Genomic DNA, 115,343 nt, shown 5'->3' on the forward strand with positions numbered 1-115,343 from the left:
GAGGAGACCTATCAAGCAATTGGCTACCACGTGATCACGTCAAAAGCAGAAGGCGAAGATCTATTGGAACTTCAACGGTACTTCCCTGAGCGGATCACCGTCTTTATGGGGCAATCCGGTGCTGGAAAGTCTACGCTATTGAATCGAATCGTCCCGGAATTGGCATTGGAAACAGGAGTGATCTCAGAATCTCTCGGACGGGGGAAACATACGACCCGTCATGTGGAGCTCTTGCCGATTTGTGATGGAATGGTTGCCGATACACCAGGATTTAGTTCGATCGATTTTCTGGAAATCGAAGCAGTAGAGTTACCAAAGCTCTTCCCTGATTTTTTAGCAGTAGCTTCCAACTGCCGCTTTAGGGAGTGTATGCACCTCAATGAACCTGATTGTGCAGTTAAACAGGGAGTTGCAGCAAATGAGATTGCTGCAACTCGTTACAAAAATTACGTGCAATTTTTAGAAGAGATTGAAAACCGACGTCCGGTTTATAAAAAGAAGAAAAAGTGAGGGAAAAGCATGATGAAACTAGCACCATCTATTTTAAGTGCCGATTTTGCAAATCTTCAAAGAGACATTGAGCTGGTAGAGCGCCATGGCGCAGATTACATTCACGTAGACGTGATGGACGGTCATTTCGTTCCTAATATTACCTTAGGCCCAAACATCGTTAAAGCGATTCGCCCAGTTACCAAGCTGCCGTTGGATGTTCATCTAATGATCACCGAGCCAGAAAAGTATATCCATGCCTTCGCGGAAGCTGGAGCAGATATCATTGGTATCCACGCGGAAGCAACGCCTCATATCCATCGTGCGATCCAAATGATTGTGGCAGAAAATGTCAAAGCAGAAATCGTCATCAACCCAGGTACACCAGTTTCAGCCATTGAACATGTTTTATCCATGTGTGATCAAGTGTTAGTTATGACGGTCAATCCAGGGTTTGGTGGGCAATCCTTTATTGAAGAATCACTGGAAAAAATTGCGGCGCTGGCTGCTTTAAAAGAAGAAAAAGGCTACCATTATGATATCGAAGTAGATGGCGGGATCGTTCCTGAGACAGCCAAACGCTGCCTGGAAGCAGGCGCAAATGTCTTTGTAGCAGGAAGCTATATTTACGATGCCGATGAACCTGCGGCGCAAATCAGAGCCTTGAAAGAAGCTTTGCAATAAATGAAGATTTTGTTAGCGGCAGGTGGAAGTCCTGAAAATTGGCCACAGTTGATGGCGTATGATAAATACATTGGAATTGATCGTGGGGCCCTGTTTTTGCTTCAGCACCAACGGCCAGTCGATCTGGCAATCGGTGATTTCGACTCCCTGACCGCAGCAGAACTGCAAGCGGTCAAACAACAAGTTAAGACAGTGATCCAAGCCCCTGCTGAAAAAGATGATACAGATACTCAATTGGCATTGGTTGAGACGTTGCGTCTTTATCCAGAAGCGCAAATCGACGTGATTGGTGCAACGGGGGGACGCCTTGACCATCTTTTAGCCAATCTGTGGTTAGTTTTAGAAGATCGGTTTCGTCCATTTGCCCCAAATTTGCGTTTTTTAGATCGTCAAAATGTCGTTCAGTTCTTTTTACCAGGCACCTATCAATTGGAAAAAGAACCTGGGATGCAGTATTTGGCGTATTGCTGTTTGACGCCGGTAACAGATTTGACGTTAACAGGTAGCAAGTATTTATTAGAAAACGTCCAAGTACCGTACCCAACTTCTTATGCTAGCAATGAATTTCTGACACAAACAGCAGGTTTTTCCTTTAGCAGCGGGATGATAGCAGTCATTCAAAGTTGTGATTAAGAGACGGAACGTCTCTTTTTTTTGTTGAAAATTTCAGAAACTTAATTACAAAAAAAACATTAAGACGGACAACTTAGCTTTTGTTTGCAGGGTATTAATGGTAAAATTGGAACTACAGTTTGGAATTATTTGAGGTGTCTTTGTGAAAAAGTTTAATCCTAATAAAAATATTATCATCACATTGATTATTGTGATTTTAGTTGTCACCGTATTAAGCGTGACGATCGCCCGCCGAGCAGCGGGAAACTCCACCAATGCCGTGCAATCTACGGTCAATGACTCCGTTGGCTTTATCGATAAAATGATTACCGCTCCTTTTCGTTGGATCGAAAATGGTGCCAATTCAGTCAAAAATTTGTTTGTGACCTATGAAGAAAATGAACGTTTAAAAGAGAAATTGGACAGTTTTGAGGAACTGGAACAAGCGAAGGACAATGCGCAAAGAGAAATCGATGCCTTGAAAGAAGAGCTAGAGCTGAATGCAACCTTGACGAATTATGAACGGATCTCCGCCAATGTCATCAATCGGTCACCTGATACTTGGCAAGATATGCTGATCGTGGACCGAGGCTCAAGAGATGGCGTTGAGGTCAACATGGCAGTCATGTCGCAAAAAGGCTTGATTGGTCGTGTCATTGAGGTCAATGCAGCTTCTTCTAAAATTGAACTTTTGACTTCTGAAAACCAGAATTCCAACCACTATCCGGTTCGGATCAGCGGCGAAGATGGGTCAAACTTTGGGATCCTAAGTAGTTACGATCAAAAAGAACGTTCCTTAGTCATTACCCAATTGACGGGGGACAATGAGCTGAAGGAAGGCGATGTCGTGCAGACCTCTGGATTAGGAGGAAACTCGCCCGCCGACTTAGCGATCGGAACAGTGATCCGTACCACCAAAGATGAGTTTGGTCTTGATACCCAAGTATTTGTAAAACCGTATGCCCAAATGTATGATATTCAAGCAGTAACGATTATCAAACGCTTGGCAGGTGAGGAATAGCCATGAAAAAGCATGACTACATCAAATACCTGGCAGCGGGCGTCTTCTTTTTGATGATGTTGGCAGATGGACAACTGACGCGTTTTTTGGAAAAATGGACCCAAGACAATTATATCGCCAGTGCGCATCTTTTATTGATCGCTCTTTTATGTGGCGCGAAGTATTTGCCGAAAAACTTTTTGATTACCACGGCGCTGGTGATCGGCTGCCTCTATGACGTGTATTATGTCGGTGTGATCGGCATCTACACGGTGGCGTTTCCCTTGATCGTATGGATCATGTATATTTTGAAAAATACGCTTTATCAAAATGTATTTACCATGTTTTTCGGAATGATCATCTTTGTTACAAGCTTAGAAGTTGTGACATTGGGGGTTCAATTGCTGTTTAAGATCGCATCAGTTAGCACGTCATTCTTTGTTTCCCGCTTTCTAGCACCAACGCTTTTATTGAACATCCTTTTGTTTATCCTTTTAGTTGTTCCATTCATGAAGCTATTCAAAGACGAATAGCTTCATTTTTTTTGCGTTTGACTGTATAAAAATAACAGCGATTGAAATGTTTTTGTAATATTCCTTTTATCTCTCTGACATACGGCTGTGTTACAATCACACTATCGTGAAGGACTTTAGGTATTCTTAAGCATTTATACATAAAAAAACCATATTAGGGGAAGCAACAGCCGGAGGAATGAAGAGTGAAAAAGCGAATTTTATCTTTATTGTTAGTAAGTTCAATTGTTCTTACTTCTGCAGCAGCACCGACACTTGTCTTTGCATCAGATTTTGACAATAAAATTGAAGAAAAAAAACAAGAGATCTCTGACTTGCAAAACCAGCAAGCGAGCATCCAGTCACAAGTAGCAGCACTTGAAAGCGACGTGGCTGCAATCAATGAAAAAGCCCAAACTTTGTTGCAACAGCAAGGGGATTTGCGTGCGGATTCTGAAAAGTTGAAGCAAGAAATTGCCGATTTGAAAGTCAGAATCGAAAAGCGTGAAGAAGCGATCCAAAAACAAGCTCGTGACGTTCAAGTCAATGGACAAAGCACGAACTTTATTGATGCAGTATTAGAAGCTGACTCTTTAACAGATGCTATTGGCCGTGTGCAAGCAATGACGACGATCGTCAATGCTAACAAAGATCTTGTAGATCAACAAAAGGCAGACCAAGAAGCAGTTGAAGCGAAAAAAGCGGAAAACGACGATAAATTGGCAGAGATCGCAGCGAACCAATTTGAATTAGAAACACAATTAGGGGATCTACAAGCCAAACAAGCTGATTTGAATGTTTTGCAAGCGGAATTGGCTGTTCAACAAGCATCTAAAGAAGATGAAAAAGCTGATTTAGAAAAACAAAAAGAAGAATACGAAGCAGAACAAGCTCGCATCGCTGCAGAAGAAGCGGCGGCAGCAGCAGCTCGTGAACAAGCAGCACAAGAAGCAGCGGCTCAAGAAGCGGCAGCAGCTGAAGCAGCTACTCAGGAAGCAGCACCAAGCGAATCTTCAACGTCTAATTCAACGACATCAAGCGCCACAACAAATTCTAGTACGACGACTGATACTACGCAAGGCAGTTCATCACAAGGCAGCGGTTCAGCAAATACGACACCATCGACACCTGCCAATAATAACAATAGCAATAACAACCAAGGATCAAATAATAGCAGCAACGGTTCAAGCAGTACTCCTGCACCCGCACAAACGGTCAATGGTTCAGCAATCGTAGCAGAAGCAATGAAATACATTGGTACCCCTTATGTTTGGGGTGGTACGACACCAGATGGCTTTGACTGTTCTGGCTTTACACAATATGTATTTGCTAAAGTTGGGATCTCATTACCACGGGTAACGTACGCACAAGAATTTTCCGGTACGGTAATTTCGATCAACGAAGCAAAAGCCGGTGACTTGTTATTCTGGGGTAGCCGCGGAAGCACACACCACGTGGCGATCGCTATGGGTAACGGACAATACGTTCATGCACCAACACCTGGTCAAAATGTTTCTGTCAGCAGTTACTCTTATTACTCACCAGATTTCGCGGTGCGCGTAAACTAAATCAATTGAAGCTATTTCAAAAGCTGGCGTTTTACGTCAGCTTTTTTTGATTTCTGTTTTAAAAAACGTATGCTTTTTTTGTTTTCAGTCTTGCCAGAACATCTTATAATAGAGAAGAGAAAGGAAGCGGATAAAATGAACAAGACCTCGTCTTCCAGAGAAAAAATGATAACGGTTAAGTTTTATACGAATTATCTTTCTCGCATGATGATGCCGAATTTAAGTATTTTTATTGCGTGGATGCTGATTTCATTCCTGTTGCCTTTTTTCTCAGTCGATCAACAAGTGATCCAGCAAATGGAACAAGGGGTCTTGACTGTGTTGCTGCCCCTCATGATTGCCTATACAGGTGGGCAAATGTTGGCACCTGAACGCGGTGGGGTCGTAGGAGCAGTGGCGGTTTTAGGGGCTATTCTTGCAACCGATATTCCCCAAGTCTTTGGGGCGATGCTACTGGGACCACTGGCAGGCTGGCTGTTGTATCGCAGTGATTCGTTCGTGAGTAAGGTCAAAAGTGGCTATGAGATGCTGGTGCGCAATTTTATTGCAGGTGCGCTTGGCGGACTCCTTTTTTTAGGCAGTTACTTCCTATTGGCGCCGCTTTTTAATTGGTTCAGTCTCGGCAGCTATCAGCTCGTTGATTATTTCGTTCGGCAAAATGTCTTGCCCTTTATTCATATCATTGTAGAACCATTGAAAGTTTTGTTTTTTAATAATATTGTCAACCATGGACTATTTACGCCGCTAGGAATCGAAGCCGCGGCAGTTAACGGTCAGTCGGTTTTATTTTTGATCGAGGCCAACCCCGGTCCGGGATTAGGGGTCTTAGCGGCGTATCTTTTCTTTGGTTCAAAGCGAAACCGAACGAATGCCGCAGCATCCATTTTTGTGCAGGCCATTGGCGGGATTCATGAAGTGTATTTCCCGTTTGTTCTGCTCGATCCTTGGGTGTTGCTCGGTCCGATCGTTGGTGGTTTCAGCGGTACACTGATCTTCCAATTTTTAGGAGTAGGCTTGAGAGCACCGGCGTCCCCGGGCTCGATTTTGGCGATTTTGCTCAATACACCGGCTTCTATGATCCTTGGTGTCTTAACTGGGATTGTCGTCAGTACGGTCGTATCGTTTGCGATCGTTAGTGTGCTATTAAAACGGAAGACCAATACAGAAAATGAGGAGCGTAAGATGCCGAAAATGAAGAAAGTCACGGAGATCGTCGTGGCCTGTGACGCAGGGATGGGGTCCAGTGCGATTGGTGCCAGCATACTAAAGAAAGAGTTAGAAGAAGCCCAGCTAACGTTTCCTGTCCGCTATCAGTCGATTTATCGTGTGACGGATGATCCCAAGCTGTTAGTGATCACCCAACGGGAATTAGCAGCTATTGCCCAAAAGCAGACACCACACGCACAGCATTATGTGCTAGATAATTTTTTGGCGGCAGATGAGTATGCTCCGCTGATCCAAGAATTACAAAGAAGAGAACAGGATCCGCAAAAATCGCTACAAACCGAGGCAGCAAGTTCGCTAGGGTTTTCAACGATCATCTTTTTGTATACTGGAAAAAAACGCGGTTCACAAACGATGGCAGTGGAGATACTAAGAAAAATGGCCCGCCAACAAGCGCTTCCTTTGACCATCAAAAAAATGGCATATGAAGGACAAGCTCTTGATCCTACGGCAATCTATATCCTCCCGAAAGAACTTGCAGAAAAGTGCTCGATCCCAGATGTTCCTTTACTGGTGGTGGATGATTTATTGACGACAGATGCGTATCGTCAGTTACTGACAGAAGGAGTCGACTATGTTTTTGACCAATCGTGAAACACTTTTATTAACGGAATTGATGAATAGTACCGGTCCGGTTTCTTTAGATCGCATGATGCAAGTCTTAAAAGTCAGTAAACGAACGGTGTACCGTGAACTGGCTAATCTAGAAAAATCCCTGGAAACAGTAGGTGCTACCTTAGAGAAGGTCGGTCGTGGTCATTTCCAAATTTTTGCATCAGAAACGAGCATTCGCCAATTACAAGAAGCCATTATGGCAGATACCGATCAAGAATTCGCGGCTAGTGAGCGGCAACACCGTATTTTGTTGCAACTGACTACCGCCACGAAGCCTGTATCCAGTCATTTTTTCTTGGAGCGTTACCAAATCAGCAATACGACGTTTTTTTCAGACATCAAACAGCTTGAAGAGAGTCTCGCACGGCTGCCGTTAAGGATCGTGCGCAATCAAGGGTATGAGATCGAAGGCTCCGAAAAGTATCGGCGGTTGATCACAGCCAATACACTAGTGATGGAGATCAATGAATACCAATTTTTCCATTTACTGGAAACCGATGATGAAGCCCCGTTTATTTTTCAATTTCTGTCCCGCGACCATCTATTGCTAGCCCAGCGGTTGATTCGGGAAACCATCGAACCCCAATTCAAGGAACTTAGTGACCGCAAATTAGCCTTTATCGTCTTGATGCTGGCGCTAGCCATGGATCGGGTAGCTTTGGGCTATACGGTGGAAGAAGAGACGTACCCGAGTCAGATCAACAAAGACTTGCTGAAGGTGGCGAAAAAGATTTTTGCTCAGATCGCCGAAAAGACCAAACTGCTTTATTCCATCAACGAAATCGTCTTTTTTGCCGTGTTACTAGGTGATTTTGCCAATTCCTTTGACCGTGATTTTTTTGATGACAATTTTGATACCGACTTGGCTTATCGTGTAAAACGCTTGATCGAATTGGTCAGTGAGCAAACAGAAGTGGCGTTTTATGAAGACACGAACTTGTATAAAATGCTGCTGACCCATATCTCAGGAGTAATGACGCGGGCGATTTTAGAAGAAGATCATTTGAACAACCCTATCCTAGAAAAAATCATGAACCAGTATGTCGAAATCGCCAGCGGGATTCGTAATCATCTGCCGCAGGTCTTTCCGCAGCAGCAGTTCTCGGAAGAAGAAATCGCCTATATGGTCCTACATTTTGCCAATTCGTTGGAAAAAAATCCGAAAGTGTTAGAAGTCAATATTGCAGGAATCTCTCCTAGCGGATTAGCCTCCATCAGTTTGTTAGAGATGCAGCTGCGGAAACATTTTCCCTTTATCAATCAAATCACCTTCTTTCGAGTGGGGGATGTCAAACGGGAAAATATCGAGGAGACCTATGACTTGGTGATCTCGACTTCATTGCTGCCAGGGTATCAAGGAGAGTACAAACTCGTTTCACCGATCCTGCTAGAAGAAGACATTCAAGAGTTGAAGAAGGCCTTCCAAGCCATTAGTCAGAAAAAACGTTCCGCCAAAAAAGCGCCCTCTGCTTTGGTCAAAGAGGAATCCTATGAAGCGGTCTTGGCTTTTATCGAAGCTATTAACCAGCTATTGGCGCTGTTTCAAGTGCAGGCGATTGATAACCCAGCGGACTTGGAAGAAACGTTGCAGCTGGTGCTGACGTCTTTTGATGCACATGTTGTTTTGGATCGTGAGAAAGTTGTTGATCGTCTCTTAAGGCGCTACTTCCAAGCGCCAGTGGGCATTCCTGACACCCACTTTGCCTTGTTTCACGCGGCGAGTTCGGCGATCCTGCAACCTGTTTTTCGTATTTTCGATTTGAAACAGCCGCTGCCACTTCTAGCGATGGATAAAAAAGAGATCGCTGTTACCCGTTTATTAGTCATGCTGGCGCCCTATCCTATCAATGAAACAAGCTCTCAGATGTTAGGAAAAATCAGTGGTTCGATCATTATGAATGATCTAAATACGGAGATTTTTAATTCCGGCAATGATTCGATTATTTATCAGTTACTCTCTTCGCTCTTGATTGAAGAAGTAAAACAATAGGAGGGATCAGCGATGTATATTCCACAGGAGCGGATTTTGTTGGATCAACACTTTACCGATGCCACAGAGGCCCTGACAAAAATTGGCGAGTACTTAGTCAACCAGGAAATCGTCTCTTTACCTTATGTCAAAAGCCTTTTGCGGCGTCATCAAAAAACAGGTGTTTACATCGGGAACTTTGTTGCACTGCCCCATGGGGAAGAAGAAGCCCAGCAATGGATCAAGGAAGAAGGGCTCTTTTTGATCCAAGTGCCTGATGGCGTTGACTTCGGCACGAAGGAGCAGCCCAAAACCGCTACGATCCTTTTCGTAGTCGTCCTAAAAGAGCAGCAATTAGCTGTTTTGCAAGAAATCGCCTTTTTTTGTTCTGATATGCAGAATGTTCGGGCGCTTAGTGATGCCGAATCGGTTGAAGAGATCCAACAGATTTTGCTGGCAGAAGAATAAGCAATCAGCAGCAGACTGGCTTGCAACAAGAGCAGCGAACGAAATACATGAATGAGCTACAGCCGTGTGCTCGCTCTTTCTACCTTGTGTAGAAGGAGTGGGTACACGTTTTTTTTTGCGTTTTGGCAAAAACCAAATAAAAATGCTTCACGTGAAACATAACAAAAAGCCAGTGAGTGCAGGGGCTACTCGCGTTTTTTTGTTCTGTCTGTTTGGCTACAAGTTTTGGCACAGTTTTTTGCGCCAAAGTACGACTTTCGACCGTTTTGGGAAGCTCCTACAATAAGGGTGTAAGCAGACGAGAGGAGAGAAAAAAATGGAACAGACACAAAAAGCAGCCAAATCATCAGTAAAAGCAAAAGTTCAAAAATTAGGCAGTACGTTGTCGAGTATGGTGATGCCGAATATCGGCGCATTGATTGCATGGGGTGTATTAACGGCATTATTTATTCCAGATGGGTATTTACCAAATGAAGCCTTTGCAACGATGGTCGGTCCAATGCTGACGTATTTGATCCCAATCTTGATCGGGTATACCGGCGGGAAAGTGATTGCTGGCGACCGCGGGGCCGTGGTTGGGGCGATCGCGACGATGGGGGTCATCGTCGGAACGGATATCCCAATGCTATTGGGTGCGATGATCATGGGTCCTTTAGGCGGTTGGGTCATCAAGAAATTTGACGAGATCTTCCAAGACAAAGTTCGCGCTGGCTTTGAAATGTTGGTCAACAACTTTTCATCAGGTTTGATCGGCTTTGCCTTAGCATTACTGGGCTTTGTAGCAATCGGACCAGTTGTTAACACCTTGACACAAGCAATGGCAGCAGGGGTAGAAGTGATCGTCAATGCCCACTTGATTCCATTAGCCAATATTTTTATTGAACCAGCAAAAATCCTATTCTTAAACAATGCCATCAACCATGGAATTTTGACACCACTAGGTACTGAGCAAGTCAGCGAATTTGGGAAATCGATTCTTTACTTGTTAGAAGCCAATCCTGGGCCTGGTTTAGGAGTCTTGCTAGCCTTCACTTTCTTCGGAAAAGGAGCAGCGAAATCTTCGGCACCTGGAGCGATCATCATTCACTTTATCGGTGGGATCCATGAGATCTACTTCCCATACGTCATGATGAAACCATTGATGTTCTTAGCAGTGATTGCCGGCGGTGTATCAGGAAGCTTTACCTTCCAATTGTTAGGTGCAGGCTTACGAGCACCTGCTTCCCCAGGTTCGATCATTGCGATCTTAGCAATGACGCCATTCAACTCGGTGATGAGTGTCGTTTCTGTCTTAGCCGGAATTGCCGTAGGAGCAGGCGTGTCCTTTATCGTCGCTGCCGCGATCTTGAAAGCAGATGCGAAGGATACGGTGGATAATTTTGAAGAAAAAGTACAACAAACGCAAGCAGCAAAACTCAGCGCTAAAGGCTTGGCGGCTCAACCAATGACTGGCATCAATCGCATCATCTTCGCATGCGATGCAGGCATGGGCTCCAGTGCTATGGGGGCATCGATCTTACGTAAAAAAGTCAAAGAAGCCGGTCTTCCACAAAATGTCTCGAATTCCGCCATCAACAATTTGACGGACGATGCCAATACATTGATCGTCACTCAAGAAGAATTGCAAGAACGCGCCAAACAAAAAGCGCCAAATGCGACCTTCGTCGCGGTTGAAAATTTCCTGAACTCTCCACGGTACGATGAAATCGTAGCCACATTGTCAGGGACGAAGACAGCGGGGGAGTCAGAAAAAAAGTCTGAAGCAGGCAACCAGGCAGATGTTCCTTCCGCCAATGACCTTAAGCAAGTCAGTGAAATCATTTTGGCCCACGATGACCGCAAAGGTTCGGCAACGATGGCTCAGAAAGTCTTCCAAGATCTTTTAGCCAAAGAAGCTCTGACGATGCCGATCAGAAAAAGCCATATCAATGATCTCCATGCCAACGCCTCTTCCCTGGTGATCACAAAAGAAGCCTTAACGCCGCAAGCGCAAACTTCAGCGCCAGAAGCGATCCACCTATCCGTTAATAATCTGATGGGAACGACGAACTATCAACGGATCGTGGCATCGATCAAAGCAGCGAATTAAGAAAGGATGAGCCGAATGCAAGTATTAGAAAAAGACATGATTGAATTGAACAAACAATTTGCGACCAAAGAAGAAGCCATTCGTTACTGCGGCGAAAAATTGCTGGCGGCAGGCTGTGTGGAAGAAGAATACGTCGAAGCCATGCTTGAGCGTGACGAGATGCTCTCAGTCTATATGGGGAACTTTATTGCGATTCCTCACGGCACGGATGAAGCCAAAAAATACGTCAAAAAATCAGGTATCTGTATCGTGCAAGTACCTGATGGCGTGAATTTCGGTACCGCGGACGAAGAAAAAATCGTCACCGTTCTTTTCGGCATCGCGGGCAAAGGGGAAGATCATCTGCAATTGGTCCAACAAATCGCCCTCTTTTGCAGTGATATCGATAACGTCGTCGAATTGGCGGATGCTTTGGATAAAGAAGAAATCGCCCAAAGTTTGACCGTAGCATAAGGATTTAAGGAGGAGACAAGACATGAAGGCAGTTCACTTTGGTGCAGGTAATATTGGTCGCGGCTTTATCGGCGAGATATTGGCTGCCAACAACTTTGAAATCACATTTATTGATGTCAATGAAACGATCATTGACGCCTTAAAAGCAAGACAAGGGTATACCATCGAATTAGCCGATGAGACCCAAGAACAGATCCACATCGAGCATGTGACAGGATTGAACAATGCCAAAGAACCAGAAGCGGTGATCCAAGCGATCGCCGAGGCAGACATCCTTACGACCGCCATTGGTCCCAACATTTTGCCGCATATCGCTGAGCTGATCGCCAAAGGCTTAGAAGCACGTCAGCAACACCCAGACAAGCCAGCCATTGATGTGATCGCCTGTGAGAATATGATCGGCGGATCGACCTTTTTAAAAAGCGAAGTGCAAAAATACGTTGCGGATTGGTCAGCGTTGGAAGCGACGGTTGGTTTTCCAGATGCAGCGGTGGATCGCATCGTACCGCTGCAGCACCATGAAGATCCCTTATTCGTTCAAGTAGAACCCTTCTGCGAATGGGTGATCCAAGAGTCTGGGATGAAATCCTCGATCCATCTGCAAGGGGTCCATTATGTGGCGGATCTGGAACCGTATATTGAACGGAAATTATTCAGTGTCAATACGGGTCATGCCACGGTAGCGTACACAGGCGCCCTCCAAGGCTATCAGACGATCGATGAAGCGATGCAGGATCATTTAGTGGTGATCCAATTAAAATCCGTTCTCGAAGAAACTGGCCGCCTTTTAATTGAGAAATGGGCCTTTGATCCTGAAGAACATGAACGGTATATCGAAAAAATCATCCAACGCTTTAAAAACAAGCACATTTCCGATGCCATCACTCGGGTGGCACGGACACCTGTCCGCAAATTAGGGACCGAAGAACGCTTTATCCGACCAGTCCTTGAGTTAGAAAAACGCAACATGCAGCCAGATCATCTCTATGAAACGATCGGCATGATCTTCAATTACAAAGACCCTGAAGATGAGCAAAGCCAACAGTTACAAGCACTTTTGGATGAAAAATCACTACCGGAAGTCATTGCAGAAATCACTGGCTTGCGTGATGAAGACATGATTGAAACGATCCGACAAAACATTGAAAAATATGCGTATGTTGCCGCATAAAAACGAGTAAAACACAGAACAAGCAGATAAATTGCCGCATCCGTAAAAGTTAGCCCAACAAGCGAGCTTTTGCGGATAGGTCAATTTCTTTCAACGCTTGTTCTGTGTTTTTTTGCTCACCGATTGACCTTTGCTGCCAACTTGACGATAATAAGAAAAGAAATGAGGGAGAGCAATGGAACGATGGTTTGAAGAAGCCCAGCTTCAAGTAATTGAGTTGCCGATCGAATGGCAGGAAAACCGCCCCGTCTATCGGGCTTTTATCCGTGAATTGCCGACGATCCAAGGGGAAGGAACATCGCGGCAAGCTGTTTACCGGCAGTTGGCAGAAGCCTACGCGGCTTACCTTGCCCAACTTCGAGAGGTCAATGAGGCGCAGGAAGAAATGACGTCTTCCTTATTATCGACGGAAGAATTATTGCGCTACTATGATGGCGAGACCTTCGATGGTTTTGAGTTGCCCTCTGACGAGTAACAGGAAAAAAGCCATTCACTGAAAACTGAAAAGCTACGCAAGAAAAAACCGCTCAGCTGCAGCTCGATCGATACGAAGGATCGAACGCTGCAACTGGCGGCTTTTTTTCTCTAAGAAACCAAGTCTTATTCGTGGTTAGTTCAATGCCTCAGTAATCGCTTGATTGAAGGCATCTAAGTCATCTGGGTTTCGGCTGGTGATCAACCGATAGGTTTCGTCGATCACGACGGGCTCATCTTTGACGGTGGCACCTGCGTAGGCTAAATCTGGTCGCACAGAATCATAAGCCGTCAAGGTCAAATCTTTCGTCAGTCCTGTTTGGATAAACAGTTGTGGGCCGTGGCAAATGGCAAAGACGGGACGATCAGATGTCAAAAAGTCTTTCGTCAATGACACATAGCGCTCATCGGTCCGTAATTGGTCAGGGGAGAAACCGCCTGGGATCAACAAAGCATCAAAACTGGCGGGATCGATCGTATCGATGGCCGCATCAACGGGAAACGTTCCACCTTGTTTGCCTTTTACGGTCTCGGCGCCTTCATTACTAATAACGACTACTTCATGTCCGGCCGCTTCCAGTGCTTCTTTTGGTGACGTCAATTCAACATCTTCAACTAGATCAGTGACAATAACAGCAACTTTACTCATTCGATCTCCTCCTTATTACTTGATGAACAATTTGTTCACCTGCTATTATTTATGCTAACGAAGATTTTCGCTGTTGACAAATCATCTGTTTGTCTGCAGCTTGAAAAAGAAAGAAGGCAACGCCATGGCAACGATCCAACTATTTATCTCTGATACCCCCCTTTGCTTTGAAAAAGCGGAATTCACTTTTATGGAAGAAACATTTGTCATCGAGAAACAGCAACTATTTGAAAAAGTCGATGCGGTGATGCATCAAGAGGTATCCTCGTCCTTGGTTTCATTGGTAGAAAAAGCCCTTTTGACGCTAGAAGCGATCGGGGAAGAAGAGGATTATTTCGACCTGCTTTATTTGACCTATGAGAATACCCGGCGTTCCCTCAGCGGACAGCAATTACTCGCACAGCCGTTTCCAGCTGTAGAGGCAGCCTTGCAGCCGGTCTTTGATGAGTTGGCAGAACCGATCATAGAAAAGTTTTATGAAGAGCTGACCAATCAATTAGAAGAAATCGCTGATGATGAGCTGTTTAGTTCCTACTATCTGGATGATGAGCAAGCGGTGATTCAAATCGATGCGCCGATCCAACATGAAGAAGTAATCGCTTTGCCCGCCCTTTTACGAGATTACCATGGCACGTTGCACCTGACCTTTGAAAAGTTTTATGAATACCTTGTGTAGCGGCGGCAACTGCCGTCGTTATTTTTTGTGAAAACAGTTACATGTTTAGTTTTTTTTAAATCCTGCGACAGAAGCCTCGGGAATCTTGACCCTTTTGTCAGAAACGATTATAAAGGTAAGAAGAGGCTGAAGGAACCGAGACTGCCGATGGGCAGAATCGGGTAAGAAAAGGATGAGAATCATGCGAAAAGTCCCGCCTATTTTAAAACCAATTGCACTTTTAACGATATCAACGATCATTGCCACTGCCACCGGCGTGGTGAATTCAGGCAGTTACCGCCAACCAAGTCGTGCGACGGAAACGACAGAAACGACCGAACAAGCACCAAGTGAAAGCACACCGTCTTCGATAACGGAAGACAGTCAAAATCAAACACCTGCTAGCACGGACTCACAACCGACGAACGATGACCAGCAGAACACACCGTCATCCAGCAGTGAAGTAGTAACACCAGAAACGACCCCGTCTTCTTCGGTGCCTGCAGAAACGACGCCATCAAGCGATGAGAGTGTTTCACCGGCGACACCGGAAAACAATCAAGAAACACCTTCTTCAAGTGAAGAAACCACGCCAGATCAGCAAGTGATCATGGATGAGAATCAAGGAAATGAGTAGGTGAGAAAATGACGCTTATTTTAGATTTAATCAACGGCATCCACAAATTTTTGGGCTATCTTGACATCAGTCCCAAATACTTGAATCGCGCCTATACCATCCTCAGTATCATTCCAACGGCGTATATTTTGCGGATCATCTATGGAATGTTTGCGAACCAAAACTATTTTCAAGCGATCCTTTATACGATCGGCTTTTTGGTCTTAGTCTATTTCTGGGTACTGAATATCTTCTATTATTTCTTGAATAAAAACATGAAGTTCGATGTTACTCAGACCTTTGTCAAAGTCTTACCGGACGAAGTCTTCAATATTGAAGGGGAAACTATCAGCACCACCGACATTGATCGTTTGACGACTGAAAAAGCGGTGATCGATTTTGAAGAAGACTATCAGCTGGTATTGGCGAATCATTTGCAGACCTTGATCGCTCAAGAAGAATTGGCGATCAAACCGTCATCCAACGGCTTTACGATTCCGAAAAATACCTTGTACCCTTACTATTTTGTCAAACAGCAAGGGAAAAACGAGTACGTATTGCAGATCGGGACCAGCTACACGGAGATGACGAAAGTTGGCACGATTCAATGGACCGGCAAGCAACCTTTAGAGCCAGTGGGCTTATTTATCACTGGCGGTGATTTTGTCAAAAACGATGTCAAATACCACGAACCATACAGTTTAAAATTGTATGTCAAAAAAGAGGTCTCCGAAGAAGAACCGCAGACCTCAAGACAGGCGTATCGACGACAAGCACGCAAATAAGAAAAGGCAGTTCCCCCAGAGCGTTCTCTGAAGGGACTGCCTTTTTGGTATCTCGGTTATTCGATCGGAATGTTTTTTGCAGGTGCGTCTTTGTAGCTAGCTTTCGGTAAAGTCAGGGTCAAAACGCCGTCTTCAAACACTGCTTTGATGGACTCGTCATCAATGTCTGTGATGGTGAAGGTCCGTTGATAGGCACTGCTGGAGCGTTCTTTGCGCAAATAATGTCCGAAATCATCCTCGGTTTCAGTGGTCTCCGTTTGAGCCGCTGAAATCGTCAAGGTGTTGTTGACGTAACTGACGCGGATGTTTTCTTTCTTGATGCCGGGTAAATCTGCTTGAACGAGATACTTGTCTTCGTATTCTTTAATGTCCGTGTTCATTTGTCGTTCTTGCCAAAAACTGTTCATTAATTTGCCTAATAGTTCTTCGCCGCCTGCTAAATCTCTTGGAATCAAATTTGCCATGTGGTTCCCCCGCTTTCTTTTATCCATTGAGTTGGTACCTCTATTTTACGAGGAACCAAGCCAAAGGGCAACCAAAATGGCAACAATCATAAAAACAAGAGAAATCACTCAACTATCTTATAAGAATCTGCTATGATAGAACTAAATAACTATCAGATGATTGGATGAATGAAGATGGAGATTATTGAAAAAGCGCCAGCTAAGATCAACCTCGGTCTCGATGTGTTAGAGAAAAGAACAGACGGCTACCATGAGTTGGAAATGGTGATGTCTAGTGTTGATCTAGCCGACCGTCTGATAATGGAAGAGATAGCAGAAGATAAGATCATTGTAGAAACCAACAAAGCTTTTTTACCGATCGATAAACGCAATAATGTCTATCAGGCCGCCAGTATTTTAAAAAAACGCTATGGTATCAAAAAAGGCATCCGCATTCGCATCACCAAGAATATCCCGGTGGCAGCTGGGTTAGGTGGTGGCAGTACGGATTGTGCGGCAGCGCTGCGGGGGATGGTTCGCCTTTGGGACTTGGACCTCTCCATGGCAGAGCTGATCGATATTGGTATGGAAGTTGGCACTGATGTTCCCTATTGTCTGTATGGGACCACTGCTCATATTGCAGGAAAAGGGGAGCTGGTGACGCCGCTGCGGCCGATGCCGCAATGTTGGGTCATCTTAGTCAAACCTCGTCTGAGTGTTTCAACGGGGAAAATCTTTCAAGAAGTCGAGCTAGACCAACTGCACCATCCAGATATCGCAGCATTGTCTGCCGCCGTCTTAGCCGAAGACTACTCGGCTATGATCGCTGCCATGGGCAATAGCCTAGAAGCCATCACGATCCCGAAGTATCCGATCGTCCAACAGATCAAAGATCGCATGATGAAATATGGTGCCGATGTTGCCTTGATGACCGGCAGCGGACCGACTGTTTTTGCTCTTTGTCAAAAATATTCACGGGCACAGCGGGTCTACAATGCCTTAAAAGGGTTCTGCGACGAGGTTTATCTTGTACGTACATTGAAATGAATGAGTCAAGGACACAGGCTGGATTCGCCTGTGTTTTTTTGCATTCCTTCTATAAAATCCAGTTCAATAGTAAAGAATAAGGCAGCTGAGGTAGGGAGGAAGCATCTAGAAGCTGCCTTACAGAAAAGACCCCGACGAAAAAAAGGCGTCGGGGTCTGATTCTTTACCTAAAGCAAAGGCTATTCTTTTTGGTGCTGCTTCTTTGCGGATTTTTTCTTTTTGTCTTCTTCATACAATGGTTTGTCGATCGTTTTGCGGATTTCTTCGGTTTGCTGCGATGCAGGATCTTCTGGTAAATCGATTCGATTCAGCAGTTCGCTGTTGTTTACAGTTGGCGGCACAGTTACAAATTCGTTCATCTTCGTTTCCTCCAAGTGCTTTTAAATGATTATCCTACTTACTCTCTAATTTTTCAAGTTATCACAAAGGAAACGCATGGCCAACGGTGTAAAATAAGACGATGTTCCCGAGAGAAGAATCCGCTTCAAATGAACGTTTTCTCCTATGTTTTCCGATTTATCTCGAAATAAAAGTTTTAAATCGTAAAACGTACGATTTGTCTTGACGAACCGGAAATCATTTGATAGAGTAACTTTTGCTAACAAAACGGAGTTGTTCCGTTTTAAAATAAAAAGATGAGCCAGCAAATGGAAGGGGAAATCCCGATGAAAAAAATCTTACTTACTACAGCACTCCTTTTAGGGGGCGTGCTTCTTGGCGCTTGTGGGCAGCAAGAAGCGACAAGTCAATCCAGTGACGCAGAAAAGCTGTCGATCGTCACGACCTTTTACCCAATGTACGAATTTACGAAAGAAGTCGCAGGTGAGGCAGCGGATGTCTCCTTGCTGATCCCTGCAGGAACAGAACCTCATGACTATGAGCCAAGTGCCAAAGATATGACCAAAATTATGGATGCAGATGCCTTGGTCTACAATAGTCCTGAGCTAGAAACTTGGGTTGCTAGTTTGACGGATTCCGTCGATCCTGAGCAAACAGCAGTGATTGAAGCGGCCAAAAACATTCAGTTGGTGGAAGGCACAGAGGAAGAGCATGGTCACGAGGACGAAGACAGCCATGAAGGCCATGATCATACGTATGACCCTCATGTTTGGACCGACCCAGTCTTAGCGATCCAAGAAGTAGAAACGATCCGCGATGACCTGATTGCGAAGTTTCCTGAGCAAAAGGCAACCTTCACGGAAAATGCGGCTGCCTATATCGAAAAACTTTCTGCGCTAGATGAAGCCTATCAAGCGGCGTTAAAGGATGCGACTCAACGGACCTTCGTCACACAACATGCAGCTTTCGGTTATTTGGCACGGCAGTATGATTTAGTCGAAGAATCGATTTCGGGCATTTCACCCGATCAAGAACCAACGCCAAGTCGGTTGGCTGAGCTGAAAGAATATGTGGAAGAAAAACAAGTCAAAGTTATCTATTTTGAAGAAAATGCCTCATCGAAGGTGGCTGAGACCTTAGCCTCTGAAACGGGCGTGGAGTTAGCGGTCTTGAATCCATTAGAAAGCTTGACGCAAGAGCAGATGGATAACGGCGAAACATACCTGTCTGTAATGGAAGACAATTTGGCAGCATTACAAAAAAGTATTCACTAAGGAGGCGCCTGCGTGCGTTATATCGATGTAAAAGATTTGACCTTTTATTATGATGATGAGCCCGTCTTGGAAGACATTTCTTACTTTGTTGAAGACGGCGAATTCGTGATTTTGACCGGCGAAAATGGGGCGGCAAAATCTACTTTGATCAAAGCAACCCTTGGTTTGTTGAAACCTTCTAAAGGAGCAGTCACCTTGGCGACCAAGAATGCAGCTGGTGAAAAATTAAGCATCGGCTACATTCCTCAGCAGATTGCTTCCTTTAACGTCGGGTTCCCCAGCACCGTTTTGGAATTGGTCCAATCAGGCCGCTACCCAAGAGATCGTTGGTTCAAGCGACTGACGAAACGAGACCATGAACATGTCCGCCGTGCATTAGATGCCGTCGGGATGTGGGACGTGCGTCATAAACGGATCGGTGAGTTGTCCGGTGGCCAAAAACAGCGGATCAGCTTGGCACGGGTCTTTGCCACGGATCCTGATTTATTTATTTTAGATGAACCGACTACGGGGATGGATGAACAATCCCGCAATCTGTTTTATGAACTGCTGCGGCACAATGCTCATGACCACGGCAAGTCGATTTTGATGATCACTCATGATCACGAAGATATCAAAGAATATGCGGACCGTCAGATCCGTTTAGTGCGGAAGGAGGATTCACCATGGCGCTGCTTTCATATGAATTCATGAGAAGAGCTTTTCTTGCGGCGATTTTTATTGCTGGTATCGCACCAATGCTGGGGGTCTTTCTGGTGATTCGACGACAGTCATTGATGGCTGATACGCTGTCCCATGTCTCTTTAGCAGGGGTGGCACTAGGCTTCTTTCTAAATCTAAATCCGAGTTTGACGACGCTATTGATCGTAGTCATTGCCGCAATCATTTTGGAATACTTGCGAACACTGTACCGCAGTTATTCAGAGATTTCGATCGCTATTTTGATGTCCGGCGGTTTAGCATTAGCCCTCGTCCTGATGAACCTTAGCGGTGGAAACTCCGCAACGAGCATCCAATCGTATTTGTTTGGGTCGATCGTTACGATCACACAAGAGCAAGTTTGGATCTTAGGCTTTTTGTTTTTAGTCGTTTTTGCTTTATTTTTCTTATTCAAACGGCCCATGTACATTTTGACCTTTGATGAAGATACCGCTCATGTCGATGGCTTGCCTGTGCGAGTGATGTCGATGCTCTTTAATGTCTTGACGGGGGTGGCAATCGCCATGATGATCCCGATTGCGGGTGCATTGCTGATCTCTGCGATCATGGTTTTACCAGCTGCCATTAGTATGCGTTTAGGCAAAAGCTTCAACGCGGTGATTTTGATCAGTGTCGTGATCGGCATGATTGGGATGATGTCTGGTTTGACCAGTTCCTTTTATTTGGACACACCACCGGGAGCGACGATTACGCTGGTTTTTATCGCTCTTTTCTTAGTAATCAATTTGATCAAACGCATCGTGATCCTCGTGCAACGAAAACAACGCCTCAAATAAAGGGCTTTATGAAAAAGAAACGAAGAATTTTCGTTTCTTTTTTTTAAACTCTAATCAAAACCGAACGATATAAGCAATATTTCAGATAATGCTCGCATTTATCCCGAAAAAGCCTTATAATAAGGCGAATAAACTAAAGGAGTTGTCCGGTGTGAAAATACGTCGAAGTGAACGACTGATCGATATGACACATTACTTGTTGAATCATCCCCATGAATTGATTTCATTGTCCTTCTTTTCTAAACGATATGCCTCTGCAAAATCATCGATTAGCGAAGATTTATCTATTATCAAAAAGACCTTTAAAGAACGAGGAACAGGCATTCTTGATACCGTGCCAGGCGCTGCTGGCGGTGTTTTTTTTGTGCCTGAAATTTCTGAAGAAGAAGCGTATGCGTACGTCGAAGGGCTGGCAAAACGCTTGTCTGAGCAAGACCGTTTGTTGCCTGGCGGCTATGTCTATCTATCTGACTTATTGGGCGAACCGGAATTGCTGCGCCAAGTCGGCCGCATCATCGCTTCCAAATATTTAGGCGAACAAATCGATGCGGTGATGACCGTTGCTACTAAAGGAGTGCCGATCGCTCAAGCAGTCTCTTACTACTTGAATGTTCCCTTCGTGATCGTGCGTCGTGATTCCAAGATCACTGAAGGCTCGACCGTGAGTGTCAATTATGTCTCTGGTTCTTCAGAGCGGATCGAAAAAATGGAATTATCCAAACGCAGCTTAAAGCGCGGCTCTAGAGTATTGGTGGTCGATGACTTTATGAAAGGCGGCGGCACGGTCAATGGGATGAAGAGCTTGATTGAAGAATTTGAAGCCGAATTAGTCGGTATTACGGTTTTTGCCGAAACGAAATTCAAAGGCAAGCGGGCCATCAGCGATTACAGCTCTCTGCTGTATGTTGAAGATGTCGATACCCAGACCAAAACGATCTCGGTAGTACCGGGAAATTATTTTGAGAAAAAAGCCTGATTTTTGTGGCTCTTAGACTGGCGCAAGCAGCTGTTTTTCGAACGGCGGCTGCCAGTCTTTTTTTGATTGGTCTAGGTGGGGATTCCTTAAATCGTTGAAATTTACAAGTACTTGGGCTAAACTGTTTATAGGAAATTCAATGAACAAAAATCGTTCAGATTGATAGGAGTGGAATACGTGGACGCACGTTTTGCAATAATTTTAGCGGCTGGAAAAGGCACGCGCATGAAATCGAAGTTATATAAAGTGTTACATCCGGTTTGCGGTAAGCCAATGGTGGAGCACATCATGAACCGAGTGGTGGAAACAAATCCTGAAGAGATCGTGACGATCGTTGGTCACGGGGCGGAAATGGTCAAGGAGCAACTGGGGGATCGCACCAATTACGCCTTACAAGCCGAACAATTAGGTACCGGTCACGCTGTCGTTCAAGCCGAATCATTTTTAAAGGGCAAAAAAGGCACGACCTTAGTAATTAGTGGGGATACGCCGTTATTGACGACGGAAACCTTGAATAACTTGTTCGATTACCATCAAGGGAAAAATGCATCGGCAACGATCTTGACGGCACAAGCGGCAGACCCAACGGGCTATGGCCGGATCGTACGGGATCATGTCGGCATCGTGGAAAAAATCGTCGAGCAAAAAGATGCGTCGACCGAAGAAGCACTGATCCAAGAAATCAATACAGGCACGTATTGCTTTGACAATGAATTGTTATTTGACGCCTTGGCAAAATTAGATACGGACAATGCTCAAGGGGAGTACTACTTGACTGATATTATCGAGATCTTAAAGGAAGACGGCAAAATCATCGCTGCTTATCAAACCGAAGATTTCCATGAATCTTTAGGAGTCAACGACCGCATCGCCTTAGCCGAAGCCAATCGCTTGATGCGCCAGCGGATCAACCGTCAACACATGCAAAACGGCGTGACCTTGATCGACCCGGCGACGACTTATATCGACGAAGGCGTTGTGATTGGTTCAGATACCTTGATCGAAGCCGGTGTGATCATCAAAGGGCAGACGACGATCGGAGAAGACTGTGTCATTACGGCAGCTTCTGAAATTGAAGACAGCAAGATCGGCAACCAAGTGACGATCAAGGCATCGACGATCGAGGAGAGCATCATTCATGATGGCGCCGATGTCGGTCCCAATGCCCACCTTCGCCCCAATGCGGAAATTTTGGCCCATGCCCATATCGGTAACTTTGTGGAAATCAAAAATGCGACGATTGGTGAAGGCACCAAAGTCGGACACTTGTCCTATGTCGGTGATGCAACCTTAGGCAAAAACATCAACGTCGGCTGCGGTGTAGTCTTTGTTAATTATGACGGCAAGAGCAAATTTAAAACGACTGTCGGGGACAATTGCTTTATCGGCTCCGGGTCTAATCTGGTTGCACCCTTGACCATCGAAGAGGAAACGATGATCGCTGCTGGCTCAACGATCACCAAAGATGTTCCTAAACACAGTATGGCGATTGCCCGCGCCCGTCAGGAAAATAAAGCGGATTACGCGAAAAAGTTACCTTATCTAAATTAGAAATAGCGAAATGACTTGATTTCTTAAGGAAAAATGACTACTATTTATTAGGAAGAAGATTCTAGTAAAAAGGAGTCATTTTTTTCTAGATGAACGCAAAGAAAGTGGAGGTTCTCATGTCAAATCATTATTTTGATCCAAGATTGAAGATTTTTTCTCTGAACTCAAATCGTCCTTTGGCGGAAAAAATCGCAGCTGCAGTAGGTGTTGAATTAGGTAAGTGTTCAGTCAAACAATTTAGCGATGGTGAAATCCAAGTGAATATTGAAGAAAGTATTCGTGGTGCCCACGTCTACGTGATTCAATCAACCAGCAGCCCTGTAAACGATAACCTAATGGAATTGCTGATCATGATCGATGCTTTGAAGCGCGCCAGTGCGAAGACGATCAATGTAGTAATGCCTTATTATGGTTATGCAAGACAAGACCGCAAAGCGCGATCAAGAGAACCAATCACCGCAAAACTTGTAGCAAACATGATCGAAAAAGCCGGTGCGAACCGTATGGTTACACTGGATTTGCATGCTTCACAGATTCAAGGGTTCTTTGATATCCCAGTTGACCACTTGATGGGTGCACCATTGATCGCCAACTACTTCTTGGAAAGAGGCATTCAAGGCGATGACGTCGTAGTCGTTTCACCAGACCACGGTGGCGTGACTCGTGCCCGCAAATTAGCTGAGTTTCTTAAGTCACCAATCGCGATCATCGACAAACGTCGTCCGAAAGCCAACGTAGCGGAAGTCATGAATATCATTGGTCATGTTGAAGGCAAAACTTGTGTCTTGATCGACGATATGATCGATACTGCTGGTACCATCACATTGGCTGCGAATGCGTTGAAACAAGCAGGTGCCAAAAGTGTTTACGCCTCATGTACTCACCCTGTCTTGTCAGGACCTGCCTTGGAACGAATCGAAGATTCGGCCATTGAGCATCTAGTTGTGACAGATTCGATTTACTTGCCAGAAGACCGTAAGTCGAAAAAAATCGATGAGATCAGTGTTGGTGCCTTGATGGGCGAAGCGATCAAACGAATCCATGAGAACAAACCAGTAAGTCCACTGTTTGAATCAAAATTATCAATTTAATCGTGCCTCATAAGCATGAGAACAACAGCCAATGGTCGGTCTTTAACCGCTCATTGGTTGTTTTTTTCTGAGGAGTTTCAGGATGTTTTTAGAAAAAACGATCGCAGTCATGTTTCTTTTCACCAATTTATGGTATTCTTGAAAGTGACTTGCGAAACGCAAGCACAAAATAAAATAGAATCTAATCACAAAGGGGAGTCTGCAAAGGCTGAGAATGAGAGTACTCTAAACCCTTCGTACCTGTTTCGATCATGCGAACGTAGGAATTGTGACGAGTTGAAGTGTCTAACACTTCTCCTTTGTGAATTGTGATGATTCTAAAGGAGGAGTTTTTTTTGAAACGAAAAATGTCGCTGCAAGTGTGGACGGAAGGAACGATGATTGCTGCTATCGGGGTCGTCTTGTCGTATATCCCGATCCAGACAGCCAATTCCAGTATCGACTTGTCTCTAGGGCTCGTGCCCTTGGTCTTGTATTCGTATCGTCGCGGGGTGCTGCCGGGAATGACGGCGGGATTTATGTGGGGCTTGCTGAATATTTTGATTGGTAGCGCCATGCGTAACTTTATCACCGTTCCACAGATCATCTTTGAATATCCCTTTGCCTTTGCTTTTGGCGGGATGGGCGGCTTGTTTGCTAATAAAATCCAGCAAGCGATCCGTCAAAACAGCAAAACCGTTACGTGGTATGTCGTCTTAGGGGGCATCGTGGCGGTGATTAGCCGTTGGTTTTGGCATTATTGGGCAGGGGTTTTTGTCTGGGGAATGTACGCACCAGAAGGACAAAGTCCGTATCTGTATTCCTTGATCTTCAATGGAACATCGGTCATCATCAATATCGTTTATGTGGGCGTTGTATTAGGTCTCTTAGTTAAGGCAGCCCCGAAATTATTTGTGCCTAAAGCTTAGTTTTAGAAATGGAACCATGAAAAAATGTCTTGATGCTCTTTGAAAAAGAGAAGCATCAAGACATTTTTTTGTCGAAAAAGCCAAAAGCCAAATCTTCTTGATCAATTTCCAACGACCAGTTTTTTTTGCTGGCTGAGTAGCGCAAAACTGCAATTTGATCTAACTCTTTTTGATTGACCAATGTGCTTTTCAAGCCAGCATCTTCTGACAGATAGATCGGAATCGTATAAGTTTTATCGATCAGTTGTTCTTGTGTCAGACAGAAGACGATGCCTTCTTGCATGATTCCCCGCAACTCTTTCAGCAAATTAAAATCGAGTTTTTCCACCGGTGTTGCTTTTTTAAAAAAGGAGAGGCGATCATTGATTTTTTCTAAGACGATGCGGGTGATCCGATCCGCCAAGATTCGGTAATATTCATCTAAGTAGCGATAATAAACGCGGGAACGTGCATCTTTTAAGTCAAAGAAAACAAAGTTATTTTGCAGTTTGTAAAAGAAAGGGGAGTGGAGGTGTGTCTTCATGTGGCCAAAATATAACAATTCGGAGATCTCTAAAGGCGTCAATTCTTTGACCATCTCGTAATCATTAAAATCGATCCACTTCATTTCTTCGGCAATGCGACCTTTGTTGATTTGCTGAAAAAACAGTTGGACATCTTCCATTCCGCGTATCACTTTTAAGCCCGTATGACCGTCGAATTCGCCGAAATCACTGGAAGGATCAAGCAAGAGCAAATTCTTGGGCTGATGGACGATGCTCTTGTTAAAATCTTGGGGGGCAAGCCCGCGGGTCAAGACGGCATTGCTGGTTGTATCAATATGTACGTAAATCGTGTTAGACATGCCGATCGATCCCTCCTATATACTAAGTTCATTCTACAACAAAGCGCTGAAAATTGCTTGTATCTTTTCGTTTAAAGTTATATTACAAAATAACAGAAAAAACAATTTTTAAGTTCCCTTTTTCGACAAAAAAAGGCAAATCTTGTCTTTTCGTAAAAAAACTGGCCAAAATTGGCGTCTTTATGAGGATTTTGGTATGATAAAAGAAGAAACTAATGGAGACGAGAACCTATGAGAAAAAAGAAAAGCAGACTTTCGAATTGGCTGAGCAATCTCTTTTTGCTTGTGCTGTTATTGATTGGTTTAGCATTGATTTTTAATAATCAAATCAAAAATTATTTTATTAAACAAACAGGTGAAGCATACGCAGTCGGCACCATTGATCGTAGTGAGGTCGAAAAAAATATGGAAGCGGAAGCGACCTTTGATTTTGATGCCGTGGAGCCGGCAAGTTCAGAAGCAGTCTTACGGGCGCAGCTGAGCAACAAAGCTTTGCCAGTGATCGGCGGCGTGGCGGTTCCCAGTGTTGGGATCAATCTGCCGATTTTTAAAGGCTTGGCCAACGAGGCCTTGCTGTATGGTGCTGGTACGTTAAGTCCCACCCAAAAAATGGGGGAAGGCAATTACGCGTTAGCTAGCCATCGCGCTCAATCGCCAGAGCTCCTGTTTACACCATTGGATGATGTCGCGATCGGGGCGGCTATCTATGTGACCGATCTGGAAAATATTTACACGTATACTGCGACTTCTTCTGTGCGGGTCGACCCGACCGATGTTTATTTGCTTGACGAAGTAGAAGGCCGCAAAATGATCACGCTGATCACCTGTGGGGAAATGGGCGGTGTCACCCGTCGTGTGATCCAAGGTGATCTGGAATCTGTAACGCCTGTCGACGAAGCAACGGATGAGATGTTGGCAGCATTCAACATGGCACAACGAACATTTTAATCAAAAGAATAGCTCGAGTGGTACGGCAGCTGGCGTGTCATTCGTCTATTCTTTTTTGCTTAAGGAGGCGTCTTGATGAAAGTGAAAAAACTGACTTCGATCGATTTTCTTGCACAAAGGGCAGGGTTTCAAGAAAGCCGACTCGTCTTTTCCTTTTTTGAGTCGCACTCAAAAGCGCGACGAGCCTTTCTTGCCGACATGGCGCAGCAGGGCTGGCAGATCGACAGCCGTTATGGCCGCTTTTACCTTGCCGGGCAGTTTGATTTTGACCAAAAGACACTGACCATCACCAATCTGCTGGTGGAAGCGGCCGCCGAGTTTACTTGGAAACAACTGCTGGCCGTGACAGAAAGCTTCGCCCGCAGTCGCTTTGTAGCAGCCGTCTTGTGGCAGCTTCCTCATCGGCCCCCCTTGGCTGAGTGGTTTATCCAGCAAGGGTATCAGGTGGTCCCTCAAGGGTATCAAAGAGCGCTATCTTATCAGACGGCGCTGGTTTTAGGCGGTGGCGGTGCTCATGGGGCGTATCAAATCGGGGTTTGGCAAGCGCTGCAAGAACGGGGCATCACCTTTGAATGGATCACGGGAACTTCCGTCGGTGCGTTGAATGGTGCCTTGATTTTAATGAACGATGTGGAAGCGGCCGTCGATTTATGGGCAAATATCTCCAGCGAGCAAGTATTGCACTATCCGCTTGCTTCGGTACGAGCCCAAACACTGCGGGATTTGATGAATCAAGCCAACTCGCTGGTCCGTGAAGCGGTCAAAAGCAACGGCGCCAGTACCGAACCCTTGGCAAAGCTTTTGCAAAAGACCTTTGATCAAGAAAAATTCAGCCAAACTGCTTGTCGTTTGCTGATCTGTACGACTCGTCTGCCAGATTTCAAGGAGACGGTTTATGCCTTTGATCCATCAGCAGTAGAAGAAAACCTGCATTGGTTATTGGCATCAGCCTCATTTTATCCAGCGATGCAGGCGCAAAAAATCAATGATGCCTATTATATCGATGGCGGCTATCGCAATAACCTGCCCATCGATGTCGCTCTACAGCAAGGGGCAACGGAATGTATCACCGTGGATGTCCAAGGACCCGGCATCAATAAAAGGACGGTTTTGACGGAAGAAACTGCGCAACTTTCGTTAGGGTCTCCTTGGTCCTTAGGCAGCTTTTTGGTTTTTGATGCCCAGCGTTCGCTGGATAATATGACCTTGGGCTATTTGGAAACCTTGAAAGTGTTCGGCAAATACCAAGGCCATTGGTATACCTTTGAAAAGACGGTTGATTTTCAGCCGTTATGGCGGGGCTTTTTGAAAGAGCTACGCCAGACAGACCCGTTGCTTTATCAGGAACTAAAGAAAAAAGAATTTTGGAAAAAAATGCGTAAATTCTATCAACAGGATGTGCCATTTGAGCAGTGGGGGCGTATACTGATAGAGTGTACCGCGAAAGTATTGTATCTAGCGCCTACGGTGATTTATGAGCAGGAAACGATTCTAACGGCTTTAGCTGAGAAAATTGCGCTAAAGGCAGTGGAAGAAGCCGATGCCTGGTCGATCACCGAGTGGCTGAGTTATTATCGCGACCGTTTTTTTGTCTTGTCCGAGCAAAACCGCTTTTTCTTTTTTTATCGGACGCAGCAATTGAATTTGCCCGCCCTTCAGCAGATTCGCCGGCGTTACCCGCTGACTGCTTTGATGGCAGCGTATAGTCACTATCTTTTGAAAGGAGCAGAAAATGGATAAATTTTCGTATGAAATCGTCGAAGAGATCGCCGTGCTTTCGGAAAATCAAAGAGGCTGGCGCAAAGAATTGAATTTGGTGAGCTGGAATGGGCGTCCGCCAAAATTTGATCTGAGAGATTGGGGCCCAGAGCACGAGAAGATGGGCAAAGGCGTGACCTTATCCAATGAAGAATTTGCAGAACTTAAAAAAGCCCTGCTTTCCATGTAAGAAAGCAAAACGGTGAGGAGTGATCAAATGAAAAGTATGACTGGTTTTGGCAAAGGCAGTGCAGAAACGCCAGATGTGCAGATCGAAATTGAGATCAAAAGTGTCAATCAGCGCTTTTTGGACCTGCAGCTGCGAATGCCCAAACAATTGAATCCTCTAGAAGGTGCTTTACGGCAGTCGATCAAGCAGACCCTCCAGCGGGGGCGAATCGAATTGTATGTGACGTTAAAAGAAAAAACCGCAAATACGAAACAGATCGAGATCCAATGGGACCTGCTGGAACGTTTCATGCAGGAGATCGATACCGAAGCCAACGCCCGTTTTGACCTGACAGAGCTGCCAAAAGCAGCATTGCTGGAACAATTCCTGCTCCATGAGGCTTTTCTAACGATCTCTGATCAAGAGCCAGAAGAAAGCACCTTAGCCGATGGCGTGATGGAAGCATTAGACCAAGCGTTGGCAGCGATCGACCAAAGCCGCTGGGTGGAAGGGCAAGGCATTCTGCAGATCTTACAAGAAAACCAGCGACAGCTGCAGGAAAAGCTGACAGAACTCAAACAATTCGTGGCCCTCTATGAGGCGGACTACCAAGAACGCTTTGAAAAGAAACTGACTGCTTATTTAGGGGAAGAAGTCGATCGCGATCGTTTACTGACAGAGTTGGCGATTTTATTAGAACGCGGCGATATCCACGAAGAACTGGATCGTTTAAGTATCCATTTAACGACGATGACGGAGCTGCTGGCAGCTGAGACGCCGATAGGTCGAGAGCTGGATTTCTTGATCCAAGAGATGAACCGAGAAGTCAATACGATTGGCTCAAAATCAAGTCCGATCCAAATCAAAAACAGTGTCGTCCAAATGAAGACGATCATTGAGAAAATCAGAGAACAAGTTCAAAACATCGAGTAGGAGGAATGAACCAATGAAATATTACGATATCACCTTTCACGAACTGAGCGGAAAAAATGTCATCAAGCGCAGTATTCCCTCTGATAAAGAGAATTTCTCTGCGTGGGAAGATGCCTGCGTAGCCATCGAGCCGGATTTTCTTCATCTACTAGTTGATGGCGTAGCTGTTTCTTTAAATCGTCGGTACATCGTACGTATCGATTGCCAAGAAGTGACGGATCCGACCGAAAAAGCGATCACTGCCAAAGACGAATTAGCAGGGGTCATCAATACCTTAAGCAACATGGGCTTTTAAGAAAGCAGCCGAAGTGTAGACTAGCAATTTCATGAAATTCCCATTATAATAAAGTAGTTCTTGAAAGTTGCTGAAAAAAAGTGCAAAATAGACGTTAAGCAAATGTCAGTGAAAGGACGTCATTATGTCAGAGCGAGGATTACTTATAGTTTTATCAGGACCTTCCGGAGTAGGGAAAGGGACCGTGCGCAAAGCAATTTTTGAGAGTGACGACAACGATTTTCAATATTCCGTTTCAATGACCACTCGTCAAAAACGCGAGGGGGAAGTGGAAGGGGTCGATTACTATTTCCGCACGCGGGAAGAATTTGAAGCCTTGATCGAAGCCGGTGAAATGCTGGAATACGCCGAATATGTCGGCAATTATTATGGCACCCCATTATCTTATGTCCAACAAACACTGGATCAAGGAAAAGATGTATTTTTAGAGATCGAAGTGCAAGGGGCAAAACAAGTAAAAGACAAAGTTCCCGATGGTGTGTTTATTTTTCTGACGCCACCTGATCTGGCAGAATTACGCTCTCGTATTACAGGAAGAGGAACCGACTCTGCCGAAGTGATCGATGAACGGATGCGTGTCGCCCGTGAAGAAATCGAAATGATGGCTTTGTATGATTATGCCGTTGTCAATGATGAAGTACCTAAGGCAGTCCAACGAATTCGCGAAATTATTTCGAGTGAACATTTTCGCGTTGACCGAGTGATCGGAACCTATATCAAAATGTTAGAGGAGCTGTAAGAAATATGATGTTAAAACCTTCAATCGATTCTTTGTTGGATCGTGTCAACTCAAAATATTCATTAGTGATCTTAGCAAGCAAACGGGCGCATGAACTTGATGCCGGTGCGCAAGCAACATTAGAAAACTTTGATTCAGTGAAAAGCGTGGGTCAAGCGCTTGAAGAAATCGAAGCGGAATTAGTCGTTAATGATCCGCATCCGGAAATCAAACGGGCCCGTTTGAAAATGGAACAAGAAGAGCGCAAAGCGCAAAAAGACCAAGAACAAAAAGAATTAGAAGCGCGTATCCGCGACGAACAAAAGCTATAGACAAAAGCAAGCTAGAGCACGCCTGTGTTCTGGCTTTTTCTTTTGAATGGCGATGGTTAAATTTTTGTAAGGGGTACAGACAAACCCCAGCCCATTTAGTAAAATAGAACCTAAAAGGAGGAGAAGAGATGGCGTACATAGCAGAAGTGATCGTGGATGTTCCCACGATGCAGACCGATCAGCCTTTTACTTATCTGATCCCATCAGAATTACAAGCCGCCATTGAGACAGGAATGCGGGTCGAAGTGCCATTTGGCAAAGGCGACCGCCATATCCAAGGGTTCGTCGTCGGGCTTTCAGAAGTTGCCGAACCGCAACAGACCTTAAAACCAATCGTTCGTTTGTTGGATTTGTCGCCTGTCGTCAATGAAGAACTTCTCCAATTAGCCGACTACATGAAGGAAACGACCTTTGCCTTTAAGATTACTTGCTTGCAGACGATGCTGCCTAGTGTGATGAAAGCCGAGTACCAAAAGCAGATCGTTTTACTCGAAGGAAATCATCCCATCAAAGAATATTTTCCCGAAGACGGCATCCTCAGCTGGCAAGCCGCCGAAAGTGCAGGGCTGCTGCCGCAGTTGAAGCCTTTGCGGGAAGCCGCAGTAGTTGAACTGCAGTACCTCGTGAAAAATAAAAACAAAGCGAAAATGACCCGTTATATTGAACGTAGGATCGAGCCAGCAGAAATCCCCGCCGTCCAGCAACAGCTGCGCAAAGGGGCCAAACGCAAGCTGGAAATCTTACAGATTTTGACAGAGGAAGCCCGCTTGCCGGTTTCCTTTTTTACCGAACAAGGGATTTCCACCGCGGCTTTGAACCAAGCACAAGAAGCTGGCTGGCTGACCTTTACGGAAGTTGAAGCCTACCGTGATCCTTACAAAGACCGTCAATTTCAAAAAACGGTCCCCCTTGAATTAAATGAAGAACAGGCAGCTGCAGTAGCGCAAATCACTGCTTGTGCGGATAACCAAGAGGCGCAGACTTTTTTACTGGAAGGGATCACCGGCAGTGGAAAAACAGAAGTCTATCTGCAAGCGATCGCCCAATTGCTGAAACAAGGCAAAACCGCGATCATGCTCGTACCGGAGATCGCTTTGACCCCGCAAATGGTCGAACGCTTTAAAAGCCGTCTCGGCGACGCAGTGGCTGTTTTACACAGCGGCTTGTCCCAAGGTGAAAAATACGATGAATGGCGTAAGATCGAACGTGGGGAGGCGCAGGTGGTGGTTGGCGCCCGCTCGGCGATTTTTGCTCCGTTGAAAAACATCGGGGTCATCATCGTCGATGAGGAGCACGAAGCTTCCTACAAGCAAGATGAAGCCCCTCGTTACCATGCGAGAGATTTAGCGATTTGGCGCAGCCAGTACCATCACTGTCCAGTGGTGTTAGGCAGTGCGACGCCGTCATTGGAGTCTCGTGCCCGGGCGCAAAAAGAAGTCTACCGCCTATTGAAATTGAATCAACGGGCAAAAACCAGTGCGCAATTACCGCAGATCGAAGTCGTGGATATGCGTACCGAATTTGCCAACAAAAAGTATCAAACCTTTTCTCGTCCGTTACAGGAAAAAATCACAGACCGCTTGGCCCGGAAAGAACAGATCGTCTTGCTACTGAATCGGCGCGGCTACTCTTCCTTCGTGATGTGCCGCGATTGTGGGTATGTTTTGCCTTGCCCAAATTGCGACATCTCCTTGACGCTCCATATGGATACCAAAACGATGCGCTGTCATTATTGCGGACATGAAGAACACATCCCCCATCGTTGCCCCAACTGTAATGCAGACAAGATTCGTTATTACGGAACGGGCACGCAAAAAGTGGAAGAAGAGTTGAAGGAACTGTTTCCCGAAGCGCGGGTTTTACGGATGGATGTCGATACCACCCGCAAAAAAGGCGCCCACGAAAAAATCTTGACCTTGTTTGGGGAGAAAAAAGCGGATATTTTGTTGGGGACCCAAATGATCGCCAAAGGCTTGGATTTTCCTGATATCACGCTGGTAGGGGTCTTGAATGCCGATACGGCCTTGAACTTGCCAGATTTTCGTTCGAGTGAACGGACGTTCCAGCTGCTGACTCAGGTCAGTGGTCGGGCAGGTCGGGCGGAAAAAACCGGCGAAGTGGTGATCCAAACATTCAACCCTGAGCACTATGCCATCCAGTTGGCGCAGTCGCAAGACTACGAAGATTTCTATCAAAAAGAGATGTGGATGCGGCACCAAAGCGGTTATCCACCGTATTATTTCACCGTCAAAATCACCTGCAGCCATCCCGAAGAGCAAGTCGCCGCTCAGAAGATGTTTGCGATCGCGCGGGATCTGCAGCAGGAGCTGTCACCGCGAAGTATTTTGTTGGGTCCGGCACCAAGTGCGATTTTGCGGGTGAAAAACCGTTATTACTACCAATTGATCATTAAATACAAAAATGAACCGCAGCTACCTGCTTTGTTGACCCGTCTGTTGGATCAAAGTCAAATCGATCAGCGCAAAGGATTGTACGTATCGATTGACCAAGAGCCGTTGAATTTTATTTAGAGGAGAAAATATGCGTTATCCTATTATTATCACCCCCGATGAACGTCTTCGTCGGCAAGCAAAACCCGTCAAAGTAATTACCGATGAACTCGTTCAGCTACTAGACGACCTTTATGAAACGATGGTCGCCCATGACGGGATCGGTATTGCCGCACCGCAAGTCGGCAAAAACCTGCAAGTGGCGATCGTGGAAGTCGAAGAAGACGATCGCTTTGAAATGATCAACCCTGAGATCATCGCTTCTTCTGGTGAATCCCTTGATGTGGAAGGCTGCTTGAGTATTCCCCACACCTTTGGGACCGTCAAACGAGCAGACGAGATCACTGTCCGCTATTTCGATCGAGAAGGAGAAGAAATGGAAGTGGAAGCATTCGGTTACTTGGCGCGTGCGATGCAGCATGAGATCGATCATTTAAATGGCGTGCTGTTTGTCGACAAGCTCGTCGAACGCATTCCTGAAGAAGACTTAGAAAAGTATATGGAGGAACATGAAAATGACTAAAATCGTCTTTATGGGTACCCCGGCGTTTTCCGTCCCAATTTTAGAAGGCTTGCTTGAAGCCGGCTATGAAGTGGCAGCAGTCGTGACCCAGCCGGATCGTCCCGTCGGTCGCAAAAAAACCATCACTCCGACACCCGTCAAAGAAGCGGCGTTGAAGCACGGTTTGTTGGTTTTACAACCAGAAAAAATCAGTGGGTCACCAGAAATGGAGCAGATTCAAGCTTTGGCACCTGATCTGCTGATCACGGCAGCTTTCGGTCAATTTTTACCTAGTGCTTTACTAGAAGTACCGAAGCATGGCGCTATCAACGTTCATGCGTCCCTACTGCCGAAATATCGGGGCGGGGCTCCTGTGCATTATGCCATCATGGAAGGGGAGCAAGAAACGGGTGTAACCATCATGGAAATGATCAAAAAAATGGATGCTGGCGGTATTTTTGCTCAAGCTCATTTGCCCATCACGGCACAAGATGATGTGGGGACGATGTTTGATAAGTTGAGCCTGCTGGGCAAAGACTTGTTGCTGGAAACCCTGCCGAAAATCTTGTCAGGAGAGTTGCAGCCGGTTCCGCAAGAAGAAGCGAAAGTAACCTTCTCGCCGAATATCAGCCGTGAACAAGAAGCCATCGACTGGCAGAAAACGGCGGTGCAAATCGATGCCCAAGTCCGAGGCATGCGGCCATGGCCGATCGCCTTTACGACACAAAACGGCAACCGCTGGAAGCTTTGGCAAGTAACACCGCTGGAGCAAACGACGACAGCCCAGCCAGGAACGATCATTGAACGGACGAAAAAAACGTTGCTGATCGCTTGTGGGGAAGGCACTGTATTGGCTATCGATGAATTGCAGCCAGCTGGAAAAGGCCGACAAGACATTGCCGCATTCTTAAACGGCAGTGGACAACAGATTCAAAAAGGGGATCAGGTAGGTACCTATGAAGCGTAATCTTGGAGACATACAATATACAGTGCGTTTTGTGGCACTAGAAGCGTTGTTGCGAATCGAAAAAGGCGGTGCTTATTCCAATCTACTGCTGCGGGAATTGATGAATCAAGGGCGTTTAAATGACAAGGACGGTCGCTTACTGACTGAATTGGTGTACGGCACCATCAGTCGTCAGCTTTTATTGGATTATTATTTGGACCGGTTTATTAAAAATGCCCGCAAAGTCGACCCGTGGGTCAAAACGCTGCTGCGGCTTTCCTTGTATCAGATGCTGTATCTCGATAAAGTACCCGCCCATGCCATCATTCATGAAGCCGTGGATATTGCGAAAGCCAAAGGCAATCCAGGGACTGGTAAATTCGTCAATGGCGTACTGCGCACGATCCAACGACAAGGAGTGCCAGACTTGGCATTGATCAAAGATCCAATGGAACGTTTAGCAACGGAAATCAGCCTGCCCTTATGGCTAACGAAGAAACTAGTCAAACAAATTGGGATCGAAGAAACCAGTGAGCTAGGCTATGCCTTATTTGAACCCAATCATGCCAGTGGTCGTATCGACCTGCAGCGCATCTCGCAAGCAGCAGCGATCGAACGGCTACAAGAAGAAGGCATTGACGCACGACCAAGTGAGCTTTCCCCTTATGGGGTTGTGGCTGATAAAGGCTTTATGGCGGGCTCTTCCCTCTACAAAGAAGGCTTACTGACGATCCAAGATGAAAGTTCGATGCTGGTTGCCCCCGTTTTACAAGTAGCCCGGAACCATCAAGTATTGGATGCGTGCGCCGCCCCAGGAGGCAAAACGACCCATATCGCTGCCTTCTTGTCTGCCGCAGAGGGCGGCAAAGTGACAGCACTGGATATCCATGCCCATAAAGTTAAGCTGATTCAGCAAAATGCCCAACGTTTAGGCGTAGAAGCAGTTGTGGAAACCCGCGTGATGGATGCCCGAGAGACGGCTCAAACCTTTGCCCCCGAACAATTTGATCGCATCTTAGTGGATGCCCCTTGTTCTGGATTAGGGTTGATGCGCCGTAAGCCGGACATCAAATACAGCAAGACGGAGGCCGATTTCCAACGCTTGCCGCAGATTCAGCGAGAGATTTTGGAAAGTGCCGCCCCAACCTTGAAAAAATCGGGTATAATGGTCTACAGCACATGTACGATTCTAGAGGAAGAAAATCAACAAGTCGTGGCAGCGTTTCTCGCTGACCATCCTGAATTTGAGCAAATGCCTCTTGCGGTAGGACCGCTGGCAGCCGAAGCGGTTCAAGAGGATATGTTGACGATCTATCCGCAAGATTTTATGACAGATGGCTTTTTTATCAGTTGTCTACGCAAAAAGTAACGAGGTGAAAGAAATTGGAGATTCGTTTTCAAACAGATGTCGGCAAACGTCGCAACACAAACCAAGATTTTGCAGCAACCTATGTAAATAAAGCCAATGTGACATTGGCCTTGCTTGCCGATGGCATGGGGGGCCACCGGGCCGGAGATGTCGCTAGCCGTCAAGCAGTCAGTGAGATCGGCACCGCTTGGGAACGGACAGAGCTGACAGACAGTGAAAAAACTGCCCAATGGCTGATCCAAAAAATCCAAGCAGAAAGCCAAGTGATTTTCCAAAAAGGACAAGAACAAGAAGAACTTAGCGGCATGGGCACCACGATCATTGCTGTGGCCTTATTAGGCGACCAGTTTACGATTGCCAATGTCGGGGACAGCCGTGCCTATCTTTTACGCAATCAAGTGCTGACCCAAATCACAGAGGACCATTCACTGGTCAATGAATTGGTGAAGTCAGGACAAATCACAGCAGAAATGGCCTTGAATCATCCTCGCAAAAACGTTTTGACCCGCTCGATCGGCATGCCAAGCGAAGTCGAAGTCGATGTGGCGATCCACTTTATTGCAGACGGGGATTATTTGCTGCTGTGTTCAGACGGATTGACCAACATGGTCTCAGATGAAGAGATCACAGCAACGATCCAAGAAACCCCTGTGCTGGAAGAAGCAGTGCAATCATTGATCGATCAAGCCAACGAACGCGGCGGTGTCGACAATATCACGGTATTATTGATTAAAGTTGGAGGAGAGCGCCCATGATCGAAATTGGGAAGAAGATAAACGGCCGATACAAAATCATCGGCAATATCGGCAGCGGCGGAATGGCAAATGTGTTTTTGGCGCATGACTTGATCTTAGACCGTGAAGTGGCAATCAAAGTGCTTCGTTTTGACTTCCAAAACGACCAAAGTGCGATTCGGCGCTTTCAACGAGAAGCATTGGCGGCGACTGAGCTGGTTCATCCCAACATCGTAACCGTTTATGATGTCGGCGAAGAAGACGGCATGCAGTTTTTGGTGATGGAATACGTCAAAGGGATGGATCTCAAGCGCTATATCCAAACGCACTATCCAGTACCTTATTTGCAGATCGTTGATATCATACAACAAATCTTATCAGCGGTAGCGCTGGCCCATCAACACCGCATCATTCACCGGGACCTCAAGCCCCAGAATGTGCTGATCAATGAAGACGGCGTGGTGAAAATCACCGATTTTGGGATCGCGATCGCCCTATCAGAAACATCGATCACCCAAACTAACTCGATGCTAGGCTCGGTGCATTATCTTTCACCAGAACAAGCACGAGGCAGTATGGCGACCAATCAATCAGATATTTATGCGATTGGGATCATTCTCTATGAAATTTTAACCGGCAAAGTACCTTTTGATGGCGAATCAGCCGTAACGATCGCCTTGAAACATTTCCAAGATGAGATCCCTTCGATTCGGATCTATGACAAAAATGTTCCGCAATCGCTGGAAAACGTCGTATTGAAGGCGACCGCCAAAGAACCGGCGGATCGGTACAAAACTGCCGATGAAATGCGAGCGGATCTTGATACTGTATTGTCACCTGATCGACTCAATGAACCGAGATGGGAACCTCATGCCCTGATGGATGAAACGAGAGTGCTGACCCCTGTAGAAGCAGCCCAAGTTGAAACGCCGCCAGTGGAAGAACCCGTGGCAGAAACGGCTGCGGATCAAGCCGAAGAATCAGCGAAACCAAAAAAGAAAAAACGCAAACGCTGGCTGCTGCTGCCGGTCATTATGGTGATCGCACTGCTAGGCATAGGCAGTTACTTCCTATTCGGCGGTGGTCGGGGGGATGTAGCGATTCCTGAAGTCAACGGCCAGACAGAAGCGGCCGCCCGGGCCGAACTGGAAGCCGCTGGCTTACAAGTGGCAGACGAGGTAGAAGAAATCGAAGACGATGAAGTCGAAGCAGGCAATGTCGTCAAGACCGATCCGCCAGAAGGCAATGAAGTCAAAAAGAATTCCGTCGTGACCCTCTACATCAGTAGCGGAACCAAGAAAATCACCCTTGATGACTATGAAGGTCGCTCCTTTGATGATGTCAAAAAAGAGTTGATCGATTTGGGCTTTGATGAAGACAGAATCAAAGAAGAGCTAGAGTCGTCAGATGATGTCGATGAAGGGGATATTATCAGTCAATCACCAGCAGCAGGGCGGGAAGTTTCCCCAGCAGAAGACGAAATCACCTTTAAGGTCAGCTCCGGACCAGATAGCTTCGCAATGGACAACTATTATGGCATGACAGAGGCAGATGCACGAGCAGCATTGACTTCTCGTGGTGTCGACCGATCACAGATCGAAGTGAACTATCAATCTAGCAGTCAACCATCAGGCACGATCATCGCCCAAGCACCCGCAACAGGTGAAACGGTGGTGACTTCCCAAACGACCATCACTTTGACGGTCAGCAGTGGGCAGGAAATGGTCAATGTACCAAGAATCGTTGGGAAAAGCCAAGCCGATGCAGAAGCAGACTTGAATGAAGCGGGATTGGACTCGACTTTTGAGGAAGAGGACGGCTATAATGACTCGGTACCAGCTGGACATGTTGTCCGTGTCTCTCCAGGTGCTGGAACCTCCGTCGAAGTTGGCTCTACTGTAACGGTCACGATCTCTAGAGGACCTGAACCAGATGATTCGTCCTCATCGACGCCAAGCAGTAGTTCAGATGATTCCTCTGATTCAAGCGCTACGAGTGAAAGTAGCTCAGAAAGTGATTAGAAACTAGCTAAAACCAAATACTTTAACCAAGCAGCCTTCGGGGACCAAAGAATTCTCTTTTTGTTCCCCGTCCAGCTGCTTGTTTTTGTTTCTAAACCTTATAGTGAGGCACAGGTGTCTTTAAAATTTCCTTTAGTCCTGCCATTTGTGCAAGCGTACATCTTTCCAAGGATTCAAAAATTGGGTATAATGAAGGTCAGAATTAGTCAAGGGAGGGAATGAATTGAGTCATCACAATACTTCCGATTTGATTGAAGCATATTTGAAGAAAATTCTTGAAGATAGTGAAACCATTGAGATTCGTCGCGCGGAAATGGCAAATTTGTTCAACTGCGTGCCCTCACAAATAAACTACGTGATCAATACCCGCTTCACCGTTCAAAGAGGCTATGCGGTTGAAAGCAAACGCGGCGGGGGCGGCTATATTCGGATCGAAAAAGTCAAAATCACGGACAGCCACCACTACTTAAAAGAAATGAATCAACTATTCGATGAAACCATCTCGGAAAAAGATGCGTATGCAATAATCCAGAAACTTTATGAGGAAGGAATCCTGTCCAAGCGAGAAGGCAACTTATTATTGACCGTCATCGCGAAAGCAGTTCTAGGACGTTCTCCTTATGAAAATAGAACACGAGCTGATTTGCTCCATGCAATTCTAGAACGATTAAGTTACGAAGACAGGAAGTGAAAGAGATGGATGAATTATTCACCCAACGCGCGAAAGCCGTTTTGGCTATCGCCCAAGAAGAAGCAAAATACTTTAAGCACCAAGCGGTAGGTTCTGAACATATTCTATTGGCACTGGTCATTGAACAAAACGGGATCGCCGGCAAAACGTTACGGGAAATGAATATCACAGAAAACGATATTCGTGAAGAAATCGAACATTTAACAGGGTACGGCACCGTTCGTCAATACCCAGAAAATGCCTATCTCGCGTATTCACCACGAGCAAAACATACATTTGCTTATGCAGGGGATGAAGCCAAACGCTTAGGGGCACCACAAATCGGTACCGAACATCTATTATTAGGCTTATTAAGAGACGAAGACATTTTGGCTTCACGGATCATGCTGAATCTCGGCTTGAGTCTCGCGAAAATGCGTCAGCTTTTGAAGAAAAAAATGGGCTTCAATGAAAGCAAAACGAACGGAAGTGCTGGTCGTCGTCGTCCAGCCCAAGCCAAAGCGCAGCAAGGAACACCAACCTTGGATTCCTTAGCCCGTGATTTGACCAAATTAGCCCGTGAAAAACGGTTGGATCCTGTTGTCGGTCGTGCCAAAGAAGTCAAACGCCTGATCCAGATCCTTAGCCGTCGGACCAAAAACAACCCTGTTCTCGTGGGGGAACCTGGTGTTGGGAAAACCGCGATCGCCGAAGGCTTAGCCCAAAAAATCATCAATGGGGAAGTCCCAGAAGACATGCAAAACAAGCGTTTGATGATGCTGGACATGGGGGCTTTAGTTGCCGGAACGAAATACCGGGGCGAATTTGAAGACCGAATGAAAAAAATCATTGATGAGATCTATCAAGATGGTCAAATCATCTTATTCATTGATGAATTGCATACACTGATTGGGGCCGGCGGAGCAGAAGGGGCGATTGATGCCTCGAATATTCTGAAACCAGCCTTAGCCCGTGGGGAATTGCAAACCATCGGTGCCACAACACTAGATGAGTACCAAAAATACATTGAAAAAGATTCTGCGTTAGAACGCCGTTTTGCCCGGGTGCAAGTCGACGAACCGACACCAGAAGAAGCGGAAGAAATTTTACGGGGCTTGCGTCCTCGTTATGAAGAACATCATGGGGTGGAAATTTCTGATGATGCGTTACACGCCGCTGTGCAACTGTCCGTGCGTTACATCAATTCGCGCCAATTACCAGATAAAGCCATCGATTTGATGGATGAATCAGCTGCCAAAGTGCGTTTAGACAAAACCGATGAAAGTTCAGAATTGGCAGATCTGCAAAACGAGATCGCCAACTTGATCGAAGAAAAAGAAGCCGCTATTCGTCAGCAAGATTTTGAAGCAGCAGCTCGTTTACGGATCAAGGAAAAAAAATTGACCCAACAGCTGACGGAAGTAGCGTTTATGGAAGTCAAAGAAGCATCAGGCTATGCCGATAGTGTTACTGCAGAAGATGTTGCTACGGTCGTTTCCCAATGGACCGGCGTACCTTTGCAGCAGATGGAGAAAAAAGAAAGCGAACGCTTGTTGGATCTTGAAAAGATCTTGCATCAACGGGTAGTTGGCCAAGAAGAAGCAGTCAAGGCAGTCGCTCGTTCGATCCGCCGCGCCCGCAGTGGGTTGAAAGATCCGAACCGACCAATTGGTTCCTTCATGTTCTTAGGCCCGACCGGTGTCGGGAAAACCGAGCTTGCCAAAGCCTTAGCAGAAGCGATGTTTGGTAGTGAAGATGCCTTGGTTCGTGTCGATATGTCCGAATTTATGGAAAAATACAGCACGAGCCGTTTGATCGGTTCACCGCCAGGCTATGTCGGCTACGATGAAGGTGGGCAATTGACGGAAAAAATCCGTTCAAAACCATACTCCGTCATCTTATTGGACGAGGTGGAAAAAGCCCATCCCGATGTCTTCAATATCCTCTTGCAAGTGCTGGATGATGGCCATTTGACGGATGCCAAAGGTCGGAAGGTCGATTTCCGCAACACGATTTTGATCATGACCTCTAATATCGGTGCCCAACAAATCCGCGAAGAAAAAAGCGTTGGTTTCAATGTCACTGATTTAACGAAAGATCACCAAGCGATGCAAAAACGGATCTTAGAAGAGCTGAAAAAAGCCTTCCGTCCAGAGTTCTTGAACCGTGTGGATGAAACAGTGGTCTTCCAATCCTTAGGTGAAGGGGAGATCCACGAGATCGTGAAGATCATGAGCAAAGCGATCATCAAACGATTAGGCAACCAAGACATCCAATTGAAGATCACGCCATCTGCCATTGATGTGATCGGTAAAGCTGGTTTTGATCCAGAATATGGGGCACGGCCGATTCGTCGGGCCTTGCAAAAAGAAGTCGAAGACCGTTTAAGTGAAGCACTCCTATCAGGACAAATTCATTTAGGTGACAAAGTAACGATCGGTGCTTCCAAAGGATCGATCACCCTCAATGTCAAAGAGGGACAAGCACGGGTCTTGCAACAAGTTTAAGTCGAGCCAATAACGGCAGTGGCGTTTCTATGGTCGAGCAATCGGCATCCATAGGAACGCCGCTTTTTTGTCTTGTTATGTCTAGTAGTGATCAAGAAGTCTCCACTGATTATGATTGATGATTCACAAAAAAATATCCTTCTAAATAGCTTTATGACAACGGTTGATTAATGATCAAAGCGCTATTCGTGAAAAAAAGAGTAACGAGACCTCTTGGAAAGAATCCTGCTGTGTGATACTATGAATGAGTTGAAAAAAGGAGGAGTATTATGGTTGAGATTATCGCCACGGTGGAATCGATCGAGCAAGCACAGCAGCTGATCCCTTATGTTGATACATTGTTTTTTGGAGAAGAGACATTTGGGCTGCGCCTACCGGCCTCTTTTTCTCGTGAAGAGCAAATCAGACTGATCGACATGGCCCACGAAGCTGGAAAGAAAGTGACGATCGCGGTCAATGGCATCATGCACCCAGAAAAAATGAATCTGATTCCAGAATACCTAGCATTTCTGAAGACCAATCAAGCCGATCAAATCGCTCTCGGAGATCCTGGGATCATTTACCGCATGAAGCAAAATCCAGAATGTGCCTTGCCATTTATCTATGCAGGGGAAACCTTAGTAACAAGCGCTCGTCAAATCAATTTTTGGGGACAAAAAGGGGCAAGGGCAGCCGTTTTAGCGCGAGAAGTTCCTTTCGAGGAAATGAAAATCATGGCCCCGCAACTAAATATTCCTGTGGAAGTATTGGTTTATGGTGCGACCTGCATTCACCAATCGAAGCGTCCGCTTTTACAAAATTATTATAACTATACCCAACAATCGGAAGAAAAGAACCACGATCGTGGGTTGTTTTTATCCGAACCGAAAAAAGAAGAAACCCACTATTCCATTTATGAAGATAGCCACGGTACGCACATTTTTGCCAATAACGACATTAATTTGCTGCTGCAGCTGGCGGAATTAGCCGAAACAGGCTTTCAAACCTGGAAGTTGGACGGAATCTATACACGAGGGGCAGCCTTTGTGGCAATTGCTAAACTGTTTGCCCAAGCCAAGACCCTTGTAGAAAGTGGGGAGTGGCAAGCAGAGCAAGCTGCTGTGCTCAGTGAACAAGTTGCCCAACTTCATCCGGCAGAACGTGGGTTAGACACTGGATTTTATGCCATCGATCCTGACGATATCAAGTAAGGAGCAAGAACAAATGACCGTTAAACAAGCATTGAAACGACCAGAAGTGTTAGCACCAGCTGGTACGTTAGAAAAATTAAAAACAGCGATCCACTATGGCGCTGACGCTGTCTATATCGGCGGCAATGCCTATGGCCTACGGAGTCGCGCGGGAAACTTTACCTATGAAGAAATGGCGGAAGGGGTAGCTTTTGCCAAAGCCCACAACGCAAAAGTCTATGTAGCAGCCAACATGGTGACTCATGAGGGCAATCAAGAAGGTGCAGGGGAGTTCTTTCGGGAATTGCGAGATGTCGGTATTTCGGCCGTGATTGTTTCTGATCCAGCTTTGATCCAGATCTGCGCAACAGAAGCGCCGGGTCTACCGATCCATTTGTCCACCCAAGCCAGTGCCACGAACTATGAAACGTTGGAATTTTGGCGAGAAGAAGGCCTAGAACGGGTCGTCCTCGCTCGGGAAGTGTCGATGGAGGAAGTCGCTGAGATCCGCAAAAATACCAGCGTGGAGATCGAAGCCTTTATTCATGGCGCCATGTGTATTTCGTATTCTGGCCGTTGTACTTTGTCCAATCATATGTCGATGCGAGACGCTAATCGCGGCGGCTGTTCGCAATCTTGCCGTTGGAAATATGATCTGTTTGACATGCCCTTTGCAACGGAACGAAACAGTTTGACCAAGAATGGGACAGTGGAAGAAGAATTCTCCATGAGTGCTGTGGATATGTCGATGATTGAACATATCCCTGATCTGATTGAAAACGGCGTGGATAGTTTCAAAATCGAAGGCCGCATGAAATCGATCCACTATGTTTCAACCGTGGCGAACGTTTATAAAGCAGCCGTGGACAGTTACATGGCCGATCCAGAGAACTATGTCTGCAAACAAGAATGGATCGATGAACTGTGGAAAGTTGCGCAGCGCGAGCTTGCGTCAGGCTTTTACTATGATACCCCGAGTGAAAATGAGCAGTTGTTTGGTCCACGTCGGAAAATTCCACAATACAAGTTTATTGGGGAAGTCATGGCATATGATCCGGCAACGAAAACAGCTACGATCCGGCAACGGAACCACTTTTCCGTCGGCGATGAAATCGAATTTTACGGTCCCGGATTCCATCACTTTCACCAAACCGTCGAAGTCATGTATAATGAAGACGGTGAATCCATCGATCGTGCACCAAATCCTATGATGCTGCTGACGATGCCGGTCAAAGAACCGGTGGAAGTCGGAGACATGATTCGGAAGAAAAAATAAGGTCGAGAGTCTCTCTCGGCTTTTTTTGTTGAATCAATCCAGCCAAAAAGGATCGATGAGAACATAGACAATCTTAAGGAGGAAACAACAAATATGGAAACATACGACTACATAGTAATTGGCGGCGGCAGCGGCGGGATCGCCTCAGCCAATCGAGCAGGAATGCACGGTGCCAAAGTATTATTGATCGAAGGCAATGAATTAGGCGGCACCTGTGTCAATGTCGGCTGTGTGCCGAAAAAAGTCATGTGGCAAGCCAGTGAGATGTTAGAAATGATCAAGCGGGACGCAACTAGCTACGGTATTTATCCACATGTGGATAAATTTAATTTCACTGAGCTTGTGGATAACCGTGAAAAATACATTGATTTTTTACACACAGCCTATCAAAAAGGTTTAGATAGCAATAATGTAGAAGTTATCCACGGTTATGCACAGTTTGTGGATAACCACACGGTCACCGTCAATGGGGAAAACTACCATGCAGCAAACATCTTGATTGCCACCGGTGGAAAACCTAGCGCTATGAATATTCCTGGTGGTGAGTACGCCATTGACTCGAATGGTTTTTTTGCGTTGCGAGAAGCACCAAAGCGTATGGTCGTCTTAGGGGCAGGCTACATCGCAGCCGAAATCAGCGGGGTCAGCCAACAGCTGGGCAGCCAAGTGGCTTGGGCGTACCGCAAAGAGCGGCCATTACGAACCTTTGACAAGATGCTTGCGGATAATCTTGTGGAGATGTACCAAGAATCAGGGATCGAAACTTATGCAGGCTACGTTGCCTCTCGTATCATTAAAGAAGGTGACGAGTATATCGTTCACTTTGAAAATGGTGAAACCTTGACCGGCGATTGCGTCCTTTTTGCTGGTGGTCGCGTGCCGAATACGGATAAGTTAGGCCTAGAAAACACCGATGTCCAATTGGATGAAAAAGGGTTTATCATTGTGGACAAATATCAAACTACTACGGCTGACACGATTTTTGCAGTGGGTGATGTCATTGGAAAATTAGATTTAACCCCGGTTGCGATCGCCGCCGGTCGTCGCTTGTCTGAGCGCTTGTTCAACGGTCAAAGCGGTGCGTACTTGGATTATCACTTAGTACCGACGGTCATCTTTACGCATCCACCGATTGCCACGATTGGTTTATCCGAAGAAGCAGCCTTGGCAAAATATGGCCAAGAGCAGATAAAGGTGTATCGTTCGCGCTTTACACCGATGTACTTTGCTTTAAATGAGTATCGCCAAAAATGTGAGATGAAATTGGTGTGCTTAGGAGAAGAAGAAAAAATCATCGGTCTGCACGGCATCGGGATCGGTGTCGATGAAATGTTGCAAGGCTTCGCTGTAGCCATCAAAATGGGTGCTACGAAAGCAGACTTTGATCAAACCGTTGCCATTCATCCGACGGGGTCAGAAGAATTTGTGACGATGCGTTAAAAGAAAAAAAGCCTCAACGGACAGATGATTTGTCCGTTGAGGCTTTTTTTGCGTATAAAATTCTAGCTATCAACTAAAAAGTCCCCAAAAGTAGATCAGAAATCGAACCTTGGGGGCTTATTTCAGTATGATCCCAGCTGCTGGGTTTATCCTAGATCCTTGATCAGTTCTGACGCCCAAGGATCTGAGCCGTGATCTGATAAAGATATGTTTTGGTTTCATCTTTGGTCTCAGGCAATTTCTGGATCGCTTGCAAAGCTTTTTTCGTGTAGTCGGCAGCGAGTTTCTTGGCTTCGTCAATCCCGTCGCTTTCTTGGACGATCCGATAGACTTCATGGGTATCCGCCTCAGTCATGGCAGCTTGTTTTTCCAGCAGTGGCAACAGTTGTTGGCGGTCATTTTTCAATGCCATCAACAGCGGCAAAGAATAGACGCCTTGCCGAACATCTTCCAATACTGGTTTTCCTAAGGCAGTCGCATCTTGACTGTAATCCAAGACGTCATCCATGATTTGAAAGGCAAGGCCAATGGCTTCGCCGATCTCACGGGCTTGATTTGCAAAGCGCAAGGAGGTGCCGCTTTCGTAAGCCCCGATAAAGCAGCTTAAGGCAAACAATTCAGCGGTTTTGCCGCGAATGTTTTCTAAGTAATCCTCGACGGTGACGGACAAATCGTATCGTTTGCTCATTTGCCCTAATTCGCCGGCGAGGATTTTTTCCATACTACGGGAATTCATTTGCAAGCTTTTCATGGAGCTAGCATAATCCGCCATCAATTTGAAGCAGCAGACGAAGAGGTAATCACCAGCATAGACAGCGACATCGTTGCCAAATTCGGAACGAATGGTCGGCAGCTTGCGGCGGGTGTCCGCATGATCGACGATATCGTCGTGGATCAGCGAAGCAGTGTGGAGCATCTCAATCGAAGCCGCCAATGCGACGGCTTTTTCGCGATCTTTGTCGCTGCCATAAGCAGAAAAGAGCAGCTGATAAGCAGGACGCAGCAGTTTTCCACCTGAATGGATCATGGACAGGATCGCTTGTTCGACCTCTTTGTTTTTTAGTTTTAATGATTTTTCCATCAATTGCAAGGAGGCAGATAAGTCAGCTTGCAATGCTGGATACTCTTGCCACATGGAATGAAGTTTCATAATTAACTCCTTTATTCTGAATCCGAGCGCCATTTGACTTTGGTCTGGCGTTCATAATCAATTTGAAAACGGCGCAGTGTTTCAACACGACGTAGCAAGTAGTTGGCGGCGATCCCGATAGCGATCCCGGACAAGATCCCAAAGAAAGACAGGACCGGCAAGTAGAGCATCACGCTCCAGGATTGAGCGATCCATGAGGCAGTAATCAACTGTCCGACGTTGTGTAAGAAACCGCCAGCCGCACTAATGCCGATGATACTGACACGCTTAGGCCCCAACTGTTTCACCAAAGACATCCCAAAGTAGCTCAGTAAGGAACCACTCATACTATATAAGAAGGTTGAAACCGTTCCTCCTAGTAACGTCGTTAAAATCAGTCTTAGCCAAATCAAGAGAAAGCTGTCTTTTTTCGGCATGGTGAACAATGCAATAATGGTAATTAAATTTGCCAAACCTAGTTTCGCACCAGGCGCAAAGGCAAATGGATAAGGGATCATATTTTCAACTAAACCAATCACGACCCCTTGGGCGACCAGCAGTGAGATGAAAATTATTCGTTGTAATCGACTCATAAGCAAACGATCAATAGATTAGATCGTCGGTCTCACTCCCATCTGCGGCTTGGATTTCGATCACCAATTTATGAGGTAGACAGACGATGGTTTCCCCATTTTTACTGGCCCAGCCACGGCGCACACAAATCTGGTCGCCGCAATCAGCTTCCTTGATTCGGATCCGATCGCCTTCGATCTCCAGTAAATTGGTATCCCCGTCTTCATCTTCATAAAGATAGGTGTACGTTTTTTGACCTTCAACTAAGTCAAAACGTTTGATTTCTGTCCCATCGACCCGCAAGACGGCTTCTTTGTCCGCTGTTTGCGTCTGGCCAAAAATAAAAATCGGTAAAAAAGAGCTGAGGATCAAAACAAGTATGATGACGCCATCCCATGGTTTTAAATGGGCATCGCGGATAAATTCTTTTAGTTTCATCAAAAAAGACTCCTGTTCTTTCATGTGATGTGTCTCATTCTAGCATAAGAAGACAAGATTCTACTAGCTGAATCCTCAATAATCCACCGATTTCTGTGCAAGGACGATCAAGAAAAAGTTCTGTACTTGGAAAGAGACCAAGACACTGATTGAAAATCAGAATGTCTTAGTCTCATGAAGTCGTACAGGTATTCTATTTTGCTGGCTTATTTATTGCCATATAAGGAGCGAGGGGTACCGTACCACCATTTTCCAAGGGTACGTTGCAACCATGGGATTACCCAACGATCTAAACCGACTGCGCGTCCTGAACCGTTCATCAAGGCAAACGCAACTGGAATGAACCAGATGTTTACCCAGTAGAACATACCAGACATACAGAAAGTCAACACTAAAACGATGGTCGTTGCATTCACTAACCAAGTGAAGAGACCAGCCATCAATGCAAGAGCTAAAGCAATTTCAAAGAAGACCATGAATTTTTGGAAGAACATTGCAACGTCATTGTTTGGCATAATAAATTGCATAACTTTTGTGAACCAGTCAGGTGATTTTTCGATCACGATCATTGGTTGTTCACCGTAAGCATAGCTCAAACCAAAGTGTGCGGCTTGTGTCGCTGCATCGGCTGCTTCGCCGGCGCCACTAGCGGCACTTGCTGCATCGGCTGCTTCACTAGCACCACTGGCTGCATCAGCGACTGTTTGATATTCCCAAGTCCAAGGGAATACGCTGTTGCCTTGGAACCAAGAACCTTCACCGAACCAAGTACCAGGTTTGAAGACTTCCCCATTCGTACCTAAAATTTTCTTGAAGGCTTCAACGAACCAGACAAGACCATAGAAAATACGAAGCGGAACACTCCACAAGACGTTACCGTAACGAGACGTGTGACCACGGGCTACTGTCCGGTCATCTTTGATGTGGAAGATTTCATGCATCAAGTATTGGAACATGTAGTAACCAGAACGAATATCAAAGAAGTATTTCAAGTTAACGATGTGTTTCATAATGATCGCTAAGAAACCGCTCAGGTGAATCTTATTGAATAAGTTCGCCACGCCCCATTTGGCACCGATCGAAACCATAAATCCTTGGTAGTTTCCTTTGAATTTATGTTTTTCGCCGCCTTTGATGGCTGAAACGATGTTCGTTGCTGCAGTGTGACCTGTTTGTTCAGCTGCTTGCACGATTTGTGGTGTTGGTGTATTCGGGAATTCTTCGAAGTAAACCAAGTCACCAATAATATAGATGTTTTTGTCTTCGTAGCCTTTTGCTTCCATGAACTCATTGGCAACTAGACGGAATCCACGAGCGGTTTCTAAACCGAAATCAGCAGCATCACTAGTTCCTTTGACACCGGCAGTCCAGATCAATGTGTGGGTTGGGATCGTTGAACCATCTTTTAGTTTGATGTGGTCAGGTGCCACTTCAACGATTGGTGCATTCAAGACAAGATCAACATTGTTTTTCTTCAAGTAGCGTTCTGCTTTGGCTGCATCGTTACGATCAAGCATGTTCAAGATCGTTGGCATTGCTTCAACGACTTTCAAGCTGATTTCACTTGGGTCCAATTTATAATCGGAAGCTAAACGATCTTTCCAATCGATCAGTTCACCGATCATTTCGATCCCGGTAAATCCAGAACCACAAACGACAAAGGTCAACATTGCTTTGCGTAATGCTGCATCTGGTTCGATCGCTGCTTTTGCGACAGTTTTTTCAATGTGTTCGCGAATACGGACAGCATCGTCAAATGACCATAAAGTAAAGCCGTTTTCTTTAACGCCAGGTGTACCAAAGTCATTCGGTTCGCCACCCATCCCTAAAATCAAGTAGTCAAATGAATAGCTACCTAATTTTGTTTGGACGGTTTTATTTTCTTTATCGATCCCAGTTACTGTATCGGTTACTAAACGAACATTTTTCTTGCGTGAGAACAAGCGCTGCAAGTCATATTGAATTGCGGTAGGTTCTACACGTCCTCCAGCGACTTCATGCAGTTCAGTCATCATCGTATGATAAGAGTGACGGTCGATCAATGTTATCTCAACATCATTGTCTTTTTTCAATTTCTTTGCCATGTACTTCGTAGCAGAAACGCCTGCATAACCGGCACCGACAACGACAATGTTTTTCTTTGCCATTGCAAATCTCTCCTTAATAAAAATAATCTATGATAATAATTACACAATCGTTCCTATTATATAGACAAATGGTTCATTTGTCTAACGATTCTGATGAAAAAAACGCATATTTCCTGAAATTCGTGAAAACTTGCGAAAATCAAAAAATAAGTCCTTTTTCCGTAAAAAAGCGGAAAGGAAGCGGTTGACATATCGTAAATTTACTTTAAAATGTTAGGTGTATCACAAACTTTTTTGTGGGGAAAATAAACAAGTAAAAGGTGGATAATTATGAAAGCAAAGAAATTGATTGTAGGTATGGCGGTATTTTCATTCTCAGCAATGTTGTTAGGGGGTTGCGGAGCAGATGACAATAACACAGCTTCTTCGTCAACTAGTGAAAGTACATCACAAACTTCTGCAAGCGATTCAGCATCAACAGAAAGCACGGAAGCAACCATTGTTGCGGGCGAGCCAATGCAAGATGGGACGTATCGTTTAGAAGAAAAGAACTATAAAAACGACTACCGTGTCACATTTGAGATCACAGTCAAAGACGGCAAAATCGTTGAATCAAAATATGACAACGTGAATGCTGATGGCGAATCAAAAACAGAAAACACTGAATACAATGAAACGATGAAAGAAAAAGCAGGCATCAGTCCAGAAGAATTTATTCCTAAATTCAATGAAGAATTAGTTGCTGCACAAAGCCCTTCTTCAATCGAAGTAGTTTCTGGCGCGACTCATTCCTTTGATTCCTTCCAAAACTATGCACAACAATTGATCCAAGCGGCGCAAGCAGGCAACACGGATACCATTGAAATCGACAACGGTGCAGACTTGCAAGACGGAACCTATACATTAGAAGAAAAGAACTACTCAAACGGTTACCGCGTGGTCTTCTCAATGACTGTGGCTGACGGCAAAATCGCTGAATCAAACTACGACTACCTAAACGAAGCCGGCGAGTCGAAAAAAGATGATGCAGAATACAATGAAAACATGGAAGCAAAATCTGGTACTGGTCCAGAAGAATTCATTCCAAACTTCAATGAAGCCTTTGTTTCTGCAGTCAATGCCGAAGATGGTTCTGTGGCAGACATGGACGTCGTTTCTGGTGCAACCCACAGCTTCCACAGCTTTGTTATCTATGCACAACAATTGTTGAATGCAGCTGAAAAAGGTGACCAAACAACCATTGAAGTCGATAACTTCGTTACTGAATAATCACAACTTTTTTGAATGAAGAGGACAGCATTCGCTTTGAGTGCTGTCTTTTTTTCGTGGGCAGCAAGGTCATAAAAGCAAGTTCGTGCAAAAGGAAGCAATCTGGCGGGAAGTTTTTTTTAAAAGAACTGTTTTTTACAAAGAAGAAAAAGTTCGATTAAGGATTCCTAAAATACGTTGCGGAATCACGGAATGCCCCTTTTCATTCTGCTAAAAAAAGGCTATTATATGAAGGTTGAAGACAATAGAAAAGAGGAAAATCATGAAAAAGAAAGTAACGTTTTTTCTGATGTTTGTTTTTTTAGGCACAATGTTGGCAGCTTGTGGCAGTAATCAGGAAGCAACGACGCTGCGGGAAGAACCATATTTTCAAGAAGAATTTTTATTAGGCACTTATACTCGAATCCGCATTTATGATGATGGCAAAGAGGACGCTATGAAGCCAGCCTTTGACCGCATCAGAGAATTAGGCGATAAAATCACCATCAACCAAGCAGGATCAGAGATCGATGAAATCAATGCGCAAGCTGGCATCAAACCAGTGAAGGTTTCGGATGATATTTATTATTTGCTAAAAGAAGCTTACGATTACAGTGTGAGATCAGAAGGCGGCTTTAATATGGCCATCGGTGCCATCACCCAATTATGGCGAATCGGCTTTGATGATGCCCGCAAGCCAGAGCAATCTGAGATCGATGAAGCATTGAAACATATCAATTATGAACAAGTCGAGTTTAACGATGAAGATCAAACCGTTTATTTAAAAGACAAGGACATGATCCTTGACCTTGGGGCGATCGCTAAAGGCTATATCACGGACGAAGTCGTTAAAGTGTTGAAGGACAATGGCGTGACTTCCGCGATCGTCGATTTGGGCGGGAATGTCTATGTGTTAGGTCATAGTAACCGTGGCACAGATGAGCCATGGAATGTCGGAATCCAAGACCCGAACAAATCTCGCGGCTCGATTATCGGTAGTATCAAAGAAACCAATAAAACAGTAGTTACTTCAGGGATCTACGAACGCTACTTAGAAGTAGACGGCAAAACGTATCACCATATTTTTGATTCTGAGACTGGCTATCCTTACGATAGCGATGTAGCAAGTGTGACTGTCATCACCGACAAATCCATCGATGGTGACGGGTTGACTACGGTGGCGTTTGATAAAGGGGTCAAAGAAGGCTTGGCTTATATCGAACAGCATACCGAAAAGGGGACCGATGCGATCTTTATCACAAAAGAAGATAAAGTGTATGTAACCGACGGTATCAAAGATACCTTTGAACTTTCAGAGGAATCAGGCTACACGATGGGTGATCGTGCTGATTTAGAATAGGAGGAGTGAAAGATGTCTCTTTCAGTGTTTTTAGAAGTAGTGGAGATCCGTACCAAAGTGGCCAGTGTCTTCCCCTTCATTATGGGTGTGTTGTTCTCGTTGGTGTATTTTCATGAATTTCATCCTTTGAATACCGCAATCTTTTTTCTGGGGATGTTGCTGTTTGATTTGACGACGACGTCCATCAACAATTATATGGATTTCAAAAAAGCCAAATCAGAAACCTACAAATACCAGCACAATGTGATCGGGCGCGAAAACATCTCAGAAGCTACTGTTCGCAATCTGATTTTTGCGATGCTGGCAGGAACCTTGTTAATTGGTCTTTACTTGTCGTTTGTCACTGGCTGGTTGCTGCTAGTGATGGGGTTGGTCGTTTGTTTTATCGGGGTCTTTTATACCTTTGGTCCCATTCCGTTATCGCGGATGCCTTTAGGCGAGGTATTCAGCGGCGTAACGATGGGATTAGGGATTTTTGCCATCACGATCTATATCAATACCATTGATCAAAAAGTTTTTTATCTGGCACTGGATTTTGCGAACGGAACCTTTGGCTTAGTGGGGAACCTCTGGGCCGTTTGTGCCATCGTGTTGGCATCCTTGCCATTGATTTTCACGATTGCTGACATCATGTTAGCCAATAACTTACGGGATCTGGAAGCCGATATCGAAAATCACCGCTACACACTGGTGTACTACATCGGTCGCGAAGCAGGTATCCGTCTGTTTCAAGGAATGATGCTAGCTTCCTACGCCGCTATTTTATTGGGCCTCTTGTTTGGTCTCTTCCAATGGCCGATTTTGCTCGTGTTTCTGACACTGCCGAAAATCCACCAAAATTTGAAAGAGCATCAAGCCAGCCTGCCCCACCCACGTAGTTTCGGCTATTCGATTAAGAACATGATTTTATTCAACAGCAGCTATGCCTTGGGCTTACTTTTGTGCCTGCTGTGGCAATTGCTGTAAAAGAAAAGATCGACCCGCTCTTGAAAGAGCTGGTCGATCTTTTTTTGAGGACCAAAATAACGTAAAAAACTTCAAAAATCATTTGATAAAATAACGATCGTAATGCTTATTATGAAAAGATTAGGCTTGCTTTCTCTGCGTTCCTGATCGCAGCAATAAAGTTGGTGATGGTGGCTAATCCCGATAGAAAGGGGTGCTACCTAGGTTGCTTTTTGCTTAAACCCTCGGAATAAGCAGGTCAGCTTATGGAGCATTTGTGCTTGCGCTTGCTTTAACTGATTGCCTACGAAAGCAGCGAATCAGCAAGCTGGTTTGCGGTTTTTTCGCAGCATCAATACCGTTCCAAACTGATTTCTCCAGAAGAAAGCACCTTGCGCTCCGTCGCTGTTTCCACCACTAATTCACCGGTGTTGGTAATGTCTTTGGCGATCCCTTCATAGGTTACACCTTGTTGCGTAAATTGAACGGTGCGGCCCAAAACGAAGGATTTCTGCCGATAGCGGGCCATATAATTCATGTCAGGCAGTTGCGCTAACAATTGGAAGAACCGACGCCAAATTTCTTGGATCAACGCGGCCCGAGAAAAGGTTGGATACTCTTCACCAGGAAAGAGTGAGGTCGCTTTTTCCCGAATCTCTGCTGGAAACTGCTGTTGCGGAATTGAAAAACTGATGCCGATACCAATCACAACCGAAGTAATACGGCCTGTCTCAAAGTCACTGGTTGCTTCAGACAAAATACCGCAGATTTTTTTTCCATCTAAGTACAGATCGTTGACCCACTTAATGGCCGTTTCCTTCATTAGAAGGGCATCGATGGCTTCGGCAACTGCTACCGCCGCCAGAACAGTATATTGCGGCAATTCTTGAAACGCTTGGTTTGGTTTTAAAAGCAAGCTCATATAGATCCCTTGTTTTTTCGGTGAGAAAAACGGTCGTTCGAAGCGGCCATGACCGCCTGTTTGCGTTTCGGTCAAAAAAAGGGCGGGGGTTGCCAGTCCACTATCCAAAGCGGCAATCTTGGCTTCTTTCATGGTGGATTCAACAGCTTCCATGATTTGAATCGTGGGAATCATCGGCAAGGCTGCCGCAAGTGCTGCTTGATCGTAGCGATCATCCGAGACAAAGCGATAGCCGTTGGCCAAGTGTTCGAAATGATAGCCTTCTTTCTCGAGTTCTTTAATGGCTTTCCAGACTGCGGTACGAGAGATCGACAAAGCTTGGGCCAGTTTCTCTCCAGATAGCACAGTATCTTCTTTTTGTAATAAGGTCAGTATTTTTTCTTTTGTCGTCATAAGGATATCCTTCCTAATGTTTCACGTGTAACGTTTTCGTTAGCATAGCAAGAAATCGGCAAAAAGCAAAGTAGTTTCTTACGAAAAACAGTCCACACCAGCCTTGTTTTTTTCTTTAGAAAATCTTAGGAAATGGGTGCACCAGAAAAGCATTGTAACTTCCAATGAAAGCTTGACAGAGAAGTGCTTCATCTGTATAATAAGGAGTTGCAAAAACTATCTGAACGAAAAAAGCAGAAACGAAATATTGTCCGTTTCGGCTTAGGAATAAGGAAACAAAAGTAGAAAATGCCCAATGCATCCGTTCTATTTTTGGTTTTTTTTTGCCTAAAAGCCGCAAAAAATGCTTTCTGTAACCTATATTTAATATTTGTTACAGTTTTGTAAATAATCGGATAGCCTTTTTGAAAGACTTTATGAAGAGGTGAAGAGCTTGGCTGGACACGTAGTAAAATACGGAAAGCATCGCGAACGTAGAAGTTTCGCACGGATCAGTGAAGTATTAGAATTACCGAATTTGATTGAAATTCAAACCGACTCTTACCAATGGTTCCTAGATGAGGGCCTCAGAGAAATGTTTGAAGATATTTTGCCAATCGAAGGATTCAACGGTAACTTGTCCCTAGAATTTGTGGATTATGAATTGAAAGAACCAAAGTATACAGTAGAAGAAGCCCGTGCCCATGATGCAAACTATTCGGCACCATTACATGTTACTTTGCGTTTGACGAACCGTGAAACCGGGGAAATCAAATCCCAAGAAGTATTCTTTGGTGATTTCCCATTAATGACTGAACAAGGAACCTTTATCATCAACGGGGCAGAACGGGTTATCGTTTCTCAGTTGGTCCGCTCTCCGGGTGTATATTTCCATGGCAAAGTCGATAAAAACGGCAAAGAAGGCTTTGGTTCAACTGTTATCCCTAACCGCGGTGCGTGGTTAGAAATGGAAACTGATGCCAAAGATATCTCATACGTACGGATTGACCGTACCCGTAAAATTCCTTTGACGGTCTTAGTCCGTGCCCTAGGGTTTGGTTCTGATGACACGATCTTTGAAATTTTCGGCGACAGTGAATCATTACGTAACACGATCGAAAAAGACTTGCATAAAAACGCAAGCGATTCTCGTACCGAAGAAGGATTGAAAGATGTTTACGAACGTCTTCGTCCAGGCGAGCCAAAAACAGCAGACAGCTCACGCAGCTTGCTGAACGCACGTTTCTTCGATCCAAAACGTTACGACTTAGCAAATGTTGGTCGCTACAAAGTAAACAAAAAATTAGACTTGAAAACACGTCTATTGAACTTGACCTTAGCAGAAACCTTGGTTGACCCTGAAACAGGCGAGATCATTGTTGAAAAAGGCACTGTTTTGACTCACCAAGTCATGGAAACACTAGGTGCATTTATCGATAATGGCCTAAACAGTGTAACGTACTATCCATCAGAAGATGGGGTCGTTACCGAACCAATGACGGTCCAAGTCATCAAAGTCTTTTCACCAAAAGATCCAGAACAAGAAGTCAACGTGATCGGTAATGGCTATCCAGATACTGCGACACGTACCGTTCGTCCAGCAGACATCATTGCTTCAATGAGCTACTTCTTCAACTTGATGGAAGGCATCGGCAATGTCGATGACATCGACCACTTAGGAAACCGTCGGATTCGTTCTGTTGGTGAATTATTGCAAAATCAATTCCGGATCGGGCTTGCTCGGATGGAACGTGTCGTTCGTGAACGGATGTCGATCCAAGACACCGAAACCTTGACACCGCAACAATTGATCAATATTCGTCCGGTTGTCGCAAGTATCAAAGAATTCTTTGGTTCTTCTCAGTTGTCACAGTTCATGGACCAAACAAACCCACTGGGTGAGTTGACCCATAAACGTCGTCTATCTGCCTTAGGACCTGGTGGTTTGACGCGTGATCGTGCTGGCTATGAAGTCCGAGACGTTCACTATTCCCACTATGGCCGTATGTGTCCGATCGAAACGCCTGAGGGACCAAACATCGGGTTGATCAACAGCTTGGCCTCTTATGCCAAAGTCAACAAGTATGGCTTCATTGAAACACCATACCGTCGAGTTGACCGTGAAACAGGCCGTGTTACAGACAAGATCGATTACTTGACTGCCGATACCGAAGACCACTACGTTGTGGCCCAAGCAAACAGCTTGTTAAATGAAGACGGCTCTTTCGTAAACGACGTTGTTATGGCGCGTGCTACTTCTGAAAACTTGGAAGTATCGATCGATAAAGTCGACTACATGGACGTATCACCAAAACAAGTAGTCGCGGTCGCAACCGCATGTATTCCTTTCTTGGAAAACGATGACTCCAACCGTGCCTTGATGGGTGCCAACATGCAGCGGCAAGCTGTACCATTGATCAATCCGAAAGCACCTTGGGTTGGTACTGGTATGGAATACAAATCAGCACATGACTCAGGAGCTGCTTTGTTATGTAAACATGATGGGATCGTAGAATACGTGGATGCAGCCGAAGTGCGCGTTCGTCGTGACAATGGCGCATTAGACGTTTATTCTGTTACCAAATTCCGTCGTTCAAACTCAGGAACCAGCTACAACCAACGTCCATTAGTGGCACTTGGTGAAAAAGTGGAAAAAGGCGACATCTTAGCAGATGGCCCATCTATGGAACAAGGTGAAATGGCATTAGGACAAAACGTCTTAGTCGCATTCATGACTTGGGAAGGGTACAACTATGAAGATGCCATCATCATGAGCCGTCGTTTGGTGAAAGATGATGTTTACACTTCTGTCCATATTGAAGAATATGAATCAGAAGCCCGCGACACAAAATTAGGACCTGAAGAAATCACTCGCGAAATCCCGAACGTTGGGGAAGACGCGTTGAAAGACCTAGACGAAATGGGCATTATCCGCATTGGTGCGGAAGTCAAAGATGGCGATCTGCTTGTTGGGAAAGTCACTCCAAAAGGGGTAACGGAACTTTCAGCAGAAGAGCGTCTGTTGCACGCAATCTTTGGTGAAAAAGCCCGTGAAGTGCGTGACACATCTCTACGCGTGCCTCACGGCGGCGGCGGAATCGTCCACGATGTCAAAATCTTTACCCGCGAAGCTGGCGATGAATTGTCACCAGGTGTGAACATGCTGGTTCGCGTTTATATCGTTCAAAAACGGAAAATCCATGAAGGGGATAAAATGGCCGGACGTCACGGAAACAAAGGGGTCGTTTCTCGCATTATGCCAGAAGAAGACATGCCTTTCTTACCAGATGGCACACCAGTCGATATCATGCTGAACCCATTAGGGGTACCTTCTCGGATGAACATTGGACAAGTATTAGAGTTACACTTAGGAATGGCTGCGCGTCAATTAGGCATTCACGTGGCAACACCAGTCTTTGATGGTGCCAGCGATGAAGATGTTTGGGCAACGGTTGCTGAAGCAGGAATGGCCAGCGATGCCAAAACAGTGCTTTACGACGGACGTACCGGCGAACCATTTGATGGCCGCATCTCCGTTGGTGTCATGTACATGATCAAATTGGCCCACATGGTCGATGATAAATTGCATGCCCGTTCCATTGGACCTTACTCATTGGTTACGCAACAACCATTGGGAGGAAAAGCCCAATTTGGTGGACAACGTTTCGGAGAGATGGAAGTTTGGGCACTGGAAGCATACGGTGCTGCTTACACCTTACAAGAAATCTTGACCTACAAATCAGATGACGTGGTTGGTCGTGTGAAAACATACGAAGCGATCGTCAAAGGGGAACCAATTCCAAAACCAGGTGTACCAGAATCATTCCGCGTATTAGTAAAAGAATTGCAATCACTGGGTCTAGACATGCGTGTCCTAGATATCGATGATGCAGAGATCGAACTGCGTGATATGGATGATGACGATGATGATTTGATCACCGTTGATGCCTTAACAAAATTTGCGGAGCAACAAACAGCCCGTGAATTAGAACAAAAAGCACAAACAGAAGCTAAAAATGCCGCCGACGCGTTGAACCAACAAATCGAGACAGCAGAAGATCGCTTGCAATAATAGACGGCCCTCGCTATTTCCGCCACTAGCGGAAATAGCCCCCGTTCTATCGGATATGTCCATGAAATGAAATGGAGGGAACCTTTTTTGATCGATGTAAATAAATTCGAAAGTATGCAAATCGGTTTGGCTTCTCCTGAAAAAATCAGAAGCTGGTCTTATGGTGAAGTAAAAAAACCAGAAACCATTAACTACCGTACGTTAAAACCTGAACGCGAAGGGTTGTTTGACGAGCGTATTTTCGGTCCAACCAAAGACTGGGAATGTGCTTGCGGCAAATACAAACGGATCCGCTATAAAGGCATCGTTTGTGACCGTTGCGGCGTGGAAGTAACACGTTCAAAAGTGCGTCGTGAACGCATGGGACACATTGAACTAGCAGCACCAGTATCACACATTTGGTACTTCAAAGGCATTCCTTCACGGATGGGTCTTGTCTTAGACATGAGCCCACGTGCATTGGAAGAAATCATCTACTTTGCTTCATACGTAGTGATTGAACCAGGAAACACCAGTCTTGAGAAAAAACAACTATTGACTGAACGGGAATACCGTGAAAAACGTGACCAATACGGTCAAGAATTTTCAGCAGCAATGGGTGCCGAAGCCATCAAACAATTATTAGATGGCGTTGATCTTGAAGGCGAAGTTGCTGAATTAAAAGAAGAATTGAAAAACGCGACTGGTCAAAAACGGACCCGTGCGATCCGCCGTTTGGACATCTTAGAAGCATTCCGTGCTTCAGGAAACAAACCAAGCTGGATGGTCATGGACGTTATCCCAGTTATCCCGCCTGATTTGCGTCCAATGGTGCAATTAGAAGGTGGACGTTTTGCCACAAGTGACTTGAACGACTTGTATCGTCGTGTAATCAACCGTAACAACCGTTTGAAACGCTTGTTAGATTTGAATGCACCAAACATCATCGTTCAAAATGAAAAACGGATGCTACAAGAAGCAGTCGATGCCTTGATCGATAACGGTCGTCGCGGCCGTCCAGTTGCAGGGCCAGGGAACCGCCCATTGAAATCTCTTTCTCACATGTTGAAAGGGAAACAAGGTCGTTTCCGTCAAAACTTGCTAGGAAAACGGGTCGACTACTCAGGTCGTTCAGTTATCGTCGTGGGTCCATTCCTTAAAATGTACCAATGTGGTCTGCCAAAAGAAATGGCGATCGAATTATTCAAACCATTCGTGATGCGGGAACTTGTTTCTCGTGAAATCGCGTCAAACATCAAAAATGCCAAACGCAAAATCGAACGTCAAGAAGACGAAGTTTGGGATGTCTTAGAAGATGTTATCAGAGAACATCCAGTGCTATTGAACCGGGCACCTACGCTTCACAGATTAGGTATCCAAGCATTTGAACCAGTCTTAGTTGAAGGCCGTGCCATTCGTTTGCACCCACTTGTTTGTGAAGCCTACAATGCCGATTTCGATGGAGACCAAATGGCCGTTCACGTACCATTGAACGAAGAAGCGCAAGCAGAAGCACGTATGCTGATGTTAGCAGCCCAAAACATTTTGAATCCAAAAGACGGAAAACCAGTTGTAACACCATCTCAGGATATGGTCCTAGGGAACTACTACTTGACGATGGAAGAAGAAGGCCGTGAAGGGGAAGGCATGATCTTCCGTGACATGGACGAAGCAGTTACGGCATGGCGCAATGGCTACGTTCATTTACACACACGGATCGCCATAAATCCAAACACTTTAGGGGACAAACCATTCACGTCTGAACAAAAACAACGCTTGATGGTAACAACGGTGGGTAAAGTGATCTTTAACTCGATCATGCCACCAGAATTCCCATTCTTGAACGAACCAACAGACTACAACTTGACGGTTCAAACACCAGACAAGTACTTTATTGAAGCTGGTACAGATGTGCCTGCCTTCATCAAAGAACAAGAGCTTGTTGGCCCATTCAAGAAGAAAAACTTAGGAAACATCATTTCAGAAGTCTTCAAACGTTTCCGCATCACTGAAACGTCACGCATGCTTGACCGCATGAAAGACTTAGGATACAGCCATTCAACAATGGCGGGTATCACCGTTGGTATCGCTGATATCATGAACTTGCACGAAAAACATGAAATCATCGACAATGCCCACAAACAAGTTGAAACGATCACGAAACAATTCCGTCGTGGATTGATTACCGATGACGAGCGTTATGAACGAGTTATTGGTGTTTGGAATGCAGCCAAAGATGAAATTCAGTTAAAACTGATGGAATCATTGGAAGCGAAAAACCCAATCTTCATGATGTCTGATTCCGGTGCCCGTGGTAACATCTCCAACTTTACTCAGCTTGCTGGGATGCGTGGATTGATGGCCGCGCCTAACGGACGAATCATGGAGTTGCCGATCATCTCAAACTTCCGTGAAGGTCTGTCTGTCTTGGAAATGTTTATCTCGACCCATGGTGCCCGTAAAGGGATGACCGATACCGCCTTGAAAACAGCCGATTCCGGTTACTTGACACGTCGTCTCGTTGACGTTGCCCAAGATGTCATCATCCGTGAAGACGATTGTGGTACTGACCGTGGTTTAGACATTCAAGCAATTCGCGAAGGAAACGAAATCATCGAATCCTTAGAAGAACGTTTGATTGGACGTTACACACGTAAATCAGTGATCCATCCTGAAACTGGCGAAGTCCTTCTAGGGGTCAATGAATTGATCACTGAAGATTTAGCTAAAGCCATCGTGGACGCTGGCATCGAAACAGTATCCATTCGCTCTGTCTTTACATGTAACACCAAACATGGTGTATGTAAACATTGTTATGGCCGCAACTTAGCTACTGGTTCTGAAGTTGAAGTTGGGGAAGCAGTCGGTACCATCGCTGCCCAATCAATCGGTGAACCTGGTACTCAGTTGACCATGCGTACCTTCCATACCGGCGGGGTTGCCGGAGACGATATCACGCAAGGTCTCCCTCGTGTCCAAGAAATCTTTGAAGCCCGTAATCCGAAAGGACAAGCGGTCATTACCGAAGTTACCGGAGAAGTCATCGATATCTCAGAAGACCCTTCAACTCGGACCAAAGAAGTGACCATCAAAGGGGAAACCGATACGCGTACGTATACCGTTCCTTATACTGCCCGGATGAAAGTAGCAGAAGGCGACTTTATCCATCGTGGTGCGCCATTGACGGAAGGATCGATCGATCCAAAACAACTGTTACAAGTTCGCGATGTCTTGTCTGTTGAAAACTACCTATTACGAGAAGTTCAACGCGTTTACCGGATGCAAGGGGTAGAAATCGGCGACAAACATATCGAAGTAATGGTTCGTCAAATGCTGCGTAAAGTCCGCGTCATGGATCCAGGTGATTCAGGCATCTTGCCAGGAACATTGTTGGATATCGCCGACTTTAAAGACCGCAACTACGACACATTGGTAGCCGGTGGCGTTCCTGCAACTAGCCGTCCAGTCCTACTAGGGATCACGAAAGCATCCTTGGAAACCAACAGCTTCTTGTCTGCTGCGTCCTTCCAAGAAACCACTCGTGTGTTGACCGATGCAGCGATTCGCGGCAAGAAAGATCCACTTCTTGGATTGAAAGAAAATGTTATCATCGGTAAGATCATCCCAGCTGGTACTGGTATGCCTCGTTACCGTGAAATGGAACCAAAAGAAGTAACAGTTGCCAGCGAAAATGTCTACAGCATCTCAGACATCGAAGCACAAATGGCTGCTGAAGACGCATTGAATAGCCAAAACTAATCAATGCCCAGCACCTGATTGACTCAGTGTGACGGAAAAGCTTGTCATTCTTCGGAATGGCAAGCTTTTTTTGTCTATATTATAGAAATTAATGTTATTAGGTCCATATGTGCAAAAGAAATCACCTTCGAAAGTATGATGAATCCCGACATGCGCTCAAATTGTTCCTTGGCGTACGTCATTCAACTCTTTCGAAGGTGATTTTTTTTGTTTATTAGTTTTCCTCTTGCCGTTCTTGCAGCATATGAATTCCCTTTTCCTGAACCTGCCGAGCGATAAACGCCAAGTCATTCGAAGTCAGATTGATGTCTGCATAATGAAATAAGTTTTTTCTGCAGGAGGGGGTCAGATTGCCGATGATCAAATCATAAGTCTCATCCAGTTTGGTCAGAGAAAACGAGTCCAGAGGATTTAAAATCGTGATTGTTAGCTGATAAGGAATAAACTGTTGGATTTTCGTTTGGATAAATTCCGTATGGTAACTATTCGTATCATAAAACAAAGCTAAGCGAAAGCCAGCATTGGCATCGATGATTTCTTTAGCGAAATTTGGGAAAGATATATGGAAAATATAAATCAGGTAATTGATCGTACTTGGTCGAATGATCGGTAAATTTGAATGGGTCAAAAGGTGAACGATGTCTCGATTGACTGCCTGTTGGACCAAATCACAGTTGTTGACAAAACGAGCAAAGCGATCATCCAAGATGCAGTAAGGAACGCGCAAGTTGATCCCAAGAAAATAAGAAAAGACCACAGCGTCGAGTTTCTCTTCAAAGTCGGCTTCATGATAGTTGTACTTTTTAAATATACGTTTGGTCATTTGATAAAACTCTTGTTTGGTCTTACGAAAGACGTTGGGGTCTTGACCAATATGGGTCGTGACATAACCGACCATTTTCTCGACGTAGGCCCGACTGTAGCCGGTAAATTCGCTCAAATCGATTTTCTCTAAGAAATATTCGACGTGGTTTCCATTGGGGTTGGAGGCGTATAGGCGATCGCGCTTCGTGTTGATATAGATCACAAAAGCGATTTTTTTGATGTCGGAAAAATAAAGCTTTAAGGGCGTCGCTGCTGCCATGATACGGGCGATTTTCAAAAAATCCTGTTCTTGGTTGATGTTGGCATCCACAAATTCATACTGGTACTTTTCTAAGAAGAAAATCAGAAAAAACTGGCGAATGTTGTGTTCATTTCCTTTTAACTGGATGGGTTTGGTCGCGATGAAGAAATCATATGGTGCCAGAACCATGTTGATCCTCTTGATCAAACGAATGATCGACGATTTGCTTAAATTTAATTCTAGAGCCAACATATCATAACTAGTGAAACTTGATGAGAAGAGTAGTTCCAATAATTGAAATGCAGAAGAGCGAGTCAAAAACTGGCTGTATACGTCTAGCCGAGTAGCAAAGGGATGCAAGTGGAGGCGAACAGCTGAATAATCGTCAAATTGTAAGTCCAGAAACGAAAATTCATTGTCGATTTCCGCGATATAGGTTTTTGCTGCAGACATTGAAATGGAAAATTTTACTGCCAAATCGTGAAGACTCGTTCCCTGATCGTCTAATAAATACTCAATCAGCTGTAGTTTCTTTTGTGTCGTAGATGATAACAATTTCCGTAACATGATTGCCCCTGAGCCCCCTTTTAAGTAAATAGTATCACGTTTTTACATGTATTCAAAAAAATTGCGTGTTGTATTTTTTTTGAATACATCCCACCCCAAAATTTTGGGAAAATAGAAGTGTGGAATAGTAGTAATACGTTTGATACAAGTAGCAAAGACCAAAATTTTTGAATCATGGGGAGGAGGCAAAAAGCAGTTGTTTGTTGGGATATCTTGCTCACTGTTGAACAATGTTATTCGTCGAGCGTTTCCGAGATCAATTGAAAAAATTTAAATAAAAAAGGAATGAACAATTATGAAAAAACAATTTTCTATCTATATATGTTTGCTAGTCTTGCTTGGCTCCATTTTTTGTGAACCAACGATCATACTAGCAGAAGCAATCAACGCAACCGAAAGTACCGAAAGAACGACTGAAACGCTGGAAAGTACCGAGCCTGAGACGGGAACGATCGATACGGAAAAAGCACCTACGGATTCATCGACAGCGGGAGCAGTTCAGTCAGAAACGAGTCAAGCAGAAGAAGAACAAGCAACCGTCCCTAGTGAAAGTCAAGCAACCCAAGCATCTTCGACACTGAATCAAAACAGCATTCAACCCCGAGCACCAGATACTGAGGCGGAAACGGAAGCTTCTACTACCGCTGAGAATCTTAGTGCCAACCTAAACGAACGGGGAGTACAACTTTTTGACAATGTCCGAATTACTGACTTAAACGATCAACCCTTCACTGCCGAAAATCCACCGATGTATAACGGCAACATCAAAATTCATTTTGACTGGTCGTTAGCAGATACGGAAGAAATTCGCGCTGGCGATTATTATACGTATCAATTACCGGAATATTTTGCTATTCATAACACCGTTAACGGCGAATTGACCCGTTCTGGTGGGCAATCGATCGGAACCTTTACCTTAGCACTCGATGGCACGTTGACTGTTACTTTTAACGAAGCGGCACAAACACTTTCCAACCGCTCAGGGACTATCGATCTAATTACGGAATTAAGTGTGAGCACTGTCACCGAAGAAGTGACGATTCATACTGGGATCTACGATGAAGATGGTCATGAGATCATCATTACATTGCCTATTTATGAAGTCGACATCATTAAGACTGGTAACGTGACTTCCAGCGGTTCAGTGGTTTGGGAAATTATTTTTAACCAAACCAGTCGTGAATTGCATGATGTGGTGATCACCGATAAAATGCCTCAAGGTTTGTCTTATAGTACTTCGACAGGCTACTTGTACGATGAAGCCACCGAGGAGTGGGTTCGTACCGATGGCTTATATACCTTTAACAGCGTTAACAACACGTTTACCTTCAATCAAACGGTTAATCAACCGGTTCGAATCGTGATCAATAGTGCAGTCACCGATCCAACGGCTTCTTCTTTCAAAAACACGGCAACAATCAACGGCAGCGATTTTACAGAAAAAACTGCAGAAGCAACGGTTACTTACGATGAGCAATCGGAATACAAACGGTTCAAAGGCTATGATCAAGAAACGAAACGAGCATCATGGGAAATTTCCGTCACATTGGACAAAGACCAAGCCAGAGTTTTGGATCAGACCTATTCAGGAACGGATCCTGAAAAAGCCCTACATTTTTTTGTTCCAGAGACTTTGGTGATCACGGACAAAGATGGTAACTCTATCCCAGCAGAAGATTGGTCCTTTGATGGGACGTACCAGCTGGATAAAGAGGGGGAAATCGTCCGCTTTGGCATCACGTTTGCCAAAGCTGGTTACTACAAGATCCAATACGATACCCAGTTGTATGAATCTGTTCTAGCTGATACTCGTATTTACAACTACGCTTCGATCCGCGACAATCAAAATACCTCATTGACGGGCAGTGGGACAGTGACGCCAACCAAAACGATCGGTATCGTGAAAACAGCTGGCACCAAAGACTATGAAACGAAGACTGTCGCATGGAAAATTGATGCCAATACCAATCAGCAAAAAGTCAGTGACCTAATCATCGAAGACCGCTATCAATTGATCTCTGGCGCAAACAGCAGCGCACTGGCCTTGTTGGCGGATACGCTGGTAGTGACGGCAAGCGGAGTGACCGAGCCTTTAGAGCTCAATACCGACTATACGCTAGAGCTAATCACAGAAACGAAAACGCTAGCCGATGGCTCAACGAAGGAACTTGAGACTGGTTTTCGGATCAAGCTGCAAGGGGCGTACCAAACGACCTCGGCAACGATCACGGTTAATTTCAAAACTAGCTTCGATGTTTCACAGCAGATCGCATTAGGAAGTTCTAGCAGTCGTTTTAGTAATGCAGCGTTTGTCCATTATAAAGACGAAGCCGGCAATACGTTCACGGAAGCCTCTGAATCCAATACTTGGATGGATACCAACTGGTTAAAAAATGCCTTGAAATACGGCCTATTTATTGGTGAAGGGGAAGATGTCGCCAAAGCGATTACTGCCGTATTAGGTCGGAACTTAGGAACTATTTTTGATGAGCAGACCGCCTCTAGCGATCAAGTCTATTGGATGGGGCTATTCAATACGTACAAAGAAAAAATCAACAAAGATGCAATCATCACGGACCAGCTGCAAGAAGGCCAAACCTTGAAAGACTTGGCGCTTTACACGGTCACAGTAACTGGGTATACGACGCAAGTCAGAGCACTGAAAGAGCAATTGGTGCTAAACGAGGATTACAGTTACACTTATGACCCTGACTCGAAGACAGTTACGATCACCTTGCTGAAAGAAACGTCAGAAACACTGGCGGTCTTCTTGGCAACGGAAGCAGCGGAAGAAGTATTTACCTACAAAAATACTATTACATTGACGGACAATGACACAACGTTGACTGCCGATGGCCAAGTCGACAAGTCTGCGAAAACGGATTGGTTGATGAAAAATGGTAGCCAGAATGCCGACAACAATCGGTTGATCGATTGGGAAATCATGATCAATGCTGACAGCCGCAAAATCCACAATGCGGTAGTGACCGATACCATCAACTACAATCAACACACCTTTTTACGAGATGCCGACGATGCCGTGATCGTAGATGTGTATGAAGCGGTCTTAAACAATGGTACGTGGGAAAAAGGAGAAAAAGTCACCTTCACCAACGAAGACAATCCGAAAATCACCTCGGATGTGGTAGCAGGGACGCAATCGTTAGTGATCGCTTTTGAAGAAATGATTGATAAACCATACTTTATCGTTTATCAAACACAACTTGACCCCGGGATTTTGAACAATGAACGGGTGACCAACAATGTCAATTTGACGGGTAGTGAGATCGAGATTCACACAGTAACCAAAGAAATCACCATCAAATCGACAGATGGCAGCGGAACGTCTTCTGGGACGAACGGTTCCTTGACGATCGTGAAATACGATGCCGATGGCACCAAAGAACGAGGGATCGATGAAGAAGCGGTTTTCCAATTAAGCCGCAAAAATGCGCAAAATACCTATGAAGTCATCTTGTCGAATCTGGTGGTCAAAAACAATCAGATCATGGAAAACGGCAACGCCATTGATCGGATCGACAATCTGCGTTACGGCGATTATATGATCCAAGAAATCACCGCACCGGAAGGATACGAACGAGATGCGACTCAGTACACCTTCACTATTTCTGATAAGCAAGTCAATTATGTCTTTGAACTAGCCAACAAGCGGGAAATCAAAGAAACGACCCACGCCTTGAATGTTCAGAAGCTGCTTGATGGGCGCGAGCTAAAAGACGGCGAATTTACGTTCCAACTAGTGGATGAAACTGGCTCTGTGATTTTAACACAAACCAATGACGGCAACGGTCAAGTTGCCTTTGACGCCATCACTTACAACGAGCCTGGCGAATATCATTACACGATTCGGGAAAAAGCCGGCGATGATCCAACCATCACCTATAGCGACAAAGAACTAAAGGTAACCGTGACCGTCACTGAAGAAGACAGCCAGTTGATTGCGAAAGCAGTCTATGAAGGCAATCAAGTCTTCGAAAATGACTATACGCCAAAAGCTGGCGAAGTGGTGCTGAATGCTGAGAAAGTATTGACCGGCCGCACGTTGGAAGCCAACGAGTTTGCCTTTGAACTGGTAGATGAAGAAGGAACTGTTCTTCAAACAAAAGCCAATGATGCCACTGGCAAGATCTACTTTGACGCGCTCCCTTACGAGGAAGCAGGTGAGTACCACTACACCATCCGTGAGAAAGCAGGAACTGACGGGACCATCACTTACGATGCAAAAGAACTAGCGGTAGTCGTGACCGTCACCGATGAAGACGGACAATTGACCGCAGTGGCGGAATATGAAGGCAACCAAGTCTTTGAAAACGACTATACGCCACAAGCTGGTAGTGTCGTACTGAGTGCCGAGAAAGTCTTGACCGGACGCACCTTACAAGCTGACGAATTTGCCTTTGAACTGGTAGATGAAGAAGGAACTGTTCTTCAAACAAAAGCCAATGATGCAACTGGCAAGATCTACTTTGACGCGCTCCCTTACGAGGAAGCCGGTGAGTATCACTACACCATTCGTGAGAAAACAGGAACTGACGGCACCATCACTTACGATGCAAAAGAACTGGCGGTAGTTGTAACCGTCACTGATGAAGACGGACAGTTGACCGCAGTGGCGGAATACGAAGGCAACCAAGTCTTTGAAAACAGCTACCAACCAAAAGCTGGCAGTGTCGTACTGAGTGCCGAAAAAGTCTTGATCGGCCGCACGTTACAAGCAGACGAATTTGCCTTTGAACTAGTGGATGAAGACGGAACTGTACTTCAAACAAAAGCCAATGATGCAACCGGACAAATCTACTTTGACGCGCTCGCCTATGAGGAAACTGGCGAATACCGCTATACCATCCGTGAGCAAGCAGGAAACGATGGCACCATCACTTACGATACGAGAGAACTGGCAGTAGTCGTGACCGTCACTGATGAAGACGGACAGTTGACCGCAGTGGCAGAATACGAAGGCAACCAAGTCTTTGAAAACAGCTACCAACCAAAAGTTGGTAGTGTCTTACTAAGTGCCGAGAAAGTATTGACCGGTCGTACGTTACAAGCAAATGAATTCGACTTTGAACTAGTCGATGAAGAAGGCAACGTACTTCAAACAAAAGCCAATGATGCCACTGGCAAGATCTACTTTGACGCTCTCACCTATGATGAAACAGGTGAGTACCACTACACCATTCGTGAGAAAATAGACAGCGATGGCACTATCACGTACGATACAAAAGAGCTTGCAGTAGTCGTGACCGTGACGGATGAAGATGGACAGTTGACCGCAGTGGCAGAATACGAAGGCAACCAAGTCTTTGAAAACAGCTATCAACCAAAAGCTGGCAGTGTCGTACTAAGTGGCGAGAAAGTCTTAACTGGTCGTACACTACAAGCAAATGAATTCGATTTTGAACTAGTCGATGAAGCCGGAACTGTACTTCAAACAAAAGCCAATGATGCCACTGGCAAGATCTACTTTGACGCTCTCGCCTATGATGAAACAGGTGAGTACCACTACACCATTCGTGAGAAAACAGGAACTGACGGTACCATCACCTACGATACGAAAGAACTTGCAGTAGTTGTGACCGTGACGGATGAAGACGGACAGTTGACCGCAGTGGCGGAATACGAAGGCGATCAAGTCTTTGAAAACAGCTACCAACCACAAGCTGGCAGTGTCGTACTAAGTGCCAAGAAAGTCTTGACGGGTAGAGACTTGCAAGCCAACGAATTCGCATTTGAATTAGTGGATGAAGCTGGAAAGGTTCTGCAAACCCAACACAATGACGCAAACGGAACGATTACCTTTGATGCATTGACGTATGACGATGCTGGGGAACATCGTTACACGATTCGTGAAAAAGCTGGTAACGACGCCACGATCATCTATGATGAAACCACCTATCAAGTAACGGTCACCGTCAAAGAACAAGCAGGAAAATTAGTAGCTGAAGCGGAGCAAACGGCAGAGATGGTATTCAACAATCATGTCAAAGAAGGCAAAACACCGAAGCCGGGAACTGACAACTTACCGAAAACCAATGACACTACGACCGCTGGTTGGGTCGTCTTGGGACTGTTGTTAGTAGTGATCGCAGTAGGCATCTACCTTGATCGCAAAAAACGGACGCCGTTATCATAGGCAGGGGAAGCAACAGAGCAGAAAGAGAAAGCGGGATGAGGCCAACTTGTCCCGCTTTTTCCTGCCCTATTTTTCTTCACTTCAAAGAAAAAAAGCGTCAAAAGTATGAAACGCTATGAAGCGAACAATCAGCAAACCCAGACTCAAGAAGGGGACAAAGGGCAACTGCGCCAATCGTTTCTTCCAGATGCTTTGATAGCTAAAAAAAGCGAGGAGCCCAAGACTACTGGCTACCAGTAAGAGGGCCAAAAGGGTCGTCGGCGTTAGCCAAATACTCCAACCTGCCAGCACTAAGAGATCGCCACCGCCTATTCTTTCCTGCCAGACAAAAAAGACCAGTGGAACCAGCAAGCCTAAAGACAGCCATTGAAAAGAAGCGCCGCTCCTAAGCTGTGCCAGCGCTAGCAGTAGGTGGGCGGGGTACAGCAGTTGCGGGTAGACGCTATAGTCTATCAAGTCGGTCAAGCTGAGTAAAAAGGCACTGGTCAGCCAGACAAAAGCCAGGAAGCTTTGGGAATCATGAAAGGCAACCACGCAAAGTCCGCCATAGCACAAGCAGACGATGGCCCAATAAAGCAGGGGTAAAAGCCATCTTGTAGGAAGGCGAAAAAACCAATGGTTACCCGAAACTTTGTTCACCTTCTGGTAGTGAGAACGAGAATCACTTTTTGGCAGATTCCAAAACAGGGTTTGTAAGAGCAAAAGCCAAAAGAAGCCGAGTAAAGCGCCTAAAAAAAACACGAAAATCGTCATTTTTCGTCCCCCCTTATAAAGAAATACGTAAGAGAGTGAGAAATTTTCTCAAATAGATGATTTTGTTGTACTTTTTAATTGTTTCGTATTATCCTTAAAATAGATAATTTAGAGGAGGAATCGTTATGAAATTTGAACAAACAAAAGAAGTATTAAACCAACTTGTTGCTGATTTAAGCCAAATGGCTATGGTCGTTCACCAAACACACTGGTACATGCGTGGACCTGGCTTTTTGACATTGCATCCAATGATGGACGAATTCATGGATGATCTAAATGAGCAATTGGATGAAGTTTCTGAACGCTTGATTACATTAGATGGTTCACCATATTCAACTTTGCGTGAAATGGCTGAACACACTCAAATCCCTGATGAAGTGGGTAACTGGGACCGTACGATTCCAGAACGCTTAGCTACATTGGTGGAAGGTTACCGTTACTTAGCGGACTTATACCAAAAAGGGATCGAAGTATCTGGTGAAGAAGGCGACGATCCAACCCAAGATATCTTCATCGGCTTCAAAACAGCCATCGAAAAACGTATTTGGATGATCCAAGCGCACTTAGGCGAAGCGCCATTGATCGATCCAGCGAAATCTCGCGTACGTCATTAATCAACAAAAAACCAGCGAAGAATTTTCTTCGCTGGTTTTTTTACTTGCCTGCCAATAATGCTTTGGCGGCTTCAATTTGCTGTGCCACTTGATCAAAACCGGTGCCGCCATAAGAATGACGATTTTTGACGGCGGTATAGGAATCAAGTTTTTCAAAAATATCGCTGTCGATGGCAGGATGGATCGCTTGGTAGTCTTCCAAGGAAACATCTTGCAGATAGATGCCTTTGCTCAAACACTCACTGACGAGCTTGCCGACGATCTCATGGGCTTGTCTGAAAGGCACGCCTTTGCCAGCTAAGTAATCCGCTAATTCTGTTGCGTTGGAAAAGTCCTTTTCAGTGGATTCTTGCATCCGTGCTTGATTGACTTTCATCGTTGCGATCATTCCCGTCATGATCTGCAAGCTTTTCGTGATGGTTTCGGCACTGTCAAACATGCCTTCCTTGTCTTCTTGGAAATCTTTGTTGTACGCCAGCGGCAAGCCCTTCATGACCGTCAAAAGACCAAAGAGGTTCCCATAGACACGTCCTGTTTTTCCACGGATCAGCTCCGCCATGTCAGGGTTTTTCTTTTGAGGCATGATGGAGCTGCCGGTGGAGAAGGTATCGGTCAGCTCTACAAATTGGTACTCGTGGCTGCACCAAAGAATCAGCTCTTCACAAAAACGAGACAGATGCATCATCAATAAAGAGGCGTTGCTTAAAAATTCCAAGATAAAATCACGATCGCTGACCGCATCTAGGCTGTTGCTGTAAATATTGCTAAACCCTAACTCTTGAGCGGTGAAGGCACGATCGATGGGGAAGGTGGTTCCTGCCAAAGCGGCACTGCCTAAAGGCATCACATCGATGCGGCTCAAACTCTCACTGAAACGCTCTTGGTCACGCGTCAGCATACTGTAATAGGCTAAGAGGTGATGGGCAAAAGAAATCGGCTGTGCATGCTGCAGATGGGTATAACCAGGCATGATGGTGTAGATGTTGGCTTCGGCTTGTAAAACCAGCGCTTCTCGCAAATCAGCGATCAAAGTGATCACCTCTTGCACGACTTCTTTCAAATACAAATGCATATCGGTCGCCACTTGGTCATTACGACTACGGGCAGTATGCAATTTGCCTGCCACTGGTCCAATCAATTCATGCAAGAAGGTCTCGATGTTTAAATGGATGTCCTCATTTTCAATCGTGAAGGTCAATTCGCCAGCGGCTAATTGCTGCTGAATCGTGGTCAAGCCACCAATGATCGCTTCGCCATCGGTTTGACTAATGATGCCCGTATGGACCAGCATTTTGACATGTGCCAAACTGCCAAGAATGTCTTGCTTTGCTAACTTTTGATCAAACGTGATGGAAGCCCCAAAAGCATCGATCCATGCTTCGTTTTTCCCATCGAAACGTCCGCCCCATAATTTTGCCATATTCTCACCTCAAAAAAGATTACGGCTGAAGCGGCAGCTTCAGCCGTGCATACTTAAATCAATGTTTCTGTTAGTTGCTGTTGTGCTTGGATCTCAGCGTGCACTTTGCTTGGCAGTCCCCATAATTTGATGAAGCCGATAGCCGCATGCTGATCAAAGGTATCTGCAGAAGTATACGTTGCTAAGTTTTCATCGTACAAGCTGTTTTCAGATTTCCGTCCTTCACAAATGACATTGCCTTTGAACAATTTCAAACGCACGATCCCGTTGACGTAGACTTGCGTGCTTTTCAAGAAGGTAATCAAGGCTTCCGTCAATGGATTGAACCATAAGCCGTCATAGATGACTTGCGCTAATTGCTGCTCGATAATTGGTTTGAAATGCGCCAATTCCCGTACAAAGACCAAATCTTCCAATTCTTTATGAGCCGTCATCAAAGCGATCGCTCCCGGACATTCATAAACTTCCCGTGATTTGATTCCCACTAGACGATTTTCGATATGGTCGATCCGACCAACGCCATGCTCGCCAGCCATTCGGTTCAGTTTCATGATCAATTCTGCTAGATTCATCGTTTCGCCATCAATGGCCGTCGGTACCCCTTGATCAAAGGTGATCTCAACGATCGTTGGTACGTCAGGAGTATCTTCCAATTCTTGCGTGATGGCGTAGGCTCCTTTTGGCGGTGTTGCCCAAGGGTCTTCTAAGACGCCGCACTCACAAGCACGTCCCCACAAGTTTTGGTCGATGGAATACGGATTGTCCAAATCAGCGGGAATCGGCACCCCTTTTTCAGCCGCATAGGCAATCTCTTCTTCTCGGGACCATTTCCATTCCCGAACCGGCGCGATGACTTTCAAGTGAGGCGCTAAAGCAGCGATCGCTACTTCAAACCGAACTTGGTCGTTGCCTTTGCCGGTACAGCCGTGGGCGACGGTCGTTGCGCCAGTCGCTAATGCCAACTCCACCAATTTCTTGGCGATCAATGGACGAGACAAAGCGGAAACAAGAGGATAAGAATTTTCATAAAAAGTATTGCCTTGTAAAGCGATCAAAGCAAAATCTTGGGCGAATTCTTCGCGGGCATCGATGGCATAAGATTCAATCGCGCCAACTGCCAAAGCTTTGTCTTTAATGGATTGGGTGTCGCGACCTTCACCGATGTCTAGGCAGCAAGCCACCACATCAAATCCTTGGTCCGTTAACCATTTAATTGAAACGGAGGTATCTAATCCTCCAGAATAGGCCAATATTACTTTTTCTTTCATACTTATTAACTCCTTTTCCGCGTGTTTTCAAGTGATTGAAGCTATCTTATCAGAATAAAAATAATAAATCAAGGGTGAAATTAAATATTTATACATAAAAGTGGCGATTATCAGGTTTTTATACTATTATCGATGGTTAAGGAAAAGAAGTGGATGCTCACTTTGTTAATGAAATTTTATACATAATATTCATTATGGTATTCAGTTTTAGAAACCTGCAACAACAAGTTTCGTTTTTCAGAGAAAATGGCAGAAAACGAATGGAGAAAATTTTCAAAAAGAGGCGGAATTACGTTGACATTAGGCTTTATAGAAGGTATTATGTTATATGGTATTGTTTGCCCCACAAGAGCCCCGGAAACTCAAGTGTATGTCAAACATTCGTGAAATTGAATTGGAGGAAAAAATTGTGCGTACAACATATATGGCCAAACCAGGCGAAGTAGAACGTAAATGGTACGTAGTAGATGCAACAGATGTTCCTATGGGTCGTCTTTCAGCAGTAGTAGCATCTGTCTTACGTGGTAAAAATAAACCAACATTCACACCTCATGTGGATACAGGCGATTTCGTAATCGTCATTAATGCAGAAAAAATCAAATTAACAGGTAACAAAGCAAGCGATAAAATTTATTACCGTCACTCAAACTTCCCAGGAGGATTGAAATCAGTCTCTGCTGGAGAATTACGTGCTAAAAATTCTCGTCGTTTGATCGAAACTTCTGTAAAAGGCATGCTTCCTAAAAACACTTTAGGCCGTAAACAAGGAATGAAACTTCATGTTTATGCTGGCGCTGAACACCCACATGCTGCACAACAACCAGAAGTATTGGACATCACAAACTTAATCTAATAGGAGGGAATTTCATTGGCACAAGCTCAATATATCGGCACTGGCCGTCGTAAAAATGCAGTAGCCCGCGTACGTTTAGTACCAGGTACTGGTAAAATTACTGTTAACAAAAAAGATGTTGAAGAATACATCCCACACGCAGACTTGCGTGAAGTAATCAACCAACCATTCGGCGTTACAGAAACTAAAGGTTCATACGATGTTTTTGTAAACGTAAATGGTGGTGGATATGCTGGACAATCAGGTGCAATCCGTCACGGTATCGCACGTGCATTGTTACAAGTTGATCCTGATTTCCGTTTAGCTCTTAAACGTGCTGGCTTACTTACTCGTGACGCACGTATGGTTGAACGTAAAAAACCAGGTCTTAAGAAAGCTCGTAAAGCTTCACAATTCTCTAAGCGTTAATATTCGCTTTATATCAACAATCAAGACGTTTCGCAACTTAGTTTGTGAAGCGTCTTTTTTCATTGTTGACACCACTATTGACACCATTCAGGACAGTACCATTTTGAGCTAGTTTGCGATAAGCAATCTCACCAACGGGCATTTTTATGACGTTTGGTGTGTTTACATAAGTTTTTGTAATTGTGGTATCGCTATGTGTGAGCGCTTCTGAAATCTGCTCTAAAGAAATGCCAGACTGTCTAGCTAAAGTTGCTCCAGTGTGTCTCAATTTATGAGGTGTTGCATGCGCTAGGTTTTTATGTCTGCGTTCGATAGATTTCATTCGATAGTTTAGATAGTCGGTATGAAGTGGTTGTTTGATATTGCCTTTACGATCATTAAATGTGAAAACAAGCTGTTCTTCTGTTTGTTTAATATCAAACTGAGCTAGTTCTATTTGTTGTTGTTTTTTCCATTCAAGTAATAATTCTTTCAGCTCAATGGGAATATGAAAAATGGTTGTTTTGTTTCCCTTTGTATTTTTCTCGTTACCAAACTTGTCTAATGCTTTGCCAATAGAAATTTGTGATTTTGAAAAATCAATATGCTTCCATTTTAAGGCGTAAGTTTCAGATTTGCGATCAGATAAGAAAAAGGTTGTCTGGAAAAGAATATAGTCTTGAAAGGATAGAAGTTCATTTTGCCAATCTTCATGAACAGTGATAAGCCACACCTGTAATTGTTCAAATGACAAATATAAATCTTCTTCTTTTCTAGCTTGCTTTAATTGGTTCTTTTTGGTCGCTTTAATGCGTTTTAAGGACTTTTCAAGCTTGTTCCGCTCAATGTATTCTAATTCCTCAGCCCAGTCAAAAATCGAATTTACATAACTTCTTAATGTTTTAAAGTTTGCATATTCAGCAGCCTTTTTTGTCATGAGTTGTAAAACCAGTGCTTTATTTTGGTTGAGATAATTTAAGGTATATCTGCCAAACATTGGTAGAAATAGTGCATCATTTTCTGTTGGAGAGTTTACAAGTAATTATTACGTTGGTTTTTAATAAATAATAGTAGGTGCTCATTAGAGCAACTTTTTTGATATGTGCGCCAGGCAAGGCGGCTAGCTAGGTGGTGAAAGTCCACTGCGAGGGTACACATCGACCAATCGCTAGAGAAACGCAAGGTGGCACTCGTGAGGGTGTGGCTGAAGGAAGCGTGTATCAAATTCTTGGCTCGACGAACAGAAATCTGATACCAAGGCTCGGTAAGTGGATGAGGTTCCATAACAAACCAAAGTCCAAAAGATGTGCGTAAACTTATCGGGTAAATCAGGCGAGTAAAAGAGGAAAGTTAGCTGTCTTACCCTGGGAGGTCTCACGAACGATTGAGGAGTCCCCTAATAAGAAAATCGGTCGAAAAAGGTTTATCGTGAGAAGTCAGCCGAGGTCATAGTAGTGGGGAATTTTTTTTCCATGAAGGACTGAACAATTTATAGTGTTTCTACACCATGAATGCACGAAAGATATGGTTCTGAATGTGTTAATGATGAAGGTATGAGCGTATCTCAAAGAATAATCAAAAGAGAACGATCTTTCGCCACGTGAAAGGAAGGGAGAAACGAGTATGTACACACTGAAATATAAATTGAACCGCCGTATGCCGAACGGCTTGTACGGTGGTGTGAGAGGGGCGGGAAGTTAGATAACTTCTCCCTCTACTCGATTGTCTTAACGATTGATTTAAAAGGCTTCTCAGTAAGAAAGTTTTGAGTGGATAATCTGATGTGCTATAATTGGTTTAATGACAAAATAGAAGGAATGGGGAACATGAACACGATTTTTAAATTAGAATCTAAGTTAGTAGATTCATTTGTTTCGCTTTATAAAAAAAGTGAATTAGAGGTGCTTGTGACTGAATTACCGATTCGTTTTGGTAACATAGATGTAGTAAGTATAAAAAATAGTAATCTACCATTCTCAAGTAATCAAATAGAGATTTTGTCTAAACCAGCTGCTGCTTTAATTTTCACTAAAATAAAAAATGAACGACCTATATCGAAAGGTACATTAATTAAAGGTTTGGGCTTGAGTAAATCTACTATTGAACATACATTATACGATCTTTTAAATGTAGAGCTAATAGTGAAAAATGAAAATGGATGTTATCTTAGGAAGGTAAAGTTTGTTTTTCCAAAAACTGTTGTTACTGGTTACGAAGCTAAGTTAACAGATTTTAATAAAGCTTTTTATCAAGCAAAAAGTAACAAAGAGTATGTGGACTATAGTTATCTAGTGTTCCCAATTGATATAGCAAATAGACTGCTAATGAAGAAAGAAACTCTTATGTTAAACAATGGTATTGGGTTAATAGGTGTATCCAATACAAAGATTGTTACGCTCCTAAAAGCTACTAAGTCTGAAAAAATGAGAAATCACATAAGGCTTTTAAGTCTTGCGAAAGTAAATAAAGTAAGTAATTAAATTTTATAATAGGGGGCAGGTATGACTTTTGAAGATGTTATCGAATCGAATTTAAAAAGGATCTCTAATCAGTCGGAAACATGGAAGTTTTCAAAAAATAAAAAAAGAGGACAATCCGATACATTTACAATATATAATTCTTCAGATGAACCAATTTACATTGCCAAATTTTTTGACTATTTAGTTGATTTAAAAAGAGAAATGAATATCCAAAGTTTAGGTTCTTTTGAAAATTTAGATGATTTATTAGAAAACATAGATTCACTAGAGGGTATTGATTGTGTTTCGTATGGAATTGATTTGATTATTGATTATATCTTATTTCAGCAACGCTGTTTTAAACGTTATGTACAAGTATGCCAAATGTCTAATTTAGAATGTTTTCCTAACGTAGTTAACGCAGTAAATGAATTGAAGTTAAATAATTCATTTTATGGTTTTTTAATTGAAGAATATGTAAATGGTGTAACTTTGGAGAATAAATTGCCATTTTCTGATGATATTGACAAAGCTGAAAAAGCTTTTGATTTTTTACAACAACTGGGTAAAGTCGTAGAAAAACTAAGCTCAAATGGGATTGTGCATAGAGATATTTCTCCAGACAATGTTATGTGTAAGCTAGATGATTATATTGTAATTGATCCAGGGATGGTGAAGCTGTCTGATGATAGTCCAGCTACACAATCAAGAATGATTTTGGGGAAAAGGCTTTATGCATCGCCAGAACAATATTTTGGCAATGCGAAAATGGCTACATTTAAAAGTGACTTATATGCTATTGGTATAACTTCATTGGAAATGGTAATTGGTTACAACCCTTTAAAAAAAATAATTTTTGATGAGGGAAAAGCACATGCCCCACATAATGAGTTATTAAAAAAATTTGATAGAGAAATAGAAGATGATTACTATGATAATGTGGAAGAGAATGAATTTACTTCAAGGCTATTACTCATAATAAAAAAATTATTGCAGATAGAAGATGAATTAAGATTTGATTCTGTAGATTCGTTTATAATATCATTAAATAGCTTGAAAGAGAGGGTGATATAATATGACTGAATTATTAGCACAGCATGGTGCAGCTAAAGGACAAAAGATAACCGATGGTATCTTAGATGGGAATTTGAAAGGGGCAATTTTTTCTCCTAATGATGAAAAAATTGATTCTATTATTACGTACGTAGCAAAAACAGATGGATTAAATTTTAAAAATACCTTTTTAGATCCTCAATTCTATTTTTCTACATTCGAACCAACAGTTTTAAAAAAACTTAGCGATATCTCAGTCTATCCATCTAATATTGCCCGAAGAGATTGGCGAAAAAAGAACTCTAATATCCTTGACTATATAGAAATGCATGCAGAAAAGACACAATCACTTTCAAGTACTTTAATTACACCAGGTTTTTATATTGATAATATTGATTGGCATTTTGATTATTCGATTGAAATGTATAATTATTGTGTAGAAAAGTTTGAATTTAATAGATATGCCTTATCTTTGTTAGTTCATACTTCGTTTTTTTCTAATAAAGCAAATGTTGATGAACTTATAGATGAGCTCGAAGATAGCGTTGAACATAAAGATTTTATATATATGACCCTTTGTCACGACAATAATACTGAGAACAATTATGAAGAAATGGATTCTTCATGTCTAGGGAATATTTTGTATACTATTTATAGATTGAAAAAAATAGGATTTAAAATAATAGTAGGCTATACATTTATGAATTCAATTTTATTTTCAGTTCTAGATTGTGAATTTGTGGCTTCTGGATGGTTTAACACATTGAGAAAATTTCAAAAAAATCGCTTTGATTTATCAGATACTTTTGGAAGAAGAAAAAAGAGATATACCAGTACTCCATTATTAAGTTATATTATGTTTGATGATTTAAAAATAATGCTAGATACAGAAATGATAGATTATGAAGATATTTTAAGTGGATCAAAATATGATGACTTGTTTCAACAAGATCCAGATTCTTTGTCATTTGTTGATTTAGAGCATCAATATTGGGAAAGTATATCAATAATTTTGGATAAAATGAAAAAATCTGGTGATATTTCTAATAGAATTAATTTCATGAGAGAGATAATAAAGAATGCAATTGAACTTTATAAGAAAGTAATTGACTTGCTGGAACAAGATGGTGAAAAAGAGGCAGCTACACGTATTAAATCTACATCTAAACATTTAGTTACTTGGTTAGATGCAATTGATGTCTTTAAATCAAATGCTTTAATAGTATAGATTAAATTCGTATTTTTGAAAGAATTACTCTTGGTGCTTATGAAGCAGCTATTTCAATATTTAAGGTCTTTGGTTGAATCGAAAACATGAAGGTGTAGGCTATCTAATTAAATGATTTGTATATACTCTTATTATGTTGTTGGAGGATTTTGTTATTATGCAAACATACAAACAAAATGAAAAAAAGAATTCTAGAGATGAGTTATGGAGAAATGCAATTTACTCACTTACGGTATATAGAAATACTTCAAAGATTCTTCGTGAAGATAGAGTTAGGGATTTATGGAACTATTTTATTTATGATTTTGGAATCAAGTCAAAGACATTAGGTTATATCAATGGAAATTACATTAATGAATGGATGCAATTTTCTGAATCTTTATATCAAAAAAAGACATCGGCAGATTTAAAAATAGTATATCTTTGTGGTCCAGAACCTGAAAATGATTTGAATATAATGCTAAAATATGGGATTAAACTTGAAAATATTTGGGCAGTAGAATCAGACTCGTCATCTTACAATCAAGCTTTACAAAGCTTGAAAGATAATTATATTCCAAACTTAAAAATTTTTAAGGGTCAATTAACAAATGTACTAAAGTTGTTAAAAATTCAATTTGATATTATATACTTGGATTTTACTAAACCTTTGTTTTCAAAGGAAACTCCCCTTGATACGCTTCATAGTATTTTTGATAACAATTACTTGACAGACCTTGGGATATTGATAACTAATTTTCCAACTCCAAATGAAATTGCAGATAAAGATGTTTTAACAGTAAGTGACTTTTTTTATGATTTTTCTTATCAAGAAGAAGATTTAAGGGGTGAGACAGAGAACCCAGGCAGCTTTTATTCTACTGCTGGAGAATTTATTAGCCAAGAACAATTTAAGGAACAAATTAGACAAAACTTTGATGCCGCTTATTCATCTTTTTGTACATTCTATCCAATGATTTATGCAGCGAATGTTTCACCAATTTATTGTATAATAAATGATGATGTTGCTAGAAATCAAATTTTTGAAAATGCTAAATTAAAAGATTATATAAATGAAAAACCATTCATCAATGAATATGCTCAATATGAGACTGGACCTTATGTTGAGTCCAATGACTATTATTTTATTCAGAGATTAGCTGAAAATCTTCCTGAAAGTAGGATATATAATAAATATACAACTGTTGCCAATGGGAAGAAATATACGCATAAACAAGCAATTACAGTAGGTATACAAATAAAAAACAATCCCATGATTGATTGTGTAAATGAGAAGGCGCAAAAATTTATTCAGATAGCCTATCAAAATATGAAATTCTGGGAAGAGTCTCGTACTTTTTGTGATTGTCTTTTTATTCACAATTTAGTTGAATTAGCCCTTAATAATCTAGGGCAAACATATCATGTTAATTTAGAAAACCATTCTCGATTTTCATACACAGCTAAGAGCACTAAAATGAATGTAGATATTTTTACATTTGATAGATGCACACCATTCTACCTTTCAATTCCAAGTCTACCTATGCTTGAAAATACAACTTATACAGAAGAGTCGGAACTATTTTTAAGGATAATGATTGATTTAATAGGTGCAAAGCAGTCCAGTTTCACTCCACTGAATAACTATAAAGGTAGTAATGCTGTAGGGTGGGGAGAGTTACCAAATATTAAGACGATAGACTCTATTCCTAAAAGATTAGAAAAAAATTCATAATGAATAGTTATATATGAATCGGCTCGCATGTTTTTGTTTAAAAAGTTGACACCATTAATTTCAAATTATTTGAAATTAAATAAAACTTTTAAATAGAAATAATTCTGTAACGATTGATATTAAAGGCTTTTGAAGTACATTGATAATTGAAACAATCGAACCAGGTCTTAAGAAAGCTCGTAAAGCTTCTCAATTTTCAAAACGTTAATCTTTTTATCGAAGATTCGAGACACTCTCTATTTGGAGAGTGTCTTTTTTCGTATCAAATGGTAAGTTTGAGTAATTTTTCATTATTATTCAATCCTTTTTACAACCCAATAATTTGATTAATATCTCTAGCATCGATGACCATGATCGAAATTGCTCAGGTGTTGTTTATAGCGCATTGCTATCTTGTTGAGTAATGGTTTTAATCGGTTGATTCTTTATTTTCATTTTCCGATGTCATAAGGGTACCTTCTTCTATATTTATAAACTTCATGTCTATACGAACAACAATCTAAAATTATTGTACTATACCATGTTTATATAGACAACACAAGGAGGAAATATAAATGAACGAAAATGAAGGTGATAGAAAAGTGGAAGTGCTAATCAACGATTTATTAGCAGAACGTCAGATGTCTTTAAGAGAACTCGCAAGGTTGTCGGGAATTGAGCCATCAAATTTAAGCAATTTGGCAAATGGAAAAAGACAAAAAATTTATTTAGAACACATTGAAAGGATAGCAGATGCGTTGGAGATTGATGATATCTCGAGGATATTAAAGTTGAGTAGGAATGTCTAATTTCCCTGACTCATAGCGGGAGTAAGTGGTTTGGCTGATATTCAGTAGTTTAGCAAGTTGTTCTTGATTCAAGTCTTTGTCTTCGCGTAAGTCGCGAATTCTATGATACACAAAATCACCTCATATGATAATATTAATACGGTCAAAGAGATTACAGCATAATAACAAATTGTACACACCCGATTACATTATCCATCAAAAAGCATAAGAAAACATCAAAAAACCATAAATCAAATCTGTTATTAAATCATTTCCCTCAGATTTGGTCTTGCTTTCCAAAACGGGTTTCTATACAATAGAGGGGAATAGAAACCGAATAAAAAAAGGCACCCCGTATCAGAGTTGGCGCTCCAATACGAGGCCTTGAAAAGTCACGCGAACTGACTAATCAAGTTGCCATAGTCAATACCCTAAGGTATCGACCTGTTTATTGTACCTAATATTCTGTTCTTTTTCTAGTAGGAAAAGCAGATTTTCTGGGATTTTATGCAGGATGCCTTATGCTTATTTCGCTATGTCAAAAGGATTGGACAGTCGTCCAATCCTTTTTTTGTGTTTCAAATGGGGAAGTTAAAATAACAGGAGATTGACGCATTCCAATTCTAAAACAGAGTGTCGGCAAGCCTCGGTTTCTATTCGTCTATAAGATGTTCTGTTGTTTTTAAGGTGGATGTACAGAAAAAATATGCTTGGTATTAGATGCACACGGATAGAAATTTCTGACTTGGTTTTATGACAGCGCTTAATTCATTTTGGATTAGATGATATCACTATGCCAAGAAATAGAAATAACGAGAAGTCAGTTGATTGTCAAACGAAGCACGAAAAACACATCAGGAGGAAGCTATGTTCCAAGAAAAAATATTCAATCCAGCAATACTACATGAAAACCGCTTGTCGCCTCGAACCAGTTTTTTTAGTTATGAAACGGTCGCAGCAGCTATGCAAGGGGATCCACAGGCATCTTTTGGGTATCAGTCATTAAATGGTCTGTGGGATTTTTATTTGGGTGAGACAGAAAGTCAAGTTGTGTATGATCAAAAAATCGAGGTGCCTGCTCATTGGCAGTTTCAAGGGCATGGAAAACCGATCTATACGAATGTCCAGTATCCTTTTCCAATTGATCCGCCATTTGTTGCGATGGAGAATCCAACCGCCTTTTATCGAAAAGCATTTATTGTGGAGGACATTGATCTTGAGTACGTGCTTCACTTTGAAGGTGTGGAATCGGTGTTTGAACTGCATGTCAATGATCAGTATGTCGGCTACAGCACTGGCAGTCGCTTGGTCTCTGAGTTTGATATCACACCATATCTTCAAAAGGGCAAAAATGTGCTTAGTGTAAAGGTGAAGCAATGGAGCGCGATGAGCTATGTCGAGGATCAAGATATGTGGTGGCTTGGCGGAATTTTTAGAGAAGTCTACTTGTTTTCCCGTAAGCCGCAGTCGATTCAAAATGTAACGATCCAAGCAGATTTATGCAATCAATATAAAGATGGCATCTTGGAAGTTTCGCTTTTCTTTCAGCAAGCACCGCCAGAGCAGTTAGAACGTACGATAGAAATCGAAGTGCTAGATCAAAAAAATGTAACCGTTTTAAAGAAAGCTGAGAAAACCCAAGGAGAAGCAAAAGCGAATTGGACGATTTCTGCAACCATTGAAGAGATAATTCCTTGGAACGCAGAAGAACCGTACCTATACCATCTTCTGGTGAAACAGTATCAAGGCGAGGAACTGTTGGAGGTCATTCCGTTCCAAGTCGGCTTTAGACAGATCTCCATAACCGACGGTATTTTCCAAATCAATGGAAAGCGGGTGGTGTTAAAGGGCGTCAATCGCCATGAGTGGCATTGTGAGTCTGGCAGAAGTCTGACGGTTGAGACGATGGAACAAGATGTGCAGATGATGAAAGCATTCAATATCAATGCTGTACGGTGTTCTCATTACCCAGCAGACACAAAGTTTTATCACCTGTGTGATCGTTATGGGCTGTACGTCATTGACGAAGCAGACATTGAAACCCATGGGATGGATATCACCCAAAGAATCAATGAATTGAGCAGTAGTGAGGAATGGTTGCCGACGTATTTAGACCGAGCAAAAAGAATGGTCGAAAAAAATAGAAACCATCCTTCGATCATTTTCTGGTCGTTAGGAAATGAGTCTGGCTATGGGGAAAACCATTTGAAGATGGCGCAGCTGATCAAGAAATTAGATCCCAGTCGTCTGGTTCATTATGAAGGAGAAGCACGACACTTGAAAGCCTTGGGAGAGTGGCAAGCGTGCCAAGCATCTGATGTCGTTTCGACTATGTATACATCTGTTGGCGAAATGGCAGAACAGGGGGAACGTTCACTAACACAACCACATATTTTATGTGAATATGGTCATGCGATGGGCAATGGTCCCGGTGGATTGAGTGATTATCTGGAATTGTTTTATCGCTGTCCTCGGTTGCAAGGCGGCTTTATTTGGGAGTGGATCGATCATGGTATCAAGAGCATTGACAACGTTTCTGGTGAGACGTACTACAAGTATGGCGGTGATTTTGCAGAAGAAATCCATGATGGCAACTTTGTGATTGATGGATTGCTATTTCCAGATCGTACGCCATCGCCAGCATTGTTCGATTATAAGAAAGTGATTCAGCCTGTCAAAATCACTTTCCAGCTCTCAGAACAGGCCTGTCGCATCACCAACCGCTTCGATTTTCGAAATTTAGCGTCTTTACAGCCAGTCCTGCAAATAAAAGAAGACGATCAGGTGATTTTCTTACAAGAGCTACCAAGAATTGACCTTCCACCTCAAGAAGAAACAACCATTTCCCTGCCAGAAGAAGCTACGCTGAGCTTAGCAGGAAGAGCACAGGCAGTGGTCACGCTGTTTTTCTTTGAAGAAAGTGCGCCAGATTTTTCTCTAGAACACGCAGTTGCTTGGGAACAAGCCATTATTGATCAACCAGTAAAGAGCGTACACATACCCAAAGCGGATGCCTTTCACTGTTCAGAAACGGCCAATGAACTGAGGATTACTTTGGCTGAGCAGACCTATATTTTTCATAAGAAAACAGGTACCTTGAGCCAGTGGCTCATCGAAGGGCAAGCCTTGCTTACTGAACCGCTTGAAATGAACTTTTGGCGGGCACCGACTGACAACGACTTGTTAGGCAGTGAAGAATTTGGTTCGGCAAGCATCGCCAAGGAATGGGAAGTGTTTCGCATTCGCCGCTTAAAGGAGCGTGTGCTCGCGTTTACCTATGAACAGCACCCTGATGAAATAAAAGTCGAGATTCGCTGCAACAGCATGCCTATTTCCCTCGACTGGGGAATTGAATTGTCCTTTACGTATCGTCTTTCATTGGCAGGTGACATCCGTGTAGCAGTCCAAGGAATTCCGTTTGGCAATGGGCCGAAAACCCTGCCGCGAATCGGTGTGCAGCTGATGATGGATAAAGAACATCAGAATGTGCAGTGGTTGGGACTTGGGCCGCATGAAACCTATCCTGATAGTTGCCATAGTGGGTTTTTCGATTGGTGGGAAAGAACCGTTCCAGAGATGCACACGCCGTATGTGCGGCCGCAAGAAAATGGCAACCGCATGAAGACCAAATTCTTCCGTTTATCTAAGCCTTCCGGAGCGGGACTGACTATTTCCAGCAAATCGCTGAATTTTAGTGTGCATCACTACACCCAGAACAATTTGGAACAAGCGACCCATACCAATCAATTAGAAACCAGCGACGCCGTTGCCGTCAACATTGACTATGGGCTGCAAGGACTAGGAAGTGCCAGTTGCGGTCCCGGCATTTTACCAAAGTATTTATTGCAAAATCAGGCATTTGCCTTTGATTTTCAGATGAATTATCAAAAAAAAGTGGAAGGAGCAAAAAAATGAAAAAAATAGCTTTATGTATGGCAATGATAGGACTAGGAGGCTTAGCTGCTTGCGGGAATGGCAGCGATACGCCAGAGCGTGAGGGGGGCGATCAAAACGGCGCAGAGGAAATCACCATTTGGGCGTGGGACCCAAAATTCAATATCGCAGCCTTTGAGTTGGCGGAATCATACCATCAAGAAGAAAACCCTGATTTCAAAATCAATGTCACCGAGATTTCCCAACAAGACAGCGTACAAAAAATGAATACCATCTTTAGTTCAGGCAGTACCCAAGGATTGCCCAATATCGTCTTGATTGAAGACTTTCGCGCCCGTAATTTTTTAGAAGTGTTTCCAGAGTATTTCGTTCCATTGACTGAGTATATAAATGTTGACGACTTTATGGATTACAAAATCGAAGTATCTTCGATCGATGGCGAGCAATATGGGATGCCGTTTGATTCAGGAGTAGCGGGCGTTTACTTGCGAAAATCGATCATTGAAGAAGCGGGTTTGGAACTGTCAGATTTCACCAATATCACTTGGCAAACCTTTAACGAGTTGGGGATCCGTGTGAAAGAAGCAACTGGCAAACCATTGCTGTCCATCGATATGAATGATCTAGGACATTTGCGAATGATGATGCATTCCAGTGGTTATTGGTATACCGCAGAGGATGGTGAAACGCCGTTTATTGACGGCAATCCTTCTTTGAAACAAGGACTTGAAGATTTGAAAATGCTGCTTGATTCAGGAGTAATGACAACGCATAATGGCTGGGACCAAATGCTAGCAGGTTTTAACAGCGGCGAAGTAGCGGGCGTTTTACAAGGCAACTGGATCACGCCATCGGTGAAAGCAGAAGAAAGTCAAAGTGGCGATTGGGCAGTCGTTCCAGTACCAAAGCAAGAATCGATCGAAGGTTCTGTCAATGCGACCAATCTCGGAGGTTCGTCAATTTATGTGTTGGATATCGATGGGAAAGAAGAAGCCCTGAGCTATATTGCTGACGTATTCGGCAAAAATATCGCCTTTTACGAAGAGCTGATTCAAACCGTCGGAGCAATCGGTTCTTACGTTCCCGCTTCACAAGGAGATGCGTATCATGCACCAGATCCTTTCTTCGACGATCAGGCTATCTATCAAGATTTCATGAACTGGGCAAATGAAATTCCTTCGGTAAACTTTGGGAAAAACACTTATGCGTTGGAAGACATCATGAATCAGGGCTTTTTGGACTATGTCAATGGAGCAGATTTGGACGAAGTCTTAAAAAATACGCAAATGATTGCTGACAATCAATTGAATTAATACGGACTGAGGGGCATGTACGATGAAAAATAAATTATTTTATAAAAAAGGAGTGATCACGGGGTGGCTGTTTATTGCTATCCCGACACTCTTAATCTTCTTTTTCTCTTTTTATCCAATGATCCAAGCGTTTCTATTATCCTTGCAATCAGGAAGCGGTAACGGGCTGACCTTTAGCGGACTAGCGAATTATCGGCGGCTGTTTTCGGATCAAACCTTTTTGACAGCCACGAAAAATACCTTGATCTTTTTGGGCTTTCAAGTGCCTGTCATGGTCTTGTTGGCCATGTTCTTTTCCGTCCAGCTCAATCAGAAAACCCTAAAGCTGAAAGGCCTGTTTCGGACGATCATTTTTTTGCCAGCAGTGACGTCATTAGTCGCATACTCCATGGTCTTTAAATCACTGTTTGCAACAAATGGCGTGGTGAACGCCCTTTTAGTGAGACTGTCGATTGTCTCTGAGCCGATCGCCTTTTTCTCTAGTCCCTTTTGGGCAAAAGTCATCATCATTTTAGCCATCACTTGGCGCTGGACCGGCTACAATATGATTTTCTTTTTATCGGCTTTGCAAAACATCGACCCAGCAATTTATGAAGCTGCTAGAATCGATGGCGCTTCTCCAACGAAACAATTTTTTAAAATCACCGTCCCTTTGCTAAAGCCAGTCATTTTGTTTTCAGCTGTGACCTCAACGATTGGCACACTGCAGTTATTTGACGAACCGATGAACTTGACCCAAGGGGGGCCAGGAAACGCCACATCGACGATTTCCCAATATATTTATAATCTTTCTTTTCGCTATACACCAGATTTTGGTTACGCCTCTGCAGTTTCTTATGCCATTGTCGTCATGGTCATCTTCTTTTCCATGATCCAATTTAAGATCGGAGGAGAGGACAAATGAAAAAAGTAGGCACATATGTATTTTTGGGTGTTTTTACCATTCTGTTTGCCTTTCCCTTTTATTTCATGTTAGTGAGTATCACCAATCCTACCGTAAATATCATGCAAGGCAAACTATTGCCAAGTACCCATTTGCTAGAAAACTGGCGTAACCTAGTCGCAACCTATGACTTGAAACAAGTATTCTTTAATAGTGCAAGGATTGCGTTGTTACAGACGATATTATCCGTGACGATCGCTTCGTTGGCAGGCTACGGATTTGAGATCTATCAAAGCCGATTAAAAAATATGCTTTTTAATATGTTGCTCTTGTCGATGATGTTGCCTTTTGCCGCCACGATGATTCCGCTGTTTCGAATGTTCGGCAGCTTTTCAACGACGATTCCTTTTATCGGACTCGATACAGTAGCTTCAGTCATTTTGCCAACATTATCGACCGCATTTCTGATTTTCTTTTTCAGACAAAACACAAAAATGTTTTCCAAATCACTGCTTGAAGCAGGGCGAATGGATGGTCTGTCGGAACTAGGCTTGTTTTTCCGAATATACATGCCAACCATGAAAACAACTTATGCGGCCGCTGCCATCATTACCTTCATCAATAGTTGGAACAGCTACCTTTGGCCGTTGATCACCCTTCAATCACCAGAAAAGCAAACCTTTCCCCTAATGATTTCTGCCATCGGCGCCGCCAATAATCCAGATTATGGCTTAATGATGTTAGCAATCGTGATCGCAACTCTGCCAACAATGGTGGTCTTCTTCTCGCTGCAAAAGTATTTTGTGGCTGGGATGTTGGGATCGGTGAAGTAGGGACGTTTAGAAAGATTGGAAGAATAAAAGACAGAAGACTAATTGAGATAGTCATCTGTCTTTTGTTATTGAGTCATTCTGATTTATATCGGATTATTTCTAACGATATCCGCTATAAGCATCGTAATCCTCCAATAAACCTGCTATCAACCCAAAAACTGTCGTCCTTCCTTTTCAATCAACTCACACGTCCATTTATCTTCAAATAACGATGCCATCTGTCTTGCTTGGGCAAATAAATCCGAATCTCCGATCGCAAAACTTTTTCGAGCAGTGGCTAACGAATAGTAATCATAGCGCTTGCTCTTTTTTGCCAATAGCAGGGCTTGATCCGCGGCTTTTTTCGCCTCTTGGTGTTGCTGTTCTTGCAGATAAAGCAAGGCGACATTCAAATGAATCGCACACTGCAAAGGCACAGTATTTTCTAGTGCTTCGTATTTTTTTAGCTGTTGGATCAATTGGCGGGCAATGGCGTGGGCGGTTTCAACTGGAAAGAGGTATAAAAGACAATTGATCAGCTTGATATCATCAAGGGTCCAGTCGGAATAAGATTGAAGCGTATCCCAGGGAACCGTCAAAAGAACTTTGGGCAGGCAAGGAATTTCTTTTTCTGCATTCGTTGAGAGCGCTGTGAGAGAGTCGATTACATACAACAATAAGTCAATGGCTTTACTGACAGATGTTTTTTGGAAAAGTAAACATTGCTCTTTCAAAGCAAGCAATACTTTTAGATCCTGGTTGGAAAACAAAGAGAAAAATTGATGCAAGATTTGTTGTTTTTCATTTAAACGGTATCCTTGGGCGATGTAAAAAAATTCATCAAAACCGCAATCGATTCGCGCTAAAAGTTCGATAAAAAGGGTAACGGAGGGCGTTAATTTTTCATTTTCAAATTTAGACAAGGTGGTTCTTGAAAGCAGGTCTTTACAAACTTGCGCTTGCGTGATGCCACGGCTTTTTCTGATTTTACGATACGTGGTTCCTAACTTATTCATAGGCGCCTCCTAGATCAATGTGATTATAGTGTACATAAGATAATTTTGCTCGTCAATCTGGTATAGTAGAACTATTAGACAGCTAGGCAACACCAGATAGAGGAGGCCCACAAATGAATCAGACAAAATAAAATCCTTTACTTAGCAAATGGCGATCAATAACTAGAAAAATGAGCAATCGTTATTTCTAAGTAAAGGTGGAAAACAAATGAAGAAGAATCAGGGATTTACCCCATTGATTATTGGCCAAACCGTGGCGAATGTCGGGGATACCATTTATATTGTGGCAATTATCAGTTCTATTTTTAGCTGGACGGACTCTGCTTTGGCAGCGGCGCTTGTCCCAGTGCTAGTAACAGGAGGCGGTGTCATTTCCGGCTTTTTCTCACCGGTCATCACGAGTTATTTTCGCTTAGAACAAGTGCTGAAGGTCAGCCAGATGTGCAAAACAGCCTTACTCTTTTTTATGACCGCGTATCTCTATTTGAAAGCTGAAACGATGAATCTATTGGTTTTATATTGCCTTGTCGCATTGATTTCATTTTTGGACGGCTGTTCAGAACCAATTAGTCGTGCCTTGATCCCGAAATATGTGGAAAAGCATCGCCTCGTCAAAGCCAATGGAATATTCAATTCAATGCTTCAAACAGTCAACATCGGCAGCTGGGCGATCGGAACCTCCTTGCTGCTGGTATTTTCTGTTCATCAGTTGGTTTTATTAGACAGCTTTCTGTTTCTAAGTGCCTCGATAGTATTAGCGTTTTTGCCTAGAACGACTCGAGAAAAAAACGAAAAGCAGCCGTTAGGGCACCAGTTGTTTATTGGTTGGCGCTGGATTATGAAAGATCCTCTGGTTCGGGTGATCGTTGGCATGGACATGCTGGAAAGTATCGCCAATACAGCCTGGGTTTCCGCGATTGTGTTAGTATTCGTCCGAGAAGTGATGCAGGCACCTGATGCTTGGTGGGGCTATATCAACGCCACTTATTTTGTTGGTGCGTTGCTAGGAAGTGCGTTGGTGATGCGATTTTCCGAGCGGTTTGATAAAAACAAACGAACAGCGATTGTAATGGGCGCTGTCTTAGGCGGACTGATCACAGTTGCCGTTGCCCTATCAGGCGATCGCTTTTTGATTCTAGGATTATCCGTTTTAATCGGGCTCTTTTCCCAGATCAAAAATATCCCGCAAGCCTCATTAATCCAACAAAAAGTAGCAGCCGATCGATTGGTTGCCATCTACGCTGCCTCAGGCATCTTAAATTCCGGTGTTTTTGCTTTATTCACCTTGCTGATGGGACAGGTGGCAGATGTTTTTGATGTACGGTGGGTGTTTGTTCTTTCCGGCAGTTTATTGCTTCTAGTGGGGCTGATTGCAGGGAAGCTTAAAATCAGTTAAAAGTAAGAGAGATAGTAGTCAAGAGAAACTCTTTTTTACTAGGTCTTATAAGACAAAACTAGCTTTAACGGTTAGCTTAGGTAAAGGCACGTACAGGAAGATGAAAAAGTAATCACAGCTAGTTAGGAACAGTCCCTGACTAGCTTTTTGCGTAGTGATCTAAACGCTCTTACATCGAGAATACAATGATTATTGTAGATTTGATCAGTAGCTGATCACAGATCGTTCATATGCAAAAGCATTTCGTAGCTGAATGTTGAGATTGACTAAGTATGGGGCTGCTATAGGAGGAAAGCGCAATCATCTCTATATAAAACTTGATTACTTGAAAGAAAAGCTTTGTATTGATTTGGAGTAAATTCACAATTTTTTTGAAAATCTTTAGTTTTCCAAGATTCCCCTAAAAAGCTCATCTAACAGCTCCTAACCTTATATACATTTACATATCTAACTCTTATCTTTTCGCTTTTAGTTAGTTAAAAAGCAAAAAATAAATGTGAATCCGAGCTATTTTTAAATAATTAACCAGATAATCTTCCGATTGGAACGGTTAAATAGTGAATGATTGGTAGAAAAGAGATTAGAGGATGCGAGTTGTGATAAGTAAATTCATAAAAGAAGAATGCTAGAAAAGTAGAGAAAAATAGGATTAATGAAATAATCGAGATCCTTATTTTTTTACAATTTTCGAAAACCATAAATGAATTGAAGGAAGCTTAGTGTGGGTGAAAGAATAATTACAAAAAAATATTGACTTAAAAAAATGGCTATGGTAATCTATAAACGAAAATAGTGGGAACGTTTCCAAAATGCATCTTCGTTAAATTTTTATTTTTTTAAACGAAAATGGAAACGTTTCTAAAATGTATTGGGAGGAGATTGAATTGGAAAAGACATTGGGACCAGGTGGTGAGATAAGGGCGGTACAACGGGATAAAAAAAATATCTCGAAGTGGGAAAAATTAAAGAAACAGTTGCGTCGTGATAAGTGGATGTACTTGTTGCTCTTACCAGGTATCATCATGACGTTTATCTTTAAGTATGTGCCAATGTACGGTGCTGTGATTGCATTTAAAGACTATAATCCTATGCTAGGAATTTTGGAAAGTCCTTGGGTAGGACTAGATCACTTTAGGGAATTTATCAGTTCACCAAATTTTACGCTTTTGCTGAGCAACACATTAAAAATTAGCATTTATGGTTTATTGTTAGGTTTTTTTCCACCAATTATTTTAGCACTGAGCTTGAATCAAATTATCAATAAAAAAATAAAACAGAAAATCCAGTTGATTCTATATGCGCCGAATTTTATCTCAGTAGTTATTATCGTGGGGATGCTGTTTTTGTTCCTATCCGCAAATGGACCCATTAATGGGTTAGTAGAAAAGGTTACGGGGCAACCAATTATGTTCATGTCTAATCCAGCTTATTTCAGAACGATTTATATTTTATCGGGAATTTGGCAAGGAATCGGCTGGTCATCCATTCTTTACACCGCGACGCTGGCGGGAGTCAGTACCGATTTATATGAGGCAGCAAATATCGATGGGGCAAATATTTTACAAAAGATTTGGCATATCGATTTGCCTGCATTGAGGCCTGTGATGGTGATCAGCTTCATCTTGGCCGCCGGCGGTATTATGAATGTAGGATATGAAAAAGCCTACTTGATGCAAACTTCAATGAACATCCCTGCCTCAGAAATCATTTCCACTTATGTATACAAAGTCGGCTTGCAATCAGGTGATTATGCCTACTCTGCTGCTGTTGGTCTGTTCAATATGATTATTAATGTCATTTTATTACTGATTGTCAACAATATAACCAAGCGGCTAAACGATGGTCAAGGCTTGTAATGAAAGGAGAAAATTATGAATAGTGCTTTATCAAAAATCGACCGTCAAATCTTATGGTTGAATCGAGTGATTGTAACTTTTTTGGTCGTCATTACCATTGTTCCGCTGATTTATGTACTGGTAGCTTCTTTTATGGACCCAGCTACTTTGATCAATAAAGGTATAAGCTTCAATCCGAAAGATTGGACAATACAAGGATATCAACGGGTATTTGCAGATGATTCCATTTTACGCGGTTTCGTAAATTCGTTGTTTTACTCTTTTAGCTTCAGCTTATTGACTGTATTTATTACGATGATCACTGCGTATCCTTTATCTCGACCTAACTTGGCTGGGAAAAAGATTATTATGACTTTTTTTGTCATTACAATGTTCGTTGGTGGCGGCTTGATACCTACCTATTTATTGGTAAAGAACTTGGGCATGTTAGATAGTGTATGGGCGATTATCATACCAGGTGCTATAAATGTGTGGAATATTATCTTAGCGCGTACCTATTTTAGTGCTTTGCCAAAAGAACTTTCTGAAGCTGCTACTATCGATGGCGCCAATGACTTGCAAATACTGTTCAAAGTCATGCTTCCATTAGCTAAACCAATTATGTTCGTATTGTTTTTATATGCCTTTGTTGGGCAATGGAACTCATATTTTGATGCCATGATTTACATCAAAGATCCCGACTTACAGCCGTTGCAACTCGTATTAAGAAATATTTTGATCCAAAACCAACCCTCACAAGACATGGTGGGAGCCAATACTGCCATGGCAGAAATGAAACAAATTGCTGAGTTGATCAAATACGCAACGATCGTCATTTCTAGTCTGCCATTAATCATAATGTATCCTTTCTTCCAAAAATATTTTGATAAAGGTGTTTTAGTTGGTTCTGTTAAAGGGTAAGAATTGTTCACTATTTGTATGAATAAAAATTATAAAGGAGATTTTAAGATGAAAGCAAAATGGATGCTGCCAATCGTTTTTACTTCCGTACTAATTTTGGGGTCTTGTGGAGGCTCAAAAGAAAAGAGTAAATCAAGCCCTGATTATGAACTAGAAAATGTCTCTTTTCCATTGAAAGAAAAAGTATCTTTAAAAATGATGTCTCAAAGTGCCCCTTTGGCTCCCAATGATCCTAATGACAAATTGATTTTCCAACGATTAGAAGAAGAAACCAATCTCCATATTGATTGGACAAACTACAGTAGTGATTTTGCCGAAAAAAGAAATTTGGATATCGCTAGTGGTGATTTACCAGATGCCATCTTCAACGCCGCTGCAGGTGACTATGATTTATTAAACTGGGCGGAAAGTGGTGTTATTGTACCGATTGAAGATTTGATCGAAGATTATATGCCAAATCTGAAGAAAATTTTTGATGAAAACCCCGAATACCGACAAATGTCTACTGCACCTGATGGTCACATTTACTCTATGCCTTGGATTGAAGAATTAGGCGAAGGAAAAGAGTCGATTCATACAGTAAATGGGATGGCTTGGATCAACAAGGAGTGGTTGGATAATTTGGGTCTTGAAATGCCGCAAACCACTGATCAGTTGATGACTGTGTTGGAGGCTTTCAAGACGCAAGATCCAAATGGTAATGGTGAAGCAGATGAAATTCCTTTTAGCTTTATTAACAATGGAGGAAATGAAGACTTAAAATTTTTAATTGGGGCATTCGGTCTAGGTGATAATGATGACCACTTAGTCGTTGATAACGATGGCCAGGTACAATTTACTGCTAACAAAGAAGGGTATAAAGAAGCCATCAAATATTTCAATGAAATGAATAATAAAGGTCTTATTGATAAAGAGGCTTTCGAACAAGATTGGAATACGTATGTTGCCAAAGGAAAAGAACATAAGTATGGCGTGTATTTTACTTGGGATAAAGCAAATATCACGGGTGCAGATGATAGTTATGACGTCTTGCCAGTCTTAGCGGGACCAGATGGAACGAAACACGTTACTCGTACGAATGGCATGGGTTTCTCAAGAGATCGTTTCGTAATTACTAGTGCGAATAAAAACTTGGAACTTACAGCTAGGTGGATAGATAAAATGTATGAACCGTTACAGTCTGTCCAAAATAACTGGGGAACCTACGGTGATGAAGCACAGGCGAATATTTTTGAATTAAAGGATGGTATGTTAAAATATTTGCCTTTAGAGGGGACAGCACCGGGGGAACTAAGACAAAAGACCGAAGCTGGAGGACCATTAGCAGTTCTTGATTCTTATTACGGCACAGTCACTACTATGCCAGATGATGCGAAGTGGCGTTTAGATTTGATGCATGACACGTATTTGCCATATATTACAGAAGACAATATCTATCCACGTGTCTTTTTAGAAAAAGAAGAAACAGATCGATTAGCAAAAATTGAAACAGATATGTGGGATTACATCTATCGCAAAAGAGCAGAGTGGATCACCGGCGGTAAAATCGATGAAGAATGGGAAGAATACCTTGCTGAATTGGAACGTGTAGGTTTGGAAGAATGGATTCAAATAAAACAAACTGGCTATGATAATTTTTTGAAGGGAGCACAATAAGTGTTAGTAGAAGAAACGGCGATTTTGGATAAAGCAAATCGATTTATTGAAATGATGCGAGGAAAAGTTAACCCTCAGTATCGACAAAACTATCATTTTTCCGCACCCATCGGGTGGATAAATGACCCCAATGGGTTTATATATTACAAAGGGCATTACCATCTCTTCTATCAATACTATCCTTACGATAGTCGATGGGGGCCCATGCATTGGGGGCATGCGCGCAGTAGTGATTTGGTCCATTGGGAAGATCTACCAGTAGCGTTAGCCCCAGATCAACCTTATGACAGCGGCGGGTGTTTCTCAGGAAGTGCAATTGAAAGAGACGGAAAACTATATTTATTTTATACAGGCTGTCAAGAAATTGATGGTATTAGCCATCAGCATCAATGTTTGGCGGTCTCTGAAGATGGTATTCATTTTAGCAAATACAGTGGTAATCCTGTGGTAGCAGAAAAACAGCTAGGTGAGAATGGGCTGATACAAGAATTTCGTGATCCTAAAGTAATTGTTCACAACGATGCTTACTATATGGTAGTAGCTACTAAATCTACACAGTCTACTGGTAGAATAGTGATGTTTCAATCGTCAGATTTGTATACTTGGCACTTTTACTCTGTGTTGCTAGAAGGGACTTCAGAGCAAGGAATAATGTGGGAATGTCCTGACTTATTCCATTTAGACGGACGAGATGTCTTAATCATGTCACCGATACAAATTAAGAAGAACGGACTGGAATATCATAATATCAGTTCTACCATGGCTTGTATTGGTGAGGTAGACTGGGAAACAGGTCAGATGATAGTTGATAATTTCCATGAAATGGATTTTGGAATGGATTTTTATGCACCACAAACAACAACAGATCCTAATGGTGGACGGGTGATGATTGCTTGGATGCAGATGTGGGATCGTACATTGCCTACACATGAGTTAGGCCATCTTTGGGCAGGCTCTATGAGTTTGCCCCGAGAGTTAAGAGTGAAAAAAAATCGATTGGTACAAAAACCCATCTCAACTGTATATAGTCATTTAGTTTATCAACAAGGCAGTGAAAATATTGCAGTGACTGACACATCAGTCGTATTTCGAAACGCGCTGTCTGATTCTTCATATTTACATCTAGTCGCAGATTTGGAGAAAGCAGAAGTTTTTACAATTGAATTACTGCGGTCTAAGACGGATTGTCTCAAACTAACTTATGACACTGCTAAACAGGTTTTTGAATTGGATCGTCAGAAACTAGGAAGAGAGCTTACAGGGGCGGAAGAAGACCCTCTGAATGTCCGAAAAGTTGAAATACCTTTGATTGATAATCAGCTCGTTCTTGAGATTTTTAGAGATACCTCATCAGTTGAAGTCTTTATTAATGGTTTAGAAGTTATGACGGCTACTTTCTATGAGCTGGAAAAAGCTCGAGATATCTTATTTCATTCGATCGGAGAAAGTCGTATTCAAGCTTTTGAAACAGCGAGTGTGAAATAAATGTTTGATTGCTTAGGCGATGAATCAATTATTTAATAGGTTTTGAAGGATAATTTTTTAGAAAAGAACAGATAGCTAGATTTCCCATGGCTTTGCTATTAGTATTTTGAAAAAATTAGTAATTTATGACAAAATTCATTATACTAAACTTGTGCAGAAATGTGAGGGATCAACTATGAAAGCAACAATGAAAGATGTCGCAAAATTAGCAGGTGTCGGAGTAGGAACTGTTTCCCGGGTATTGAATAACGGCTCTGTTAAAGCTTCTACTAGAGAAAAAGTTGAAGCAGCAATGACAGAGTTAAACTATCAACCAGATTTTTATGCCCGGGGGTTAAAGATGAAGCATACGAATACGGTTGCTTTGATTCTACCCACTGTATGGCATCCATTTTTTGGCGAATTTGCCTACCATGTAGAAACAGCATTAGAAAGACAAAACTACAAGCTTTATTTGTGTAACTCCAGTGGGAATAGTGAAAAAGAACAAGAATATATCCAGATGGTCAGCCAAAATAAAGTAGACGGCATCATTGGAATTACTTATTCAGATATCGATGAATACATTTCGAGTAATCTGCCTTTTGTTAGTATTGACCGTTATTTCACTGAAGAGGTGATTTATGTGACCGCTGACAATGCGGCCGGTGGACGTTTGGCTGCAAATGAACTTTATCGCCGAGGATGTCAGAATGTAGCATATATCGGTGGGTACCAAGAAACACCGAATGAAACGAAGAGTCGTCGAAAATATTTTGAGATCGAGTGCCGTCAACTGGGGATTTCCTATAAAGCGTTAGATATGTTAGAACCTTTAGACCATCTCTCAGAACGTGTAACAAATTTTTTGTTAGAGAATCCTGATATCGATGGGATTTTTACGATCAACGATCCGATGGCATTAGCTGTCATTGGTATGCTTGAAAAAATAGGGAAAAACGTACCAGAGGATGTCCAAGTTATCGGATTTGATGGTCAAAAGATGACAGAAGGAGACCCTTATCTCGTCTCAACAATTGCCCAACCTACAAAGCAAATGGCGGAAGTGGCAGTGGCAAAATTAATTGCTGTCATTAATGGAGAGACAGTAGAAAAACGTACCGTATTGCCGATTGAATTTGGCGAAGGTGGCACAACGAAACCTTTAGTGAGAAACGATTTTGCTTAGTGCAAATACGTTTCTTTTTTTGAAGATAAGTGAATGAAAGGTGTAGATAAAATGTTATATGGTGGAATTGAAGCTGGTGGAACAAAGTTTGTCTGTGGGATTGGTAATGAACAATTACAAGTGATAGAACGGAAAAGTTTTCCTACCACAACACCAGAAGAAACGATGAAGCAAGTGTTTGATTTCTTTGATAAGTACAAAGGAAATATCGCATCAATTGGTGTAGGAGCATTTGGGCCAATTGATATTCAAATCGAATCAAGAACTTACGGATATATCACCAACACTCCGAAGGTAGCTTGGCAAAATTATCATTTTGTAGGAGCTTTGGAAAACGCCTTGTCGGTTCCCATCTATTGGACTACCGATGTAAATGCTGCTTGTTATGGAGAATATATGGCAGGGTATGGAAAAGGTAAAAATAGTGTTCTTTATTACACCGTTGGTACTGGTGTTGGTGGTGGTGCTGTAGTCGATGGAAAAATAGTCACAGGTTTCAGTCATCCTGAAATGGGACATATGCTCTTACAACGTCATAATGAAGATCAATTTGAAGGAATCTGTCCTTTTCATCATGATTGTTTGGAAGGGTTAGCCTCAGGCCCCGCGATTGAAAAACGCTTTGGAAGAAAAGCCCAGACCATTTCATTTGATCATCCTTATTGGGCGATTGAGGCAGATTATCTTGCTCAGTGTGTGTATAACACAACGTTACTATATGCACCGGAAGTAATAATTTTAGGTGGGGGTGTAATGAAACAGCCGCAACTACTCGAGTTGATTCGCCAAGCGTTTAAAGAAAAAATGGGTTCCTATGTGGATACCCCTGCTCTTGAAGAATACTTACTAACTCCAATGCTTGCTGACGATGCAGGTTTGATCGGCTGCTTAGCTTTAGCAATAAAGAAGTTGGAACAATAGCAGCATGTTAAAGAACGTGTGAGAGAGTTTTTATAGCAGTTGGGATAGATAAAAAGGTTAACTAAAATGTGAGTTAGAAAAAAGGATGGCTAATAATAGATGTTCATATATATTTTTTGCGTAATCGAATGTCGCAAATAAGAATTTTTTCTTTCGTTCTCGTCTTCAGTTATATTGTTGTCTAGCTGCCTCAAAATTACTTCTTAGTGCTTGTTTTTTTTCTATTAGCCCGAGCAAAGAAAAAGGAAACAGAATGTCTTATTAAAGCCAATTAGGCCTACGCCTAATTGGCTTTCTATATTCCTGTGCTAATTGTGTTTGGGTGGGATGAATATCCTTTTTATTAATAATAGTGACGGTGTAATGAACGGTTTTGCTAACGGTAAAGATTCAACTTTCTACAAACGCGAACATCCTTTGAATTTGATTTACTAAAAGCTGGGTAGCTTCTCATCAGTCATTCTCTTCATTGGGGTTAATAAAGTGTTGTCAGTCATCCTGCCCTATTCTCAACAAGTACCTGCCTAATGCCTTCTTCAAACGTTGTGATCTTAAAATGAGGGAATGCCTTTTTGAATTTATCAGAGACAAAAAGATTATCCACCGTGTATCTAGGTAATAACTCACTTAGTTCGCGCGCGTTTTTACTGAATAGCTTAGCAAGTTTAAATTGCCACAAAGGAATGACGCGGTATTTCAATGGTTTGTCTTCAATTTTTTCGGCGAGATCGATCATGTCTTGGAAACTATGAGGTGTATCACAGGGCAAATGCCAAGTCTGGCCATAGGCACTAGGCGTATTTCCGATAAGGGCCATTGCTCGGCTAGCATCAGGTGTCCATATAAGTGTGCGTAAAGTGTCCTTATTGACAGGTATTTTGACGGGAGCATTGTGGACTATATTGTTTAAGACGAGTGTATTGGTAATGCTCTGGGTCTTGCCTGGGCCGTAAAACTCGGGGGCTCGACAAATCACCGCATCTAAACGGCCACTTTCCATCTCGGATAAAACCAATTGAGCCATTTTAGAGCGTACGAGGGACTTCCTGCCTGCTGGAGAAAATGGCGTGTCTTCCTTTTGGGGTGTACGATCCTTTGGATACATATAAGTATTATCAAAAAAAACCAGTTTGCTCTGTGCTTCTTGGCAAGCGCGAATGACATTTTCTGTGATTTTCATAAAATTGGTTTCCCACAGCTCCGCGTCCATCGGTAACCCAACAGTGAAGTAAACAATCTCACTATGTTCAATCGCTTTTTTCGTTTGCGAAAAGTCCATCAAATCTGCGGAAACGATCTGATCTGTAGGATTGATTTTTTGAGGCTTCCGGCTAACTAGCCGAAGCTCATTTGTGTAATTTTTGTATAGTTCTTTTGCTAGTTCATAGCCGATTTGTCCATTGCTTCCTAAAATTGTTTGCATGACTGTACCTCCTCAAGATATAGTTTTGCTACAGCACGTACAGAAAAAGGATTTTGGCCAGTGATGATCCGCCCATCTTTTAGGGCAAATGCTTTATAAAAGCGTCTTTTTTTGAATTGAGCGTTCCTTTCTTCTGCGGCGGTTTGATTAAAGAAAGGAACTTTGTTCATTTTCCCGGCGAGAAATTCTTCGGTTTTCGTAAATCCTGTGATTTTTTTTCCAGAAATCAAAAAGCTTCCTTCTCTATCTTTTATATTTAGTAAACCAGCGATTCCGTGGCAAACAGATAAAATGTACCCATTGTTTTCATAAATGGCTAAAGCGAGTTCTTGCAGCTCTTTATTATCAGGAAAATCCCACATGACACCATGCCCTCCGGTAAAATAAATCGCATGGTAGTCATTTGGATTTACTTCTGCGGGTTTTTTCGTTTGAATCAAGCCGTTTTGAATGAAATTTTCTTCCAGATAAATGTTCATAATGGCTTGATCTATATATTTCATGCTTCTTGGATCTAGAGGAACAAAGCCTCCTAATGGACTTACGAAATCAACATCAATCCCTTGTTGATAGACTTCATCTAGAAACTCGGCACTTTCTCCTAACCAAAGTCCGGTAGCCTCGTTCGTGCCAGCATATTTTTGAATGTTTGTTTCAACAACTAATACTTTCTTCATGAATGGTCCCTCTCGTTCATAATGTGAAGGACTTTCGTTAAAAAGGATTGGAGTTTTTTTATTTCTGTTTGCTCATGATCGAGATAGTAATAATTTTTTGTTCCTTCTTGCCTGAAATTCACGATTTTGGCTTCTTTCAAGATTTTCAAATGATGTGAAATGGCGGGTCTAGATAAATTGGTGGCCTCTAATAAGGAAGTGACCTGTAAGCCAGCACAATTTTCCTCTTCCAGCAACCGAATGATGATAGCTTGTCTTTTTTTGTCACCTAGCGCGATTAAAAAATCACTTAACTCAGAAAAATCTTGTTGCAGATTGGCATAATCTATCATAATTGTCTCTCCAGTATCGTTTAAAAGTTTAAACCATTAAACCATTTAAAGGAGATTTTTGCAATGAAAGAAGCTCGAGAGCATTCCTCTTCTCCACCATCGCTAAGGAGATTAGAATGTTTTGTAAGCAAATAGATAATAATGGAAAAGCATAAGAGCATTTGAGCCTTTTTGTGTTTAGAAGCAGCTTATTTTTTTATGAAGTGATTAAGAGCCGTGTGTTGCTCATTTTTTGTTGTTGTGTTATGTATGTAACATCTAGACAAAAGACGTAGTGAGATATGAGGCGGAGAATATGAGAGACTTACAGTTAGCATTTATCAGTAATCGCACAACTAAACGCTTATTTCGAGTTTTGAGTGTGATGGAACGAGATCGTTTATTTACAATTGGTGAAATGGCAGAAAAGATGCAAGTCACACAACGCACAATTGCAAATGATCTCAAGTATGTGAAAGACTATTTTGGTGATTGTATTACCCTAATTTCGGGGAATAGTGGCTTTCTTTTTGAAGAGAAAAAACCTTCCGTGTACCAAGAAAAGAAACAAGATTTGCTAGAAAATGAGTGTTTATTTGAAATCATCGGTCATATTTTTCAAGGGGAATTGATGGATATTGACGAGTTGGCCCATCATTATCATTTTTCTGAGAGCACGTTTCGACGGTTGTTGGGTCAATCGAACAAAATATTGAGCAGTTATCGGTTAAAATGGGTGTCGAATCCATTGACAATTGAAGGGAGCGAAGCGGATTTACGGAAATTCTTCAAAGACTTTTATTACGAAGGGATTGATACTGCCCATACCCTTGTTCCCGACCCCGCATTGCATGAGTTGGTCTTAACCCAGTTAAACAACAAACTAGGACAATATGATATTGGCTCTGGAACAACACCAGCTGCTTTTTACTATACTTTTTTTATTGCAATCAAACGGGCGAGCCTTGGTTTTCCGATAACAGTCCCGAAATACTTGATTGAATTAGCCTACAAAGGAAATAGCTTCTCCCTCCTGTATTCTTTAAAAGACGGAATCAACAAGCTTTACGGCGTAGAACTAGCGAAGGAAGAATTTGCATGGATTTATTTAGTTACTATTTGTAAACGTACCTTAGATCGAGAAGCATCGGAGGAAAAGTTCTACCAGCAGTTTCATCAAGGATCAGAAATTGCCAAACTTACGGAGGCTTACTTACAAGAGTTTGAGCTCACAAATGAGAGCTATGCCAAGATAAAAATTTTCATGCAATCCTTCTTTTTGTCTAGAAAAGTGAACTATGCGTTAGCTCCTGCATTGAACAAAGAGGCACAGGACATCAAAGAATCTCTCATGCGTTCTGACAATGAAAACTATCAACGGAATTTACGATTTTTAAAGAAGCATCAAAGAAAAGACTTTTTGGCTGCACCATATCTTGAAGATATTTGTGTGAGTTTAACGATCTACAGTGATTTGATTTTTGATTTTTATTCACCAACAAAAAGAATTTATTTTCTTCTAGAAGGTGATCACTTCATCTGCCAACAGATTCGAACTCGTGCAATGCAACAGTTTGGTACAAAGCACACGTTGACCTTTTTGCCATTGCAACATCTGACACAAGAAATATTAAATGCCGATCATATTGATTTGATTGTCACAAACTATAATCGGTACCTCTTAGACTATATTATTGAAACAGATTACTTGTTATTGAAAGCTGTCCCAGATGAGCATGACTGGCGGAATCTGGAAAGAAAAATTGATCCGTATCGAAAACCATTTCTCTAATCTCCGTACACTCGTTAAAAGTATTAACGAGTGTTTTTTTTCATTTATTTCATCTGTCTATGAAAATGTTGATTCCAATTTGACCAAAAAATCAGGTAACCTTAATCATGTAAGAAAAAGGTATGCATACAAACTTACAAATAAAAGTATCAAAAACCTTCGTTTTTTAGAATAGATATTTGTTATGTATTCTCTAAAATAGAAAACCTAATCTAATAACTTTTCCAAGACATTCGATCCGATCGAATGTCTTTTTTTGTCGTCAACCCAAAAACGAAGAATTTTGAGATACAACAAAGGGGAGGATCATGATTGAGAAAACAAAAAGGTGGATAATATTTATGGGAATACTCTCAGTTTTATCATTACCGTTGGTAAACGCTGCAGAAGTCCAGCAAGTTGAAACAAATGGGACCATTGGATTTACTGGTGTCTATGAACCCATTGGTACACCTGATCCAGCGCCGCCCGAAACTATTGTCAGACCACCAATTACCGAAGTGGCCAAACCAGATGGTACGTTGCCACAAACAAACGAAATAGGACATTCATGGCACGCTTGGCTAGGCGTTTTTCTAATCAGTTTCGTCTTCCTCTTATGGAAACAAAAAAGAAATCATAATAAAAATCTAAAACAATAAGAAAGCAGGAATAACCAAATGAAATTTATTCGTTTAGCAACAATTGCCGCACTATCAACTACTATTTTAGCAGGAGGAGCAGCTTCTGTTTTTGCCGATGAAATGAGAGAAGTAACAACCGAAGGTCAAATCCAGTTTACAGCGGATGAAGACGGTGATCTGGAAGTCATCCCTCCTGTACCTGATCCGGATGTGATTATTCCACCGATTATCGATCCAGTTACAGGTCCATTGTCTATCGTACAGGCACCTACAATGAACTTTGGTACTCAGGTCATCTCCAACCAAGATCAAACATATAATATGGTTGCAGAGACTGCTGAACTCGCTAATCCAGAAGAAGGTGGGCCTACTGACGTTCCATATATTAGTTTTGCTCAAGTACAAGACGTTCGTGGAACCAATGCTGGATGGGATCTAAAAGTGAGCTTAAGTGATTTTGAAGCTCCAGAAGCACAAAATAAAATTCTAACGGGAGCGCAAATCACCTTTGCTAATGCTCAGTTAAATTATGAAGGTAGCAATACTGATAACGAACCTACAGTGCACCAGACTGGACTAACATTACTTCCTAATGGTGCAGCGCGTTCAGTGATGACTGCGGCACAAGGACAAGGTGCAGGAGCTTCTTCAGTTATCTGGGGAGACCAAGCAGACTTGACTGCCCAATTTGAAGCAGAGGGCTTTAATCCTGAGACAGACGTTGTAGAAAACAACGCAATACAATTGTCGATTCCAGGTTCAACAGCCAAAGATGCAACAACGTATACGTCAACGCTAACTTGGGAATTAAACTTAACACCTGGAGACGAACTATAAAAGCCTTGTAACCATTTGTTTTGAAACTCTCGGCAGCGTCACAGTAAAATTGTGACGCTGTTTTTCTAAGAAAGGAGACGTAACCTTGAAACAAACAACTTTAGCTCATCGTTCTCAAAGAGCCTCTTGGTGGGTACTTACGCTTCTTTTTCTTCTTTTTGGAATTTTTCCATCAGTAGCTCAAGCGGAGGAAACACTGTCATTTTATGTCACGCCTGAATTTCCTGAAAGCCAGGTAGAAGGATCAAATAGTTATTTCGATTTGAATCTAGCAGCTGGAGCAACAGAAACCTTAGCATTGAAACTGCAAAATGTTAGTAGTGACCCAATTCAAGTGCAAGTAACCCCTCATACAGCGTATACCAATGTTCATGGAGTCGTTGAGTACGGAAAAGATGCCCAAGAACCAGATAGTAGCCTTACTTATTCATTGGACGAATTGATTGACTCATCTGGCGTCATTGAACTGGCAGGAAATGAAACCCAAACAATTAGTGTTCCTTTACATATGCCAGAAGAATCGTTTGAGGGATTTTTAGCGGGAGGTCTACGGATTTCGGAAGTCAAAGAGGAGCAAGAAGAAACGGCAATCAATGAAGAAGGCGTAGCGATCAAAAATGAATTTGCCTATGTGATTGGGATTGTTGTCAGCAATTCTCGGGATTCAGTTCAACCGGATCTCGATTTATTAGCTGTTTTTGCAGATCAGTTGAATTATCGGAATGTGATTAGTGCAACGATCCAAAACTTCACGCCTACCTTTGTCAATCGAATGGCGGTGGAAGCGACAGTACAACGAGCAGGAGAAAACGAGGTTCTTTATGAAGCGAGTGAAGAAATGATGCAAATGGCGCCTAATTCTAATTTTGATTTTCCAATCTCGTTAGAAGGCGATCGCTTTCAAAGTGGCGACTATGTATTGAAATTAAGAGCAATATCTGGTGAAGATGAGTGGGTATGGGAGAGACCCTTCACAATTAAAGCAGATGAAGCCAGGGCATTGAATCAAGCAGATGTGACCATTGATTCAAGTATGAATTGGTGGATGATTGGCGCAATCATTTTACTTGTTCTTTTACTGGGGGTCATTCTTTATCTACTTATTCAAAAAAAGAAAGCAAACCGAAGCGAACAAGAGTAGTAAAAAGGAGTGAATGGAATGACCACGAGATTAAGAAGACCGCTGCTTCTATTAGGGGCGTCTATTCTAATGATGCAAGCATTGATTCTATCGATTGGCATGGTCTACGCTGAGACAACGATGGACACTGAGGAACAAAAACAGGTAGAACACCCATCCATGAAAAACCTTCTAAAAGAAGAACAGGCTAGTGATGCGCGCTTTTTCTTTACTCAGGCGCGGATGCAAGGCACGGTAGAAGAAACCATACAAGTAACCTTCTTTTCTGATCAAGAAGTGTCAGAGGCACGAGTATTTTTACCTGAAGAAGCAACGCTTATCAACGAGCAGTTACCGGCAGGGGGATCAGTCGAACAGATAGAGCAGTCTCAGGAATGGCTGGTTCAGTCAAAACGGGCGCAAAATACATTTGTTCTTCCTTTAGTATTTGAACAGGCGGGACGCTATGAACTGTCTGTGGGAGGAGCAACGGCTTATCTTGAAATCAGTGAACAAGAAGATAGTATTGTGGAGAACCCTACTGAAGGAATAGAAGCTTCTGATGATGCTCAAACAGTACAAGCGGATCTGGAAGCGAAAGAGAATGCAGTAGAAGAGAATCAAATGAAGGAGCAGCCATCACAAAGTTTAGATAATGAATACAGTTCAAATGCTACCGTCACAAAAGATAATTTTTTGCAGCATTTTGACTTACAGGGTTCTGCAACGTATGATTCAGAAACAGGGGAAGTAACCTTAACTACAGCTAGTAATAATCAAGTTGGAAATGTTACATTGAAGGAAAAATTAAGTGTAAATTATCCATTTGTTTTGACAGGGAAGGCAAATATTGGTTCTAATACGAATGGTGCAGATGGTATGGCTTTTGGTTTCCATAGATCTGAAAATTCTGCTGTTGGAAATAGTGGAAACGGTATGGGGATTGCTGGCCTAACAGGAGGCTTTGGATTCAAATTGGATTCAAATTTTAATACAACTCAGGGAGCAGGTGCAGCTAGAGATCCGGCTGCTTTAGGTGGGGCTCCTTTTGCTGGATACGTTTATCATGAGACGAATGGTTTATTGACTACTTATATGGGAAGCGATGCTCCAGCAAAGCGAACAGGGACATTGAATGGCGCTTACGATGATATAGTCATTGAGTATCTGCCAAGTGAAGAAGCAAACATTTTCCGTATTAACTATAAAGGAGAAACTTGGGAACGAGATATATCCGATTGGCAAGGAATCGATACTACTGCATTATCTTTTTTAATCTCAGGAAGTACAGGTGCAAGAAACAATGTTCATAGCTTTGTATTTGAACAGATGGACTATGTAATAGGGACAGGAGAAGTTGAAGTCAGTTATCGTGATGCAGCTACAAATGAAGAAATAATACCTAGTCAATTGTTAGAAATTCCTTTTAAATCAGAGGCAGTTCTTAATCCAAATTCAGGGATTGATGATGAACCGTACCTTCTTGGTTATGACTATAGTCATGTTGAGACAGATGCACTTTATTTCGATGAAACAAACAATACCATAAAACCAGAGGCTGAGCGTCGGAATGTTACTTACTTTTTTAATCGTGCTGAGTCCGAGGTGACAATTCATTACATTGATGATGCCGGGACAGTTATTTCACCATCTGATACAATCATTGGTTATGTGAATGAGGAGCTAGAAGTAACGATTAAAGAAATAGAAAACTACAAGTTTTTATTTGAAAGAGACAATCAATTATTGAATACGGTATTTACTCGAGAGCAACAAAATTATTGGCTCGTTTATATCTTACAGGGCTCCATGCCACCAGTAGATCCATTGGATCCTGAAATAGAAGTGAACCCAGAAAATAAACCAGAGCTGCCAGAAAATCAAGGGCTTCTGAGTATTGACTTCATTTCCTCCTTTAACTTTGGCTCACAACCTATTTCAGTTCATGACCAAACCTATTACGCGCAACCACAACGTTTATTGGATGAAGACGGAACTGTAAATGAGATGGAAGAGCGCCCTAACTATGTTCAGATCAGCGATCGTCGATCAGCTACTGAGCGTTACGGCTGGCAGCTATCGGTTACCCAGACGAAACAATTTGAAGGATTAAAAAATCAACAGCTTACAGGTGCGAGTATTACTTTCTCAAATCAACAATTAGTGACCGCTCAAGGTGGCAATACCCCTTCTTTACAGACAGCCAACCCGTTAACGTTGGCACCAGGAAACAAGCGAGCACTGATTCGTGCGGAAGATACTGAAGGAACAGGCACATGGATCTATCGTTTTGGAGATGAGCATACAGCAAGGGAAAGTGTTACGCTCAACGTACCGAAAGGTTCAAATCCTGAAGCCACAAGCTATTCCACAACCCTGATATGGGAATTGAATGCTATTCCTGACAATTAAAAGAGAAATTTCTTTTTTCCTTTTTCTGCCATTTATTAATGAGACCGCTAGATTGGTTCGTAAAAAGATGAATAGTTCGTGTATGATCCTGGTTCATTCAAAAGAAAGTCAAGCCATGACGAACAAAGAATTAAAAGAGAAACTAAGCGTCATGCCACCAATAGTTAAAGGAAATATCAAACAAATCAAGACGTATTTCAAAGAAATCTGTGGTTATGATCTAAGTGTAGAAAAGAAGAATTCTATCGTATTCAATGTGTCATAGAGTTTGCATAAATACAAATTATCTAAAAAAAGGCTTCAAAAAAAATTTTTTGAAGCCTTTTTTTGTTTTCCGCAAGTATTAAGATTAAGAACTAACGCTACTGTCTAATGACATAGTTAAGGGAAAACGTAAAGGTCTGATGTCAAAGCTAAACCTTAAAGGAAAAGATAGGAAAAAACGAATAATTTGGAAGTTACTATTTTTCGCTAATGAATTTAGACAGCAACATTATGGAGATAAAGGAATCACGATTAAGAAAGTTCACGATTGATAAAAACTTGCTAATAAATGAAACTATTTGACCTGTTCTTTCGTCATACCCTATAGAACAACGAAAGAGAGGAAATACTATGAGAAAAAAATTATTGTTAATAGCTATATTCTGTGCACTGATTCTTACGTTAGTAGTGGGTGCCATGTATAAGTACCTAATGAGTCAAGTGTATGGAGAAGAACAAACAAATTTTGAAATGCAAGTCGAAAAAACAATTAAAACTGAATTTTTTGATCGTGATATCACTCAGATTGAAGAATCAAAGAGTGGCGATAATCAATACAACAAATATTACCTGTACTATTCTGCGACTGAAAATAAAAATATTATAAAACAATTGGAAGCTCAAACTCAGGTTGCTTCGAAACAATTGAAGGATTCTCGGTCAATGGTGCTTTCTTATGTCAATGAGGAAAAGGTGAATGATGCCCTTATTAATCGACAATTAGTAACAAAGGAATATATTTGGGATGATAAAACAAAGTCTTTGAAATATTTAGGTGAATTAAAAGAATTATCTGAAATACTCTTATCCAAAAATCGAAATGAGCCTCGATTAAAAGATATTGTCAACGATGAATCAGACTTGCTTGCGATAAACAGAGTTGTACAAGAACAACTACTTAGTACTCGAACTAAATTAAAATCAACAATTGATGAGGAAGAATTAGATCAAGTGTTAACAAATGACTTTTTAAGCAAGGATAGTAAGATAACCATTCTCCCCCACTCAATACAAATCGCTTTTGATAAAGAGGTTTTAGGGTTGACAACGATGAATGTCGACATTGAAAAAATTCTGCCTTTTATTAATCCAGCGATCGTTTCTGATAATAATCTGCCGAAAAAATCCTTAGACCAAAAAAGAAACTATATCGCGCTCACCTTTGATGATGGACCTAATGATACGTCTACGAAAAAATTACTAGGAGAGTTAAAAAAAGAAAAGATCAAAGCAACTTTTTTTGTTTTAGGTCAGATGGTTGATAAGAACCCAGAGGTCGCGAAAAAAATAGTGGGAGAGGGGCATGAAATTGGCAGTCATTCATACACTCACCCAGACTTGACTCAAGTAACCCTGGATAAAGTCAAAGAAGAAGTACTGAAGACTGATAAGGCAATATTTCATGCTACAGGGGTATTGCCAAAACTCTTTCGACCACCTTACGGAGCAGTAAACGGCGCCGTTGCCAAAACCATCGGATTGCCTATTATTCAATGGAATGTAGACTCTGAAGATTGGCAAGTCAAAAATAAAGATTTGATTGTAAATAAGGTAATTGATACTGTAGAAAATGGATCAATCATTTTGATTCATGATATCCATGAACGTTCCGTAGAATCCATTCCAGAAATGGTAAGTCAACTAAGAAAAAGAGGCTATGAGTTTGTGACTATAAGCGAATTGCTCTCTTATGGACAAAAACCACTAAATCAGTATTTTGGTTTAGCTGACCAAAGAGAAATTAAATAGCAGTCTTTTCTAGTCCCTTGGAGAGTTGTTAAAGGAGTGATCTTTATTTTTAAGAATAGAAGTCAAACAAAAAAAGTGCGCTATTATGAGCATCTACTAGAAGAACTGATAGAAGGTAAATATGATCAAATGTATCGAATTGCCTACAGTTATGTTTATGATCATGAAGATGCTTTAGATGTCCTGCAAGATAGCTTTCAAAAGGCGTTAAAAAGCTTTAGAAACACAGTAGAAATTGATAATTTTCAAGCATGGTTCTATAAAATTTTAGTAAGAACCGCGATTGATCAATGGCGAGTGAAGAGACTAAGACCATTTGGGTTAGCCTTTGAAGAAACTATAGAACTAAGTCATTTTCGTTTCGATCAAAGTGAATTTCTTGAACTAAAGGAAATTCTAGAGAGAACGCCTAGTCCGGAAAGAGATATCATCATTTTAAAATATTTTGATGGATTTACCTTGCAAGAAATTGCTCAAATACTTAATTTAAATGAGAATACGGTGAAAACGAAGATGTACCGTTCTCTTGTTCAATTTAAGCATCTTTTAAATTAAAAAAACAAGATATGAAAAGGAGAATGAGCGAAATGAAACAGCACACGTTTGATGGAGAAAACCAAGAACAATTAAAGCGTGAAATAGTTGCGCGTTTTCAAATAGAAAAGGCAAAGGTATACGAAGAAAAGAAGCGAAAAGTACTTAGAAGAGGCGTCGAAAGCGTGATCTTGGTGGTTTTTAGTTTTTTGATTATGCTTCAAAATACTACCTTTAGAGGTTTTGCATCAGAAATACCTATTTTGGGGGATTTGGTATCAATTATAACTGGGGAAACGCTTCTGTTCAGTCAAGAGGAGGCAGAAATCACTATTGATGTGCCTAAGATAACAGAAGAAAATCAAGTGTATTCGCAATTAAATGAAAAATATCTCCGTGAAGGACAACGAGCATATCAAAGTTATATAGACGTAATAAATAAGGTGGACGAAAAACAAATGTATGTCAGTGGTACCTATGATGTGAAAGTCAATGATATTCGATTTTTAGTAATCGACCGTACATTTGAAGAAACAGTGGGGAGCACCAATGTCGAACATCGATTTGATACATTCGATAAAAAGAACGAGGTCTTATTATCATTAAAGATGTTATTTAAAACGGAAAACTATTTAGAGGTGCTGGCTCAGGAAATTGAGCACCAAATGAAAGAGCGGATGAGAGTAAATAGCGATATCAAATATTGGGTTTTAGACTATAAAGATACAAATTGGTTGGAGAATGATCCGAATTTTTATATTAATGAAAATCATGAACTAGTTATTTCGTTTGATAAATATGAAGTTTCGGCTGGATACATGGGGACACAAGTGTTCATAATACCTACTACAGTATTGAAGCCGATCTTAGTTGACGAAAATTTTTTTAATTAGATCGATAAATCAGTTTAAGCTTATTCAGAAAAAGATTTCTGGATAAGCTTTCTTTTTTCGCTAGCAAGAGCGGAAAATAAAGCCTACTTTTCTAATTGGCTGTGATACCATGAGGGAAAAAATCGATGAACCCAGGGGCTCTTTTATACACGTTTACTAAAAATGCAATAAAAAGTCCCTTGTTGTCTGCTTTTGTCAGTAACTTTTCCACAGTGTGGAACTCCCTGAGCCTTACTATCATTATTGAATTTGAAAATAATTAGAGGTCTAATTATTAGATAGCGAATCTTTTTATTGACTTTCCTTTTTAACCGGTGTATATTCTTTTCGAATAGTTAGATATCTAACATTTGGCAAAGGGGGAGTCGTTTTGGAGGAACTGATCGTATCGAATTTGATGCGTTCCATTATGAATAAGTCACGGGAATCGATGGAAATGCGTATAAAAGACCTGAATATCAGTCAACAGCAAGGAAGAATGATTGCGTATATCGCACAAAATGAAGACAAAGGCTTGATTCAGAAGGATTTGGCCCAAGTGTTTCAACGTCGTGATGCCAGCATCACAAGTATGCTTCAAGGGTTAGAAAAAAAAGGGTATATCGAACGCCGCATCCCAAAAAATAATGAGCGGCAAAAAAATATATACGTTTTACCTAAAGGAAAAGCGTTGATTGATCAAACCAATGAAGCTTTTTATGCGGCAGAAAAAGAACTGGTCCAAGCACTGAATGCAGAAGAAGTCGAAGAACTGACTCGTTTGTTAAGAAAAATCGATCAAAGTCTATGAGCAATAAGCAGTCAATCACTGCTTATTGCCTTAAAGTTAGAATTCTAACAGTTAACTATCTAATAGAAGGAGGAATCATCATGGAAAAAGTCACAATGAATGAATCCAATATTTACTACTTAAGCGAAAGTCCGGTGCGAAAGGCAATTGCCCATTTATCGATCCCGATGATGGTTGGTATTTCAACCACGACGATCTATAATTTGATTAATGCCTATTTTATTGGATTGATCCATGATACCAATATGATGTCGGCGATTACCTTGGCGATGCCCATTACGATTCTGTTGATGGCCGTTGGGAACATGCTGGGTGTTGGTGGAGGAAGCTATATCACACGACTACTAGGCAATGGAGACACTCAAAAGGGCAAGAAAGTTGCCGGCTATGCGTTTTACTCGAGCATCCTGCTCGGTGTAATCATAGGGATTGTCGCAGTAATTTTCATGGATCCATTTATTCATTTACTAGGAGCAGGTGGGCAGACATTTTTGTATACAAAACAATATTCACTGATTTTGTTTGTTGGTGGAGCATCGTTCATTTTAAATTTTGCTTTGGAACAGCTGGTGCGTTCAGAAGGGGCATCAAAAGAATCAATGTATGGCATGTTTGTCAGTGTTGCAGTGAGTATCCTGCTTGATGCATTATTGATTCTGGTCTTTAACCTACATGTGATCGGAGCAGGGCTATCACTGGTGATTGCGAATATCGCTTCAACAACGTATTATGTCTGGTTCCTAGAAACGAAAAGCGAGACATTGAAGGGTTTTTTAAAAAGCATGAAACTTTCAATCAAAGATCAGCTAGAAGTTTATAAAATAGGGGTATCCGAGCTGTTTAAATCAGCTTTCATGATCGTCACCACATTATTGTTGAACAATTTTTCTGCTGAGTATGGGGACAATGTTGTGGCTAGCTTTGGTATCGCTGTTCGAATCACGCAATTACCGGAATTTTTAACAATGGGTCTATTTTTGGGTGTCATACCGTTATTTGCTTACAGTTTCTCTGCCCATAACACGAAACGAGTGAAAGAAGCACTAAAAGAAGTATCTTTGTGGATAGGTGGGATCTCCATCCTTTTTGCCTTGATTGTGTATTGGTTGCGAGTGCCGGTGCTGGGATTATT

Annotated in this window: 95 protein-coding genes, 2 pseudogenes and 1 riboswitch (2 of these 98 running past the window's edge); of the genes and pseudogenes, 78 read left to right on the forward strand and 19 right to left on the reverse strand. The window is 42.7% G+C overall.

Annotated features, from left to right (window positions below; translation table 11 throughout):
- The 13 genes from rsgA to IGI89_RS05245 all read left to right on the forward strand — a co-directional run.
- Window positions 1-510 carry the 3' portion of a ribosome small subunit-dependent GTPase A gene (gene rsgA / locus IGI89_RS05185; protein ID WP_438735393.1) on the forward strand. 375 nt of this gene lie to the left of the window's left edge, so 510 of the gene's 885 nt are visible here — the last part of the coding sequence; its start codon lies beyond the left edge, outside the window; the stop codon is at window positions 508-510.
- Between the two features lie 9 nt (window positions 511-519).
- On the forward strand, window positions 520-1,173 hold the full coding sequence (gene rpe, locus IGI89_RS05190; protein WP_005232947.1) for a ribulose-phosphate 3-epimerase: 654 nt from the start codon (window positions 520-522) through the stop codon (window positions 1,171-1,173).
- Window positions 1,174-1,806 (forward strand): thiamine diphosphokinase, encoded by a 633-nt coding sequence (locus IGI89_RS05195; protein ID WP_016612034.1) that lies wholly within the window; start codon window positions 1,174-1,176, stop codon window positions 1,804-1,806. It begins immediately after the preceding gene.
- Between the two features lie 142 nt (window positions 1,807-1,948).
- A complete protein-coding gene (mreC, locus tag IGI89_RS05200; RefSeq protein WP_005232949.1) occupies window positions 1,949-2,806 on the forward strand; it encodes a rod shape-determining protein MreC in 858 nt (285 codons plus the stop codon).
- 2 nt (window positions 2,807-2,808) lie between these two features.
- The gene (mreD, locus tag IGI89_RS05205) at window positions 2,809-3,318 is read left to right on the forward strand and encodes a rod shape-determining protein MreD (RefSeq protein WP_008381673.1); all 510 of its coding nucleotides are present in this window, start codon (window positions 2,809-2,811) and stop codon (window positions 3,316-3,318) included.
- 185 nt (window positions 3,319-3,503) lie between these two features.
- On the forward strand, window positions 3,504-4,865 hold the full coding sequence (locus tag IGI89_RS05210) for a C40 family peptidase (RefSeq protein WP_438735394.1): 1,362 nt from the start codon (window positions 3,504-3,506) through the stop codon (window positions 4,863-4,865).
- Between the two features lie 69 nt (window positions 4,866-4,934).
- Window positions 4,935-6,683, forward strand: coding sequence for a PTS sugar transporter (locus IGI89_RS05215; protein ID WP_438735395.1), 1,749 nt, complete (start codon window positions 4,935-4,937; stop codon window positions 6,681-6,683).
- On the forward strand, window positions 6,664-8,694 hold the full coding sequence (locus tag IGI89_RS05220) for a BglG family transcription antiterminator (RefSeq protein WP_008381679.1): 2,031 nt from the start codon (window positions 6,664-6,666) through the stop codon (window positions 8,692-8,694). The genes IGI89_RS05215 and IGI89_RS05220 overlap by 20 nt, the downstream gene beginning before the upstream one ends.
- A gap of 12 nt (window positions 8,695-8,706) precedes the next feature.
- Window positions 8,707-9,141, forward strand: coding sequence for a PTS sugar transporter subunit IIA (locus IGI89_RS05225; RefSeq protein WP_086316708.1), 435 nt, complete (start codon window positions 8,707-8,709; stop codon window positions 9,139-9,141).
- Window positions 9,142-9,457: 316 nt separating this feature from the next.
- Window positions 9,458-11,230, forward strand: a complete 1,773-nt coding sequence (locus tag IGI89_RS05230; RefSeq protein WP_438735396.1) for a PTS mannitol transporter subunit IICBA — start codon at window positions 9,458-9,460, stop codon at window positions 11,228-11,230.
- A gap of 15 nt (window positions 11,231-11,245) precedes the next feature.
- Entirely contained in the window at window positions 11,246-11,683 is a 438-nt protein-coding gene (locus IGI89_RS05235; RefSeq protein ID WP_008381683.1) for a PTS sugar transporter subunit IIA, read from the forward strand.
- Window positions 11,684-11,705: 22 nt separating this feature from the next.
- A complete protein-coding gene (locus tag IGI89_RS05240) occupies window positions 11,706-12,854 on the forward strand; it encodes a mannitol-1-phosphate 5-dehydrogenase (RefSeq protein WP_142437285.1) in 1,149 nt (382 codons plus the stop codon).
- Between the two features lie 175 nt (window positions 12,855-13,029).
- Window positions 13,030-13,329, forward strand: a complete 300-nt coding sequence (locus IGI89_RS05245) for a hypothetical protein (RefSeq protein WP_005232957.1) — start codon at window positions 13,030-13,032, stop codon at window positions 13,327-13,329.
- Between the two features lie 135 nt (window positions 13,330-13,464).
- Here the strand turns inward: IGI89_RS05245 and IGI89_RS05250 are convergent, their stop codons facing one another.
- Window positions 13,465-13,977, reverse strand: a complete 513-nt coding sequence (locus IGI89_RS05250) for a type 1 glutamine amidotransferase domain-containing protein (protein WP_008381689.1) — start codon at window positions 13,975-13,977, stop codon at window positions 13,465-13,467.
- A gap of 124 nt (window positions 13,978-14,101) precedes the next feature.
- Here IGI89_RS05250 and IGI89_RS05255 point away from each other — a divergent pair, with 124 nt between their 5' ends.
- From IGI89_RS05255 to IGI89_RS05265, 3 genes are all read left to right on the forward strand, one after another.
- Complete coding sequence (locus IGI89_RS05255) at window positions 14,102-14,653, forward strand: hypothetical protein (RefSeq protein ID WP_438735397.1); 552 nt, start codon at window positions 14,102-14,104, stop codon at window positions 14,651-14,653.
- Window positions 14,654-14,834: 181 nt separating this feature from the next.
- Window positions 14,835-15,269, forward strand: coding sequence for a hypothetical protein (locus tag IGI89_RS05260; protein WP_101699572.1), 435 nt, complete (start codon window positions 14,835-14,837; stop codon window positions 15,267-15,269).
- An 8-nt stretch (window positions 15,270-15,277) separates the two neighbouring features.
- Window positions 15,278-16,033: a DUF6681 family protein gene (locus IGI89_RS05265; protein ID WP_005232961.1), complete on the forward strand. Its 756-nt coding sequence runs from the start codon at window positions 15,278-15,280 to the stop codon at window positions 16,031-16,033.
- Between the two features lie 56 nt (window positions 16,034-16,089).
- Here the strand turns inward: IGI89_RS05265 and IGI89_RS05270 are convergent, their stop codons facing one another.
- Window positions 16,090-16,497, reverse strand: a complete 408-nt coding sequence (locus IGI89_RS05270; protein WP_034871953.1) for an Hsp20/alpha crystallin family protein — start codon at window positions 16,495-16,497, stop codon at window positions 16,090-16,092.
- A 174-nt stretch (window positions 16,498-16,671) separates the two neighbouring features.
- Between IGI89_RS05270 and ispE the strand changes: the two genes are divergently transcribed.
- Entirely contained in the window at window positions 16,672-17,523 is an 852-nt protein-coding gene (gene ispE, locus IGI89_RS05275; RefSeq protein WP_034878197.1) for a 4-(cytidine 5'-diphospho)-2-C-methyl-D-erythritol kinase, read from the forward strand.
- Window positions 17,524-17,702: 179 nt separating this feature from the next.
- Here the strand turns inward: ispE and IGI89_RS05280 are convergent, their stop codons facing one another.
- A complete protein-coding gene (locus IGI89_RS05280) occupies window positions 17,703-17,882 on the reverse strand; it encodes a hypothetical protein (protein ID WP_005232965.1) in 180 nt (59 codons plus the stop codon).
- A gap of 306 nt (window positions 17,883-18,188) precedes the next feature.
- Here IGI89_RS05280 and IGI89_RS05285 point away from each other — a divergent pair, with 306 nt between their 5' ends.
- From IGI89_RS05285 to thiT, 7 genes are all read left to right on the forward strand, one after another.
- A complete protein-coding gene (locus IGI89_RS05285) occupies window positions 18,189-19,136 on the forward strand; it encodes a metal ABC transporter substrate-binding protein (RefSeq protein WP_139843219.1) in 948 nt (315 codons plus the stop codon).
- Between the two features lie 12 nt (window positions 19,137-19,148).
- A complete protein-coding gene (locus tag IGI89_RS05290; RefSeq protein WP_005232967.1) occupies window positions 19,149-19,829 on the forward strand; it encodes a metal ABC transporter ATP-binding protein in 681 nt (226 codons plus the stop codon).
- The gene (locus tag IGI89_RS05295; RefSeq protein WP_005230272.1) at window positions 19,802-20,632 is read left to right on the forward strand and encodes a metal ABC transporter permease; all 831 of its coding nucleotides are present in this window, start codon (window positions 19,802-19,804) and stop codon (window positions 20,630-20,632) included. The genes IGI89_RS05290 and IGI89_RS05295 overlap by 28 nt, the downstream gene beginning before the upstream one ends.
- Window positions 20,633-20,783: 151 nt before the next feature.
- Complete coding sequence (purR, locus tag IGI89_RS05300; RefSeq protein WP_008381701.1) at window positions 20,784-21,608, forward strand: pur operon repressor; 825 nt, start codon at window positions 20,784-20,786, stop codon at window positions 21,606-21,608.
- Between the two features lie 177 nt (window positions 21,609-21,785).
- Window positions 21,786-23,159 (forward strand): bifunctional UDP-N-acetylglucosamine diphosphorylase/glucosamine-1-phosphate N-acetyltransferase GlmU, encoded by a 1,374-nt coding sequence (glmU, locus tag IGI89_RS05305; protein WP_034871957.1) that lies wholly within the window; start codon window positions 21,786-21,788, stop codon window positions 23,157-23,159.
- A 116-nt stretch (window positions 23,160-23,275) separates the two neighbouring features.
- Window positions 23,276-24,250 (forward strand): ribose-phosphate diphosphokinase, encoded by a 975-nt coding sequence (locus tag IGI89_RS05310; protein ID WP_008381705.1) that lies wholly within the window; start codon window positions 23,276-23,278, stop codon window positions 24,248-24,250.
- 181 nt (window positions 24,251-24,431) lie between these two features.
- Window positions 24,432-24,533: riboswitch (TPP riboswitch) on the forward strand.
- A 52-nt stretch (window positions 24,534-24,585) separates the two neighbouring features.
- Window positions 24,586-25,158, forward strand: coding sequence for an energy-coupled thiamine transporter ThiT (thiT, locus tag IGI89_RS05315; RefSeq protein ID WP_008381706.1), 573 nt, complete (start codon window positions 24,586-24,588; stop codon window positions 25,156-25,158).
- Window positions 25,159-25,213: 55 nt separating this feature from the next.
- Here thiT and IGI89_RS05320 read toward each other — a convergent pair whose 3' ends face one another.
- Window positions 25,214-26,002, reverse strand: a complete 789-nt coding sequence (locus tag IGI89_RS05320; RefSeq protein WP_005232973.1) for a hypothetical protein — start codon at window positions 26,000-26,002, stop codon at window positions 25,214-25,216.
- Between the two features lie 231 nt (window positions 26,003-26,233).
- Here IGI89_RS05320 and IGI89_RS05325 point away from each other — a divergent pair, with 231 nt between their 5' ends.
- The 18 genes from IGI89_RS05325 (at window position 26,234) to gor (ending at window position 46,299) form a co-directional block, all read left to right on the forward strand.
- A complete protein-coding gene (locus tag IGI89_RS05325; protein ID WP_005232974.1) occupies window positions 26,234-26,950 on the forward strand; it encodes a class A sortase in 717 nt (238 codons plus the stop codon).
- 75 nt (window positions 26,951-27,025) lie between these two features.
- On the forward strand, window positions 27,026-28,690 hold the full coding sequence (locus IGI89_RS05330) for a patatin-like phospholipase family protein (protein ID WP_005232975.1): 1,665 nt from the start codon (window positions 27,026-27,028) through the stop codon (window positions 28,688-28,690).
- Window positions 28,683-28,898, forward strand: a complete 216-nt coding sequence (locus IGI89_RS05335; protein WP_005230288.1) for a YdbC family protein — start codon at window positions 28,683-28,685, stop codon at window positions 28,896-28,898. Before IGI89_RS05330 ends, IGI89_RS05335 begins: the two co-directional genes overlap by 8 nt.
- Window positions 28,899-28,925: 27 nt before the next feature.
- Window positions 28,926-29,810: a YicC/YloC family endoribonuclease gene (locus IGI89_RS05340; RefSeq protein ID WP_061053501.1), complete on the forward strand. Its 885-nt coding sequence runs from the start codon at window positions 28,926-28,928 to the stop codon at window positions 29,808-29,810.
- Window positions 29,811-29,823: 13 nt separating this feature from the next.
- The gene (locus IGI89_RS05345) at window positions 29,824-30,105 is read left to right on the forward strand and encodes a hypothetical protein (RefSeq protein WP_005230307.1); all 282 of its coding nucleotides are present in this window, start codon (window positions 29,824-29,826) and stop codon (window positions 30,103-30,105) included.
- Between the two features lie 124 nt (window positions 30,106-30,229).
- Complete coding sequence (gene gmk, locus IGI89_RS05350) at window positions 30,230-30,844, forward strand: guanylate kinase (RefSeq protein WP_005230308.1); 615 nt, start codon at window positions 30,230-30,232, stop codon at window positions 30,842-30,844.
- A gap of 5 nt (window positions 30,845-30,849) precedes the next feature.
- A complete protein-coding gene (rpoZ, locus tag IGI89_RS05355) occupies window positions 30,850-31,155 on the forward strand; it encodes a DNA-directed RNA polymerase subunit omega (RefSeq protein ID WP_005232977.1) in 306 nt (101 codons plus the stop codon).
- Window positions 31,156-31,283: 128 nt separating this feature from the next.
- On the forward strand, window positions 31,284-33,686 hold the full coding sequence (priA, locus tag IGI89_RS05360) for a primosomal protein N' (RefSeq protein ID WP_144330826.1): 2,403 nt from the start codon (window positions 31,284-31,286) through the stop codon (window positions 33,684-33,686).
- Between the two features lie 10 nt (window positions 33,687-33,696).
- Window positions 33,697-34,188: a peptide deformylase gene (def, locus tag IGI89_RS05365; RefSeq protein ID WP_005230314.1), complete on the forward strand. Its 492-nt coding sequence runs from the start codon at window positions 33,697-33,699 to the stop codon at window positions 34,186-34,188.
- Window positions 34,181-35,134: a methionyl-tRNA formyltransferase gene (gene fmt, locus IGI89_RS05370; protein WP_438735399.1), complete on the forward strand. Its 954-nt coding sequence runs from the start codon at window positions 34,181-34,183 to the stop codon at window positions 35,132-35,134. Before def ends, fmt begins: the two co-directional genes overlap by 8 nt.
- Window positions 35,124-36,482 carry a 16S rRNA (cytosine(967)-C(5))-methyltransferase RsmB gene (rsmB, locus tag IGI89_RS05375; protein WP_008381714.1) on the forward strand — a complete coding sequence of 453 codons (1,359 nt, stop codon included), beginning with the start codon at window positions 35,124-35,126 and terminating at the stop codon, window positions 36,480-36,482. The genes fmt and rsmB overlap by 11 nt, the downstream gene beginning before the upstream one ends.
- 14 nt (window positions 36,483-36,496) lie before the next feature.
- Entirely contained in the window at window positions 36,497-37,237 is a 741-nt protein-coding gene (locus IGI89_RS05380) for a Stp1/IreP family PP2C-type Ser/Thr phosphatase (RefSeq protein ID WP_438735400.1), read from the forward strand.
- Window positions 37,234-39,237, forward strand: a complete 2,004-nt coding sequence (gene pknB, locus IGI89_RS05385) for a Stk1 family PASTA domain-containing Ser/Thr kinase (RefSeq protein WP_005232981.1) — start codon at window positions 37,234-37,236, stop codon at window positions 39,235-39,237. Before IGI89_RS05380 ends, pknB begins: the two co-directional genes overlap by 4 nt.
- Window positions 39,238-39,460: 223 nt before the next feature.
- Window positions 39,461-39,928 carry a CtsR family transcriptional regulator gene (locus IGI89_RS05390; protein ID WP_005230319.1) on the forward strand — a complete coding sequence of 156 codons (468 nt, stop codon included), beginning with the start codon at window positions 39,461-39,463 and terminating at the stop codon, window positions 39,926-39,928.
- A 5-nt stretch (window positions 39,929-39,933) separates the two neighbouring features.
- Complete coding sequence (locus tag IGI89_RS05395) at window positions 39,934-42,414, forward strand: ATP-dependent Clp protease ATP-binding subunit (RefSeq protein WP_008381720.1); 2,481 nt, start codon at window positions 39,934-39,936, stop codon at window positions 42,412-42,414.
- Window positions 42,415-42,683: 269 nt separating this feature from the next.
- Window positions 42,684-43,604, forward strand: a complete 921-nt coding sequence (locus tag IGI89_RS05400) for a peptidase U32 family protein (RefSeq protein ID WP_438735401.1) — start codon at window positions 42,684-42,686, stop codon at window positions 43,602-43,604.
- 13 nt (window positions 43,605-43,617) lie between these two features.
- Complete coding sequence (locus IGI89_RS05405) at window positions 43,618-44,859, forward strand: peptidase U32 family protein (protein ID WP_008381725.1); 1,242 nt, start codon at window positions 43,618-43,620, stop codon at window positions 44,857-44,859.
- A 93-nt stretch (window positions 44,860-44,952) separates the two neighbouring features.
- Entirely contained in the window at window positions 44,953-46,299 is a 1,347-nt protein-coding gene (gor, locus tag IGI89_RS05410) for a glutathione-disulfide reductase (protein ID WP_016621111.1), read from the forward strand.
- Window positions 46,300-46,462: 163 nt separating this feature from the next.
- On the opposite strand, the gene IGI89_RS05415 is transcribed toward gor, so the two are convergent.
- The 4 genes from IGI89_RS05415 to IGI89_RS05430 all read right to left on the reverse strand — a co-directional run bounded on the left by IGI89_RS05415 (window position 46,463) and on the right by IGI89_RS05430 (window position 50,586).
- Complete coding sequence (locus IGI89_RS05415; RefSeq protein WP_438735402.1) at window positions 46,463-47,449, reverse strand: polyprenyl synthetase family protein; 987 nt, start codon at window positions 47,447-47,449, stop codon at window positions 46,463-46,465.
- Between the two features lie 11 nt (window positions 47,450-47,460).
- Window positions 47,461-48,021 carry a Gx transporter family protein gene (locus IGI89_RS05420; protein WP_005232987.1) on the reverse strand — a complete coding sequence of 187 codons (561 nt, stop codon included), beginning with the start codon at window positions 48,019-48,021 and terminating at the stop codon, window positions 47,461-47,463.
- Window positions 48,022-48,031: 10 nt separating this feature from the next.
- A complete protein-coding gene (locus IGI89_RS05425) occupies window positions 48,032-48,439 on the reverse strand; it encodes a NusG domain II-containing protein (RefSeq protein ID WP_010748871.1) in 408 nt (135 codons plus the stop codon).
- Window positions 48,440-48,645: 206 nt separating this feature from the next.
- Window positions 48,646-50,586 (reverse strand): NAD(P)/FAD-dependent oxidoreductase, encoded by a 1,941-nt coding sequence (locus IGI89_RS05430; RefSeq protein WP_016612065.1) that lies wholly within the window; start codon window positions 50,584-50,586, stop codon window positions 48,646-48,648.
- Between the two features lie 270 nt (window positions 50,587-50,856).
- Here IGI89_RS05430 and pplA point away from each other — a divergent pair, with 270 nt between their 5' ends.
- The 3 genes from pplA to menA all read left to right on the forward strand — a co-directional run bounded on the left by pplA (window position 50,857) and on the right by menA (window position 54,100).
- Window positions 50,857-51,795, forward strand: a complete 939-nt coding sequence (gene pplA / locus IGI89_RS05435; RefSeq protein WP_429966499.1) for an extracellular electron transfer flavoprotein PplA — start codon at window positions 50,857-50,859, stop codon at window positions 51,793-51,795.
- A gap of 262 nt (window positions 51,796-52,057) precedes the next feature.
- Window positions 52,058-53,134, forward strand: a complete 1,077-nt coding sequence (locus tag IGI89_RS05440) for an FAD:protein FMN transferase (protein ID WP_438735403.1) — start codon at window positions 52,058-52,060, stop codon at window positions 53,132-53,134.
- A gap of 12 nt (window positions 53,135-53,146) precedes the next feature.
- Window positions 53,147-54,100 carry a 1,4-dihydroxy-2-naphthoate polyprenyltransferase gene (gene menA / locus IGI89_RS05445; RefSeq protein WP_196044257.1) on the forward strand — a complete coding sequence of 318 codons (954 nt, stop codon included), beginning with the start codon at window positions 53,147-53,149 and terminating at the stop codon, window positions 54,098-54,100.
- A 331-nt stretch (window positions 54,101-54,431) separates the two neighbouring features.
- Here menA and IGI89_RS05450 read toward each other — a convergent pair whose 3' ends face one another.
- Window positions 54,432-55,394, reverse strand: coding sequence for a biotin--[acetyl-CoA-carboxylase] ligase (locus IGI89_RS05450; protein ID WP_438735404.1), 963 nt, complete (start codon window positions 55,392-55,394; stop codon window positions 54,432-54,434).
- A 433-nt stretch (window positions 55,395-55,827) separates the two neighbouring features.
- Between IGI89_RS05450 and rpoB the strand changes: the two genes are divergently transcribed.
- Both rpoB and rpoC read left to right on the forward strand, forming a co-directional pair.
- Window positions 55,828-59,445: a DNA-directed RNA polymerase subunit beta gene (gene rpoB / locus IGI89_RS05455; RefSeq protein ID WP_008381746.1), complete on the forward strand. Its 3,618-nt coding sequence runs from the start codon at window positions 55,828-55,830 to the stop codon at window positions 59,443-59,445.
- An 87-nt stretch (window positions 59,446-59,532) separates the two neighbouring features.
- Window positions 59,533-63,183: a DNA-directed RNA polymerase subunit beta' gene (gene rpoC / locus IGI89_RS05460; protein WP_034871965.1), complete on the forward strand. Its 3,651-nt coding sequence runs from the start codon at window positions 59,533-59,535 to the stop codon at window positions 63,181-63,183.
- Window positions 63,184-63,397: 214 nt separating this feature from the next.
- Here rpoC and IGI89_RS05465 read toward each other — a convergent pair whose 3' ends face one another.
- Window positions 63,398-64,816 (reverse strand): helix-turn-helix domain-containing protein, encoded by a 1,419-nt coding sequence (locus IGI89_RS05465; RefSeq protein ID WP_429946919.1) that lies wholly within the window; start codon window positions 64,814-64,816, stop codon window positions 63,398-63,400.
- 295 nt (window positions 64,817-65,111) lie between these two features.
- On the opposite strand from IGI89_RS05465, the gene IGI89_RS05470 reads away from it, so the two are divergent.
- Entirely contained in the window at window positions 65,112-70,970 is a 5,859-nt protein-coding gene (locus IGI89_RS05470; RefSeq protein WP_438735405.1) for a Spy0128 family protein, read from the forward strand.
- An 81-nt stretch (window positions 70,971-71,051) separates the two neighbouring features.
- Here the strand turns inward: IGI89_RS05470 and IGI89_RS05475 are convergent, their stop codons facing one another.
- The gene (locus tag IGI89_RS05475; RefSeq protein ID WP_438735406.1) at window positions 71,052-71,723 is read right to left on the reverse strand and encodes a prepilin peptidase; all 672 of its coding nucleotides are present in this window, start codon (window positions 71,721-71,723) and stop codon (window positions 71,052-71,054) included.
- 125 nt (window positions 71,724-71,848) lie between these two features.
- Between IGI89_RS05475 and IGI89_RS05480 the strand changes: the two genes are divergently transcribed.
- Complete coding sequence (locus IGI89_RS05480; RefSeq protein ID WP_005230382.1) at window positions 71,849-72,337, forward strand: Dps family protein; 489 nt, start codon at window positions 71,849-71,851, stop codon at window positions 72,335-72,337.
- A 40-nt stretch (window positions 72,338-72,377) separates the two neighbouring features.
- Here the strand turns inward: IGI89_RS05480 and argH are convergent, their stop codons facing one another.
- Both argH and IGI89_RS05490 read right to left on the reverse strand, forming a co-directional pair.
- A complete protein-coding gene (gene argH, locus IGI89_RS05485; protein WP_438735407.1) occupies window positions 72,378-73,757 on the reverse strand; it encodes an argininosuccinate lyase in 1,380 nt (459 codons plus the stop codon).
- Window positions 73,758-73,810: 53 nt separating this feature from the next.
- Entirely contained in the window at window positions 73,811-75,025 is a 1,215-nt protein-coding gene (locus tag IGI89_RS05490) for an argininosuccinate synthase (protein ID WP_438735408.1), read from the reverse strand.
- A gap of 406 nt (window positions 75,026-75,431) precedes the next feature.
- On the opposite strand from IGI89_RS05490, the gene rplM reads away from it, so the two are divergent.
- Window positions 75,432-75,878: a 50S ribosomal protein L13 gene (gene rplM / locus IGI89_RS05495; RefSeq protein ID WP_301280258.1), complete on the forward strand. Its 447-nt coding sequence runs from the start codon at window positions 75,432-75,434 to the stop codon at window positions 75,876-75,878.
- Between the two features lie 15 nt (window positions 75,879-75,893).
- The gene (gene rpsI, locus IGI89_RS05500) at window positions 75,894-76,286 is read left to right on the forward strand and encodes a 30S ribosomal protein S9 (RefSeq protein WP_003128901.1); all 393 of its coding nucleotides are present in this window, start codon (window positions 75,894-75,896) and stop codon (window positions 76,284-76,286) included.
- On the opposite strand, the pseudogene IGI89_RS05505 reads toward rpsI, so the two are convergent.
- A pseudogene (locus IGI89_RS05505) lies at window positions 76,266-77,268 on the reverse strand (site-specific integrase); the annotation flags it as partial. The gene rpsI and the pseudogene IGI89_RS05505 sit on opposite strands and share 21 nt — an antisense overlap.
- A gap of 823 nt (window positions 77,269-78,091) precedes the next feature.
- On the opposite strand from IGI89_RS05505, the gene IGI89_RS05510 reads away from it, so the two are divergent.
- The 5 genes from IGI89_RS05510 to IGI89_RS05530 all read left to right on the forward strand — a co-directional run bounded on the left by IGI89_RS05510 (window position 78,092) and on the right by IGI89_RS05530 (window position 83,507).
- Window positions 78,092-78,745, forward strand: a complete 654-nt coding sequence (locus IGI89_RS05510; RefSeq protein WP_375820287.1) for a hypothetical protein — start codon at window positions 78,092-78,094, stop codon at window positions 78,743-78,745.
- 21 nt (window positions 78,746-78,766) lie between these two features.
- Window positions 78,767-79,798, forward strand: coding sequence for a protein kinase domain-containing protein (locus tag IGI89_RS05515; protein ID WP_375820285.1), 1,032 nt, complete (start codon window positions 78,767-78,769; stop codon window positions 79,796-79,798).
- Window position 79,799: 1 nt separating this feature from the next.
- Window positions 79,800-81,005 carry a hypothetical protein gene (locus IGI89_RS05520; RefSeq protein ID WP_375820283.1) on the forward strand — a complete coding sequence of 402 codons (1,206 nt, stop codon included), beginning with the start codon at window positions 79,800-79,802 and terminating at the stop codon, window positions 81,003-81,005.
- 157 nt (window positions 81,006-81,162) lie between these two features.
- Window positions 81,163-82,719, forward strand: a complete 1,557-nt coding sequence (locus IGI89_RS05525; RefSeq protein ID WP_429974938.1) for a hypothetical protein — start codon at window positions 81,163-81,165, stop codon at window positions 82,717-82,719.
- A 554-nt stretch (window positions 82,720-83,273) separates the two neighbouring features.
- Window positions 83,274-83,507 carry a helix-turn-helix domain-containing protein gene (locus tag IGI89_RS05530; protein WP_016621137.1) on the forward strand — a complete coding sequence of 78 codons (234 nt, stop codon included), beginning with the start codon at window positions 83,274-83,276 and terminating at the stop codon, window positions 83,505-83,507.
- Here the strand turns inward: IGI89_RS05530 and IGI89_RS05535 are convergent.
- A pseudogene (locus IGI89_RS05535) lies at window positions 83,490-83,618 on the reverse strand (helix-turn-helix transcriptional regulator); the annotation flags it as partial. The gene IGI89_RS05530 and the pseudogene IGI89_RS05535 sit on opposite strands and share 18 nt — an antisense overlap.
- A 735-nt stretch (window positions 83,619-84,353) precedes the next feature.
- Between IGI89_RS05535 and IGI89_RS05540 the strand changes: the two are divergent.
- The 4 genes from IGI89_RS05540 to IGI89_RS05555 are packed head-to-tail and all read left to right on the forward strand — an operon-like array spanning window position 84,354 to window position 90,409.
- Entirely contained in the window at window positions 84,354-87,401 is a 3,048-nt protein-coding gene (locus IGI89_RS05540) for a glycoside hydrolase family 2 TIM barrel-domain containing protein (RefSeq protein ID WP_438735409.1), read from the forward strand.
- Window positions 87,398-88,693 (forward strand): ABC transporter substrate-binding protein, encoded by a 1,296-nt coding sequence (locus tag IGI89_RS05545; protein WP_123834765.1) that lies wholly within the window; start codon window positions 87,398-87,400, stop codon window positions 88,691-88,693. The genes IGI89_RS05540 and IGI89_RS05545 overlap by 4 nt, the downstream gene beginning before the upstream one ends.
- A gap of 22 nt (window positions 88,694-88,715) precedes the next feature.
- Complete coding sequence (locus IGI89_RS05550; protein ID WP_275853619.1) at window positions 88,716-89,597, forward strand: carbohydrate ABC transporter permease; 882 nt, start codon at window positions 88,716-88,718, stop codon at window positions 89,595-89,597.
- Window positions 89,594-90,409, forward strand: coding sequence for a carbohydrate ABC transporter permease (locus IGI89_RS05555; RefSeq protein WP_002323468.1), 816 nt, complete (start codon window positions 89,594-89,596; stop codon window positions 90,407-90,409). The genes IGI89_RS05550 and IGI89_RS05555 overlap by 4 nt, the downstream gene beginning before the upstream one ends.
- A 146-nt stretch (window positions 90,410-90,555) precedes the next feature.
- Here IGI89_RS05555 and IGI89_RS05560 read toward each other — a convergent pair whose 3' ends face one another.
- Complete coding sequence (locus tag IGI89_RS05560; protein ID WP_438735410.1) at window positions 90,556-91,404, reverse strand: helix-turn-helix transcriptional regulator; 849 nt, start codon at window positions 91,402-91,404, stop codon at window positions 90,556-90,558.
- Window positions 91,405-91,612: 208 nt separating this feature from the next.
- Here IGI89_RS05560 and IGI89_RS05565 point away from each other — a divergent pair, with 208 nt between their 5' ends.
- From IGI89_RS05565 to IGI89_RS05595, 7 genes are all read left to right on the forward strand, one after another.
- Window positions 91,613-92,800 (forward strand): MFS transporter, encoded by a 1,188-nt coding sequence (locus tag IGI89_RS05565; protein ID WP_438735411.1) that lies wholly within the window; start codon window positions 91,613-91,615, stop codon window positions 92,798-92,800.
- Between the two features lie 863 nt (window positions 92,801-93,663).
- Window positions 93,664-94,656: an ABC transporter permease gene (locus IGI89_RS05570; protein WP_438735412.1), complete on the forward strand. Its 993-nt coding sequence runs from the start codon at window positions 93,664-93,666 to the stop codon at window positions 94,654-94,656.
- A 15-nt stretch (window positions 94,657-94,671) separates the two neighbouring features.
- Entirely contained in the window at window positions 94,672-95,556 is an 885-nt protein-coding gene (locus IGI89_RS05575) for a carbohydrate ABC transporter permease (protein ID WP_010748894.1), read from the forward strand.
- Window positions 95,557-95,604: 48 nt separating this feature from the next.
- Window positions 95,605-97,212 carry an ABC transporter substrate-binding protein gene (locus IGI89_RS05580; RefSeq protein WP_438735413.1) on the forward strand — a complete coding sequence of 536 codons (1,608 nt, stop codon included), beginning with the start codon at window positions 95,605-95,607 and terminating at the stop codon, window positions 97,210-97,212.
- Window positions 97,213-98,697: a glycoside hydrolase family 32 protein gene (locus IGI89_RS05585; protein WP_002323464.1), complete on the forward strand. Its 1,485-nt coding sequence runs from the start codon at window positions 97,213-97,215 to the stop codon at window positions 98,695-98,697. It abuts the gene before it with no gap.
- 175 nt (window positions 98,698-98,872) lie between these two features.
- On the forward strand, window positions 98,873-99,865 hold the full coding sequence (locus tag IGI89_RS05590; RefSeq protein ID WP_002323463.1) for a LacI family DNA-binding transcriptional regulator: 993 nt from the start codon (window positions 98,873-98,875) through the stop codon (window positions 99,863-99,865).
- A 51-nt stretch (window positions 99,866-99,916) separates the two neighbouring features.
- Complete coding sequence (locus tag IGI89_RS05595; RefSeq protein WP_061053450.1) at window positions 99,917-100,786, forward strand: ROK family protein; 870 nt, start codon at window positions 99,917-99,919, stop codon at window positions 100,784-100,786.
- 493 nt (window positions 100,787-101,279) lie between these two features.
- Here IGI89_RS05595 and IGI89_RS05600 read toward each other — a convergent pair whose 3' ends face one another.
- From IGI89_RS05600 to IGI89_RS05610, 3 genes are read right to left on the reverse strand one after another with little or no spacing between them, the layout of a single operon-like run.
- Entirely contained in the window at window positions 101,280-102,209 is a 930-nt protein-coding gene (locus tag IGI89_RS05600; protein ID WP_016613008.1) for an NAD-dependent epimerase/dehydratase family protein, read from the reverse strand.
- Complete coding sequence (locus tag IGI89_RS05605) at window positions 102,194-102,886, reverse strand: type 1 glutamine amidotransferase domain-containing protein (RefSeq protein WP_016621151.1); 693 nt, start codon at window positions 102,884-102,886, stop codon at window positions 102,194-102,196. Before IGI89_RS05605 ends, IGI89_RS05600 begins: the two co-directional genes overlap by 16 nt.
- Entirely contained in the window at window positions 102,883-103,218 is a 336-nt protein-coding gene (locus IGI89_RS05610; protein ID WP_429968885.1) for an ArsR/SmtB family transcription factor, read from the reverse strand. Before IGI89_RS05610 ends, IGI89_RS05605 begins: the two co-directional genes overlap by 4 nt.
- A 295-nt stretch (window positions 103,219-103,513) precedes the next feature.
- Here IGI89_RS05610 and IGI89_RS05615 point away from each other — a divergent pair, with 295 nt between their 5' ends.
- From IGI89_RS05615 to IGI89_RS05665, 11 genes are all read left to right on the forward strand, one after another.
- Window positions 103,514-104,989, forward strand: coding sequence for a helix-turn-helix domain-containing protein (locus IGI89_RS05615; protein ID WP_400451167.1), 1,476 nt, complete (start codon window positions 103,514-103,516; stop codon window positions 104,987-104,989).
- Window positions 104,990-105,330: 341 nt separating this feature from the next.
- On the forward strand, window positions 105,331-105,630 hold the full coding sequence (locus IGI89_RS05620; protein WP_082741604.1) for an LPXTG cell wall anchor domain-containing protein: 300 nt from the start codon (window positions 105,331-105,333) through the stop codon (window positions 105,628-105,630).
- 18 nt (window positions 105,631-105,648) lie between these two features.
- Complete coding sequence (locus IGI89_RS05625) at window positions 105,649-106,449, forward strand: WxL domain-containing protein (protein WP_438735414.1); 801 nt, start codon at window positions 105,649-105,651, stop codon at window positions 106,447-106,449.
- 85 nt (window positions 106,450-106,534) lie between these two features.
- A complete protein-coding gene (locus IGI89_RS05630; RefSeq protein ID WP_101699540.1) occupies window positions 106,535-107,590 on the forward strand; it encodes a DUF916 and DUF3324 domain-containing protein in 1,056 nt (351 codons plus the stop codon).
- An 18-nt stretch (window positions 107,591-107,608) separates the two neighbouring features.
- Window positions 107,609-109,981, forward strand: coding sequence for a lectin-like domain-containing protein (locus IGI89_RS05635; RefSeq protein ID WP_438735415.1), 2,373 nt, complete (start codon window positions 107,609-107,611; stop codon window positions 109,979-109,981).
- A gap of 52 nt (window positions 109,982-110,033) precedes the next feature.
- On the forward strand, window positions 110,034-110,246 hold the full coding sequence (locus IGI89_RS05640; RefSeq protein WP_139843997.1) for a hypothetical protein: 213 nt from the start codon (window positions 110,034-110,036) through the stop codon (window positions 110,244-110,246).
- Window positions 110,247-110,596: 350 nt separating this feature from the next.
- Window positions 110,597-111,994: a polysaccharide deacetylase family protein gene (locus IGI89_RS05645; protein ID WP_005233049.1), complete on the forward strand. Its 1,398-nt coding sequence runs from the start codon at window positions 110,597-110,599 to the stop codon at window positions 111,992-111,994.
- Between the two features lie 36 nt (window positions 111,995-112,030).
- Window positions 112,031-112,549 carry an RNA polymerase sigma factor gene (locus IGI89_RS05650; protein ID WP_005233050.1) on the forward strand — a complete coding sequence of 173 codons (519 nt, stop codon included), beginning with the start codon at window positions 112,031-112,033 and terminating at the stop codon, window positions 112,547-112,549.
- Between the two features lie 32 nt (window positions 112,550-112,581).
- Complete coding sequence (locus IGI89_RS05655; RefSeq protein WP_438735416.1) at window positions 112,582-113,421, forward strand: RsiV family protein; 840 nt, start codon at window positions 112,582-112,584, stop codon at window positions 113,419-113,421.
- Window positions 113,422-113,830: 409 nt separating this feature from the next.
- Window positions 113,831-114,211: a MarR family winged helix-turn-helix transcriptional regulator gene (locus tag IGI89_RS05660; RefSeq protein WP_016621992.1), complete on the forward strand. Its 381-nt coding sequence runs from the start codon at window positions 113,831-113,833 to the stop codon at window positions 114,209-114,211.
- 80 nt (window positions 114,212-114,291) lie between these two features.
- A protein-coding gene (locus tag IGI89_RS05665; protein ID WP_438735417.1) for an MATE family efflux transporter crosses the window boundary here: on the forward strand, window positions 114,292-115,343 show its 5' portion. It continues 334 nt past the right edge of the window; only the first 1,052 of its 1,386 coding nucleotides appear in the window; the start codon lies at window positions 114,292-114,294; the stop codon falls past the right edge of the window.

Origin of the sequence: Enterococcus sp. AZ141 (assembly GCF_051714385.1) — a bacterium.
Lineage (GTDB): Bacteria > Bacillota > Bacilli > Lactobacillales > Enterococcaceae > Enterococcus_D > Enterococcus_D entomosocium.

Coding starts and splice junctions, on each gene's coding strand:
- IGI89_RS05610 (WP_429968885.1), bottom strand. CDS start 103,218: ATGATAGATTATGCCAATCTGCAACAAGATTTTTCTGAGTTAAGTGAT.
- IGI89_RS05645 (WP_005233049.1), top strand. CDS start 110,597: ATGAGAAAAAAATTATTGTTAATAGCTATATTCTGTGCACTGATTCTT.
- IGI89_RS05220 (WP_008381679.1), top strand. CDS start 6,664: ATGTTTTTGACCAATCGTGAAACACTTTTATTAACGGAATTGATGAAT.
- IGI89_RS05605 (WP_016621151.1), bottom strand. CDS start 102,886: ATGAAGAAAGTATTAGTTGTTGAAACAAACATTCAAAAATATGCTGGC.
- IGI89_RS05595 (WP_061053450.1), top strand. CDS start 99,917: ATGTTATATGGTGGAATTGAAGCTGGTGGAACAAAGTTTGTCTGTGGG.
- IGI89_RS05255 (WP_438735397.1), top strand. CDS start 14,102: ATGGCAACGATCCAACTATTTATCTCTGATACCCCCCTTTGCTTTGAA.
- IGI89_RS05225 (WP_086316708.1), top strand. CDS start 8,707: ATGTATATTCCACAGGAGCGGATTTTGTTGGATCAACACTTTACCGAT.
- def (WP_005230314.1), top strand. CDS start 33,697: ATGCGTTATCCTATTATTATCACCCCCGATGAACGTCTTCGTCGGCAA.
- argH (WP_438735407.1), bottom strand. CDS start 73,757: ATGGCAAAATTATGGGGCGGACGTTTCGATGGGAAAAACGAAGCATGG.
- IGI89_RS05550 (WP_275853619.1), top strand. CDS start 88,716: ATGAAAAATAAATTATTTTATAAAAAAGGAGTGATCACGGGGTGGCTG.
- IGI89_RS05530 (WP_016621137.1), top strand. CDS start 83,274: ATGAACGAAAATGAAGGTGATAGAAAAGTGGAAGTGCTAATCAACGAT.
- IGI89_RS05555 (WP_002323468.1), top strand. CDS start 89,594: ATGAAAAAAGTAGGCACATATGTATTTTTGGGTGTTTTTACCATTCTG.
- IGI89_RS05480 (WP_005230382.1), top strand. CDS start 71,849: ATGAAATTTGAACAAACAAAAGAAGTATTAAACCAACTTGTTGCTGAT.
- IGI89_RS05620 (WP_082741604.1), top strand. CDS start 105,331: ATGGGAATACTCTCAGTTTTATCATTACCGTTGGTAAACGCTGCAGAA.
- IGI89_RS05590 (WP_002323463.1), top strand. CDS start 98,873: ATGAAAGCAACAATGAAAGATGTCGCAAAATTAGCAGGTGTCGGAGTA.
- IGI89_RS05615 (WP_400451167.1), top strand. CDS start 103,514: ATGAGAGACTTACAGTTAGCATTTATCAGTAATCGCACAACTAAACGC.
- IGI89_RS05520 (WP_375820283.1), top strand. CDS start 79,800: ATGACTGAATTATTAGCACAGCATGGTGCAGCTAAAGGACAAAAGATA.
- IGI89_RS05405 (WP_008381725.1), top strand. CDS start 43,618: ATGACCGTTAAACAAGCATTGAAACGACCAGAAGTGTTAGCACCAGCT.
- IGI89_RS05400 (WP_438735401.1), top strand. CDS start 42,684: ATGGTTGAGATTATCGCCACGGTGGAATCGATCGAGCAAGCACAGCAG.
- menA (WP_196044257.1), top strand. CDS start 53,147: ATGTCTCTTTCAGTGTTTTTAGAAGTAGTGGAGATCCGTACCAAAGTG.
- IGI89_RS05310 (WP_008381705.1), top strand. CDS start 23,276: ATGTCAAATCATTATTTTGATCCAAGATTGAAGATTTTTTCTCTGAAC.
- IGI89_RS05635 (WP_438735415.1), top strand. CDS start 107,609: ATGACCACGAGATTAAGAAGACCGCTGCTTCTATTAGGGGCGTCTATT.
- pplA (WP_429966499.1), top strand. CDS start 50,857: ATGAAAGCAAAGAAATTGATTGTAGGTATGGCGGTATTTTCATTCTCA.
- gmk (WP_005230308.1), top strand. CDS start 30,230: ATGTCAGAGCGAGGATTACTTATAGTTTTATCAGGACCTTCCGGAGTA.
- pknB (WP_005232981.1), top strand. CDS start 37,234: ATGATCGAAATTGGGAAGAAGATAAACGGCCGATACAAAATCATCGGC.
- IGI89_RS05655 (WP_438735416.1), top strand. CDS start 112,582: ATGAAACAGCACACGTTTGATGGAGAAAACCAAGAACAATTAAAGCGT.
- IGI89_RS05230 (WP_438735396.1), top strand. CDS start 9,458: ATGGAACAGACACAAAAAGCAGCCAAATCATCAGTAAAAGCAAAAGTT.
- rpe (WP_005232947.1), top strand. CDS start 520: ATGATGAAACTAGCACCATCTATTTTAAGTGCCGATTTTGCAAATCTT.
- IGI89_RS05335 (WP_005230288.1), top strand. CDS start 28,683: ATGGATAAATTTTCGTATGAAATCGTCGAAGAGATCGCCGTGCTTTCG.
- IGI89_RS05195 (WP_016612034.1), top strand. CDS start 1,174: ATGAAGATTTTGTTAGCGGCAGGTGGAAGTCCTGAAAATTGGCCACAG.
- IGI89_RS05425 (WP_010748871.1), bottom strand. CDS start 48,439: ATGAAACTAAAAGAATTTATCCGCGATGCCCATTTAAAACCATGGGAT.
- IGI89_RS05510 (WP_375820287.1), top strand. CDS start 78,092: ATGAACACGATTTTTAAATTAGAATCTAAGTTAGTAGATTCATTTGTT.
- IGI89_RS05245 (WP_005232957.1), top strand. CDS start 13,030: ATGGAACGATGGTTTGAAGAAGCCCAGCTTCAAGTAATTGAGTTGCCG.
- IGI89_RS05295 (WP_005230272.1), top strand. CDS start 19,802: ATGGCGCTGCTTTCATATGAATTCATGAGAAGAGCTTTTCTTGCGGCG.
- IGI89_RS05580 (WP_438735413.1), top strand. CDS start 95,605: ATGAAAGCAAAATGGATGCTGCCAATCGTTTTTACTTCCGTACTAATT.
- IGI89_RS05260 (WP_101699572.1), top strand. CDS start 14,835: ATGCGAAAAGTCCCGCCTATTTTAAAACCAATTGCACTTTTAACGATA.
- IGI89_RS05340 (WP_061053501.1), top strand. CDS start 28,926: ATGAAAAGTATGACTGGTTTTGGCAAAGGCAGTGCAGAAACGCCAGAT.
- IGI89_RS05475 (WP_438735406.1), bottom strand. CDS start 71,723: ATGACGATTTTCGTGTTTTTTTTAGGCGCTTTACTCGGCTTCTTTTGG.
- IGI89_RS05490 (WP_438735408.1), bottom strand. CDS start 75,025: ATGAAAGAAAAAGTAATATTGGCCTATTCTGGAGGATTAGATACCTCC.
- IGI89_RS05265 (WP_005232961.1), top strand. CDS start 15,278: ATGACGCTTATTTTAGATTTAATCAACGGCATCCACAAATTTTTGGGC.
- IGI89_RS05515 (WP_375820285.1), top strand. CDS start 78,767: ATGACTTTTGAAGATGTTATCGAATCGAATTTAAAAAGGATCTCTAAT.
- IGI89_RS05430 (WP_016612065.1), bottom strand. CDS start 50,586: ATGGCAAAGAAAAACATTGTCGTTGTCGGTGCCGGTTATGCAGGCGTT.
- IGI89_RS05600 (WP_016613008.1), bottom strand. CDS start 102,209: ATGCAAACAATTTTAGGAAGCAATGGACAAATCGGCTATGAACTAGCA.
- IGI89_RS05570 (WP_438735412.1), top strand. CDS start 93,664: ATGTATTGGGAGGAGATTGAATTGGAAAAGACATTGGGACCAGGTGGT.
- fmt (WP_438735399.1), top strand. CDS start 34,181: ATGACTAAAATCGTCTTTATGGGTACCCCGGCGTTTTCCGTCCCAATT.
- mreD (WP_008381673.1), top strand. CDS start 2,809: ATGAAAAAGCATGACTACATCAAATACCTGGCAGCGGGCGTCTTCTTT.
- IGI89_RS05440 (WP_438735403.1), top strand. CDS start 52,058: ATGAAAAAGAAAGTAACGTTTTTTCTGATGTTTGTTTTTTTAGGCACA.
- IGI89_RS05250 (WP_008381689.1), bottom strand. CDS start 13,977: ATGAGTAAAGTTGCTGTTATTGTCACTGATCTAGTTGAAGATGTTGAA.
- IGI89_RS05215 (WP_438735395.1), top strand. CDS start 4,935: ATGCTTTTTTTGTTTTCAGTCTTGCCAGAACATCTTATAATAGAGAAG.
- IGI89_RS05625 (WP_438735414.1), top strand. CDS start 105,649: ATGAAATTTATTCGTTTAGCAACAATTGCCGCACTATCAACTACTATT.
- IGI89_RS05575 (WP_010748894.1), top strand. CDS start 94,672: ATGAATAGTGCTTTATCAAAAATCGACCGTCAAATCTTATGGTTGAAT.
- rsmB (WP_008381714.1), top strand. CDS start 35,124: ATGAAGCGTAATCTTGGAGACATACAATATACAGTGCGTTTTGTGGCA.
- IGI89_RS05325 (WP_005232974.1), top strand. CDS start 26,234: ATGAGAAAAAAGAAAAGCAGACTTTCGAATTGGCTGAGCAATCTCTTT.
- IGI89_RS05235 (WP_008381683.1), top strand. CDS start 11,246: ATGCAAGTATTAGAAAAAGACATGATTGAATTGAACAAACAATTTGCG.
- IGI89_RS05450 (WP_438735404.1), bottom strand. CDS start 55,394: ATGACGACAAAAGAAAAAATACTGACCTTATTACAAAAAGAAGATACT.
- IGI89_RS05285 (WP_139843219.1), top strand. CDS start 18,189: ATGAAAAAAATCTTACTTACTACAGCACTCCTTTTAGGGGGCGTGCTT.
- IGI89_RS05280 (WP_005232965.1), bottom strand. CDS start 17,882: ATGAACGAATTTGTAACTGTGCCGCCAACTGTAAACAACAGCGAACTG.
- IGI89_RS05420 (WP_005232987.1), bottom strand. CDS start 48,021: ATGAGTCGATTACAACGAATAATTTTCATCTCACTGCTGGTCGCCCAA.
- gor (WP_016621111.1), top strand. CDS start 44,953: ATGGAAACATACGACTACATAGTAATTGGCGGCGGCAGCGGCGGGATC.
- IGI89_RS05660 (WP_016621992.1), top strand. CDS start 113,831: ATGAATAAGTCACGGGAATCGATGGAAATGCGTATAAAAGACCTGAAT.
- IGI89_RS05270 (WP_034871953.1), bottom strand. CDS start 16,497: ATGGCAAATTTGATTCCAAGAGATTTAGCAGGCGGCGAAGAACTATTA.
- rpoZ (WP_005232977.1), top strand. CDS start 30,850: ATGATGTTAAAACCTTCAATCGATTCTTTGTTGGATCGTGTCAACTCA.
- priA (WP_144330826.1), top strand. CDS start 31,284: ATGGCGTACATAGCAGAAGTGATCGTGGATGTTCCCACGATGCAGACC.
- IGI89_RS05540 (WP_438735409.1), top strand. CDS start 84,354: ATGTTCCAAGAAAAAATATTCAATCCAGCAATACTACATGAAAACCGC.
- IGI89_RS05560 (WP_438735410.1), bottom strand. CDS start 91,404: ATGAATAAGTTAGGAACCACGTATCGTAAAATCAGAAAAAGCCGTGGC.
- IGI89_RS05395 (WP_008381720.1), top strand. CDS start 39,934: ATGGATGAATTATTCACCCAACGCGCGAAAGCCGTTTTGGCTATCGCC.
- IGI89_RS05345 (WP_005230307.1), top strand. CDS start 29,824: ATGAAATATTACGATATCACCTTTCACGAACTGAGCGGAAAAAATGTC.
- IGI89_RS05330 (WP_005232975.1), top strand. CDS start 27,026: ATGAAAGTGAAAAAACTGACTTCGATCGATTTTCTTGCACAAAGGGCA.
- IGI89_RS05565 (WP_438735411.1), top strand. CDS start 91,613: ATGAAGAAGAATCAGGGATTTACCCCATTGATTATTGGCCAAACCGTG.
- IGI89_RS05240 (WP_142437285.1), top strand. CDS start 11,706: ATGAAGGCAGTTCACTTTGGTGCAGGTAATATTGGTCGCGGCTTTATC.
- IGI89_RS05320 (WP_005232973.1), bottom strand. CDS start 26,002: ATGTCTAACACGATTTACGTACATATTGATACAACCAGCAATGCCGTC.
- IGI89_RS05415 (WP_438735402.1), bottom strand. CDS start 47,449: ATGAAACTTCATTCCATGTGGCAAGAGTATCCAGCATTGCAAGCTGAC.
- IGI89_RS05525 (WP_429974938.1), top strand. CDS start 81,163: ATGCAAACATACAAACAAAATGAAAAAAAGAATTCTAGAGATGAGTTA.
- IGI89_RS05465 (WP_429946919.1), bottom strand. CDS start 64,816: ATGTTACGGAAATTGTTATCATCTACGACACAAAAGAAACTACAGCTG.
- ispE (WP_034878197.1), top strand. CDS start 16,672: ATGGAGATTATTGAAAAAGCGCCAGCTAAGATCAACCTCGGTCTCGAT.
- IGI89_RS05545 (WP_123834765.1), top strand. CDS start 87,398: ATGAAAAAAATAGCTTTATGTATGGCAATGATAGGACTAGGAGGCTTA.
- IGI89_RS05470 (WP_438735405.1), top strand. CDS start 65,112: ATGAAAAAACAATTTTCTATCTATATATGTTTGCTAGTCTTGCTTGGC.